This is a genomic window from Streptomyces sp. NPDC050485 (assembly GCF_044458185.1).
Lineage (GTDB): Bacteria > Actinomycetota > Actinomycetes > Streptomycetales > Streptomycetaceae > Streptomyces.
Map to the genome: position 1 here is coordinate 134,881 of NZ_JBITHR010000010.1, position 109,186 is coordinate 244,066.

At 70.4% G+C, this 109,186-nt stretch carries 110 protein-coding genes, 1 tRNA gene, 3 pseudogenes and 1 riboswitch (1 of these 115 cut by a window edge); of the genes and pseudogenes, 53 read left to right on the top strand and 61 right to left on the bottom strand.

The genetic code is table 11. The features are described from left to right. The first annotated feature begins 215 nt into the window (after positions 1-215). Complete coding sequence (locus ACIBK6_RS21535) at positions 216-2,186, top strand: HelD family protein (RefSeq protein ID WP_399053052.1); 1,971 nt, start codon at positions 216-218, stop codon at positions 2,184-2,186. Here ACIBK6_RS21535 and ACIBK6_RS21540 read toward each other — a convergent pair. Further along, positions 2,183-2,530 carry an ArsR/SmtB family transcription factor gene (locus ACIBK6_RS21540; RefSeq protein WP_399052899.1) on the bottom strand — a complete coding sequence of 116 codons (348 nt, stop codon included), beginning with the start codon at positions 2,528-2,530 and terminating at the stop codon, positions 2,183-2,185. The two genes, ACIBK6_RS21535 and ACIBK6_RS21540, sit on opposite strands and share 4 nt — an antisense overlap. Before the next feature lie 128 nt (positions 2,531-2,658). Here ACIBK6_RS21540 and ACIBK6_RS21545 point away from each other — a divergent pair, with 128 nt between their 5' ends. Further along, positions 2,659-3,870, top strand: a complete 1,212-nt coding sequence (locus tag ACIBK6_RS21545; RefSeq protein WP_399052900.1) for an MFS transporter — start codon at positions 2,659-2,661, stop codon at positions 3,868-3,870. Here the strand turns inward: ACIBK6_RS21545 and ACIBK6_RS21550 are convergent. Beyond that, entirely contained in the window at positions 3,792-4,115 is a 324-nt protein-coding gene (locus tag ACIBK6_RS21550) for a DUF397 domain-containing protein (protein WP_399052901.1), read from the bottom strand. The two genes, ACIBK6_RS21545 and ACIBK6_RS21550, sit on opposite strands and share 79 nt — an antisense overlap. After that, positions 4,112-4,948: a helix-turn-helix domain-containing protein gene (locus ACIBK6_RS21555; protein WP_399052902.1), complete on the bottom strand. Its 837-nt coding sequence runs from the start codon at positions 4,946-4,948 to the stop codon at positions 4,112-4,114. The genes ACIBK6_RS21550 and ACIBK6_RS21555 overlap by 4 nt, the downstream gene beginning before the upstream one ends. A 158-nt stretch (positions 4,949-5,106) precedes the next feature. On the opposite strand from ACIBK6_RS21555, the gene ACIBK6_RS21560 reads away from it, so the two are divergent. Next, positions 5,107-5,553 carry an ATP-binding protein gene (locus tag ACIBK6_RS21560; RefSeq protein ID WP_399052903.1) on the top strand — a complete coding sequence of 149 codons (447 nt, stop codon included), beginning with the start codon at positions 5,107-5,109 and terminating at the stop codon, positions 5,551-5,553. A gap of 315 nt (positions 5,554-5,868) precedes the next feature. Here ACIBK6_RS21560 and ACIBK6_RS21565 read toward each other — a convergent pair whose 3' ends face one another. Continuing rightward, a complete protein-coding gene (locus tag ACIBK6_RS21565; protein ID WP_399052904.1) occupies positions 5,869-6,822 on the bottom strand; it encodes a hypothetical protein in 954 nt (317 codons plus the stop codon). 74 nt (positions 6,823-6,896) lie between these two features. Next, complete coding sequence (locus ACIBK6_RS21570) at positions 6,897-7,352, bottom strand: NUDIX domain-containing protein (protein WP_399052905.1); 456 nt, start codon at positions 7,350-7,352, stop codon at positions 6,897-6,899. Between the two features lie 249 nt (positions 7,353-7,601). Between ACIBK6_RS21570 and ACIBK6_RS21575 the strand changes: the two genes are divergently transcribed. Beyond that, positions 7,602-8,351: a GntR family transcriptional regulator gene (locus tag ACIBK6_RS21575; RefSeq protein WP_399052906.1), complete on the top strand. Its 750-nt coding sequence runs from the start codon at positions 7,602-7,604 to the stop codon at positions 8,349-8,351. A gap of 151 nt (positions 8,352-8,502) precedes the next feature. Here ACIBK6_RS21575 and ACIBK6_RS21580 read toward each other — a convergent pair whose 3' ends face one another. Next, positions 8,503-9,192, bottom strand: a complete 690-nt coding sequence (locus ACIBK6_RS21580) for a copper homeostasis protein CutC (protein WP_399052907.1) — start codon at positions 9,190-9,192, stop codon at positions 8,503-8,505. Between the two features lie 234 nt (positions 9,193-9,426). On the opposite strand from ACIBK6_RS21580, the gene ACIBK6_RS21585 reads away from it, so the two are divergent. The 4 genes from ACIBK6_RS21585 (at position 9,427) to ACIBK6_RS21600 (ending at position 14,809) form a co-directional block, all read left to right on the top strand. Further along, entirely contained in the window at positions 9,427-11,703 is a 2,277-nt protein-coding gene (locus tag ACIBK6_RS21585) for a heavy metal translocating P-type ATPase (RefSeq protein ID WP_399052908.1), read from the top strand. 353 nt (positions 11,704-12,056) lie between these two features. Further along, positions 12,057-12,710 (top strand): hypothetical protein, encoded by a 654-nt coding sequence (locus ACIBK6_RS21590; protein WP_399052909.1) that lies wholly within the window; start codon positions 12,057-12,059, stop codon positions 12,708-12,710. Positions 12,711-12,761: 51 nt separating this feature from the next. Further along, on the top strand, positions 12,762-13,496 hold the full coding sequence (locus tag ACIBK6_RS21595) for a GNAT family N-acetyltransferase (RefSeq protein ID WP_399052910.1): 735 nt from the start codon (positions 12,762-12,764) through the stop codon (positions 13,494-13,496). A 107-nt stretch (positions 13,497-13,603) separates the two neighbouring features. Beyond that, positions 13,604-14,809: a Cmx/CmrA family chloramphenicol efflux MFS transporter gene (locus tag ACIBK6_RS21600; protein WP_399053053.1), complete on the top strand. Its 1,206-nt coding sequence runs from the start codon at positions 13,604-13,606 to the stop codon at positions 14,807-14,809. 105 nt (positions 14,810-14,914) lie between these two features. Here the strand turns inward: ACIBK6_RS21600 and ACIBK6_RS21605 are convergent, their stop codons facing one another. The 3 genes from ACIBK6_RS21605 to ACIBK6_RS21615 form a co-directional block, all read right to left on the bottom strand. After that, positions 14,915-15,118 (bottom strand): cold-shock protein, encoded by a 204-nt coding sequence (locus tag ACIBK6_RS21605; RefSeq protein WP_399052911.1) that lies wholly within the window; start codon positions 15,116-15,118, stop codon positions 14,915-14,917. A gap of 266 nt (positions 15,119-15,384) precedes the next feature. Then, positions 15,385-15,651 carry a DUF4031 domain-containing protein gene (locus ACIBK6_RS21610; RefSeq protein WP_399052912.1) on the bottom strand — a complete coding sequence of 89 codons (267 nt, stop codon included), beginning with the start codon at positions 15,649-15,651 and terminating at the stop codon, positions 15,385-15,387. Positions 15,652-15,658: 7 nt separating this feature from the next. Then, the gene (locus tag ACIBK6_RS21615; RefSeq protein WP_053724152.1) at positions 15,659-16,018 is read right to left on the bottom strand and encodes a hypothetical protein; all 360 of its coding nucleotides are present in this window, start codon (positions 16,016-16,018) and stop codon (positions 15,659-15,661) included. Between the two features lie 140 nt (positions 16,019-16,158). On the opposite strand from ACIBK6_RS21615, the gene ACIBK6_RS21620 reads away from it, so the two are divergent. The 7 genes from ACIBK6_RS21620 to ACIBK6_RS21650 all read left to right on the top strand — a co-directional run bounded on the left by ACIBK6_RS21620 (position 16,159) and on the right by ACIBK6_RS21650 (position 22,655). After that, a complete protein-coding gene (locus tag ACIBK6_RS21620; protein WP_399052913.1) occupies positions 16,159-17,076 on the top strand; it encodes a MurR/RpiR family transcriptional regulator in 918 nt (305 codons plus the stop codon). Positions 17,077-17,199: 123 nt separating this feature from the next. Beyond that, positions 17,200-18,138: an N-acetylmuramic acid 6-phosphate etherase gene (gene murQ, locus ACIBK6_RS21625; RefSeq protein WP_399052914.1), complete on the top strand. Its 939-nt coding sequence runs from the start codon at positions 17,200-17,202 to the stop codon at positions 18,136-18,138. Positions 18,139-18,522: 384 nt separating this feature from the next. Beyond that, positions 18,523-18,858: a helix-turn-helix domain-containing protein gene (locus tag ACIBK6_RS21630; protein ID WP_399052915.1), complete on the top strand. Its 336-nt coding sequence runs from the start codon at positions 18,523-18,525 to the stop codon at positions 18,856-18,858. 232 nt (positions 18,859-19,090) lie between these two features. Beyond that, on the top strand, positions 19,091-19,516 hold the full coding sequence (locus ACIBK6_RS21635) for a hypothetical protein (RefSeq protein ID WP_399052916.1): 426 nt from the start codon (positions 19,091-19,093) through the stop codon (positions 19,514-19,516). Beyond that, positions 19,513-21,384 carry an alpha/beta hydrolase gene (locus tag ACIBK6_RS21640; RefSeq protein ID WP_399052917.1) on the top strand — a complete coding sequence of 624 codons (1,872 nt, stop codon included), beginning with the start codon at positions 19,513-19,515 and terminating at the stop codon, positions 21,382-21,384. The genes ACIBK6_RS21635 and ACIBK6_RS21640 overlap by 4 nt, the downstream gene beginning before the upstream one ends. Before the next feature lie 98 nt (positions 21,385-21,482). After that, positions 21,483-21,989 carry a hypothetical protein gene (locus tag ACIBK6_RS21645; protein ID WP_399052918.1) on the top strand — a complete coding sequence of 169 codons (507 nt, stop codon included), beginning with the start codon at positions 21,483-21,485 and terminating at the stop codon, positions 21,987-21,989. Positions 21,990-22,025: 36 nt separating this feature from the next. Next, a complete protein-coding gene (locus ACIBK6_RS21650) occupies positions 22,026-22,655 on the top strand; it encodes a hypothetical protein (RefSeq protein ID WP_399052919.1) in 630 nt (209 codons plus the stop codon). Positions 22,656-22,739: 84 nt separating this feature from the next. On the opposite strand, the gene ACIBK6_RS21655 is transcribed toward ACIBK6_RS21650, so the two are convergent. Beyond that, positions 22,740-23,186 carry an anthrone oxygenase family protein gene (locus ACIBK6_RS21655; protein ID WP_399052920.1) on the bottom strand — a complete coding sequence of 149 codons (447 nt, stop codon included), beginning with the start codon at positions 23,184-23,186 and terminating at the stop codon, positions 22,740-22,742. A 91-nt stretch (positions 23,187-23,277) separates the two neighbouring features. On the opposite strand from ACIBK6_RS21655, the gene ACIBK6_RS21660 reads away from it, so the two are divergent. Beyond that, positions 23,278-23,856: a TetR/AcrR family transcriptional regulator gene (locus tag ACIBK6_RS21660; RefSeq protein WP_399052921.1), complete on the top strand. Its 579-nt coding sequence runs from the start codon at positions 23,278-23,280 to the stop codon at positions 23,854-23,856. A gap of 93 nt (positions 23,857-23,949) precedes the next feature. Here ACIBK6_RS21660 and ACIBK6_RS21665 read toward each other — a convergent pair whose 3' ends face one another. Next, entirely contained in the window at positions 23,950-24,546 is a 597-nt protein-coding gene (locus ACIBK6_RS21665) for a Uma2 family endonuclease (protein WP_399052922.1), read from the bottom strand. A gap of 158 nt (positions 24,547-24,704) precedes the next feature. Next, the gene (locus tag ACIBK6_RS21670) at positions 24,705-24,914 is read right to left on the bottom strand and encodes a hypothetical protein (RefSeq protein ID WP_399052923.1); all 210 of its coding nucleotides are present in this window, start codon (positions 24,912-24,914) and stop codon (positions 24,705-24,707) included. Between the two features lie 116 nt (positions 24,915-25,030). Here ACIBK6_RS21670 and ACIBK6_RS21675 point away from each other — a divergent pair, with 116 nt between their 5' ends. The 3 genes from ACIBK6_RS21675 to ACIBK6_RS21685 all read left to right on the top strand — a co-directional run bounded on the left by ACIBK6_RS21675 (position 25,031) and on the right by ACIBK6_RS21685 (position 27,463). After that, complete coding sequence (locus tag ACIBK6_RS21675) at positions 25,031-25,870, top strand: Scr1 family TA system antitoxin-like transcriptional regulator (RefSeq protein ID WP_399052924.1); 840 nt, start codon at positions 25,031-25,033, stop codon at positions 25,868-25,870. Beyond that, positions 25,854-26,189 carry a DUF397 domain-containing protein gene (locus ACIBK6_RS21680; protein WP_399052925.1) on the top strand — a complete coding sequence of 112 codons (336 nt, stop codon included), beginning with the start codon at positions 25,854-25,856 and terminating at the stop codon, positions 26,187-26,189. Before ACIBK6_RS21675 ends, ACIBK6_RS21680 begins: the two co-directional genes overlap by 17 nt. 326 nt (positions 26,190-26,515) lie before the next feature. After that, the gene (locus ACIBK6_RS21685; protein WP_399052926.1) at positions 26,516-27,463 is read left to right on the top strand and encodes a hypothetical protein; all 948 of its coding nucleotides are present in this window, start codon (positions 26,516-26,518) and stop codon (positions 27,461-27,463) included. Here ACIBK6_RS21685 and ACIBK6_RS21690 read toward each other — a convergent pair. From ACIBK6_RS21690 to thrC, 5 genes are all read right to left on the bottom strand, one after another. Continuing rightward, entirely contained in the window at positions 27,441-28,184 is a 744-nt protein-coding gene (locus ACIBK6_RS21690; RefSeq protein WP_399052927.1) for a DUF4097 family beta strand repeat-containing protein, read from the bottom strand. The genes ACIBK6_RS21685 and ACIBK6_RS21690 overlap by 23 nt on opposite strands. Positions 28,185-28,432: 248 nt before the next feature. Beyond that, positions 28,433-30,055, bottom strand: coding sequence for a chaperonin GroEL (groL, locus tag ACIBK6_RS21695; protein WP_399052928.1), 1,623 nt, complete (start codon positions 30,053-30,055; stop codon positions 28,433-28,435). Positions 30,056-30,507: 452 nt separating this feature from the next. Beyond that, entirely contained in the window at positions 30,508-30,711 is a 204-nt protein-coding gene (locus ACIBK6_RS21700; RefSeq protein ID WP_005315736.1) for a cold-shock protein, read from the bottom strand. Positions 30,712-31,110: 399 nt separating this feature from the next. After that, positions 31,111-31,386, bottom strand: a complete 276-nt coding sequence (locus ACIBK6_RS21705; RefSeq protein ID WP_399052929.1) for a MoaD/ThiS family protein — start codon at positions 31,384-31,386, stop codon at positions 31,111-31,113. Between the two features lie 31 nt (positions 31,387-31,417). Next, positions 31,418-32,728, bottom strand: a complete 1,311-nt coding sequence (gene thrC, locus ACIBK6_RS21710) for a threonine synthase (protein ID WP_399052930.1) — start codon at positions 32,726-32,728, stop codon at positions 31,418-31,420. A gap of 17 nt (positions 32,729-32,745) precedes the next feature. After that, positions 32,746-32,892: riboswitch (SAM riboswitch) on the bottom strand. Between the two features lie 136 nt (positions 32,893-33,028). On the opposite strand from thrC, the gene ACIBK6_RS21715 reads away from it, so the two are divergent. After that, on the top strand, positions 33,029-33,976 hold the full coding sequence (locus tag ACIBK6_RS21715) for a glucosyl-3-phosphoglycerate synthase (protein WP_399052931.1): 948 nt from the start codon (positions 33,029-33,031) through the stop codon (positions 33,974-33,976). Between the two features lie 84 nt (positions 33,977-34,060). Next, positions 34,061-35,563 (top strand): trehalose-6-phosphate synthase, encoded by a 1,503-nt coding sequence (locus ACIBK6_RS21720; RefSeq protein ID WP_399052932.1) that lies wholly within the window; start codon positions 34,061-34,063, stop codon positions 35,561-35,563. Between the two features lie 17 nt (positions 35,564-35,580). Here the strand turns inward: ACIBK6_RS21720 and otsB are convergent, their stop codons facing one another. The 3 genes from otsB to ACIBK6_RS21735 all read right to left on the bottom strand — a co-directional run bounded on the left by otsB (position 35,581) and on the right by ACIBK6_RS21735 (position 38,083). After that, positions 35,581-36,420 carry a trehalose-phosphatase gene (gene otsB / locus ACIBK6_RS21725; RefSeq protein WP_399052933.1) on the bottom strand — a complete coding sequence of 280 codons (840 nt, stop codon included), beginning with the start codon at positions 36,418-36,420 and terminating at the stop codon, positions 35,581-35,583. Positions 36,421-36,488: 68 nt separating this feature from the next. Next, a complete protein-coding gene (locus ACIBK6_RS21730; protein ID WP_399052934.1) occupies positions 36,489-36,716 on the bottom strand; it encodes a DUF3263 domain-containing protein in 228 nt (75 codons plus the stop codon). A gap of 149 nt (positions 36,717-36,865) precedes the next feature. After that, positions 36,866-38,083, bottom strand: a complete 1,218-nt coding sequence (locus tag ACIBK6_RS21735) for an extracellular solute-binding protein (RefSeq protein ID WP_399052935.1) — start codon at positions 38,081-38,083, stop codon at positions 36,866-36,868. Positions 38,084-38,365: 282 nt separating this feature from the next. On the opposite strand from ACIBK6_RS21735, the gene ACIBK6_RS21740 reads away from it, so the two are divergent. The 3 genes from ACIBK6_RS21740 to ACIBK6_RS21750 all read left to right on the top strand — a co-directional run bounded on the left by ACIBK6_RS21740 (position 38,366) and on the right by ACIBK6_RS21750 (position 41,450). After that, complete coding sequence (locus ACIBK6_RS21740; RefSeq protein WP_399052936.1) at positions 38,366-39,313, top strand: ROK family protein; 948 nt, start codon at positions 38,366-38,368, stop codon at positions 39,311-39,313. Next, complete coding sequence (gene nagA, locus ACIBK6_RS21745) at positions 39,313-40,458, top strand: N-acetylglucosamine-6-phosphate deacetylase (RefSeq protein ID WP_399052937.1); 1,146 nt, start codon at positions 39,313-39,315, stop codon at positions 40,456-40,458. Before ACIBK6_RS21740 ends, nagA begins: the two co-directional genes overlap by 1 nt. 71 nt (positions 40,459-40,529) lie before the next feature. Continuing rightward, positions 40,530-41,450 (top strand): 1-phosphofructokinase family hexose kinase, encoded by a 921-nt coding sequence (locus ACIBK6_RS21750; RefSeq protein ID WP_399052938.1) that lies wholly within the window; start codon positions 40,530-40,532, stop codon positions 41,448-41,450. A gap of 52 nt (positions 41,451-41,502) precedes the next feature. Here the strand turns inward: ACIBK6_RS21750 and ACIBK6_RS21755 are convergent, their stop codons facing one another. After that, positions 41,503-42,468, bottom strand: a complete 966-nt coding sequence (locus tag ACIBK6_RS21755) for a CBM35 domain-containing protein (protein ID WP_399052939.1) — start codon at positions 42,466-42,468, stop codon at positions 41,503-41,505. A gap of 107 nt (positions 42,469-42,575) precedes the next feature. Beyond that, positions 42,576-44,252 (bottom strand): diguanylate cyclase CdgB, encoded by a 1,677-nt coding sequence (gene cdgB / locus ACIBK6_RS21760; protein WP_399052940.1) that lies wholly within the window; start codon positions 44,250-44,252, stop codon positions 42,576-42,578. A gap of 402 nt (positions 44,253-44,654) precedes the next feature. Here cdgB and ACIBK6_RS21765 point away from each other — a divergent pair, with 402 nt between their 5' ends. Then, positions 44,655-45,155, top strand: a complete 501-nt coding sequence (locus tag ACIBK6_RS21765; protein WP_399052941.1) for a flavin reductase family protein — start codon at positions 44,655-44,657, stop codon at positions 45,153-45,155. 91 nt (positions 45,156-45,246) lie between these two features. Here ACIBK6_RS21765 and arfB read toward each other — a convergent pair whose 3' ends face one another. Further along, positions 45,247-45,681 carry an alternative ribosome rescue aminoacyl-tRNA hydrolase ArfB gene (arfB, locus tag ACIBK6_RS21770; RefSeq protein WP_399052942.1) on the bottom strand — a complete coding sequence of 145 codons (435 nt, stop codon included), beginning with the start codon at positions 45,679-45,681 and terminating at the stop codon, positions 45,247-45,249. A 229-nt stretch (positions 45,682-45,910) separates the two neighbouring features. Between arfB and ACIBK6_RS21775 the strand changes: the two genes are divergently transcribed. Continuing rightward, positions 45,911-46,486, top strand: a complete 576-nt coding sequence (locus ACIBK6_RS21775; protein WP_399052943.1) for a TerD family protein — start codon at positions 45,911-45,913, stop codon at positions 46,484-46,486. Between the two features lie 327 nt (positions 46,487-46,813). Continuing rightward, complete coding sequence (locus ACIBK6_RS21780) at positions 46,814-48,319, top strand: M4 family metallopeptidase (RefSeq protein WP_399053054.1); 1,506 nt, start codon at positions 46,814-46,816, stop codon at positions 48,317-48,319. Between the two features lie 70 nt (positions 48,320-48,389). Here ACIBK6_RS21780 and ACIBK6_RS21785 read toward each other — a convergent pair whose 3' ends face one another. Both ACIBK6_RS21785 and ACIBK6_RS21790 read right to left on the bottom strand, forming a co-directional pair. Then, positions 48,390-49,823, bottom strand: coding sequence for a M1 family metallopeptidase (locus ACIBK6_RS21785; RefSeq protein WP_399052944.1), 1,434 nt, complete (start codon positions 49,821-49,823; stop codon positions 48,390-48,392). A 43-nt stretch (positions 49,824-49,866) separates the two neighbouring features. Further along, positions 49,867-50,032: pseudogene (locus ACIBK6_RS21790) on the bottom strand (heme-binding protein); the annotation flags it as partial. A gap of 196 nt (positions 50,033-50,228) precedes the next feature. On the opposite strand from ACIBK6_RS21790, the gene ACIBK6_RS21795 reads away from it, so the two are divergent. Both ACIBK6_RS21795 and ACIBK6_RS21800 read left to right on the top strand, forming a co-directional pair. Continuing rightward, complete coding sequence (locus tag ACIBK6_RS21795; RefSeq protein ID WP_399053056.1) at positions 50,229-50,432, top strand: hypothetical protein; 204 nt, start codon at positions 50,229-50,231, stop codon at positions 50,430-50,432. 137 nt (positions 50,433-50,569) lie between these two features. Beyond that, positions 50,570-51,070 (top strand): hypothetical protein, encoded by a 501-nt coding sequence (locus ACIBK6_RS21800; protein WP_399052945.1) that lies wholly within the window; start codon positions 50,570-50,572, stop codon positions 51,068-51,070. A 77-nt stretch (positions 51,071-51,147) separates the two neighbouring features. On the opposite strand, the gene ACIBK6_RS21805 is transcribed toward ACIBK6_RS21800, so the two are convergent. Next, positions 51,148-51,831, bottom strand: a complete 684-nt coding sequence (locus ACIBK6_RS21805) for a pentapeptide repeat-containing protein (protein WP_399052946.1) — start codon at positions 51,829-51,831, stop codon at positions 51,148-51,150. Positions 51,832-51,981: 150 nt separating this feature from the next. Here ACIBK6_RS21805 and ACIBK6_RS21810 point away from each other — a divergent pair, with 150 nt between their 5' ends. Continuing rightward, entirely contained in the window at positions 51,982-53,196 is a 1,215-nt protein-coding gene (locus ACIBK6_RS21810) for an NAD(P)-binding protein (protein ID WP_399052947.1), read from the top strand. Positions 53,197-53,222: 26 nt separating this feature from the next. Beyond that, a pseudogene (locus tag ACIBK6_RS21815) lies at positions 53,223-53,483 on the top strand (oxidoreductase); the annotation flags it as partial. A gap of 54 nt (positions 53,484-53,537) precedes the next feature. Here the strand turns inward: ACIBK6_RS21815 and ACIBK6_RS21820 are convergent. The 3 genes from ACIBK6_RS21820 to ACIBK6_RS21830 are packed head-to-tail and all read right to left on the bottom strand — an operon-like array spanning position 53,538 to position 55,142. Beyond that, complete coding sequence (locus tag ACIBK6_RS21820) at positions 53,538-54,386, bottom strand: helix-turn-helix domain-containing protein (protein ID WP_399052948.1); 849 nt, start codon at positions 54,384-54,386, stop codon at positions 53,538-53,540. Between the two features lie 14 nt (positions 54,387-54,400). Further along, the gene (locus tag ACIBK6_RS21825) at positions 54,401-54,916 is read right to left on the bottom strand and encodes a DUF6879 family protein (protein ID WP_399052949.1); all 516 of its coding nucleotides are present in this window, start codon (positions 54,914-54,916) and stop codon (positions 54,401-54,403) included. Further along, on the bottom strand, positions 54,888-55,142 hold the full coding sequence (locus ACIBK6_RS21830; RefSeq protein ID WP_399052950.1) for a hypothetical protein: 255 nt from the start codon (positions 55,140-55,142) through the stop codon (positions 54,888-54,890). Before ACIBK6_RS21830 ends, ACIBK6_RS21825 begins: the two co-directional genes overlap by 29 nt. Positions 55,143-55,355: 213 nt before the next feature. Between ACIBK6_RS21830 and ACIBK6_RS21835 the strand changes: the two genes are divergently transcribed. Beyond that, positions 55,356-55,583 (top strand): hypothetical protein, encoded by a 228-nt coding sequence (locus ACIBK6_RS21835; protein ID WP_399052951.1) that lies wholly within the window; start codon positions 55,356-55,358, stop codon positions 55,581-55,583. Between the two features lie 597 nt (positions 55,584-56,180). On the opposite strand, the gene ACIBK6_RS21840 is transcribed toward ACIBK6_RS21835, so the two are convergent. Continuing rightward, positions 56,181-56,450, bottom strand: a complete 270-nt coding sequence (locus tag ACIBK6_RS21840) for a hypothetical protein (RefSeq protein WP_399052952.1) — start codon at positions 56,448-56,450, stop codon at positions 56,181-56,183. A gap of 523 nt (positions 56,451-56,973) precedes the next feature. On the opposite strand from ACIBK6_RS21840, the gene ACIBK6_RS21845 reads away from it, so the two are divergent. Continuing rightward, a complete protein-coding gene (locus ACIBK6_RS21845) occupies positions 56,974-57,234 on the top strand; it encodes a hypothetical protein (RefSeq protein WP_399052953.1) in 261 nt (86 codons plus the stop codon). 98 nt (positions 57,235-57,332) lie between these two features. Here ACIBK6_RS21845 and ACIBK6_RS21850 read toward each other — a convergent pair whose 3' ends face one another. Then, the gene (locus tag ACIBK6_RS21850) at positions 57,333-57,809 is read right to left on the bottom strand and encodes a GNAT family N-acetyltransferase (RefSeq protein WP_399052954.1); all 477 of its coding nucleotides are present in this window, start codon (positions 57,807-57,809) and stop codon (positions 57,333-57,335) included. A gap of 254 nt (positions 57,810-58,063) precedes the next feature. Between ACIBK6_RS21850 and ACIBK6_RS21855 the strand changes: the two genes are divergently transcribed. Then, complete coding sequence (locus ACIBK6_RS21855) at positions 58,064-58,894, top strand: rhomboid-like protein (RefSeq protein ID WP_399052955.1); 831 nt, start codon at positions 58,064-58,066, stop codon at positions 58,892-58,894. Positions 58,895-58,967: 73 nt separating this feature from the next. On the opposite strand, the gene ACIBK6_RS21860 is transcribed toward ACIBK6_RS21855, so the two are convergent. Beyond that, positions 58,968-59,693: a thioredoxin domain-containing protein gene (locus tag ACIBK6_RS21860; protein WP_399052956.1), complete on the bottom strand. Its 726-nt coding sequence runs from the start codon at positions 59,691-59,693 to the stop codon at positions 58,968-58,970. Positions 59,694-59,887: 194 nt separating this feature from the next. Between ACIBK6_RS21860 and ACIBK6_RS21865 the strand changes: the two genes are divergently transcribed. Next, positions 59,888-61,279 carry an NAD(P)/FAD-dependent oxidoreductase gene (locus ACIBK6_RS21865; protein WP_399052958.1) on the top strand — a complete coding sequence of 464 codons (1,392 nt, stop codon included), beginning with the start codon at positions 59,888-59,890 and terminating at the stop codon, positions 61,277-61,279. A gap of 165 nt (positions 61,280-61,444) precedes the next feature. On the opposite strand, the gene ACIBK6_RS21870 is transcribed toward ACIBK6_RS21865, so the two are convergent. Together ACIBK6_RS21870 and ACIBK6_RS21875 are read right to left on the bottom strand one after the other, a co-directional pair. Then, complete coding sequence (locus tag ACIBK6_RS21870) at positions 61,445-63,718, bottom strand: restriction endonuclease (protein WP_399052959.1); 2,274 nt, start codon at positions 63,716-63,718, stop codon at positions 61,445-61,447. Between the two features lie 125 nt (positions 63,719-63,843). Then, positions 63,844-63,917 (bottom strand) — tRNA-Thr (locus ACIBK6_RS21875). 182 nt (positions 63,918-64,099) lie between these two features. Here ACIBK6_RS21875 and ACIBK6_RS21880 point away from each other — a divergent pair. The 3 genes from ACIBK6_RS21880 (at position 64,100) to ACIBK6_RS21890 (ending at position 66,669) form a co-directional block, all read left to right on the top strand. Continuing rightward, entirely contained in the window at positions 64,100-65,236 is a 1,137-nt protein-coding gene (locus ACIBK6_RS21880; protein ID WP_399052960.1) for an ABC transporter ATP-binding protein, read from the top strand. 257 nt (positions 65,237-65,493) lie between these two features. Further along, a complete protein-coding gene (locus tag ACIBK6_RS21885) occupies positions 65,494-65,904 on the top strand; it encodes a hypothetical protein (RefSeq protein ID WP_399052961.1) in 411 nt (136 codons plus the stop codon). A gap of 33 nt (positions 65,905-65,937) precedes the next feature. Then, the gene (locus ACIBK6_RS21890) at positions 65,938-66,669 is read left to right on the top strand and encodes an NDP-sugar synthase (RefSeq protein WP_399052962.1); all 732 of its coding nucleotides are present in this window, start codon (positions 65,938-65,940) and stop codon (positions 66,667-66,669) included. Positions 66,670-66,832: 163 nt separating this feature from the next. Here ACIBK6_RS21890 and ACIBK6_RS21895 read toward each other — a convergent pair whose 3' ends face one another. From ACIBK6_RS21895 to ACIBK6_RS21920, 6 genes are all read right to left on the bottom strand, one after another. After that, positions 66,833-68,281, bottom strand: a complete 1,449-nt coding sequence (locus ACIBK6_RS21895) for a DoxX family membrane protein (RefSeq protein WP_399052963.1) — start codon at positions 68,279-68,281, stop codon at positions 66,833-66,835. Positions 68,282-68,357: 76 nt separating this feature from the next. Then, positions 68,358-69,314, bottom strand: coding sequence for a 23S rRNA (guanosine(2251)-2'-O)-methyltransferase RlmB (gene rlmB, locus ACIBK6_RS21900; RefSeq protein ID WP_399052964.1), 957 nt, complete (start codon positions 69,312-69,314; stop codon positions 68,358-68,360). Between the two features lie 109 nt (positions 69,315-69,423). Next, positions 69,424-70,824 carry a cysteine--tRNA ligase gene (gene cysS, locus ACIBK6_RS21905; protein ID WP_399052965.1) on the bottom strand — a complete coding sequence of 467 codons (1,401 nt, stop codon included), beginning with the start codon at positions 70,822-70,824 and terminating at the stop codon, positions 69,424-69,426. Between the two features lie 131 nt (positions 70,825-70,955). After that, entirely contained in the window at positions 70,956-71,471 is a 516-nt protein-coding gene (gene ispF, locus ACIBK6_RS21910; RefSeq protein ID WP_399052966.1) for a 2-C-methyl-D-erythritol 2,4-cyclodiphosphate synthase, read from the bottom strand. Further along, complete coding sequence (gene ispD, locus ACIBK6_RS21915; protein ID WP_399052967.1) at positions 71,461-72,198, bottom strand: 2-C-methyl-D-erythritol 4-phosphate cytidylyltransferase; 738 nt, start codon at positions 72,196-72,198, stop codon at positions 71,461-71,463. Before ispD ends, ispF begins: the two co-directional genes overlap by 11 nt. A 268-nt stretch (positions 72,199-72,466) precedes the next feature. Beyond that, positions 72,467-72,949, bottom strand: coding sequence for a CarD family transcriptional regulator (locus ACIBK6_RS21920; protein WP_003953493.1), 483 nt, complete (start codon positions 72,947-72,949; stop codon positions 72,467-72,469). A gap of 623 nt (positions 72,950-73,572) precedes the next feature. Between ACIBK6_RS21920 and ACIBK6_RS21925 the strand changes: the two genes are divergently transcribed. Next, positions 73,573-74,235, top strand: coding sequence for a DUF461 domain-containing protein (locus tag ACIBK6_RS21925; RefSeq protein ID WP_399052968.1), 663 nt, complete (start codon positions 73,573-73,575; stop codon positions 74,233-74,235). 67 nt (positions 74,236-74,302) lie between these two features. On the opposite strand, the gene ACIBK6_RS21930 is transcribed toward ACIBK6_RS21925, so the two are convergent. Next, a complete protein-coding gene (locus ACIBK6_RS21930; RefSeq protein WP_017242433.1) occupies positions 74,303-74,983 on the bottom strand; it encodes a response regulator transcription factor in 681 nt (226 codons plus the stop codon). Continuing rightward, positions 74,980-76,260, bottom strand: a complete 1,281-nt coding sequence (locus ACIBK6_RS21935; protein ID WP_399052969.1) for a sensor histidine kinase — start codon at positions 76,258-76,260, stop codon at positions 74,980-74,982. Before ACIBK6_RS21935 ends, ACIBK6_RS21930 begins: the two co-directional genes overlap by 4 nt. 225 nt (positions 76,261-76,485) lie before the next feature. Here ACIBK6_RS21935 and phoU point away from each other — a divergent pair, with 225 nt between their 5' ends. Continuing rightward, complete coding sequence (phoU, locus tag ACIBK6_RS21940; protein WP_399052971.1) at positions 76,486-77,163, top strand: phosphate signaling complex protein PhoU; 678 nt, start codon at positions 76,486-76,488, stop codon at positions 77,161-77,163. Positions 77,164-77,473: 310 nt separating this feature from the next. Continuing rightward, positions 77,474-77,623 carry a hypothetical protein gene (locus ACIBK6_RS21945; RefSeq protein ID WP_399052972.1) on the top strand — a complete coding sequence of 50 codons (150 nt, stop codon included), beginning with the start codon at positions 77,474-77,476 and terminating at the stop codon, positions 77,621-77,623. A gap of 79 nt (positions 77,624-77,702) precedes the next feature. Here the strand turns inward: ACIBK6_RS21945 and ACIBK6_RS21950 are convergent, their stop codons facing one another. Together ACIBK6_RS21950 and ACIBK6_RS21955 are read right to left on the bottom strand one after the other, a co-directional pair. Beyond that, complete coding sequence (locus ACIBK6_RS21950) at positions 77,703-78,125, bottom strand: hypothetical protein (RefSeq protein WP_399052973.1); 423 nt, start codon at positions 78,123-78,125, stop codon at positions 77,703-77,705. A 202-nt stretch (positions 78,126-78,327) separates the two neighbouring features. Further along, positions 78,328-79,089 (bottom strand): phosphoglyceromutase, encoded by a 762-nt coding sequence (locus ACIBK6_RS21955; RefSeq protein ID WP_399052974.1) that lies wholly within the window; start codon positions 79,087-79,089, stop codon positions 78,328-78,330. Positions 79,090-79,290: 201 nt separating this feature from the next. On the opposite strand from ACIBK6_RS21955, the gene ACIBK6_RS21960 reads away from it, so the two are divergent. Next, positions 79,291-80,565 carry an MDR family MFS transporter gene (locus tag ACIBK6_RS21960; protein WP_399052975.1) on the top strand — a complete coding sequence of 425 codons (1,275 nt, stop codon included), beginning with the start codon at positions 79,291-79,293 and terminating at the stop codon, positions 80,563-80,565. Between the two features lie 43 nt (positions 80,566-80,608). Here the strand turns inward: ACIBK6_RS21960 and ACIBK6_RS21965 are convergent, their stop codons facing one another. Continuing rightward, positions 80,609-81,544: an RNA polymerase sigma-70 factor gene (locus ACIBK6_RS21965; RefSeq protein ID WP_399052976.1), complete on the bottom strand. Its 936-nt coding sequence runs from the start codon at positions 81,542-81,544 to the stop codon at positions 80,609-80,611. A gap of 176 nt (positions 81,545-81,720) precedes the next feature. Here ACIBK6_RS21965 and ACIBK6_RS21970 point away from each other — a divergent pair, with 176 nt between their 5' ends. After that, entirely contained in the window at positions 81,721-82,203 is a 483-nt protein-coding gene (locus ACIBK6_RS21970) for a carboxymuconolactone decarboxylase family protein (protein WP_399052977.1), read from the top strand. A 6-nt stretch (positions 82,204-82,209) separates the two neighbouring features. Here the strand turns inward: ACIBK6_RS21970 and ACIBK6_RS21975 are convergent, their stop codons facing one another. The 4 genes from ACIBK6_RS21975 to mshA all read right to left on the bottom strand — a co-directional run bounded on the left by ACIBK6_RS21975 (position 82,210) and on the right by mshA (position 84,852). Further along, positions 82,210-82,431: a hypothetical protein gene (locus tag ACIBK6_RS21975; RefSeq protein ID WP_399052978.1), complete on the bottom strand. Its 222-nt coding sequence runs from the start codon at positions 82,429-82,431 to the stop codon at positions 82,210-82,212. Between the two features lie 43 nt (positions 82,432-82,474). Beyond that, positions 82,475-82,759 (bottom strand): hypothetical protein, encoded by a 285-nt coding sequence (locus ACIBK6_RS21980; protein ID WP_399052979.1) that lies wholly within the window; start codon positions 82,757-82,759, stop codon positions 82,475-82,477. A 148-nt stretch (positions 82,760-82,907) separates the two neighbouring features. Further along, the gene (locus ACIBK6_RS21985; RefSeq protein WP_399052980.1) at positions 82,908-83,399 is read right to left on the bottom strand and encodes a YbjN domain-containing protein; all 492 of its coding nucleotides are present in this window, start codon (positions 83,397-83,399) and stop codon (positions 82,908-82,910) included. 109 nt (positions 83,400-83,508) lie between these two features. Continuing rightward, a complete protein-coding gene (gene mshA, locus ACIBK6_RS21990; protein ID WP_399052981.1) occupies positions 83,509-84,852 on the bottom strand; it encodes a D-inositol-3-phosphate glycosyltransferase in 1,344 nt (447 codons plus the stop codon). A gap of 305 nt (positions 84,853-85,157) precedes the next feature. On the opposite strand from mshA, the gene ACIBK6_RS21995 reads away from it, so the two are divergent. The 3 genes from ACIBK6_RS21995 to ACIBK6_RS22005 all read left to right on the top strand — a co-directional run bounded on the left by ACIBK6_RS21995 (position 85,158) and on the right by ACIBK6_RS22005 (position 88,850). After that, positions 85,158-85,955, top strand: a complete 798-nt coding sequence (locus ACIBK6_RS21995; protein WP_399052982.1) for a class I SAM-dependent methyltransferase — start codon at positions 85,158-85,160, stop codon at positions 85,953-85,955. Positions 85,956-86,201: 246 nt separating this feature from the next. Beyond that, a complete protein-coding gene (locus ACIBK6_RS22000) occupies positions 86,202-87,260 on the top strand; it encodes an NlpC/P60 family protein (protein WP_399052983.1) in 1,059 nt (352 codons plus the stop codon). A gap of 348 nt (positions 87,261-87,608) precedes the next feature. Beyond that, the gene (locus ACIBK6_RS22005) at positions 87,609-88,850 is read left to right on the top strand and encodes a PP2C family protein-serine/threonine phosphatase (protein WP_399052984.1); all 1,242 of its coding nucleotides are present in this window, start codon (positions 87,609-87,611) and stop codon (positions 88,848-88,850) included. Positions 88,851-88,925: 75 nt separating this feature from the next. Here the strand turns inward: ACIBK6_RS22005 and ACIBK6_RS22010 are convergent, their stop codons facing one another. The 3 genes from ACIBK6_RS22010 to ACIBK6_RS22020 form a co-directional block, all read right to left on the bottom strand. Continuing rightward, complete coding sequence (locus tag ACIBK6_RS22010) at positions 88,926-89,270, bottom strand: DUF2516 family protein (protein WP_399052985.1); 345 nt, start codon at positions 89,268-89,270, stop codon at positions 88,926-88,928. A gap of 158 nt (positions 89,271-89,428) precedes the next feature. Then, positions 89,429-90,013, bottom strand: a complete 585-nt coding sequence (locus ACIBK6_RS22015; RefSeq protein WP_399052986.1) for a hypothetical protein — start codon at positions 90,011-90,013, stop codon at positions 89,429-89,431. Between the two features lie 23 nt (positions 90,014-90,036). Next, a complete protein-coding gene (locus ACIBK6_RS22020) occupies positions 90,037-90,459 on the bottom strand; it encodes a helix-turn-helix domain-containing protein (RefSeq protein ID WP_399052987.1) in 423 nt (140 codons plus the stop codon). A 281-nt stretch (positions 90,460-90,740) separates the two neighbouring features. On the opposite strand from ACIBK6_RS22020, the gene ACIBK6_RS22025 reads away from it, so the two are divergent. The 3 genes from ACIBK6_RS22025 to ACIBK6_RS22035 all read left to right on the top strand — a co-directional run bounded on the left by ACIBK6_RS22025 (position 90,741) and on the right by ACIBK6_RS22035 (position 93,249). Then, complete coding sequence (locus tag ACIBK6_RS22025; RefSeq protein ID WP_399052988.1) at positions 90,741-91,820, top strand: protein phosphatase 2C domain-containing protein; 1,080 nt, start codon at positions 90,741-90,743, stop codon at positions 91,818-91,820. Between the two features lie 357 nt (positions 91,821-92,177). Continuing rightward, a complete protein-coding gene (locus ACIBK6_RS22030; RefSeq protein ID WP_399052989.1) occupies positions 92,178-92,618 on the top strand; it encodes a peptidoglycan-binding protein in 441 nt (146 codons plus the stop codon). A 235-nt stretch (positions 92,619-92,853) separates the two neighbouring features. Further along, positions 92,854-93,249 carry a peptidoglycan-binding domain-containing protein gene (locus ACIBK6_RS22035; RefSeq protein ID WP_399052990.1) on the top strand — a complete coding sequence of 132 codons (396 nt, stop codon included), beginning with the start codon at positions 92,854-92,856 and terminating at the stop codon, positions 93,247-93,249. 253 nt (positions 93,250-93,502) lie between these two features. Here ACIBK6_RS22035 and ACIBK6_RS22040 read toward each other — a convergent pair. After that, positions 93,503-93,982: pseudogene (locus ACIBK6_RS22040) on the bottom strand (ubiquinone biosynthesis protein UbiE); the annotation flags it as partial. A 335-nt stretch (positions 93,983-94,317) separates the two neighbouring features. On the opposite strand from ACIBK6_RS22040, the gene ACIBK6_RS22045 reads away from it, so the two are divergent. Genes ACIBK6_RS22045 through ACIBK6_RS22055 form a run of 3 tightly spaced genes read left to right on the top strand, consistent with a single transcriptional unit; the run spans position 94,318 to position 97,341 of the window. Beyond that, positions 94,318-94,956 (top strand): hypothetical protein, encoded by a 639-nt coding sequence (locus ACIBK6_RS22045; protein ID WP_399052991.1) that lies wholly within the window; start codon positions 94,318-94,320, stop codon positions 94,954-94,956. Further along, positions 94,949-95,929, top strand: coding sequence for an McrB family protein (locus tag ACIBK6_RS22050; RefSeq protein WP_399052992.1), 981 nt, complete (start codon positions 94,949-94,951; stop codon positions 95,927-95,929). The genes ACIBK6_RS22045 and ACIBK6_RS22050 overlap by 8 nt, the downstream gene beginning before the upstream one ends. Further along, on the top strand, positions 95,926-97,341 hold the full coding sequence (locus ACIBK6_RS22055; RefSeq protein WP_399052993.1) for an McrC family protein: 1,416 nt from the start codon (positions 95,926-95,928) through the stop codon (positions 97,339-97,341). The genes ACIBK6_RS22050 and ACIBK6_RS22055 overlap by 4 nt, the downstream gene beginning before the upstream one ends. Here ACIBK6_RS22055 and ACIBK6_RS22060 read toward each other — a convergent pair. From ACIBK6_RS22060 to ACIBK6_RS22090, 7 genes are all read right to left on the bottom strand, one after another. Further along, on the bottom strand, positions 97,271-98,434 hold the full coding sequence (locus tag ACIBK6_RS22060) for a DNA methyltransferase (RefSeq protein ID WP_399052994.1): 1,164 nt from the start codon (positions 98,432-98,434) through the stop codon (positions 97,271-97,273). The genes ACIBK6_RS22055 and ACIBK6_RS22060 overlap by 71 nt on opposite strands. Positions 98,435-99,039: 605 nt before the next feature. Continuing rightward, positions 99,040-101,661, bottom strand: a complete 2,622-nt coding sequence (locus ACIBK6_RS22065) for an FtsX-like permease family protein (protein ID WP_399052995.1) — start codon at positions 101,659-101,661, stop codon at positions 99,040-99,042. Next, entirely contained in the window at positions 101,661-102,464 is an 804-nt protein-coding gene (locus ACIBK6_RS22070) for an ABC transporter ATP-binding protein (protein ID WP_399053055.1), read from the bottom strand. Before ACIBK6_RS22070 ends, ACIBK6_RS22065 begins: the two co-directional genes overlap by 1 nt. Before the next feature lie 152 nt (positions 102,465-102,616). Beyond that, positions 102,617-103,270, bottom strand: a complete 654-nt coding sequence (locus tag ACIBK6_RS22075) for a class I SAM-dependent methyltransferase (protein ID WP_399052996.1) — start codon at positions 103,268-103,270, stop codon at positions 102,617-102,619. Between the two features lie 121 nt (positions 103,271-103,391). After that, complete coding sequence (locus ACIBK6_RS22080; RefSeq protein WP_399052997.1) at positions 103,392-104,018, bottom strand: TetR/AcrR family transcriptional regulator; 627 nt, start codon at positions 104,016-104,018, stop codon at positions 103,392-103,394. A gap of 66 nt (positions 104,019-104,084) precedes the next feature. Further along, complete coding sequence (locus tag ACIBK6_RS22085) at positions 104,085-106,160, bottom strand: HelD family protein (RefSeq protein WP_399052998.1); 2,076 nt, start codon at positions 106,158-106,160, stop codon at positions 104,085-104,087. A 68-nt stretch (positions 106,161-106,228) separates the two neighbouring features. Then, on the bottom strand, positions 106,229-106,864 hold the full coding sequence (locus tag ACIBK6_RS22090; protein ID WP_399052999.1) for a TetR/AcrR family transcriptional regulator: 636 nt from the start codon (positions 106,862-106,864) through the stop codon (positions 106,229-106,231). Positions 106,865-106,968: 104 nt separating this feature from the next. Between ACIBK6_RS22090 and ACIBK6_RS22095 the strand changes: the two genes are divergently transcribed. Then, positions 106,969-107,943, top strand: a complete 975-nt coding sequence (locus ACIBK6_RS22095) for a zinc-binding dehydrogenase (RefSeq protein ID WP_399053000.1) — start codon at positions 106,969-106,971, stop codon at positions 107,941-107,943. Between the two features lie 114 nt (positions 107,944-108,057). On the opposite strand, the gene ACIBK6_RS22100 is transcribed toward ACIBK6_RS22095, so the two are convergent. Continuing rightward, positions 108,058-109,186: the 3' portion of a GNAT family N-acetyltransferase gene (locus tag ACIBK6_RS22100; RefSeq protein ID WP_399053001.1), read on the bottom strand. 128 nt of this gene lie beyond the right edge of the window; only the last 1,129 of its 1,257 coding nucleotides appear in the window; the start codon falls outside the window, past its right edge; the stop codon is at positions 108,058-108,060.

A 109,186-nucleotide genomic window follows, 5' to 3' on the forward strand; every position in this document is an offset into this window, starting at 1 on the left:
CGCCCCCCCCCCCCCCCCCCCCCCCCCCCCCCCCCCCCCCCCCCGTTGGGGACGGGGGGGGGTGGGGAAAAATCATTCGCCCCGCCCCCACCCCCGCAGCTAAAATCCCCCCTCCGCCAAACCGCCGGAGGCACCCCGTGCAGACGCACGACCCCGCAGACCCCCTGCACCGCGAACGCACCCACCTCACCGACTCCCGCGCAGCGCTCCGCACGATGCGCGAAGACGTCCAGGCCCTGGACATCAAGGACGTCACCGCGAACTGGGTCAACGCCGCCGTCCTCCAGCGCCAGATCGACGACCGCATCAAGGCCCTCGCCGACCTCACCCACACCCCCCTCTTCTTCGGCCGCCTCGACTATCTGCACGCCCCCGGCGCCGACCTCGCCGAGGGGGCGGAGGGCGAGCGGTTCTACATCGGCCGGCGGCACGTCCACGACGCCGACGGCGACCCGATGGTCATCGACTGGCGCGCCCCCGTCTCGCAGCCCTTCTACCGCGCCTCCAAGAAGGACCCGATGGACATCGGGCTGCGCCGCCGATTCGGCTACACCGGCGGCGAGTTGACGGCGTACGAGGACGAGCACCTCACGGACCCCGCCGAGGCCGCCACCACCAGCAAGCTCCTCCAGGCCGAGATCGAGCGCCCCCGCGTGGGCCCGATGCGCGACATCGTGGCGACGATCCAGCCGGAGCAGGATGAAATCGTCCGCTCGGGCCTCTCCGGCAGCGTCTGCGTGCAAGGGGGGCCCGGCACCGGAAAGACCGCCGTCGGCCTGCACCGCGTCGCGTACCTCCTGTACGCCCATCGCGACCGCCTCGCCCGCACCGGCACCCTCGTCATCGGCCCGAACAAGTCCTTCCTCCACTACATCGAGCAAGTGCTCCCGGCGCTCGGCGAGTTGGAGGTGAAGCAGGCGACGGTGGACGATCTCGTGGCGAAGGACGTCGAGGTGCGCGGCACCGACCCGGCGGAGTCCGCCGTCGTCAAGGGCGACGCCCGGATGGCCGAGGTGCTCCGCAGGGCGGTCTGGTCGCACGTCGCCACCCCCACCGAGCCCCTGGTCGTGGTGCGCGGTTCGCGCCGCTGGCGCGTTCCGGCGTACGAACTCGCCGAGATTGTCGAGCAGTTGAGGGACCGCGACATCCGGTACGGCGCCGCCCGCGAGGCCCTGCCGCAGCGGATCGCGCACACCGTCCTCGTAAGGATGGAGCAGGCCGGGGAGGCCCCCGACGACCGTGTGCAGGACGCGGTGGCGCGCAATACAGCGGTGAAGGCCGCCGTAAAGCAAATCTGGCCCCCGGTGGACCCGGCGAAGCTGGTCCTGCGCCTGCTGAACGAGCCGGACTTCCTGGCCGAGCACGCCACCGGCATCCTCACCGCCGACGAGCAGAAGGCAATCATCGCGCCCAAGCCCGCCCGCAGCGTGAAGTCGGCGAAGTGGTCGGCGGCCGACGCCGTCCTCATTGACGAGGCGAACGACCTGGTGGCCCGCACCCACTCGCTCGGCCATGTCGTCCTCGATGAGGCGCAGGACCTCTCCCCCATGCAGTACCGCGCGGTCGGCCGCCGCTGCACGACCGGTTCGGCGACGGTGCTCGGCGACCTGGCGCAGGGCACCACGCCCTGGGCGACGGCGAGTTGGGGCGAGGCGCTGCGTCATCTCGGCAAGGAGGAGGCGGTGGTCGAGGAGCTGACGGCCGGTTTCCGCGTGCCGCGCGAGGTGATCGCGTACGCCTCGAAGCTGCTGCCGTCGATCTCGCCGGGACTGACGGCGGTGGAGTCGGTGCGTGAGACGCCGGGCTCGCTCGATGTCCGCGCTTCGGCGGACCTGGACGCGGATGTGGTGGCGGCGTGCGTGGCGTCCCTCGCACACGAGGGCTCGATCGGCCTGATCGCCGCCGATGCGCGAATTCCCGTACTGGCAGCGGCACTTGAAGCAGCGGGCCACGCCTACCTGGCCCCCGGCGAGGAGACGACGGCCGAGTCCCGGCTGACCCTGGTCCCGGCTTCGCTGGCCAAGGGCCTGGAGTACGACTACGTGGTCCTTGACGAGCCCGCCGCCGTGGTCGACGGCGAGCCCGACGAACGCACCGGCCTGCGCCGCCTGTACGTCGCCCTGACCCGAGCGGTCTCCGGCCTGACAGTCCTGCACGCGGCCCCACTCCCGGCCCAACTCACCTAATACGGCAGCGACTTGATCAGTGCGTCGAGGAAGCCCGGGAAGCGGGTGTCCAGGTCTTCACGGCGCAGGCTCACGTAGCGGTTGCGGCCGACGACGCGGGTCGAGGTGACGCCGGCTTCGCGCATGATCCGCATGTGGTGCGAGACGGTCGACTTGTGCAGGTGACCGAGGCCGAGCGCGTCCGGGGCGCAGCTGTACTGCTCGCCGTCCGAGTACACCTTGAGGAGCCACAGCCGTACCGGGTCGCCCAGCGCGTGCAGCACCTTCACCAGCTCGATGTCGGCCACGTCGGGCTGCGGAAGCCACTCGTCGCCCTCGGGGTCCTGCTCCTGCTCCTGCACCATGCCCGCACTCTCCCTTCCACCAAAACTGTTTGACAACCATCAAACAACCTCTATTGTTCGAGGTGTCGCTTCGTTTGACGTGTGTCAAACCATTCTCGCACCGCGCTGCCCGTGGAAGGGGACCACCCATGCGCCTACGCCTCATCCTGCTCGCCCTCGGCACCTTCGCCGTCGGCACGGACGGGATGGTGATAGCCGGAATTCTCGGCCTCGTCGGCCATGACCTGGGCGTCTCCGTCGCGGCCGCCGGCCAGATGATCACCGTCTTCGCGCTCTCGTACGCTGTACTGGCCCCAGTCCTCGCCACGGTGACGGCGAAGTGGCCCAGGCGCCGGACCCTGCTCATCGCGCTGACCGTCTTCACCCTGGCCAACGCCCTGTCCGCGCTCGCCCCCACCTTCGGGACGCTGCTCCTGACCCGGGTCCTGGCCGCCGTCGGCGCCGCGCTCTACACCCCGACCGCCAGCGCGGTGGCGACCTCACTGGTCCCGCCGGAGCGGCGCGGCCGGGCCATCGCCACCGTCATGGGCGGCATGACCGTGGCCACCGCGCTCGGCGTACCGCTCGGCACCTGGATCGGCCGCAGCGACTGGCGGCTCACGATGTGGCTGGTCACCGTGCTCGGCGCGGCGGCGTTCGCGGGACTCGCCCTCATGCTGCGCGACCTCCCGGCCCCGGCCCCCGCCGTCTCCCTGCGCACCCGGCTCGCCCCGCTCACCGACCGCCGCGTCCTCGGCGCCGCGACCACGACCTTCCTGGTCTTCCTCGCCTACCAGACCGTGTTCATCTACTACACCGTGACCTCGGCCCCCGCGACCGGCGGCGACCAGTCCCGACTGACCCTGCTCCTGTTCGTCTCGGGCATCTTCTCCATCGTCGGCAGCAACGCGGGCGGCCGGATAGTCGACAGGTGGGGCCCGCGCGTCGTGCTGCTCACGGCGGGTACGCTCTCGGCCGCCGTCACCCTCGCCCTGCCGTGGCTCATGCAGTCCATGACGACAGCCGTGATCGCCTCCGCGCTCAACCCGATCGCGGGCTGGTCGGCCGCCGTCGCCCTGCCCGCCCGCCTGGTCTCCCTCGACCCGCCGAGCGCGCCGCTGCTCCTGTCCCTCAACTCCACCGCGCTGTACCTGGGCATCGCGGCAGCGGGCGGCACAGGCAGCGCCGCCATCGCCATCCTGGGCGACCGCTGGTTCCCCTTGGTCTCAACTGCCTTGATGCTGGCTGCTGTTGGAATGGCGTACGTGACGACGCGCGAACGTCAGGCCCGTACGGTGTCAGCGCCGCCGCCCGCGTACGCGATGAAGTCGCCCCAGGCGGTGGGCGATACGGCGAGCTGAGGACCCTGCTTGTCCTTGGAGTCCCGGATGTGGATGGTGGCGGGGCAGGTGGCGACTTCTACGCAGTCGTCGCCGTCGCCGCTGCTGTAGGTGGACTTGTGCCAGGGGAGGGCGACCTCGACGCAGTCGTCGCCCGAGCTTCCGCTGTACGTGGACTTGCGCCAGACGAGGGCGACTTCGATGCAGTCGTCACCGGAGTCGCCGCTGTAGCTGCTCTTGAACCAAGCCAGTTCGGTGGTGCTCATAGCGCTCCTCGCAGTCTCTCCAACAGGCTCACCGATTCCTGTGCATTGATGGCCTGTGAGCGCAGTTTCGCATACCGCATATGGAGCGTGCTGATCACTTTGGGATCGAAGATGAACTGGCCGCTCTCCTGTCCTTCGCAGTAACCGAACCACCTGTTGGAGGGAGTCTCCAGGAGTCGGATGGGGCCATCGAGCCCTGCATGAACTCCCGTATTCATCGGCATAATTTGCAGATCGACGTTCCGGGGCGCCACGCACACCAGCACGTGGTCGATGAGCTCCCGAGTCACCTCGGGGCCGCCGGTGAGCCGCGCGAAGACGTACTCATCGATGATGAAGCTGTACGAGGTGTTGGGGCGGTCGATGAGCAGTTGCTGGCGCTCAAGTCGTGCCGCCACCTGCGCCTCCAGCTGCTGGTCAGCGAGGGGCGGCAATCGCTGGCCGAACAACGTACGGGCGTACGCCTCCGTCTGGAGCAGACCCGGCACCAGCCGGGACTCGTACGTGTACAGGCTGATCGCCTGCTGCTCCAACCTCGCCCACTTCCTGAACCAGGACGCCAGGCCCGGCTGGCGGTTCAGGTGTGGGGCGGACTTTCGCAGCGCGCCCGTGTTGCCCAGCGCGGGCTCGGCGCGCTCGATGAACTCGGGGTCGGGCATACGGCGGCCCAACTCCACTGAGGCGACGGTGTGTTTGGAGTAGCCGACGAGCGGGGCGAAGTCCTCGCGGCTGAGGCCGGCGTGTTCGCGCAGCGCCTGGAGGACCGCGCCGAACGTCCGCAAGCTGTCGGAGGAGTCGGGCTCTCCGTCGTGTCCTTCGTGGTCCCATGCCATCGGCGGCCACCTCCCGGTGAACAGATCGCCCCGCGTACGCAACTCACCCAGAGTTACGGGAGATTGAGCGTACTGTCTACAGTGCGTGCATGTACGCTCGCGCAGCGTACGCGCCGGATGCCTGGTCGCCGGAGTGATGGCCCGGCCAGGGTGGGCCCATGCACCTCGAAGCTGAAGCAATCGCCGGTCAACTTCCGGTTACCGTACGTGTATTCAGAAAGCGGTTCGCCTCGACCCGGCGTGCGGCGGGGCTCGCGCGGAGGCTGGCACAGGGGCAGTTGGAGGCGTGGGGCGTCGCGTACTGCAGCGAGCCGTCGGACACGGTGGCGCTCCTTGTGGCGGAGCTGGCGGCGAACGCGGTGCTGCACGCGTATGTGTCCGGGCGGGGATTCGAGTTGGGGCTGCTGCTGCGCGAGGACGGCGTACTGCGGATCGAGGTGACGGACACGCGGGCCGACAAGGCGCTGCCGGTGGTGGCGTCGGCGGTGCCGGACGACCGCGAGTCGGGGCGCGGCCTGCTCCTGGTCCAGGCGCTGGCCGACCACTGGGGCACGGTGGCGGGGCTGGCCCCGCAGAAGACGGTGTGGGCCGAACTCGCGCTGTGACAGCGGGAGTTCCCCAGCCCACCCCTTCCCGAAACCCTCCTGGGGTTGGACGGCACTGGGGCTCCGCCCCAGACCCCGCTCCTCAAGCTCCCCCAAGGCCTTAAGGGCCAGGGGGTACCCCCATGAGGGGCTGCATTTTGGCTGAGCGGCATATCCCAGCCGTCCGGCATTTGAGGAATCGGGGCGCAGGGGGCAAAGCCCCCGCCAGGGTTCGAGGGGCGCAGCCCCTCAGGGAGTCTGGGGCGGAGCCCCAGGGCTCAGGATGTACGCCGCTGGATTGGACGGCCGAGGTCTCCGCACCCCGGCCGTTTTGTGTCAGCTGGCCAGCGTCAGGCCAGCTGCTTCGGGAGGCTGCTTGGGCGCCAGGTAGCCGGGGGACATGAACAGGGCGGCGAACGCCCCAGGTCCATACCGGTCATCGAGCCACGAGCAGAGTCCTCTCATGTCGCCGCTGATCGCGGTGGCCAGGATCAGGCTGTGCAGGTCCTCGGCCTCCACTTGCCCGATCTCGTCCAGGAGTGCTCCGTACCGGGCATTCACGCCGGCCTCGTACCGGCCCATTGATGCGAGATATGAGGCTTCCTCAGGGACAGCCGCCTGCGGGGCGTCGGCCAGTGCGGCGACGTCGGCGCAGTCGAGCCGTCCAGTGACGTCGCGGAACGCGAACCCGTCGGTCCCGCCGGATGCTGCGATGCCGTGCCCGGCAGCCACCTGACGGGTGATCGACCGCGCTTCCCGGTCGCAGGCGCCCTCCATCACGACCCCGATGTTCCGGGTAGTGGAGGACGAGGATCCGTCTGGCGTCGAGTAACTCCGCCCGTCGGAGCGACGGAAGTTGAGGCCGTACTGCGTGCGGGTCACCTGACCGCCGTCCATTTGGTAGCTGCGGTACGAGCCGTAGTGCAGACAGTCGTGCGCGTAGGCCCGCAGCACATCCAGGACAGCCAGGGCGGGGGCCTCGGGGGCGCCCCCGCGCAGGCCGCCGTACATGGTGACCACGGCCCGCATCTGGAGATGCCGATAGCCCTGGTCAGGGTGGTGGAAGCCTCCGAACGCCCCAGCCCGCGACGAGCGGACAGCCACCATGACCCGCTCCAGCGGCAACAGTTGGGTGAGTCCCAGGGTGGCGTAGCGGTGGCGCAGCAGCGCATGCCCGTCGTGGAACGGGGTGACATTCACGCCCATGTCCTGCCACTGGCGCAGGGCCCGCGACAGTGGCAGGAAGACGTGATCGGGATGCAGCGAGGTCAGATCGCCGCTAGTGCGCAAGCGTGCCAGCGCCAGCAGTAGCGGTGCCGTGTCGGCGCCCCTCAGATGTTCATGCGGGGCGAGGAGCGTCCCGATCAGACCGTTGTGCGGCCGTGGATCAGGGCTCGGTGTGATTCCTGGAGTCCCTCGGGGAGGGAGTCCGGAGAGAACCATGATGCCTCCAGGATTTCAAAGGAGTCGATCTTGAGGGTTCCTCCGGCCAACTCGGCCTCGTAGGCCACTTCGAGCCGGAGCTTGTATCCGCTCTTCAGGTGCACGAGCCGACCGGCCTTGACGTCCAACCCGGTCTCCTCCTTCACCTCGCGGACGATGGTGAGCGGGAACTCCTCGCCCTTGACGGCGTAGCCCGTAGGCAGCCCCCACGGGTGCTCCGGAGGCCACATGCGGTGCCGCAGCAGCAGCACCCGCCCCTGGTCGTCCCGCACGACACCGGTCACGCCGATCATGAACTTGGCGTGCGCCAGCCACAGGACGCGCCACTGTAACGGGCCTCTGATAATCCGCCACAACCGGGCGACGATCCGCTTCATCTGGTGCCTGCTTTCCGGGTGTTGATGAGCCGCGCACTGAGCGCATCACAATGGCGCATCCTGTGTAGTCGGCCAAACGCACACCGTTAACCCTGCGGCTACATCTCTAGTGGGAGTGTGGCGACATCTACCATAGAAGTCAATGCTGCGGAGGGATGCCGAGGTAGCCCTTGCAGGTCAGAGGATTGATCTCGCTTCTTGGGCTACCTGTAGCGTGGTTCTCTGGAGAAGCTGGCAAGGAGGGCCGCGTTGCCGAAGCGCACCGAACCGCCGAAGTACCGAGAGATCGCGAACGCCCTGCGTGCCGCCATCGAGCGAGGCGAATACCAGCCAGGACAACGCATCCCTGGCGAGAACGACCTCATCCGAGACCATGGCGTTTCGCGCAACACGGCGCGTGATGCGCTCGCGGTCCTTCGGCATGAAGGCATTACCGATACCCGGCGCGGTGCGGGTAACTTCGTGCGCCAGTTCCAACTGATCCCGCGGTCGGCGAACAGGAGACTCTCCCGGAGCACCTGGGGGGAAGGGCGCTCAATCTGGTCGGCCGACATGCAGGGGCGCCCCAGCGCCGAGGATGTCGACGTCGAGGAGATCGTGGCGCCGGAACGGATCGCTGGAATCCTGGGGATCCCTGCCGGTGGCCACGTGTGGCGTCGCAGTCGCACGCACCTCTCGGAAGGGCGCCCCGTCCAACTCTCCACTTCCTACCTGCCCGCCGAGCTGGTTGTCGGGTCGCCCATCACGCAACCCGACACCGGACCCGGCGGCGTCTACGCGAGACTGCTCGACCTCGGTCACCCGCCGGCACGCTTCCGTGAAGAAGTGCGTGCGCGCATGCCCATCGGTGACGAAGCCAAGGTGCTGAAGCTGGCCGCCGGCGTACCGGTCGTCCATATCGTGCGCACCGCGTTCGAAGAGGACGGAAGGCCGCTGGAAGTCAACGAGATGGTGCTGGACGGCAACAGCTACCTACTTCAGTACGACATCGACGCATAGTCCTCGCACACCTCAACCAGCCCTGAGCCCCCGCCCGTTGGCGAATTCGAGGTGGGGAGACCGCCGAGGGGGTCTGGGCGCAGCCCCCAGGGCTCGGCCCTTTCAACCCCGAGTCACGGGCGGGCGGGAAAACACCCCTCCCCCGCCCCCGCTACGCGTCAAGCGCCGTGCGCCATTCCGCGACCGCCGCCGCGTCGACGGACGCCCCCCACCCGTGCGGCCGGGACGCCCCGCCGATGTGGACCGCGTCGATGCGAGCCGCCCGCAGCACCGGCAGGTGCGAGAGCCGCAGCCCGCCGCCCACCAGGATCCGGGGCTCGTAGCCGGGCTCGCCGCGGCGCGCCGCCTCCGCCAGCAGGACGGGGAGCCCGTCGTCCACGCCCAGCGCCGATCCCGCCGTCAGATACGTGTCGAGGCCGGGCAGCCCGGCCAGTTCCTTGCGGAGGGCGTCGCGGGAGGCGGCCCGGTCGATGGCCCGGTGGAAGGTCCAGCGGCATCCGGACAGCGCGGCGGCGAGGGCGCGTACCGCCACCATGTCGGGCGCCCCGGTCTCGTCGAGGAAACCCAGGACGAATTCGTCCGCGCCCTCGGCCCGCAGCGCCTCGGCATCCCGTACCAGCGCGTCGACGTCACCCGCCGCGAACCCGTCCGCCGACCGCAGCATCACGCGCAGCGGGATGTCGACCGCGGCGCGGATCGCCGCGAAGGTCGCCAGGGGCGGGGTCAGTCCGTCGGCCGCCATGTCGGTGACCAGCTCAAGGCGGTCCGCCCCGCCGGCCTGGGCCGCGACGGCGTCCTGCGCGTCGAGCGCGATCACCTCAAGCAGTGCGCGGTTGCTCATCTGACCCCATTCCTCCGTCACCCGGGCCCGGCTCGGCCCAATAGGTCTAGTCCATTGACTACCCTACGCCGCGGACTGCCCGCCCACGTGGACGGTAAACGCGGCGCACCGAGCGCGGCGGCGAAGGCGGTCGGCCGACCCTTGCATCCGATACGCCCCGGGGGTATACATGGGGATAGGGAATACCCCCAGGGGGTATAAGCTTGGGGAACCGTCCTACGAGGAGCAGCAGCCATGACCACCACCACACCCGGCGCGGCCGACGTCGAACTCGCCATCGGCGGCATGACCTGCGCCTCGTGCGCGGCCCGGATCGAGAAGAAGCTCAACCGTATGGACGGGGTCGAGGCCACCGTCAACTACGCCACCGAGAAGGCGAAGGTCACCTTCCGCGAGGACGTGTCCGTCGCCGACCTGATCGCCACCGTCGAGGCGACCGGCTACACCGCCAAGGAGCCCGCGCCCCCGCGGTCCGCATCCGAATCCGCATCCGGGTCCGGGTCCGACGGCAGCGACGCCGGGCCCGCCGGCGAACTGCGGCCGCTGCGCCAGCGGTTGACCACCGCGGTCGTCCTCGCCCTGCCGGTCATCGCGATGTCGATGGCCCCGGCCCTTCAGTTCGAGTACTGGCAGTGGCTCTCGCTCACCCTGACCGCGCCGGTCGTGACGTACGCTGCCTGGCCCTTCCACAAGGCCGCCTGGACCAATGCGAGGCACGGCGCGGCGACCATGGACACGCTGATCTCGGTCGGCACATCGGCCGCGTTCCTGTGGTCGGTGTGGGCCCTGTTCTTCGGCACCGCCGGAATGCCCGGCATGACGCACTCCTTCGAGCTGACCATCGGCCGCTCGGACGGCGCGGGCAACATCTACCTGGAGGCCGCCGCCGGAGTCACCGCGTTCATCCTCGCGGGGCGCTACTTCGAGGCCCGCTCGAAGCGGAAGGCGGGCGCGGCCCTGAAGGCGCTGCTCGAACTGGGCGCCAAGGACGTCACGGTCGTACGCCCCGACGGCGGCGAAGTCACCATCCCCACCGCCGAGTTGAAGGTCGGCGACCGCTTCCTGGTCCGGCCCGGCGAGAAGATCGCCACCGACGGGACCGTGGTGGAGGGCAGCAGCGCGGTCGACGCGTCGATGCTCACGGGTGAGTCCGTACCCGTCGAGGTGGCCCCCGGCGACTCCGTCACCGGCGCCACCCTCAACGCGGGCGGACGCCTGGTGGTCGAGGCCTCCCGCGTCGGCGCGGACACTCAACTGGCCCGTATGGCCAAGCTTGTCGAGGACGCCCAGAACGGCAAGGCCGCCGCCCAGCGGCTCGCCGACAAGATCTCGGCGGTCTTCGTGCCGGTCGTGATCGGCCTCGCGCTCGCCACCCTCGGCTTCTGGCTCGGCAACGGATCCGGACTCACCGCCGCGTTCACCGCCGCCGTCGCCGTACTGATCATCGCCTGCCCGTGCGCCCTGGGTCTGGCCACCCCGACCGCCCTCATGGTCGGTACGGGGCGGGGAGCCCAGCTCGGCATCCTGATCAAGGGCCCGGAGGTCCTTGAGACCACCCGCAAGGTCGACATGATCGTCCTGGACAAGACCGGCACGGTGACGACGGGCCGGATGACACTGCTGGCCGTGCACACCGCGGACACGACGGACGAGGCCGAAGTGCTGCGCCTGGCGGGCGCGTTGGAGCACTCCTCCGAGCACCCCATCGCCCGCGCCGTCGCCGACGGAACCGCCGCCAGGGTCGGTACGCTGCCGGCCCCCGAGGACTTCGCGAACATCGCCGGGCTCGGCGTGCAGGGCATCGTGGACGGGCACGCGGTGCTGGTCGGCCGCGAGAAGCTGCTCCTGGACTGGGCGATGGAGCTCACCCCCGCTCTGAAGAGGGCGAAGGATGAGGCCGAGGCGGCGGGCCGCACCGCCATCGCGGTCGCCTGGGACGGCGAGGCCCGCGCGGTCCTCGAAGTCGCCGACGCGGTCAAGGAGACCAGCCCCGAGGCCGTCCGGCGCCTGCGCGCCCTCGGCCTCACCCCGATCCTGCTGACCGGCGACAACAGGGCGGTCGCGGAGGCGGTGGCGGCCGAGGTGGGCATCGAGCGGGTCTACGCCGAGGTCATGCCGCAGGACAAGGTCGATGTGGTCAAGTCCCTTCAGGCGCAGGGCCGTTCGGTCGCCATGGTCGGCGACGGTGTGAACGACGCGGCCGCCCTGGCCCAGGCCGACCTGGGCCTGGCGATGGGTACGGGCACGGATGCCGCGATCGAGGCGGGCGACCTGACGTTGGTACGGGGCGACCTGCGGGCGGCGGCGGACGCGATCCGGCTCGCGCGCAAGACCCTGGGCACGATCAAGTCGAACCTGTTCTGGGCCTTCGCCTACAACGTCGCCGCGCTGCCGCTGGCGGCGTCGGGCCTCCTGAACCCCATGATCGCGGGGGCCGCGATGGCCTTCTCCTCGGTGTTCGTGGTCGGCAACTCCCTCCGCCTGCGAGGCTTCCAGCCCACGGGCAACTGACCCCGCTGCCCCGGCCCGCCGCAGCCACCCCGCCTGCGGCGGGCCCCCTTTCTTTCCCACCCGCCCGCCCGTTCCGCCGGGTGGAGAGGGTGGGCCACCTGTGCGTGGCTGAGCATCACTGGCGGCCGACCGGCCCGCAGTCGCCGACGGCGGGCACCAACCACAGGTGCTCAACCATCCGAGCGGGCAGAACGGGTGGGCGGGTGGGAAAATGAGGCCCGCCGGAGGCGGGCGCCGACCCACCGGGCCGCGGGCGCCGACGGCGATGCACCACCCACAGGTGGCCCGGCTTCCCAACCCGGCGGAAGGGGCGGGCGGGTGGGAGAACGCCCCACCCCCGCTACCCTCACCGCATGCCGCCCCAGAGCCACGACCTCCGCCTCCGCTGGCGCCGCGCCCTCCTCGCCGCCCGCCCCGCCCGCGGCAACGGCGGCCCGGATCCGGACCCGTACGCCGAGAACCTCCTGGCCCGCTGGGCCGAACCCCAGCGCCGCTACCACGACACCGCCCACCTCGCCGCCGTCCTCGACCGCATCGACGTACTGGAGCAGTACGCGCACGACCCGGACCTGGTGCGCCTCGCCGCCTGGTTCCACGACGCCGTGTACCTCCCGGACCGCTCCGAGAACGAGGAACGCTCGGCCCGGCTCGCCGAACGCGCCCTGCCCGAGGCCGGTTTGAGTGCGCAGGCCACCGCCGAGGTCGCCCGCCTGGTACGCCTCACCGTCACCCACGCCCCCGAGGACGGCGACACCAACGGCGCCGTCCTGTGCGACGCCGACCTCGCGATCCTGGCCGCCGCGCCCGATGCGTACACCGCGTACACCGCCGCCGTACGCGAGGAGTACGCCTTCGTACCGGACCCGGCGTTCCGGGCGGGCCGAGCCGTCGTGCTGCGCCAACTCCTCGCGCTGCCAAGGCTGTTCCGCACCCCGCACGGAGAACGCGAGTGGGAAGCGGCGGCCCGTGCGAATCTCCGGGCGGAACTGGCCCTGCTCACCGCATAATCGGCCCGAGCCGAAAGCGGCTCGCTCCCGTACGGAAAGCAGGTATCCCGCGTGCTCCCCGTGACCGTCCAGGCCGACCGCATCGCCCTCCACGAGCTGACCCGCGCGTCGGCGGCCGAGCTCCAGTTCGGCGGCTCCGGCGGCTGGGAGTGGGCGCCCGGCGGTCCGCACGAGGGCAGCCGGTTCGCCGCCGGGAAGATGCTGGCGGCGATGATGGCCGACCGGCACCTGACCGGCTGGGGCGCGTACGTCATGGTCCGTACCGAGGACGACCGGGCCATCGGCGGCATCGGCTTCCACGGCCCGCCCGAGGACGGCCGCGTGGAGATCGGCTACGACCTGGCGGAGTCCGCGCGCGGCCGCGGATACGCGACCGAGTCGCTCAGCGCGCTCACCGCCTGGGCGCTCGCCCAGCCCGGCGTCGAGACGGTGTACGCGACGACGGACGAGGACAACACCGCCTCGCAGCGGGTTCTGGAGCGGGCCGGCTTCACGCGCATCGGCGACACCCCGCGCCCGATCGGCGGCCGCGAGGCCCAGCACCTCTTCGAGCGGAGCGTCCGCGAGGCTCCGGCCGAGACCGGGCCCGAGACGTGGACCGAGACGTGGACCGAAACCGGGACCGGGACCGAAACCAAGGCCGGGACCGCGACCGGGACCGGGACCGAAACCAAGGCCGGGACCGCGACTGGGACCGGGACCGAAACCAAGGCCGGGACCGGGACCGGGACCGAGGCCGAAACCAAGGCCGAAACAGCGACCGGGACCGAGATCTGGCGGGAATAGCAGATCCAGCCAACCCGTTAGCATGCGATATGCCCGCCGACGCCATACCCGCGCCCGCCCCCGCATCCACCACCCCCACCCCCAGCACCCCTTCCGCTGCCCCGCGCATGCCGCTCGCCGTCTACATCCTCGGCCTGTCCGTCTTCGCGCTCGGCACGAGTGAGTTCATGCTCACCGGGCTGCTTCCCTCCATCGCGGACGACATGAACGTGTCGATTCCGCAGGCGGGACTGCTGATCTCCGCCTTCGCGATCGGCATGGTGGTGGGCGCCCCGCTGCTTGCGGTGGCCACCCTGCGCCTGCCCCGCCGAACCACCCTGATCGCGCTGATCTCCGTCTTCGGCCTGGGCCAGATCGCCGGTGCGCTGGCCCCGAACTACGCGCTGCTCTTCACTTCGCGGGTCGTGTCCGCGCTGGCCTGCGCAGGGTTCTGGGCGGTCGGCGCGGCGGTCGCCATCGCGATGGTCCCGGTGAACGCGCGGGCCCGCGCGATGGCCGTCATGATCGGCGGTCTGTCGATCGCGAACGTACTCGGCGTGCCGCTCGGCGCGGTGCTCGGCGACAACCTGGGCTGGCGTTCGGCGTTCTGGGCAGTCGGCGCCGCCTCCGCGATCGCGCTGGTCGGCATCGCGACCCGCATCCCGCGCATCCCGCTCCCCGCCGAGAAGCCCCGGCTCAGCCGCGAGCTGCGGATCTACCGCGACCCGCAGGTGCTGATCTCGGTTGCCATCACCGCGCTCGCCGCGGGCGGCGTGTTCTGCGCGTTCAGCTACCTCAAGCCGCTCCTCACCGATGTCGCGCACCTGGACCCGGGCTGGGTCCCGGCCGTCCTCGGCCTGTTCGGCGTGGGCGCCCTGGTCGGTACGACGATCGGCGGCCGGGTCGCCGACGCGCACCTCTTCGGCGTGCTGCTCAGCGGCATCACGGCCTCGACGGTCTTCCTGGTCGCGCTCGCGCTGTTCGCCTCGACGCCCGCCGTCGCGATCACGCTGTCGTTCCTGATCGGCTGCTCGGCGTTCTACACGGCGCCCGCGCTCAACGCCCGCATGTTCAACGTCGGCGGCGCCGCCCCGACGCTGGCCGGCGCGACGACGACCTCGTCCTTCAACCTGGGCAACACGGCGGGCCCCTGGCTCGGCGGCATCGTGATCAGCGCGAACCTCGGCTTCGCCGCCACCGCCTGGGCGGGCGCCGCGATGACGGTCCTCGCCATCGGCCTGGTCTCGGTCTCCCTGCGGCTGCACAAGTCCCGCTCCCGCGTGGTCGCCCGCTCCACAGACCAGGCACCCGCCGAAGCGTGCGCGCACGTCTGACGGGGATACGGGGACGCGGAGACACAGGGACACAGGAACACAGAGACACAGCAAAGCGCCCCGCACCCTTGAAGGGTGCGGGGCGCCTCGGTGTCCGTCGTCCGGTCAGGCCGGGGTGACGTTCTCCGCCTGCGGACCCTTCGGGCCCTGCGTGACGTCGAAGGTGACCTGCTGGTTCTCCTGAAGCTCGCGGAAGCCCGCGGAGTTGATCGCGGAGTAGTGCACGAAGACGTCGGGGCCGCCGCCGTCCTGCGCGATGAAACCGAAGCCCTTTTCGGCGTTGAACCACTTCACGGTGCCGGTAGCCATCTGTTTCCCCTGTCGAGGATCGTGGGGCACTGGCTTGTCAGCACCCCTGGGTAAGGTGATCGCCCTGGTCCTCGGACATTGCTGCACAGCAAGACGCCCACGGCGTAAACCGCGGGCGCTGAGACTTCGGAACCACGACTACTGGCAAGGAAGTTAGCCGATCCGCAGTCGTCTGGCTACGGGCCGCAGCCGAACCGGTGAAAGTTCCGGCCGGCGCGCCATCGCGGGGCCCGTTCAGGCGGGCCCGCGCCAACACTTGGGCCCGTTCAGGCGGGCCGGCCCTTCGGCCTGCGCAGCCCCGCCTCCGTGAGACGGCGTACCAGCTCCTTCGAGCCGATCTCCACCGCGCCTGCACGCACCGCGTCCGCGTAGCGCTGCGAGGGCACGTCGTAGTGGTCGCGTTCGAAGGCGCGCGGCGGGCAGCCGATGGACGCCGCGAACACGTGCAGTTCCTCGTACGAAACGTCGCTGACCAGATGCGACCACAGGCGGCCATGGCCCGGCCAGGTCGGCGGGTCGATGTAGAGCGTCATCCGCGCGTCATCCGCCGAGTCCGCCGACCGGAGCGACCACGACGCCCGCCTTGCCGCACACCCAGTGCGGGTCGGGCCCGAGCTCCGGTTCCACGTCCAGCGCGTGCGGATCACCCGCGTCGCACACCGGGCACAGCGGCCAGCGGCCGTACCGCTCCAGGAGTGCGTCCTGTACGTCCTGGGCAACCAGGCCCGCGACGTACTCCGTGCCCTCGGGCCACTGCTCGACCCACCAGCGCCGGTGGGTCACCGCGTCCTCGACCAGCGAGACGACATCCGCGTGCGCCACATCGCGCGCCGCGAGATCCGCCAGGACCAGAGCGCGGGCCGCGTGCAGTGCTTGCTCCAAGGGCTGTACGTCGTCCATGCACACCATTGTCACCCCACCCGCAACAGGAGCACCCACCGCAAGCCCCGCCCTCGACGCGGCCCGACGGGACCAAGGGCCCGGCGCCGAAGGGACCGAAGGGGGTTGACCGGAGAACGTCCCGAAAATATCTTTCAATAGTGACCAATGATGTGAAGGAAAGTTTCAGCGGCGGCGCCCCGCCCGCGCCGGCGGCCCTCGCCGCCAAGGTGCGCACGCTCGCGCCGTCCATGACCCGCTCCATGCAGCGGGTCGCCGAAGCCGTCGCCGGCGACCCGGCCGGCTGCGCGGCCCTCACGGTCACCGGCCTCGCCGAGCTCACCGGCACCAGCGAGGCCACCGTGGTGCGCACCGCCCGCCTGCTCGGCTACCCCGGCTACCGGGACCTGCGCCTCGCGCTCGCCGGGCTCGCCGCCCAGCAGCAGTCGGGCCGGGCCCCCGCGGTCACCGCCGACATAGCCGTCGACGACCCGATCGCGGACGTGGTCGCCAAGCTGGCCTACGACGAGCAGCAGACCCTCGCCGACACCGCGGCCGCCCTCGACACCGTCCAACTCGGCGCCGCCGTCGGCGCGTTGGCGGCCGCCCGGCGCATCGACATCTACGGGGTCGGCGCCTCCTCACTGGTCGGCCAGGACCTCGCGCAGAAGCTGCTGCGCATCGGCCTCATCGCGCACGCCCACACCGACCCGCACCTCGCCGTCACCAACGCCGTGCAGCTCCGCTCCGGCGACGCGGCGGTCGCGATCACCCACTCCGGGTCGACGGGCGACGTCATCGAGCCGCTGCGGGTGGCCTTCGACCACGGCGCGACCACCATCGCGATCACGGGCCGCCCCGACGGGCCGATCTCGCAGTACGCCGACCACGTCCTGACCACCTCCACGGCCCGCGAGAGCGAGCTGCGCCCGGCCGCGATGTCCTCCCGGACCAGCCAACTCCTCGTCGTGGACTGCCTGTTCATCGGCGTCGCCCAGCGCACGTACGAAACGGCGGCCCCGGCCCTCGCCGCCTCGTACGAGGCCCTGGCCCACCGGCACAACCCCCGTACCAGATAGGCCAGTTGGCCATTTCCGACCCGTACCGGACAGGCCAGTCGACCAGCCACCACAAGACGTGAGCGCCGTACGCACGAGAACATGGGCGTACGCACGAGAACACGAGAAAGAGCCGCCGTCACCATGACCACCCAGGACTACGCCGAGCTCCGCGCCCAGCTGGCCACCCTCACCACCGAGGCGTTCCGGCCCGAACTCGCGGAGATCGACCAGCTGCCGACCGCCGAGATCGCGCGGATCATGAACAGCGAGGACGCCACCGTCCCCGCCGCCGTGGCGCAGCGGCTCCCGGCCATCGCGGCCGCCATCGACGCCACGGCCGCGCGGATGGCGCGCGGCGGCCGGCTCGTCTACGCGGGCGCCGGTACGGCCGGGCGGCTCGGCGTCCTCGACGCGAGCGAGTGCCCGCCGACGTTCAACACCGATCCGTCCGAGGTCGTCGGGCTGATCGCGGGCGGCCCCGCCGCGATGGTCAGGGCGGTCGAAGGCGCCGAGGATTCCAGGGAGTTGGCGGCCGAGGACCTGGACGCGCTGCGGCTGACCGCGCTCGACACCGTGGTCGGCATCTCGGCCTCGGGCCGCACCCCGTACGCGATCGGCGCGGTCGAGCACGCCCGCCGCCTGGGCGCGCTCACCATCGGCCTGTCCTGCAACGCGGACAGCGCGCTCGCGGCCGCCGCCGAACACGGCATCGAGATCGTGGTGGGCCCCGAACTGCTCACCGGATCAACCCGGTTGAAGGCGGGCACGGCGCAGAAGCTCGTCCTCAACATGATCTCGACGATCACCATGATCCGGCTCGGCAAGACCTACGGAAACCTGATGGTCGACGTACAGGCGTCGAACGAGAAGCTGCGCGCCCGCTCCCGCCGCATCGTGGCCCTGGCGACCGGCGCGGACGACCCGGAGATCGAGGCCGCGCTCGCCGCCACGGACGGCGAGGTGAAGAACGCCATCCTGGTCATCCTGGGCGCCGTCGCGGGCCCGACGGCAACGCGCCTCCTGAACGAGACCGGGGGCCACCTGCGCACGGCGCTGGACGCGGCCCGCACGACCCACTGACCACGCACGACCCACCCGCCCCGGGCACCGCCACGCGCCTGAGCACCGCCCGTCATCCCTGACGGAAGTCGTCCGCGCGCTCCCACGCCCACGAGCGGAACGCGCGCGGCCTCCCGAGCACCTCGCGCCCCACCGCCGGCTCGCACCCCAGCACCCTCATGCGCGGACTCAACCCGCACATTCCGCCCCCGGCACGCCGCGCGTCAACGGCGCAGACGTCTCCACCGGAAGGAGCGAAAGTCTCACAGGAGTGGCTATTATGCCGTCAACGACATAACAGCTTGCGTGCCATGACGGACCCGTACGTGATCGAGGTGGGGTGTGCGAGAGCGAGCACGGCCCGGCCCACAAGACGTACAGCCGTGGCGAGGAAGGGGACGCGTCATGAACCACGCCCGCTGGAAGCTGGCTCGCGAGAAGGCACTCGCCGAGGGGTACGTCGAACCTCCCGAGGTCGCCGCCGAGCGCGCCGAGATCCGACTGGCCATGGCCTTCGCCAAGGCCGTCTACGACCGCCGCAAGGAACTGGGCCTGTCCCAGGCCGAGGTGGCCGAGCGCTCCGGGCTCACCCAGGCCAAGGTCTCCCGCGTCGAGGGTGCCGACGCCGTCCCCACCCTGCCCCTCCTGCGCCGTCTCGCCCGAGCGCTGAACGCCTCCCTGAACATCGCCCTGGATGACGACCACGAAGAGGTCACCTTCATCGCCCACCCTGCGGCCTAGCTGCCGGAAGCGTCGTCCGTACGGTGTCTCTCCCCTCCCTACGGAACCGAGTGCGCCACCAGGTACGACCTGAGCCGGAACGCCCTTGCGTGCCCCTCCCTCGCCCTGCTACGCAACGCCCCGCCTTTTTCGGCCAAGCCCCTGTTCGCGCTTGCACAGCCCCAGGTCGCGCCCCCTAACGTCGGACGGGTGCGGCGGAGGGGCCGTCGGGGACACAGGGGGCACGGGGGACATGAGTACAGCGCCGCATTCGAACAGCTGGCAGCAACTGCTCGACATGGCGGGCCCGCCCGACCCGTCCATGGCCCTGGCCTCGGCCGGCTCGGGCGGGGGCGATCTGCTGCACACCGCCAAGCCCTGGAACGACGCGGCCGGAGCCGCCCACACGCTGCGCACGGACACCGCCACCGCGAAGAGCGCCCTGACCATGGCGCACGCCGGACTCGGCGCGGGCACCGCCGGTCTGCAAAGCGCCACCACGCTCACGACCGTACTGACGTCCTGGGAAGACCGGCTGACCGCTGTGCACGACGAGTGCGGCTCCCTCGAACCGAAGCTGCGCGAGGTCGCCCGCACCATGGGCAGCACGGACCACGGCGTGAAGTCCTCCATCACCGGGTACGCCGCCCCGGCCCCGGCCGACGCGAAGGACCGGTGACCGGGGTGCTCACCTGGCAGCAACTGCGGGACCTGAAGCTGGCCGAACTCCAGGGCGCGGCCGACGGGTGGGGGGCGGTCAGCCGACACGCCGACGCCGCCCGGAACCGGCTCAGCAACGAAATGCTGGGCGCGATCGAGAAGACCCAGTCCAGCACCGCAGCCGACAGCGCGGCAGTCCGGCTCAGGGGGCTCGACCGCAACTACGACTACGTACACATCGAGTGTGGTCTCGTCCGGACCTCTCTCGACTCGCTCGCCTACGAACTCGCGGGACCGCAGCGGAAGTTGAGGGACGCGCTGGATGATGCGGCGGCACTGAAGTTCGGCGTGGGTGCCGATGGATCGGTGAGCTACCCGCCCGGCGGCGAGAACCTGATGTCGAAGCAGCCGCTCCCCGGCGGCAGCGCGAGCGGGGGCTCACCCCTGATGGCCCGCCCGCCGACTCCGGGCGGGCCGCAGCTCGGCCTCCCCAACGCCAACCCGAACCACGCCAAGGCACAGGCGATCGCGGACCGGATCCTCGACGCGCTGCGGGAGGCCCACCGCATCGACGAACGGTTCAGCACCACCCTCGCCAGACTCAAAGCCGAACCCGGGCTGAGTGTGGCCACCGCGACGTGGGAGGACGTCGCCACCGACGCGGCCGCAGTACGCGAAGTCTCCGGCCGTTACCTGAAGGACGACATCCCCACGGACAAGTCGCCGGCCGAACGCAAGGCCTGGTGGACCTACCTCACCGCCAAGGAGCGCGAGGAGTACCTCGCCGCCTACCCGGACATCATCGGAAACCTGGACGGCATCCCGAGCGAGGTCAGAGACCACGCCAACCGCGACAACCTCCAGATCCTGATCGGAAAGCTGGCGGCGGAGGAAGGCAACCCCGAGGCACAGACCAAGCTGGCGGGACTGCGTTCCATCGACAACCAGTTGAGGGCCGTGCCGAGGGACGGCGCGCCACCGATGTACCTGCTCGGCATCGGCGACGAAGGCAACGGCCGCGCCATCGTCTCCTTCGGCAACCCGGATACAGCGAAGAACGTCTCGGCGTACGTCCCTGGGCTGAACACCAAGCTCGACGAGCACTTCGCTTCGACGGACATCAAGCGCGCCCGGAACACCGCCATTGGCGCCCGCTTCTACGACCCGTCCAGCGCTTCCATCGCCTGGCTCGGCTACGACGCGCCCCAGATTCCCGCCGAAAAGCTCCTCGACAACACCGCAGTGATGGGCACGGGAGATGCTGAAGCGGGGGCGGCCTCGTACAACCGGTTCATGGCTGGGGTTTCCACGACGAGCCAGGTGGCGGATCCGCACATCACCGCCATCGGCCATTCCTACGGCTCCCTCACCGTCGGCCTGGCCGCACAGGAGCCCGGCGGCATTCCTGGCGCCGACGACGTCATCCTCGTCGGCAGCCCCGGCACCGAGGCGAAGAGCGCTGACGATCTCGGCGTCGGCCGTGACCACGTGTACGTCGGTGCGGCCAAGAACGATCTGGTGACTCGGCTTCCCAGCCTCCCGGAGGCTGGGGGCATTCTGGCCGGCGGCCCTCTCGGGTTCGTGGAAGGAGCCGCCACGCCGCTCGGCCCCGTCTACAGCGCTGTCCGGGGCTCCCATCTGGGCTATGCCGTTGGACAACTCTTTTCCGACCCGTCGGAGATCTACTTCGCTACCGACCCCGCGAGTCGCGAATTCGGAGCGCATCGCTTCGCCGTCGCCGACGGTCCCCCTGTGGGGGCGGACGGCATTCCCGCACACTCCAACTACTTCGACTCCGACCAGGGCGAGGACCAGACGTCTGCCCGCAACATCGCCAAGATCGTCTCCGGTCACCGTCGCGAGATCACCACGCAGGAGCCTCGATGAACCATGCTTTGCGCTCCGTTGCGGTGCTTCTGCTTCTTGCTGCCACCGGCTGCGGGCCGATCTCCGGCAGCGGCACTCCAGGAAGGAAAGGACCGGACATGGACATGCGGCAAGGGGCCGAGAAGGCCGACGGGATCCTTCAGCAGACGCTGGCCGACATCAAACCTGCCTTGCGGTGGACCCACGGGCCTTCGAGCGACATCGGCTGCAGCACCGGAAACAACTCGGGCACGGGGACCGGCACGGTGACGCGGCGCATCGATGTCCTGACGATCGTCTCCAAGGAGAGGCGTGGCAGCCTGCTCGGGGTGGTCGAGCGCAACTGGCGGTCCCGGGGGCTCACCATCGCGAGCGTGGAGGCAGGCAAGGAGTTCCCGGCGATCAACGCGGCGTCGCCCGACGGCTTCCAGATCAGCGTGGCGGTCGGCGGCGGAGGCCAGTTCGAGTTCTCCGTATCCACGCCTTGCTACGCCCAAAGCAGCGTGCCGGATCCAGCCACCCAGCCCAACACGCCTCCCCGTAAAGGCGAATACCCCTGGCGCCCCGACATCCACGACGACTTCTGGTCCGCCACCACCCCAACCCCCAGCACTCCGGCCCCCTGACTCTCCGCCCCACATACGCGTTCCACCGGAGCCCCGATGAAGCACCTCCGTCGCGCGTGCGGCCTGCTCCTGCTGGTGTTCATAGCGGGGTGCGGCCTCACTTCGCCAGTCGCCGCGGGCAAGAAGGAACGGGAGCCGACGAACATGAACATGCAGCAAGTCGCCGACAGGGCCGACACCATCCTCCAGGAAACCGTTGCCGGGATCAGTCCGGGGCTGCGCTGGGTCCACGACGCACCGGGCCAAAGCGGCTGCACGGACTGGAAGAACGCCGATGCCGGAACCGGCTACGTCAACCGTGGGCTCATGATCATGACGATCGTCTCCCCCGAGCGCCGGGGCAGCCTCCTCGGAGTCGTGGAACGCGGGTGGAAGGCCCGTGGGTTCACCATGACGAACACCCGGTCCGACAGCGAATTCCCCGCCATGTTCGCGTCGACCCCGGACGGCTTCCGCGTGGAGGTCGCCGTAGGGGGCGAGGGCCAGTTCCGCTTCGGTGTCACCACACCTTGCGCCCACTCTTCCCCGGTACGGAATCCCACTACGCCGTCCAACGTCGACACGAGCACCCCCGCTTACGAAGGGGGCAAACCTCTCCCGCGCCCCTACATCCACGACGACTTCTGGTCCGCCACCACCCCAACCCCCAGCACTCCGGCCCCCTGACTCTGCTGAAGCTCGACGGCGAGCCGCGCGGTGCCGCCCCCTTACTGGGATCGTGCGCCACCAGCGCGGTGTCGGCCCGCGGGCTCAGGCGAGGGCTGCGACCAGCAGGGCGAAGGCGGCGATGATGACGGCGACGCGGACGTAGTGGAAGCGGTCCCAGCGGTTCATCTGCTCCTTCCAGTCCTCGGGCCGGTTCTCGGGGGTCCACGTCTTGCCCCGGTTGTTGATCGGGACGAGCAGCAGAAGCGACATGATCACGCTCAAGATCAGCAGCGCGCCGGCGGTGACGACGAGGCCGGCGCCGTGGTGATGCCATCCGGCGATGGCCCAGACCGCGCTCAGGACGAGCGAGCCGATGTACCAGAACGGCATCACGGCGCCGAGCATCCGGCCCCCGTGGGCGCGGCCGAGTTGGCCACTGTCCTCGGGGAGTGCGTTGAAGATCGGGTTGAGGACGAAGGCGACGGAGAACTCCACCCCCACCATCAGGCCGACGATCACGGTGGTGACGATCTCAAGCGCGTTGAGCATGACTACCCCTCCCAGGATCTAGCGTTGCTAGGTGATGGGGCAACGCTAGTACTGCTGCCGCTTGATTGTCTAGCGATGCTAGGATCGAATCATGTCGGTACAGGAACGCAAGGAGCGCGAACGGGCGGTCCGCGAGCGCCTCATCGTGGCGACGGCCCGCGAACTCGCCGAGCAGCAGGGCTGGGACGCGGTCACCACCCGCCGGCTCGCCGAGCGCATCGAGTACAGCCAGCCCGTCCTCTACAGCCACTTCCGCGGCAAGCGCGAGATCATCGGCGCCGTCGCCCTCCAGGGCGCCACAGAGATGGCCGTGGCGGTGCGGGCCGCGACCGCCGCCGCGGACGGCCCGCGCGAGCGGGTCGCCGCCCTCGCGCGCGCCTACCTCGACTTCGCCGCACGCAACCCGGCGGTCTACGACGCCATCTTCCAGCTCGACGGCGGTCTCCCGTACGCGCAGGAGGACACCCCGGAGCCTCTGAAGGACGCCTTCGCCGCGCTCCTGGAGAGCCTGGGCGAGGTCGCCGGCGACGGCGTCGACCCGGGGCTGTTCACCGAGACGTTCTGGGCCGCCCTGCATGGCCTGGCGACCCTGACCCGGGCGGGACGGCTGCCCACAGGGGACGCCGAGCGGAGAGCCGAACTACTGGTGGACCGGCTCGCCGTGGTCTGACGCGTCGTACGGCCGAGCAGCAGGGGTCTTCGGGCCTGGCTGTCCGCCTGCGGCTCCCGGTCACCATCGCCCCGGAACTCGGGCGGAAGTAGCTCAGCGCGGGAAGCCGCCCGTGTCGAGCGCCGAGAGGAACGGTTCGGGGAAGGCGACGGTCCTGCCGAACGGCACCGGATCGTCGTGCTTGTACACCCCGCCCTCCGGCTCCGTGAACAGCGTCGCCATGGGCCCGCGTGCGTCGAACCGATCGATGAGCAGATACGCGGGGACCGGCGCATGGGCGTATGCCCACAGCTTCTTGGTCCGGTCGTCCTTCGCATTGCTCTTCGAGGCGATCTCCACGACCAGCAGTGTGTCGGCGCCGTCGACGGGCAGCGGGTCCTCACCCGCGTCGGCTGCCCGCTGCGCCAGCTCCGCCCGCTCGAAAACGACCAGGTCGGGAACGTATAGCTTGCCCAGGCTCGCAATGTGCACACCGAGTGTCTGATACAGCCCGTAGCCGTCGGGCAGGCACCTGTACAGCCACTGCGACACCAGGTCGGCGATGAGATTGTGGCCGCTGCTGGGGGGTGGAACCACGATGATCCGGCCCTCGTCGATTTCGGCCCGCCAACCGTCGGGCACGTCCATGTCCTGCCAGGCCTTAAGCAGGCGTCCCCACTGGGAGCCGCCTTCCACCACTTCAGCGGTCACCGCGGACCTCCCGATCTCGGCCTCACACGACATGAACGTACCGGCGCTCATCGGGCCCGGCGCCCACATTCCTCAGCGTCCCACGATCGTGTGAGCGATGCAGCAACCCGGCGCCGGACCACGGCAACCTCCCTCTCCGATTCACCTCCCGCACCCCCTCACGTAGTCCCCAGCACCGCCGCCAGCCGCAGCGCCATGTCCAGGTTGCAGCGGCCCAGGTCCACCAGCGGGAACAGCACCTCCCCCGCGCACGTCAGCGGGTCGATCCGCAGTGACGGCAGCACCACCCCGGCCCGCGCCAGGCCCTCCCGCAGTTGCTCCACGGCCACCTCCACCGCTCGGACCCGCTCCATAGCCGTCAGCGCCATCTCTCTTGTCCTCCCGCACACCGAGTGTTCTACTTCCCTCACCCAGCGTGGCCGACTCCCGCTAGCCTGACTACCGACGGCAACCCAACAGCCCCGCATGTCCAAGGGAGTTGCCCATGTCAAGCCCCAAGAACCTCGACCCCTCCTCCTCTCCCCGCGCCCTCCTCGGCGCCGAACTCCGCTTCGCCCGCGAGAGATCCGGACTCACTCAGGAAGAACTCGGCCAGCCCCTCTTCGTCTCCGGCTCCTTCATCGGCCAACTCGAATCCGGCACCCGCCGCATGCACCTCGAATACGCCCGCCAGATCGACCAAATCCTGGGCACCGAGAGCTTCTTCACCCGCAACTGCGTCGCCGCCGCCAAGTCCAAGTACCCCGACCACTTCGCCGAAGCGGCGGAGGCCGAAGCCGTCGCCGTCACCATTCGGGAGTACGCGCCTCTTCTCATCCCGGGTTTGCTTCAGACTGAGACGTATGCGCGGGCCGTGTTCCGCGCCTACCAACCCACAGCCCCGGACACCGTCATCGATGAGCTGGTGGCGGCTCGGCTGGAGCGGGCACAGCTCCTCAGTGATCCAACAACCCCCCTGTTGTGGGTGGTAATTGACGAGGCTGTACTGAGGAGAGTGGTTGGCGGCTCTGCTGTGATGGCTGAGGCGTTGGCCCACGTGGCGGCACTGGGATCCCAGCACCGCGTCATCGTGCAAGTCCTGCCTTTCGACGCGGGCGCGCACATGGCCTTGGAAGGCTCACTCAAGCTCATGGCCTTCGAGGACGCTCCCCCTCTTGCCTATCTCCAGGGCCTGGGGACCGGACGCTTGCAGGACGACCCGGCCACCGTCGCCCAGTACGAACTGACCTACGATCTACTGGGGGCCAGCGCACTGTCACCTCAACAATCCCTGGCCCTGATCAAATCAGTGGCGGAGGATTACGCCCATGAGGATCAGCCCTGAGTACGACCTGAGCAAAGCCACTTGGCACAAGTCCAGTTACAGCGGCGGCAGTGGAGGCGACTGCCTTGAGATAGCCCGCTGGCAGAAGTCCAGTTACAGCGGGGGCGACGGAGGCAACTGCCTCGAAGTTGGCCGCTGGCGCAAGTCCACCTACAGCGGGGGCGACGGTGGCGACTGCCTCGAAGTCGCGGACGACTTCGCCCACATCATCCCCGTACGCGACTCCAAGGCCGCCCCCGGCGGCCCGACGCTCGTGTTCCGAGCCGCAGCGTGGTCGGCCTTCATCGCCGACGTAAAGGGATCCAACATGGCGGGCTGAACTCCCCGTTCGCCGAGGACGAGCCGGTCGCCGTCATACGGTGGCCGGCTCGTCGCGCATGTCCCGAAGCTCAAGCAGTGAGCCCCGAGCCGTGCTTGAAAAGGAATGGGCGGAGGGCCTCAACCCGCCCTCCCTCCCTGCCAGTTGGGCGCACGCGTTGAAGAATTCGCACTTTCCGCGTTCGACTTGCCACGGAGGGTGACGACCCTCTAGCGTCCCAGACAGCAAACAGCCCCCGTCAGGTGCGGGAACACCTCCGGGGGCTTGACCGCAAGATCGAAACGACCGATCCGGCGGTTTGACCACCACGATCAAAGGCCGATCTGATGGCTGACAGCCACTTTAGTGCCGTGCCCTCCACCGCGCACGCAGACCCGCATCCCATGGCCAATCCGGGCTACGGAAAGCGTTCGACACCCGGCCAACCGGACCGCACGAACAACGACTTCGCGCACCTTCCGCCCCGCGAGGCAGCCATCGCCGCGTACGTCGACCGGCTCCCGGAAGGCGCGGACATCTCCGTGAAGACGCTGGCCAAGGTGCTGCCATACGGCCAGTGCGCCTTGCGTACCGCTCTTCAGTACCTCGTGGGCGCGGGCCACCTGCGCCGGGGGCGCGAACATCTGCTCGGCTCGGACAGCGCGCGATGGGTGACCCGCACCTGGTTCTCGCGCACGGCGCGGGACGACGCATGGTGGGCGGAATTCACCCGAGGGGGTGTCGAGGACACGGCCCCGTCGCCGCCGCCCCCGCCTCCCTCTGCCCTCGCTCCCTCCCTCTCCCCCGCTCCCACTGTTGCTCAACCGGCCACCCGCAGCCGGGCGTTCATACTGCTGGCCGCGCTGGGGCGTACCGCACCGGCGCTTTCCCTCTCGGCGAGGGACTGTTCGGACCTGGAACCGCTGGCGGCCGCTTGGTTCGAGCGCGGCGCGACGGAACAGGACGTACTGCGTGCCCTGACCGCCGGTCTCCCGACCCCGGTCTACAGTGCCGCCGCCATCACCCGGACCCGCCTCATCGGCAAGCTACCGCCGGAACCACCGCCCCCGCGTCCGGCCCTGCGCGTTCTGGAGTGTGCGAAGTGCGGCGCCCCTGGACGCCCAGAGGCTCTGCCGGGCGGTGAGTGCGCCTCCTGCCGAGGCGAACCACGCCTACCCCGCGCCGCTCTCCCGTCCGACAGGGTCCGCGCCCATGCTGCCGAAGCCCGCGCGGCAGCGACCCGACGACCCGAGAGGGCTCCCACAGGGCTGTCTACTTGGTGGACTTCAGCGTGATCTCGCCGTTGCTGGTGGTCAGGTCCAGGTGGTGCGCGGCGGACGGGTTGTCCGCGATGCCGATGTTCTTGCCGCCCCTGTGGGTCTGGGCGGAGACCCGGTACGGGCCGGACGGGGCGGTGACGCTGATGCTGCCGTTGGACGTCTGCGCGCGGACGTCTTGGGCGATCGCCGGGGTGATGGAGATCGAGCCGTTGGAGGTCTGCGCCTTGATGCCCGTGCCCTTCAGGCCGCCGGCCTTGATCGAGCCGTTGGTGGTGTGGACGTCGACGGGTCCGTTCGCCCCGTCCACGATGATCTCCCCGTCGCTGGTGGACACCTTCACCTCGCCCACCGCCGACAGCTTCATGCCGCCCGCCTTGGCCGAGCCGGTCACCGGGATCCCGGCCGGGACGTCGACCGTGTAGTCCACCGAGCAGTGCGAGCCGCAGTCGTTGAGCACCAGAACGCCGTTCTCGACGCGATACGTCGAGCCCTCCGGCTTCGTACCGCGGTACGTGACCTCACGGTGCAGGGACACCTTGGCGAGGCCTTCCTTGCCCCGGAGCCGTACGCCCCCGGACTTGGTGTCGATGCGTACCGAGGTGATCTTCTGCGAGACCTTGCTGTCGTCCTTGAACACCTTGTCGTTCACGACGTCGCACGCGCCCAGCGCGCCGACCGCGAGCGCGGTGAGGGTCACGGCCGCGATGGAGCGGATCCGCAGCTGTGTGGTACGCATGAAAGTCCCCCGGGTGTCGGTCAGTTGGGGCGGTTCGGGCTGCTGCCGCCGTTGATCACCAACGTAACCGGGTCCGAAGGCTCCCGCCATGAACCCAGCACCCCTACTGCCCTTCCACTTTTCCGTACCCCCTGGGGTCGGAAAAGCCGAAGGGCGGCACCCCCTTGATGGGGATACCGCCCTCGGCGTACAGCTTCGTACCGCTTGTACTGCTGTGCCGCTTTATGGAGCTACTGATCCGTGAGGGATCAGAAGTCCATGTCACCGCCCGGCATGCCGCCCGGAGCGCCCGCAGAGGCCTTCTCCGGCTTGTCGGCGATGACGGCCTCGGTGGTGAGGAAGAGCGCCGCGATGGAGGCGGCGTTCTGCAGCGCGGAGCGCGTGACCTTCGCCGGGTCGATGATGCCCTCGGCGATCATGTCGACGTACTCGCCCGTGGCGGCGTTCAGACCGTGGCCGACGGCCAGGTTGCGCACCTTCTCCACGACGACGCCGCCCTCAAGACCACCGTTGACGGCGATCTGCTTCAGCGGGGCCTCCAGGGCGAGCCTCACGGCGTTGGCGCCGGTCGCCTCGTCACCCTCCAGGTCCAGCTTCTCGAAGACCGAGGAAGCCTGGAGCAGAGCCACGCCACCACCGGCGACGATGCCCTCCTCGACGGCCGCCTTCGCGTTGCGAACGGCGTCCTCGATGCGGTGCTTGCGCTCCTTGAGCTCGACCTCGGTCGCGGCACCGGCCTTGATGACCGCAACACCGCCGGCGAGCTTCGCCAGGCGCTCCTGCAGCTTCTCGCGGTCGTAGTCCGAGTCGCTGTTCTCGATCTCGGCGCGGATCTGGTTGACGCGGCCCTGGACCTGCTCGCTGTCACCGGAACCGTCGACGATCGTCGTCTCGTCCTTGGTGATGACGACCTTGCGGGCGCGGCCGAGCAGGTCGAGACCGGCGTTCTCCAGCTTGAGGCCGACCTCCTCGGAGATGACCGTGCCGCCCGTGAGGATGGCGATGTCACCGAGCATGGCCTTGCGGCGGTCGCCGAAGCCCGGAGCCTTGACGGCGACGGACTTGAAGGTGCCGCGGATCTTGTTGACGACCAGGGTCGACAGGGCCTCGCCCTCGACGTCCTCGGCGATGATCAGCAGCGGCTTGCCGGACTGCATGACCTTCTCAAGGAGCGGCAGCAGGTCCTTGACCGAGCTGATCTTCGAGTTGACGATCAGGATGTACGGGTCGTCGAGCGACGCCTCCATACGCTCCATGTCGGTGGCGAAGTACGCCGAGATGTAGCCCTTGTCGAAGCGCATGCCCTCGGTGAGCTCAAGCTCAAGACCGAAGGTCTGCGACTCCTCGACGGTGATGACGCCTTCCTTGCCGACCTTGTCCATCGCCTCGGCGATGAGCTCGCCGATCTGGGTGTCGGCGGCGGAGATGGAGGCGGTGGAGGCGATCTGCTCCTTGGTCTCCACGTCCTTGGCCTGCTCAAGCAGGGCGCCGGAGACGGCCTCGACGGCCTTCTCGATGCCGCGCTTGAGGGCCATCGGGTTGGCGCCGGCGGCCACGTTGCGCAGACCCTCGCGCACCAGGGCCTGGGCCAGGACGGTCGCGGTGGTCGTACCGTCACCGGCGACGTCGTCCGTCTTCTTGGCGACTTCCTTGACCAGCTCGGCGCCGATCTTCTCGAACGGGTCCTCGAGCTCGATCTCCTTGGCGATGGAAACACCATCGTTGGTGATCGTGGGGGCGCCCCACTTCTTCTCGAGGACGACGTTGCGGCCCTTGGGGCCAAGGGTGACCTTGACGGCGTCGGCGAGCTGGTTCATCCCGCGCTCGAGACCGCGCCGTGCCTCCTCGTCGAACGCGATGATCTTGGCCATGTGAAGTGGTCCTCCCGGACAGGGGTGGCGTTCTTCGTGGACCGTGCCGGTGCCCGCGACGGACGGCCTGCAGCCCTTGTGGTTCCTTGCCCCACCCGGCCTGCGGGCCTCACTGACCCGATCCAAGTTCTGTCACTCTCACTGGGAGAGTGCTAACGCCAATGATTAGCACTCGGCCCCTGCGAGTGCAAGCGAGTCTCTTGAACCCGGGTCCTCTGTCGGCCTCCCTCGGCTGCGACCCGGCACCGGCGGGGGCTCCGCCCCCACGCCCCGGCTCCTCAAACTCCGGAGGGGCTTCGGGGAATACGCCTGCGGACCGTGCGTGGCTGGTCGCGCAGTTCCCCGCGCCCCTGAAGGGGCAGCCCCCTGGGACGGAGGAACGCGTGAGGGGGGCCACCCTTTTGGGCAGCCCCCCTCATGCGTGAGTGCGTCGGTGGTCGATCGCGCCGAGATCAGACGGCGAGCTTGACCATGTCCGCCTGCGGACCCTTCTGGCCCTGCGAGATCTCGAACTCGACTCGCTGACCTTCTTCAAGGGTGCGGTAGCCGTCCATCTGGATCGCGCTGTAGTGGACGAAAACATCCGCACCACCGTCGACCGCGATGAAGCCGTACCCCTTCTCCGCGTTGAACCACTTGACGGTGCCCTGAGCCATGCCTAACTCCCCTATTACTGGCCCTTGCACGGGACCGCACTTCGCGGACCCGGGTCAGACCTCCACCCTCCGACAGGAGAGGGTGTGCGCCGGAACGCGTCGACCGCGGCTGAATGTATCTGCCCAACTGCCCTCTGCAACAGGTCAATCGGACGAGAATTCCGGGCACACTCGGAGAGCGGAATGCCATGAATTCAACATTCCGGGGCAAGTCGGGCCGGGCAAAGTGCACTTAAGGAGCAAATGGCTCGCACACTTTGACCCCATGTTGTCGCGTTCTCATATGCACTTGGCACACGAAGCGAAGGGGCCTTCCCAACTGTACCGCGATCAACCATGCAGAATTGCCCCCTCCGCTTCTCGTGCGGAGAGGGCAATTCGGGGGAAACGCGCGACGGATCAGCCTCCGGCGACGGCCGGGATGATCGAGACTCCGGCGCCCTCGGGCGTGGCGGTCTGAAGGCCCTGCTCGAAGCGCACGTCGTCGTCGTTGACGTACACGTTGACGAAGCGGCGCAGCTTGCCCTGGTCGTCCAGGACGCGCGCGGCGATCCCGGTGTGCTTCTTCTCCAGGTCGGCGATGACCTCGGCGAGGGTCCCGCCCTCGGCCGGCACCTCGGCCTGACCGCCGGTGTAGGTGCGGAGAATCGTGGGGATGCGGACGTTCACGCTCATGGTTCGGTGCTCCTAGTCGTTCGGCAGTGGCTCAGTGGGCGAGGCCCGCGTCGCGGAACGCGTCCAGGCTCGGGCGGATCGTCGCGGTCGGGCCGGTGGTCGGGGCCACGGCGTCGAGCGTCTTGAGGCCGTCACCCGTGTTGAGAACAACCGTAGTGAGGGACGGGTCGATGAGACCGGCCTCGATGAGCTTCTTCGTGACGCCCACCGTCACCCCGCCCGCCGTCTCCGCGAAAATGCCCTCGGTGCGGGCGAGCAGCTTGATGGCGTCGACGATCTGCTCGTCGTTGACGTCCTCCACCGCGCCGCCGGTGCGGCGGGCGATGTCCAGGACGTACGGGCCGTCCGCCGGGTTGCCGATCGCCAGGGACTTGGCGATGGTGTCGGGCTTCTGGGGGCGTACGACGTCGTGGCCGGCCTTGAAGGCGGTCGACACCGGCGAGCAGCCCTCGGCCTGCGCGCCGAAGATCTTGTACGGCTTGTCCTCGACCAGGCCGAGCTTGATGAGCTCCTGAAGTCCCTTGTCGATCTTGGTGAGTTGGGAGCCCGAGGCGATCGGGATGACCAGCTGGTCCGGCAGCCGCCAGCCGAGCTGCTCGCAGATCTCGTACGCCAGCGTCTTGGAACCCTCGCCGTAGTACGGGCGCAGGTTGACGTTGACGAAGCCCCAGCCCTCGCCGAGCGGGTCGCCGATGAGCTCGGAGCAGAAGCGGTTGACGTCGTCGTAGTTGCCCTCGATGCCGACGAGCTCGCCGCCGTACACCGCGGCCATGACGACCTTGCCCTGCTCCAGGTCGTGCGGGATGAACACGCAGGAGCGGAATCCGGCCCGCGCGGCGGCGGCGCCGACTGCGCCCGCGAGGTTTCCGGTGGAGGAGCAGGAGAGCGTGGTGAAGCCGAAGGCGCGGGCGGCCTCCAGGGCCTGGGCGACGACGCGGTCCTTGAAGGAGTGCGTCGGGTTGCCGGAGTCGTCCTTGACGAACAGCTTGCCGGGCTCGACGCCCAGCTCGCGCGCCAGGTTCTCGGCCTTGACGAGCTTGGTGAAGCCGGGGTTCAGGTTCGGCTTGTCGGCCACGTCGGCGGGGACGGGGAGCAGCGGGGCGTAGCGCCAGATGTTCTCGGGGCCGGCCTCGATCCGCTTGCGCAGCGCCTCGGGGTCGCCGAGCGGCAGGTCATAAGCCACTTCGAGCGGTCCGAAACACAGTTCGCAGGCGAAGATCGGGCCAAGTTCGAAGCGCTGGCCGCACTCGCGGCAGGAAAGCCCGGACGCCGGACCGAGATCAACAGAGGTATCGACCGAAGTGTCGACAGAGGTGCGGCTTTCAACAGTCTGTGCAGACATGGAGGGGAGGCCCTTTCTCCTCATCTTCCTCATGGCGAACGTCGCCATGAGACGGATTTGGCACCTTCCCTAGCCGGTGGCCTCGTTGTCTTGATCGACGAGAACCGACTGGAGGGTTGCCGGGGCTTCAACGGGCCGTTTCCCTCTGCCCCTCTGGATGAGCGGTATTCGATTGTCAGCGTGGTGACGACCCCCGACATGCGACGGTCATCCGCGTTGTTCAAGACTGTAACCGAAGCCCTGGACGGTTGAGATAGCCGTCCGAACCGCGAGATGGATCACATGAGGAGGCCGGGGACCGTGCTGGAAGAGGTGGAACGCTGGCTGAGCAGGCGTTCCTGGTCCGCGGCCGAGCGGCCGCTGGACCGGATCATGGCCGCGAAGCACAAGGGCGGAGCCACCGTCAGCGTCGTCCTGCCCGCCCTTGACGAGGAAGCTACGGTCGGTGACATCGTCGGCGCGATCCGCCGCACCCTGATGACCGGGCAGACGCCGCTCGTGGACGAGCTGGTCGTGATCGACTCCGGCTCCACCGACCGTACGGCCGAGGTCGCGGCGGCGGCCGGCGCGCGGGTCGTGCACCGGGACGCGATCCTGCCGCGGATACCGGCGCTGCCCGGCAAGGGCGAGGTGCTGTGGCGCTCGCTCCTGGTGACCAGCGGCGACATCGTGTGCTTCATCGACGCCGACCTGAAGGACTTCGACCCGGCGTTCGTGTCCGGGATCGTCGGGCCGCTCCTCACCGACCCGGACGTGGACTTCGTCAAGGCGATGTACGACCGCCCGCTCGGCGAGGCGGCCGGTCAGGGCGGCCGGGTCACCGAGCTGGTGGCGCGCCCGCTGCTCAACCTGCACTGGCCCCAACTGGCGGGATTCGTCCAGCCGTTGGGCGGAGAGTACGCGGCCCGGCGCTCGCTCCTGGAACGGCTGCCGTTCCCCGTCGGGTACGGAGTGGAGCTCGCCCTGCTGGTCGACGCGCTGCACACGGTGGGCCTCGACGCGCTGGCGCAGGTCGATGTCGGGGTACGCAAGCACCGCCACCAGGACGGCCAAGCGCTCGGCCGGATGGCCGCCGCGATCTACCGCACCGCCCAGCTCCGCCTGTCCCGGGGCCATCTCGTGCGCCCCGAGCTGACCCAGTTCGAGCGGGGCGAGCACGGCTTCGTACCGCGCACGTACGCCGTGGACACCGAGGAGCGGCCGCCGATGCGGGACATCGAGGAGTACCCGCTCCACCGCGCCGCGTAGGGGCCGGGAAGGACGGCCGGATACCGCCCCCCGGGCCGGGCGTACGCGTGTTTGGGCGATTGCGCGGCGGGCTAGGTTCCGCTCATGGTCTCCGCGCACGCCACCCCCAAGGTCCAGGTACTCGTCGCGTCCAACCGCGGCCCCGTCTCGTACGTCCTCAAGGAGGACGGTTCGCTGGAGTCGAAGCGGGGCGGGGGCGGGCTCGTCTCCGGGCTCAGCGCGATCGGCGACGAGGTGGAGTCGCTGTGGGTGTGCGCGGCGCTCGGGGACGGCGACCGCGAGGCAGTGCGGCGGGGCGTGGGTGAACAAGGTGTCCGGATGCTGGACATCGACCCGGAGGTGTTCGCCCAGGCGTACAACGGCATCGCGAACTCGGTGCTGTGGTTCGTCCACCACATGCTGTACCAGACGCCGCTGGAGCCGGTCTTCGACGCGGAGTTCCGGCGGCAGTGGGCTTCGTACGAGGCGTACAACCGGGCGTTCGCCGAGGCGCTGGCGGCGGCGGCCGGGGACGGGGCGCGGGTCCTGGTGCAGGACTACCACCTGGCGCTGGTGCCGGGGATGCTCCGCGAGCTCCGCCCCGACCTGCGGATCGGGCATTTCTCGCACACGCCGTGGGCGCCGGTGGACTACTTCCGGATGCTGCCGGACGACATCGCGGGGCAGCTGGTGCGGGGGATGCTCGGCGCGGACCGGCTGGGGTTCCTCACCCGGCGGTGGGCGGGCGCGTTCATGAACACGGTGACGGCCACGCTCCCTGCCGAGACGGATGCGTTCATTCCGTCCGGCGAGGGGCAGCGGACGGAGGCGTTCGTTCCGTCCGGCGAGGGGCGGCACTGGATCCGGCACACCGTGCCCGGCCGGGCGCCGCACGAGACGGACATCGCGGTGTACCCGCTGGGCGCGGACGGAGACTTCCTGCGGCGGCGCTCGCGCGAGGCGGACGTGGCGCAGCGGATGGCGGCGCTGCGCGAGCAGATCGGGGCGGGCCGCAGGACGATCGTGCGGGTCGACCGCACCGAGCTGTCCAAGAACATCGTGCGGGGGCTGCACGCGTACCGGCATCTGCTGGATGCGCACCCCGAGTGGCGGGAGCGGGTCGTGCACGTCGCCTTCGCGTATCCCTCGCGGCAGGACCTCGCGGTGTACCGGGACTACACGGCGGAGGTCGCGCGGGTGGCCGCCGACATCAACTCGGCGTACGGGACGGCAAGTTGGACCCCCGTCGTGCTGCACGTCCAGGACGACTTCGCGCGTTCGCTCGCCGCGTACCGGCTCGCGGACGTCGCCCTGGTGAACCCCATCCGGGACGGCATGAACCTCGTCGCGAAGGAGGTGCCGGTGGTGTCGGACGCGGGGTGCGTGCTGGTGCTGTCGCGGGAGGCGGGGGCGTGTGCGGAGCTCGGGGAGGACGCGCTGGTCGTGAACCCGTACGACGTGACGGGGACGGCTGCCGCGTTGCACTCGGCGCTGTCCATGGGGGACGGGGAGCGGGGGGAGCGGACGAAGCGGCTCGCTGCGGCGGGGACGGCGGTGTCGCCCCGGCGGTGGTTCCTGGAGCAGCTGGAGGCGCTGGCAGCAGGATGAGCCACCGGGCTCCCCGGCTACATATGGGTGGCCAGAGTCCGCAGGAACGTCGTTACCGACGCCGGGCCGTTCAGCAACAGGTCGGCCCTGTCGGAGAGTTCGGGGACTATCGTGTCGGCGGCCACCAGCACGCCCGGGGTTCCGTCCGAGCGGAGCTTTTCCACGGCGGCGAAGGCGGGGAGGTCGCCCAGGTCGTCGCCCGCGTACAGGACGGACTCGGCGCCGACCTCTCGCAGGTACGCGGCCAGCGCCACCCCCTTGTCCATGCCGGGGGGCCTCAACTCCAGTACCAGGCGGCCTGGTTCGAGGACCAGGCCGTGGCGGGTCGCGAGGTCGGCCAGGGGTTCGCGGAGGGCCTCGTAGGCGGCCTCGGGGTCCTGGGCCCGGCGGGTGTGGACCGCTACGGCCTGGCCCTTCTCCTCCACCCAGGTGCCGCGCCAGGCGCCGTGGGAGTCGAGGACCCCGGGGAGTTCGGCGCGGGCGGCGGCCACGCCGGGGTGGGGGGCGGGGGTGTGGACGGTGCCGGTGACCGCGTCCCAGCGTTCGGCGCCGTAGTGGCCGAGGACCACGAGGTGCTCCAGGCCGGGTACGCCCGCGAAGCCGCCGTAGCGGACCGCGACCCCGGCCGGCCGGCCGGTGACCACGGCGACGGAGGCCACGTGGGGGGCCAGCGCGGTGAGCGCCGGAACGGCGTCGGGGTGGGCGCGGGCCTGTTCCGGGTCGGCGACGATCTCGGCGAGCGTGCCGTCGAAGTCGAGCGCGATGACGGCCCGCTCCGGCCGCGCGACGATCGCGGCGAGCCCGTCGCGGCCGGACTGGGTGGCGGGGGTCGGCAAGGGGTGCGATTGGCTGCCCATGCGCCCGACCCTATCGGGGTGCGGGCCGCTGGGGGCGGGTGCACGTATGGCGCAACGGGGCGCGCCCCTCAGCGGCGGTTCCGCTGCTCGTCCCGGACCCTGCGGAGGCGGTTGACCGTGACCGGGTCGTGGGCGAGGGCGCGGGTGTCGTCGAGGAGGGCGTTGAGCAACTGGTAGTAGCGGGTGGGCGAGATGCCGAGCTCCTCGCGGATGGCTCGTTCCTTGGCACCCGGGGTGGGCCAGGACCGCCCCTCCATGCGGAGCACGGCCTGCGCGCGGTCGTCCAACTCACTCATACCGCCCACCGTATCCGGGGCCGGTCGGCAAAAATCAAGCCTCTCATGGGGGTCCCCCTGGCCCTTTAGGCCTTGGGGGAGTTTGAGGAGCGGGGGTCCGGGGGCGGAGCCCCCGGGGGGTTTGGGGCGGAGCCCCAAGGAACCCAGGGTTATTCCGCGTTCTCCGCGTCCGTCGCCACCTTCGCGATGTCCTGAAGTACCGACTTCGGCGAGCCGCCCGGCGTAACCGCCGCGCCGATCTTCTTCTTCACCGTCTCGCTCACCTTCGGCCACGACGTCTTGCCCACCGGAGGCAGCACGGACGTCGGCAGGGCGGCCAGGAACGGCTTGAGGTCCTTGTACTTGGCGTCCGCCGACTGTGCCGTCGACGCCGACACCGTGGAGGGCAGCAGGTCGTACTGGTCGGCGAAGTTCAGCACGTTCTGGTCGGAGAACGTGAAGTCGAGGAACTTCCCGATCTGCGCCCGGTGCCCGCTCTGCTTGAAGCCCATGATCCAGTCGGCGACGCCCATCGCCGCCTTGGCCGGGCCGTTCGGCCCGGGCAGCGGGACCATGCCGAACTTGATGCCCTTCTTCTTGGCCTGCTCCATCAGCGAGGGGTGGCCGTTGAGCATGCCCACCTCACCCTTGGCGAACGCGTCGAACGCGGCCTGCCGGTTGAGCTTGGCGGGGGCGACCGGACCGGTCAGCTCGGGCTCGACCAGGTTGGTCTTCAGCCAGTCGAAGGTCTGGACGTTCTCGGGCGAGTCGATGTCGTACCCGTCGACCGAGTTCGTGTAGCCGCCGTTGCCGCTGAGCATCCACATCATGGTCTCGGCCTGCGACTCCTCGCTGCCGAGCGGCAGCGCGAAGGGGGTCTTCACACCCTTGGCCTTGAGCGCCTTGGCGTCGGACGCTATTTCGGCCCAGGTCGTCGGCGCCTTGATGTGCGCCTCGTCGAACAGCGTCTGGTTGTAGAAGAGCAGCCGGGTGGAGGCCACGAACGGCATGCCGTACGCGACGCGCTTGACCTGGCCCGCGTCCGCGAGCGACGACAGGAAGTCGGCCTGCACGGGGATGGAGAGCAGCTGGTCGACGCTGTAGAGCTTGCCGGTCGCCGCGTAGTCCGAGTACGCGCCGATCTGCGCGATGTCGGGGGCGTGGCCCGCCTTCACCATCTCGGCGACCTTGGCATCGACCACGTCCCAGGAGAAGATCGACACGTCTATCTTGATGCCGGGATTCTTCTTCTCGAAGTCTGCGACGACCTTGTCCCAGTACGTCTTCGTACTGCCGCCGCCTGCGATGTCGTAGTCCGCCGCCACCAGCTTGAGGGTGACGCTGCCGGATCCGCTCTGCCCGCCGCACCCCGAGAGCACTGCCGTCATGCCGAATGCGGCCACTGCCGCGGTCAAGCCCAAGAAGCGCCGCTGCACGCGCTATCCCACCCTCGTTGTGATCCTGGCGGATCCAGTCGGTCCCCCGTGACGTCCTGTTGTGAGCTGCGATTTTCCCTCATACGGGGGCATGAGGTCTACACCAGTCGCATATCGCTTCCGCAACGCCCGGTGCAAGAGTACATTGGAGAAATTTGAGCGGGGAAAGCGCTTTCTACTCCATCCGGCGAGTGGACTAGACCTTTAGTGGGTGTTGGCGCGAGACTGTCCCCCGTGAGACACGTCATCGCCCTGGATGTGGGCGGCACCGGGATGAAGGCCGCCCTGGTCGGGGTGGACGGCACGCTGCTCCACGAGGCGCGCAGGCCCACCGGCAGGGAGCGCGGGCCCGACGCCGTCGTCGAGTCGATCCTCGCGTTCGCCGCCGATCTGCGGGCGTACGGGGAGGAGCACTTCGGCGAAAGCGCCGTCGCGGCCGGGGTCGCCGTGCCCGGCATCGTCGACGCCGAGAACGGGATCGCCGCGTACGCGGCCAACCTGGGCTGGCGCGACGTACCCATGCGCCGGCTGCTCAGCGAGCGGCTGCGGGGCGTGCCGGTCGCGCTCGGCCACGATGTGCGCACCGGCGGCCTCGCCGAGGGCCGGATCGGCGCGGGCAAGGGCGCCGACCGCTTCCTGTTCGTGCCGCTCGGCACCGGGATCGCGGGCGCCATCGGCATCGACGGCCGGGTCGAGCCGGGCGCGCACGGCTTCGCCGGGGAGATCGGCCACATCGTCGTACGCCCCGGAGGCATCGCCTGCCCCTGCGGCCAGCGGGGCTGTCTGGAGCGCCTGGCCTCCGCCTCCGCGGTGACGCTGGCCTGGGCTCGGGCGAGCGGCGATCCGGACGCGGACGCCGCCGACTGCGCCAAGGCCGTCGAGTCCGGCGACCCGCGGGCGATCGCCGTGTGGCAGAACGCGGTCGACGCGCTCGCCGATGGCCTGGTCACCGCGCTCACCCTGCTCGACCCCCGCACGCTGATCATCGGTGGCGGACTCGCCGAAGCCGGGGAAACCTTGTTCGTACCGCTCCGGGCCGCCGTCGAGGAGCGCGTGACGTTCCAGAAGCTGCCCGAGATCGTCCCGGCGGCCCTCGGGGACACCGCCGGATGCCTGGGCGCGGGGCTGCTCGCCTGGGACCTCGTCGCCACGACCACCGACTCCAGTGAGGTAACCGCCTGATGGCCGCATCGAAAGTTCTCTCCGGCGCCCGCGTCGTCCTCCCGACCGGGGTCGTCGAGAACGGCCGCGTGATCGTCGACGGCACGGCCATCGCCGGGGCGGCCCCCGACGGCGCGCCGTCCCTCGACCTGTCGGGCCACTGGGTCGTGCCCGGCTTCGTGGACATGCACAACCACGGCGGGGGCGGCGCCTCGTTCACCAACGGCACGGTCGAGGACGTACTCAAGGGCCTCCACACCCACCGGCTGCACGGCACGACCACGGTGGTCGCCTCCACGGTGACCGGCGAGATGGACGTCCTGGCCCAGCGCGCCGGGCTGCTCTCCGAACTGGTCGAGCAGGGCGAGCTGGCCGGCATCCACTTCGAGGGCCCGTTCATCTCGCCGTGCCGCAAGGGCGCGCACAGCGAGGACCTGCTGCGCCACCCGGACCCGGCCGAGGTCCGCAAGCTGATGGACGCCGCGCGCGGCACCGCGAAGATGTTCACGCTCGCCACCGAACTGCCCGGCGGCCTCGACTCCGTACGCCTGCTCGCCGAGCACGGCGTCGTCGCGGCGATCGGCCACACCGACGCCTCGTACGAGCAGACCGTCGAGGCGATCGACGCCGGTGCCACCGTCGCCACCCACCTCTTCAACGCGATGCCCCCGCTCGGCCACCGCGAGCCGGGCCCGATCGCGGCCCTCCTGGAGGACGAGCGGATCACCGTCGAGCTCATCAACGACGGTACGCATCTGCACCCCGCGGCCCTCGAACTCGCCTTCCGCCACAAGGGCGCGGACCGGGTCGCGTTCATCACGGACGCCATGGACGCGGCCGGGTTCGGCGACGGCCTCTACCACTTGGGCCCGCTGGAGGTCGAGGTCAAGGAAGGCGTGGCGCGGCTTGTGGAGGGCGGTTCGATCGCGGGCTCCACGCTCACCCTGGACCGCGCGTTCAAGCGCTCGGTGACGATCGACGGCATCTCGGTCGAGGACACGGTGCGGGCACTTTCGGCCAATCCGGCCCGGCTGCTCGGCATCGACGACAAGGTGGGCTCGCTCGATCCCGGCAAGGACGCCGACCTGGTGGTCCTGGACGCCGAGTTCACCGTCAAGGGCGTGCTGCGCAAGGGCGCTTGGGTGGTTGAGCCGCAACTCGGCTGATTACACCCGGTTTTGGCGCGGCGGCAGTTCGGGGTCTGGGCCTGCCGCCGTCCGTTTGGCATGATCACCCCGTGATTCTGACCGTCACGCTGAACACCGCGCTCGACATCACCTACCGCGTCCCCGCCCTCGTACCGCACGCGAGCCATCGCGTCGAAGAGGTCACCGAACGCCCCGGCGGCAAGGGGCTCAACGTCGCCCGGGTGCTCGCCGCGCTCGGGCACGAGACAGTCGTGACGGGGTTCGTGGGCGGCCCGAGCGGCGAGGTGCTGCGCGCGCTGCTCGCGGACCTCGCGCCCGTCGACGCGCTCGTCCCCATCGAGGGCGCCACCCGCCGCACGATCGCCGTGGTGGACGCGGGGAGCGGCGACACCACCCAGCTCAACGAGCCGGGCCCGCTCGTCTCGCCCGCCGAGTGGGACGCCTTCCTCGCGACGTACGAGCGGCTGCTCGCCGACGCCGACGCGGTGGCGCTGTGCGGGAGTCTGCCGCCGGGGCTGCCGGTCGGTGCGTACGCCCAGCTGGTGCGCCAGGCCCGTACCGCGAAGGTGCCGGTGCTCCTGGACACCAGCGGCGAGCCGCTGCGCCGTGGCATCGCGGCCCGGCCCGATCTGGTCAAACCCAACGCCGCCGAACTGGCCCAGCTGACCGGTTCGCGCGAGCCGCTGCGCGCGGCCGGGGACGCGCGCCGGCGCGGCGCGCACACGGTGGTCGCCTCGCTCGGCCCCGAAGGCCTCCTCGCGGCCGCCCCCGAAGGGCTGTGGCAGGCGGCCCCGCCGGCCGCCGTCCAGGGCAATCCGACGGGCGCGGGCGACTCGGCGGTGGCCGGGCTGCTGTCCGCTCTGGTCGAGGGGCTCGACTGGCCGGGCCGCCTGACGCGCGCGGTGGCCCTGTCGGCTGCGACCGTACTGGCGCCCGCGGCGGGCGAGTTCGACCGGAAGGCGTACGAGGAACTGCTCGGCTCAGTGCGCGTGACCCGGCACGCGCACTGAACGAGCGACCTCCTCAAGGAGGAGGCGTCCTCCTTGGGAGGAAGCGGCCTCCTCAGGAGGAGGGGGTCAGCCAGATCTGGTCAAGGTTGGCCTGGCACTGGTTGCCCTGCTCGCAGGACAGCTTGATCTCGTTGGCGCCCTTGTTGAGCTGCACTATGGCGAAGGTGCTCTGCCAGCCCTTGGCCCAGTCGCCGGCCGGGGAGGCCGCGAAGTTCTTCATGTTCATCGGGCGGGTCTGCGCCTTGCCGTTGAGCGTTATCGTCGCGTTCGCGTCGGCGCCCGGCACGCCGTAGCGCAGGTTCAGCTTGTACGAGCCGGCCTTCGGGACGTCGGGCTTCCAGGTCACCGAAGCGCCCACGTTGTTGAAGTTGCCGACGAACGCGCCGCCGGTGCCCTGCGCGCCCGGCACATTGGTGCCGACCTGCGCGGAGCCGCCGAGCGTCAGCGTCGCCGCGTCGTCCTTGGGGAGCGCGGCCGGTGCGGAGGCCGAGGACGACGGGTCGGTGCTCGGCGTCGCGGGTTGGCTGGAAGCGGACTTGCCAGGATTGGCGGTGTCGCTCTTCTTGGCCGTGTTGTCGCTGTTGCTGGCCAGCGCCACGGTGATGCCTATGACGACGGCCGCGACCACCGCGACCGCGCCGATCAGCAGCCCCTTGGTGTTGGGGCCGCGCCCCTGCGGGGTTGCCGGGGGCGGCGGGGTCTGCCGGGGCGGGGCGCCGCCCGGGTAGGTCTCGGGCGCCGCGTACTGGGCGGTCGGCTGCCCGTACTGCTGCTGCGGGGGCCCTTGGTACTGCTGCTGCGGGATCTGTCCGTACTGGCGCTCACCGACCGTGCGCACCTGGTTGTACGACGTCCTGGGGACTCCGGGCTGCTGCTGCCCCACTGTCGGCCCGGGGTAGCCGTAGCCGCCACCGGTGCGGGGCGGGTTGGCGCCTGAGGCCTGCCCGTCCGCGTACAGGTAGCCGAACGGATCGTCGTCCTCGGGGGTGTTCGCGCCGTTGTTGCCGGGCGTCGTCATCCGGGGTCACTCCTCACTGTCCGCCAGCCGTCGCCGACCGGCCGAGCCTACCCCGAACGGGCGACTGCCCCGTCTGGGCTTGACCACACCCGACCGAGGCCGTTCGATCAGCCGGCCCGGCGGTGGACCTTGGAACGCGACCGCTTCTCGATGTACATCCGCTGGTCGGCGGAGCGCAGGACCTCTTCCACGGACATCCCGCAGCTCGCCCAGCCGATGCCGAAACTGGCCCCCACCCGGACCGCCCTGCCGTCCACGCGAATGGGCGGGATGATCGCGTTGCGCAGCCGAACCGCCAGGTCGGCGGCGTCCGCCGCGCCGAGCCCGTCCGCGAGGACGACGAATTCGTCACCTCCGAGCCTGGCGACGGTGTCGCCGTCCCGCACGCCCGTGGTGAGGCGGCGCGCGACCTCGATGAGGACGGCGTCACCGGTGTGGTGGCCGAACCTGTCGTTGATCGACTTGAAGCCGTCGAGGTCGCAGAAGAGCACCGCGAGCCCCTTCGTACCGTCGTCGATCTCACTGCCGGGGGCCACGGCGTGGACGTGGTGGTCGTACGGTCCGCCGCCGGGCACCGCGTCGAAGTCGAAGCCGTCGGCGCGGAACGCGTGCCCGTGCGCCTCACTCTCGCCGACGGCGGGCAGCCGGTCGTACGCCGCGTCCAGGGTTTCGGCCGCACTCGCCGGGCCGCCGACGGAGTGCGGCCGGGGACAGAGCCGGGCCGAGAGCCTCGCGCGCAGCTCGGCGCTGTTGGGCAGGCCGGTGAGGGCGTCGTGCGAGGCGCGGTGGGCGAGCTGGAGCTCGTGCCGCTTGCGGTCCTCGATGTCCTCGACGTGGGTGAGCAGGAAGCGGGGCCCGTCGGCGGTGTCGGCGACCACGGAGTTGCGCAGCGACACCCACACATAAGTGCCGTCGCGCCGCCCGAGCCGCAGTTCGGCCCGGCCGCCCTCGGCGGAGGTGCGCAGGAGTGTCCCTATGTCCTCGGGGTGGACGAGGTCGGCGAAGGAGTAGCGCCGCATCACGGAGGCGGGCCGCCCGAGCAGCCGGCACAGGGCGTCGTTGGTGCGGAGCAGCCGGCCGTGCTGGTCGCCGCCCATCTCGGCGATGGCCATGCCGGAGGGCGCGTACTCGAAGGCCTGCCGGAAGCTCTCCTCGCTGGCGCGCAGCGCCTGCTGCTCGCGCTCCAGGCGGACCAGGGCGCGCTGCATGTTTGCGCGGAGCCGGGCGTTGCTGATCGCAATCGCCGACTGCGAGGCGTACATCTGGAGCGCTTCCCTCCCCCAGGCACCGGGCTTGCGGCCGTTGCGGGGTTTGTCGACAGAGATGACGCCGAGGAGTTCCTGCGCGCCGCCCGCGGAGTACATCGGGGCGTAGAGGCGGTCCTGCGGATGCCACTCGTCCTCGAAGCGCGGATCGGGTCCCTCGGTGTACCACTGGGGTACGTCGTCCTCCAGGAGCACCCAGCCCTCGGTGTGCGGGATGAAGCGGAGCCCGTCCCAGTCCTCGCCCATCGCCAGGCGGCGCTCCCAGGAGGCACGCGAGCCGACCCGGCCGGTGATCAGGGCTTCGGCGGCGGCGTTGCCCGCGAAGGCGGCGACGACCAGGTCACCGTCGGGACGTACGAGGTTGACGCAGGCCAGCTCGTAGCCGAGTCCGGCGGTGATGCCGTCCGCAACGGTCTGCAGCGTGTCGGCCAGGCTGCGGGCGGTGTTCAGCTCCGCAACCACCTGATGCAGCTGCCGCAAGGTCGCAAGACGGACGTACGGCTCCGACTCGGTCTCCATTGCTCGCTCTCCCCGAGACCTCGACAGCAACTCCTGGCTTCAGATCGGCGTACCTTTTCCACTGTCCCCGCCACTGAATCACAGCGAGCTGTCTAGCCGGTACACAGGGTCAACAAATAGTGCCCTCTGTGACTCAAGTCACAGCAGATGATGAAGAGTTGGACGGTCTTTCCGTCTTTGCCCCCTACCATTCCTGAACGCAAACACCCCAGGGGTGCGGGCGTCGGGAGCGGGCGGGGCCTCGGCCGCGAGACCTAGGTCCCGGCTGGTTCCAGGGCCCGATGCGGCCGACGGTGCGAGGAGACTAGCGTTCCGGTTGTGTTGCAGACACCCCTTTCCGCCGCCCTTTCCCCGCTTTCCGCACTTCCCCCACTTCCCCCGGGGACCCCTCATCCTGATGGGGTGAGCAATGACGAGTTCCGCGCGGCGATGTCCCGGCTGGCCGCGGGCGTGGTCCTGGTGACCGCGCACGACACCGAGGACGGGCCCAGAGGCGAGGACGTCGGCATGACGGCGACCGCCTTCATGTCGGTGTCCCTGGACCCGCCGCTGGTCCTCGTCTCGCTGCGCAACGGCTCACGGATGGACGACCTCCTCGCGGAGCAGCCGCTGTGGGCGGTGTCGGTGCTGTCCGAGAGCCAGCGCCACATCGCGGGCCGGTTCGCGATGAAGGGCCGCATCAGCGACCGGCTGCTCTTCGAGGACATCCCGTACCGCAGCGGCGAGGTGAGCGGCGCCCCGCTGGTCGGCGGCGCGCTCGCGACCCTGGAGTGCCGCACCGAGCAGCACATCGTGGCGGGCGACCACACCCTCGTCATCGGCCGCGTCCTGACGGTGGGCCTGCCGAGCGCGGACGGCGGACCGTTGGCGTACTTCCGGGGCAAGTACCGGCAGTTGGGCTGAGCGGCCGCGCTTCAGGCGTGGGCGCGGGTCACCCGTCACCGCCAGCCGCGGGGGCCCCGGTCACCCGGCGCTGTTCCCGCAACGGCGCGGCTCACCAGTCGCGGCCGGTGCGGCCCTTCTTGGTCTGGGCGCGCTGCTTCTTCTCGCGCAGGCGGCGCTCGTTGATGCCGCGCGGGATCTTCGTGGCGCGGCGCGGCTTGGGCGGCGGGGCGGTCGCCTCGGCGAGCAGCGAGGCGAGCCGGACGGCGGCGGTCTCGCGGTTGCGCCACTGCGAGCGGTGCTCGGACGCCCGTACCGAGATGACGCCGCCCACCAGCCGGTTCGCGAGCCGGTCAAGCGCGCGGGTCTTCCAGACCTCCGGCAGCGCCTCGGTCTTGGCGAGGTCGAAGCGGAGCTCCACCTGGGAGTCGCTGGTGTTGACGTGCTGGCCGCCGGGCCCGGACGACCGGGAGAAACGCCAGATCAGCTCGGCCTCCGGGAGGGAGACGGAGCCGCGGATGAGGTAGGGCCCGGACATGACATCCATGGTGACGGCTCCGCGGCACCCCGTCACCCGCTTTTCCCCACGTAACGCGCGCCTCGGTCCGTCCCGAAGCTGCCGCCTCCCGTGTCGGCTCCTTGTCGCCCTCCTGTCGGCCGCTTGGCAAAGAAAGTAAAGGCGGTTGGAACCTCCCGGTCCCCCGCCGACGTTATGAGGGATGACGGCGGCTTCGGGACGGCCCGAGGCCCGCGCATCACGACGAAGGGGACATCCCATGGCTGTAAGCCTGTCCAAGGGCGGCAACATCTCGCTCACCAAGGAGGCCCCGGGCCTGACCGCCGTCACGGTCGGCCTCGGCTGGGACGTCCGCACCACCACCGGCACCGACTTCGACCTGGACGCCTCGGCCATAGCGGTGAACGCGGCGGGCAAGGTCTACTCCGACGGCCACTTCGTCTTCTTCAACAACAAGTCGACGCCGGACCAGACCATCGTCCACACCGGCGACAACACCACCGGCGAGGGCGAGGGCGACGACGAGTCCATCAACGTCAACCTGGCCGGCCTGCCCGCCGACATCGACAAGATCGTCTTCCCGGTCTCGATCTACGACGCCGAGAACCGCTCGCAGAACTTCGGCCAGGTGCGGAACGCCTTCATCCGTATCGTCAACCAGGCCGGCGGCGCCGAGATCGCCCGCTACGACCTGAGCGAGGACGCCGCGACCGAGACCGCGATGGTCTTCGGCGAGCTGTACCGCAACGGCGCGGAGTGGAAGTTCCGCGCCGTGGGCCAGGGTTACGCCTCGGGCCTGGTCGGCATCGCGAAGGACTTCGGCGTCAACGTCTGACGCAACTGACGTTCCCGACTCCCTGACGGCCTGACGTTCCTGGCGCCCCAGCCCCGACGTCCCGACGGCCTGACGTTCCGAGTTGATGCCCCCGGCGTTCACGCCGGGGGCATCAACTGCATCAACTGCCTTACGCGCGGCTTGAATTCGCCGTTCAGCGGACATCGGCAACCCCCTTCCGGACACGATCAAGTCAAATAGTTGTCGGCACACTGTCAAGATGTGGTCATCTGCTGGCAGTCTCCAACTCGCCCCCACGGAACGAGTGAAGGAGACCACCGAGTGCGAACCACTCTGCGTGCCGCCGCTCTTGCTGCATCCGCCGCCATGGTCGTCGTCGGCGTACAGTCCGGATCCACCGCCGGTGCCGCCGACCGCCAGGCCGGTGCCACCGCGCTTCCCCTCAGCACCTCCCAGCAGGCCGAGGCCCTGAGCGCCGCCCAGGACGCGGCGCCCGCCGCCGCCCGCCAGATCGGGCTCGGCGCGAAGGAACAGCTCGTCGTCCGCGATGTGATCAAGGACGCCGACGGCACGGTCCACACCCGCTACGAGCGCACCTACGACGGTCTGCCCGTCCTCGGCGGCGACCTGGTCGTGCACACCGCGAAGGACGGCGCCCTCAAGGGCGTCAACAAGGCGACCGACGCGAAGATATCCGTCGCCACCGCCACCACCTCGCTCAAAGCCGCCCCCACCGGCGCCCGCAAGGTCATCTGGGCGGCCACCGGCAAGCCCGTCCTCGCCTACGAGCGCACAGTCACCGGCACCCAGCCCGACGGCACCCCGAGCCGCCGCGACATCGTCACGGACGCCACCACCGGTGCCGAGCTGTACTCCCACGAGGAGATCGAGACCGGCACCGGGACCAGCGAGTACTCCGGCACCGTCACCCTCGGCACCACGAAGAGCGGCTCCAGCTACAGCCTCACCGACGCCGCGCGCGGCGGACACAAGACGTACGACCTGAACCACGGCAGCTCCGGCACCGGCACCCTCTTCACCAAGTCCACCGACACCTGGGGCAACGGCCTGGCCTCCAACCGCGAGACCGCCGCCGTCGACGCCCACTACGGCGCGGCCGTCACCTGGGACTTCTACAAGACCGAGTTCGGCCGCAACGGCATCGCGGGCAACGGCAAGGCCGCCTACTCGCGGGTCCACTACGGCAACGCGTACGTCAACGCGTTCTGGGACGACAGCTGCTTCTGCATGACGTACGGCGACGGCGCGGGCAACGCCAAGCCGCTCACCGCACTGGACGTGGCCGGTCACGAGATGAGCCACGGCCTGACCGCCGCCACCGCCAAGCTGAACTACAGCCGGGAGTCCGGCGGCCTCAACGAGGCGACCAGCGACATGTTCGGCACCTCGGTGGAGTTCTACGCCAACAACAAGTCCCACCCGGGCAACTACCTCATCGGCGAGCAGCTCGACATCAACGGCAACGGCACCCCGCTGCGCTACATGGACAAGCCGAGCAAGGACGGCAAGTCCGCCGACTACTGGTCAGCGAGCGTCGGCGGCCTCGACGTGCACTACTCGTCCGGCCCCGCCAACCACTTCTTCTACCTGCTGTCCGAGGGCAGCGGCGCGAAGACGATCAACGGGGTGAGCTACAACTCGCCGACCCACGACGGCTCCAAGGTCACCGGGATCGGCCGGGTCAAGGCGTACAAGATCTGGTACAAGGCGCTCTCCACGTACATGACCTCGACCACCAACTACGCGGGGGCGCGCACCACGACCCTCAAGGCGGCGGCCGATCTGTACGGCGCGAGCAGCACCGAGTACAAGACGGTGGCGGCGGCGTGGACCGCCATCAACGTGAAGTAGAGAAGTAGAGACAGAGACGAAGAAGTAGATGTGACGCGTCAGATATGACGTAGCGTCAACTCACCTGGTTCTACGGGGAGTCGGGCTTGCCGTCCCCGTAGAGCCAGGTGTCCCACACCGCCGGGAGGCTCTGGCCCGCCTCCTTGTCCACGAAGCGGGTGAACTCCGCGGTCGAGGCGTTGGCGTGCCGGTGGGTGCCCACCCAGTCGCGCAGCAGGGCGTGGAACTTCTCGTCCCCGACGGCCTGACGGATCTTGTGGACGACCATGGCGCCGCGCACGTACACCGGCCGTGCCGACACCTCGGCGGCGGTCGGCGGCTCGGCGGGCGGGAAGGACCAGATCTCGTCGCCGTCGTCCTTGGCGTACTCCTGGTCGAAGAGCCGCTGCGCCGACGGGCCGCCGTGCTCCTCGCTCCACAGCCACTCCGAGTACTGCGCGAAGCCCTCGTTCAGCCACATGTCGCGCCACGTGGCGGGCGTGACGGAATCGCCGAACCACTGGTGGGTCAGCTCGTGCACGAGGGTGGTGGTGTCGAAGTGGTCGAGCGGCATCACCGGCCGGTTCTGCGTCTCCAGGGCGTACCCGGCGCTCTTCGCGGGCGAGACGATGACACCGGTGGAGGAGAACGGATACGGCCCGAAGTTCTTCTCCTCCCACGCCATGATGTCCGGCAGCTGGGCGACGACGGCGGCGGTCTGCTTCTTCACCCTCGGGTCGACGGCGGTGTAGACGGGAATCCCGGACTTGGTGATCCCCTTGTCGTCGATCTCGTACGGCCCGATGGCAACGGTGGCCAGATAAGTCGCCATCGGCTCCTTGGTACGCCAACTGAACGTCGTGCGGCCCTTGTTGGAGGTCTTGGCCGCCAACTCCCCGTTGGACACGGCCTGGAGACCGTCCGGCACGGTCACGTTGATGTCGTACGTGGCCTTGTCGCGCGGGTGGTTGTTGGACGGGAACCAGGTCATCGAACCGGTCGGCTCGCCGAGCGCGAGCACGCCGCCGTCCGGCGATTTCAGCCAGCCCTCCACGGAGCCGTCGAGATCGGTGATGGTCTTCGGGCTGCCCGAGTAGCGGACGTACGCCGTGAACGTCGCGCCCTCGGTCAGCTCCTGGCGGGGGCGCAGTGTGAGCTCGTCCCCGGCCCGGTTGACGGCTGCGGGCCGGCTGTCGACGGTGGCCTCCGCCACGTCCATCCCGGCGAAGTCGAGGTCGAACGCGCTGAGGTCCTTGGTGGCCCGCGCCACGATCGTGGCCCCGCCCTTGAGGTGCCCGGAGGCCGGGTCGTAGTCGAGGTCCAGGCTGTAGTGCTGGACGTGGTAACCGTCGTTGCCGAGCCGGGGGAAGAGCGGGTCGTGCGTGCCGGACGAGCCCGGGGTGCCGTCGACGCCGCCGGTGCAGGAGGTGACGGCGAGGACGGTGAGCAGCGCGGCGGCGAGGCGGACAGGGGTCGACTTCCCTCGCCCCTTCACTGCCGTCCGCCTCTCCGGTCGTTTGTCCACGTCTGCGATCCTACGGGCGCTGCGAGGGCCTTGCGGGCGGAGGTTACTGCTTCAGCTCCGCGACGCCCGCCTGTGCGCACTTCTCGTCCAGGTCATTGCTCGGGGCGCCGGCCACCCGATGCCCGCGACCCCGGGGCGCCCCTCGCCCGGCCGGGCGCGCCACCTGCTAGGAACAGGGTGCCGGGGATGCCCTTGAGGTTCGGGGCCCGGCGAGGCGCCTGAGGTTCATGTGTCGGCCCTCGGGGTGGTCGCGACCCCTTCCGGTCGGCGTACCGGCTGCTCGCGCCGTGCGGGACGGCGTACGGGACGGCGTGCGGGGCCGTAAGCCGATCGGCTGATGCGGGGGTGGCCGGGCCGGGTGACGATGAGTGCAGCGGCCCGTCCCGGCCGCGCCTGGGGACCCGGGTGGCCGGCGCGACGGCCTCGGTGCTGACGCTGTTCTCCCTCAGCCAGCCGGTGCTGTGGTTCTTCGTCACCCCGGACCCGAACCAGAGCGCCGCCGGCCACCTGGTCACCGGCCTCACCTACGCTCCCTTGCTCGCGGTCGGCCCGCTGCTCGCCATTCTGACCCGCCGCTACGCCCGGGACGGCTTCGGGCACGGCTCCTGAGCATCGGGGCACCCGGGGCCACCGAGGCGGGGGCCACCGAGGCCCGGGACACCGAGGCGGGCCACCCGAGCCCGGGGCCGCCGGGGCGAGGGGGGCTGCGGAAGAGGCCCCGGCCCCGGCCATGACACCATCGACCCGTGCTCGACATCGGCTACTCCCTCTCCCGCCGCTTTCCCGACCCCACGCGGACCGACTACGCCCGCGCGGACGTCTACACCCTGCGCCACGACCTGTTCTGCGGAGACGTCTACCTCGCCGACACCAAGGCGGACCGCGAGGTGTCCACAGCCTGGGGATGGGTGCCGGTGCTCGACTTCGCGTGGGCGCTGTGCGACACCGTCGAGCGGCTCGACCGGGACCCGCGCGGCTCGCGCGCCTCGCAGCCCCAGTACGCCGAGATCGACTTCACCGAGTCGCCGGACCGGATGCTCTTCGAGCGCCGTTTCGGCTGGGTGGACGTGGAGGCGGACTGGATGCCCGCCGACGAGCCGCCCCTCACCTTCTCGCACGCCGAACTCCGCCGCGAGACAAGGGACTTCCTGCACGACCTGATCGCCGACCTGACCGACATGCACGAGGGCCTCGGCGACAACCCGATCGTCTGGGACCTCCAGGCCCGCTTCCCCAGGATGGCCTGACCGGCCCGCGGGCCGGCCCTGGGGGCCCGCCACCCCAGGCGGACTGCGGCCGCCCGGGCCCCCGTGACAAGAACCCCCTACGCCTCCACCCGCACCCCGATCTGCGCGGCCAACGAAGGTGCCAGATCGAGGAGTTGGGAGGGCGTGATGACCGCGCCCGCCAGTCGCTCCACCCCGCGCGCGATGTCGAGCAGCGTCACCCCGCGCAGATCGACGCCCTGCATCCGGGCGCCGCTGAAGTCCGCCGCGCGCAGTTCGCAGCCGTGGAACTCGACCCGCTCCAGCCTCGCCCCACCGAAGTCCGGCTCGGACAGGACGCAGTCCTCGAAGACGACATCGCGCAGCTCGGCCTCGCGCAGATTCAGGTAGTCGATCTTCCCGCCCTTGATCAGCACCCGCTCAAGCACCGACCCGTGCAACTGCACTCCGCCCATGCGGACGTCGCGCACCTCCACATCCCGCAGACCGGCCCGGGACAGATCCGTACCCACACCGCGGACCCCCGACAGAACCGAGTCGATGAAGCGGGCACCGCTCAGCCGGGTCTCGTCCAGCGCGCATCCGTAGATGCCGCAGTCGAGGAAGCGGGCACTGCGCGCCTCCTGTCCGCCGAGGTCGAGGTCCCTGAACTCAAGCCCGTCATAGTCACCCTCCGGCTCCAATTCACCCGCGCCGAACGGCGCCAGTGGTGGCAACCGCACCTCCGTCCTGCGGGCTCCCGCCGTCGCCGCCGTCTTCTTCGCACTCCGTGCCGCTGCCATGTCCCCATGCTGGACCATGGCACTGACAATCACCCCTGCTCGGAAGCGGGGGAAGGCCCCGCTCCGTAAATTCGCGGCCCGGACATGTCACATTCGCCGAGCCCGCCCCGTCATATCTCCGAAACGCGCCAGCCCGCGAAGGAGACCACCATGCACCGCCCCGGCAAGGCCCCCCGCCCGTCCCACCCCGGCCGCGTCACCGTCATCGGCGGCGGCTTCGCCGGTCTGACCGCCGCGATCACCGCCGCCGAGGCTGGAGCCGCCGTCACGCTGTACGAGGCGCACGCCACCCTCGGCGGCCGCGCCCGCACCGCCGACGCCCCGTACCGCACCAACGAGGGCCCGCACGCCTTGTACAACGGGGGCCCGCACTGGTCCTGGCTCAAACAGCGCGGGCTGCTCCAGCCGGTCGCGCCGGTGCGCCCCGCGGAAGCCGTACGGTTCCGCTTCCACCGGGACGGAACCCTGCGCCGCACCCCGCCGCTCGGCCTGCTGCGACTGGCCCGCAAATCACCCGAACTCGCCCCGGTGGACGCCGACTTCACCACCTGGGCCACCCGGACCGTCGGCGCCCGGGGCGCCCGCGCCGCCGCCCACTACATCGCCGTCGCGCTCTTCCACCACGATCCGGGCTCGCTCTCCGCCCGTTTCGTACAGGAGCGGCTGCACCGCGCGGCGGCCCTGCCGCCCGAGGCCCACTACCCGGTCGGCGGCTGGGGCGCGCTCATCGACCGGATGGCCGCCCGCGCCTGGGACCTGGGCGTACGCATCGAGACGGACGCCCGCGTCGGCGAACTTCCGGGCGCCGCGGAGGGCCCGGTCGTCGTGGCGACCTCGCTGGCGGCGGCCCGGCGGCTGCTGGGCGACGACACCCTGGACTGGCCCAGCGGCCGCACCGCCCTGCTCGACCTGGCGCTCACCGCCCGCCGTGCCGACCCGTTCGTCGTCTCCGACCTGGACGCGCCGGGCTGGCTGGAGCGCTTCAGCGACGACGCCGACTCGGCCCTCTCTCCGGTCGGCGAGCAGCTCTTCCAGGGCCATTTCCCGATCGCCCCGCACGAGTCGAAGGCGGCCGGGATCGCGCGCGCGGAGGCACTGCTCGACGCCGGGTTCCCGGGCTGGCGCGAGCGCACCACCTGGCGGCGGGAGGCCCTCGCGGCGGGCCGCACCGGCGCGGTCGACCTGCCCGGCACCACGTGGCGCGACCGCCCCGCGATCGACCGGGGCCACGGCGTGTACCTCGCGGGCGACCAGACAGCGGCCCCCGGCGTCCTCTCGGAGGTCGCCTTCAACAGCGCGATGGAGGCGGCGTCTCTGTCCCTGACAGCTCTCAAACTCGCCCGCCTGGACGTGTATCGCGCTTGACGGAGACAGCAGTTGACCTCAACAGAGTCGTAAACGCGGTGAGGCTCCACGAGATCCCCGAAAACCTCGACCCGGCCGAGGCGGTCGCGATGATCGGGACCGGCCGCACCACCATGGGCATCGTTCAGTTCGCCGACCTCAATGCCGAGTCGGTCGCGATAGTTCCCGCCGCGGCGGGCGGGATCGGAACGCTTCTCGTCCAGTACGCGAAGAACCTGGGCGCGACGGTCATCGGACTTGCCGGTGGCGCGGCGAAGGTGGCGCGGGTGAAGGAGAACGGCGCGGAGCCGGGGAACTGTGGGGAAAGTGGTGCTGGTGTCGTAGTGGCGCCGGTCGGCCAGTCAGCCGAGGGCTGCCAGCGCACCCGCTACAAGGGTGCGCGCGGCACCGCCCCGCACAGCTTGCTGCGACAGTCTCGCAAAGGCCCGTTCGTACAAGGCGACTTGGCTGGGCTGGGTGAGCGTGGAGGCGGAATCGAGCGTGTCCGCATGCACCCTGTTGTCATCGAAGATCGTGAAGGTCGGCATGGGCCAGACCGTCCGCTGCGCCGAGACCGGGATGATGCCCACGGCGACGTTCGGGAGATCCATAGCACCGAGCAGGTGGCCGAGCTGTGCGGCCATGGTCTCTGCGCTGCACACCCGGTAGCGCAGGACCGGCTCCTCCAGGACGAACGCGAACCGGTGCGCGCCACTGTGCAGAACCGCGTTGCGTTTCATGCGCGCCGTCACGGCATCGCTCACATCGTCCGGAGCTCCCCGGAACTCCGCGATGGACGACAGGAGGGCAGTCGCGTACCCGGGCGTCTGGAGGAAACCGGGGATGACGTCGGATACGTAGGCGCGGAACGCTCTGGTTCGTTGGTACAGATCCCCCGTGGACTCCTGCAGGCGGCGCAGACCGCTCCGTTGGAGTCGTCTCCACTCCACGTGAGCGTCGGCCGACTGCCTGTTCGCCGCGATCAGATCAGGGATCTGATCACCGGCTCCGCAGGCCCCGCACCATGCCCTGATGTCCGCGTCGGACGGCGGTGTCCTGGCATTCTCGATCCGGGACGACTTCGACTCCGACCAGCCGCACCTGACGGCCAGCTCCCGCCCGCTGATCTCCGCATCCTTCCGGATCTCCCCCAGCCGGCCTGCCAGGGCTTCTCGGGCCGCCTGAACGCTCGATGAGGGATGCGGAGGCATGGATCCGGCCTTCGTCAGACTCTGTACTGGTGGTGCGGGACCGCTCGCTCCCAGACGGCTTCGAAGGCGGTCGAGCACAGCTTCACGGTGTCCGGGTCCTTCGTGATCTCGTCCTCCACCACCACGCCGTCACCCGAGAAATGATGCACCCGGAGTACTGCACCGTCGAAGAGCCAGAAGTCGTTGCCCGGCAGCGGAATGTCCGTGGCCTGTCGCCGTGGCAGCCATCGCACCTGCTCACCCGCGATGACGTTGGCCCGGGTGACGTAGTGCTCCCACCGTATGTAGTCCGACACTGGCTCGGAGACGATTCGGGCCCGGCGGATCACCACACCCCGCGCCACGGAGTCGGTGATCAACTGGTCGTAAGGGTGCCACCAGGACGCACAGTCCTCCCAGTCGATCCGCTCACCGCGCTCCCACGCCTCGAACCGGGGCGTCGGAGCGTAGGAGTCGCGCAACTCCAGGTGTACGGCGGACCGCTCGCACTGACCGAGCAGCTCAGCGAAGCTGGGCACGCTCGACGGCATCACACGCCTCCCTGATCATCGGGATCATCCGGGCCGGAATCCTGACGATGGCTTCATTGTCAGGCACCGGACCGTTCGCGGGGCTGCTGCCCACGCACTGCGCTTCAGTCTCGGCATCCGGCTTCCATCCTTGCAACAAGATCTCTTGAGCTTCCGCATCCGCCCACGCGGTGGGGCAGTGGTCCCGGTCGGTGTCGGGGTCGATGCCGATGAACTCCACGGCCATGGCCAGCTCCCTGGTTTTGGTGCTTGCTCGGGCTTGCATCAGCCTGACCGAGCAGCTGATACAACGTCAGTACCCTTGCGGATACGCCATATCGGCGTGCAAGCCCATGCAAGTTTGTAGAGACCCGAACGAGTCGCCTCTTAGCGTCGTCACCACCACGACAGCACCGAAGGGGCGGCAAGCCATGGCACACGAGAGGCAAACCGCGGACGCGTGCGGCACAGCCAGGGGGTGGCGCTGATGTGGGCCGTTCCGCCGATGAGCTCCAGCTCTCTGGACGCGTGGCTGTACGCAGCCGATCCGGTGGACGGGTGCGGTGGCTGCGCGGCCGCCATGGCACGACTGGAGGCCGCCATTCAGGCCAACGACGCCAGGGCCCGGTTCGACGCCGCAGCCGATGTCCGACGCCACCCCAACCACCAAGCGGAAGCACCCAGATGAGACAAAGGGCACCCGGCTACACCGCCCCGCCCAGTGCCGCCAGCCCCCGTCCGTAAGCCGGTACACCGTCCACAGCTGACTGCACGTGGTGGGCGCTGTGAGCGCTATGACTGATGGAGGTCGAGCCGTGGCGTGGGATACCAGCGACCGGCGCTCACGCCTGCCCAGTGACTGGCGCAAGCGGCGTGCGGTCGCCCTGCGGCGTGATGGCTACCAGTGCGTGGCCAGGCTGGTGGATGGGCCACGGTGCCCCGAGCCCGGTACCGACGTGGACCACATCGAGCCTGGCGACAACCATGACTTGATCAACCTTCAGACGCCGTGCGCCTGGCACCACTCGCGTAAGACCGCTCGTGAAGCGGCGGCGGCCAGGGTGCGGAGGCAGGGGCCACGGCGTACCCGCCCGGAGCGTCCTCATCCTGGCGACTTAGCTTGATGATCAACGATTGGGATACGGACGGCACCGATCACCCCACCGCTTGCCCTACCGGGACAACCATCCCCCGCCCCCCTCACCAAGCCCCTGATCTGCGGGTACCGCCCGCACCCGCAGCCTGGTGAGCGAGGTGGTCAACAGCACCATCCTCGAACCTAGCCTCAGCCGAGCAGGCCGCCCAGCAGTCCAGTCACGGTGCCCAGCAGTCCGGTCACGGTGTTCAGGAGGCCACCGAGGAGGCCTCCGCCGGAACCGCCACCGCGGGCTCCGTCGAAGCCGGTGTCGTCCTGCACGACCGCGTGGCCGTGGTGGTGAGGACCCGCTGGCACGGCCGCGGCAGCGGATGGAACCAGCAGCGTCAGGCAGAGCACCGGAGCGGCGAGGACCGCCGCGACCCGGGCGCGGGTCGATTTGCGTGTGCGATGCGACATGGCTGTCCTTTCAACGGGTCGCGAGGACCGCGACGCGATCACGCTCACCCAGGACGATGCGCCGCGCAACCTGAAATCACTCTCAGTAGTCGCGGAGGCGGGACTCGGCGACTGCGGATGTCGTGTTGCCTACCTGCTCTCACGGAGGCCAAGTCACACCAGGCGGACATGCACGCCAAGGTTGATGCTGCGGGCAACGTTGGGGAGGTACTCGGTGTCTATCTGGGGAGCGTCTGCCTCCGGCCGCCAGGCGGTGGCAGGGAGTGGGCAGTTCGGCCGGACTTGTTGCGGGACCCAACGCCTCAGGGGCTGGGGCGCGCCCTCATGTTCTCAACTCCGGTGGTGACGCGCTGATGTGGGCCATTCCGCCGGTCATTCTCTGGGAACCCCGGGACGCTTACGACCTCCCGGCTGACGCTGCCGTGGAGCCTGCCGACCTCCCGCAGTGCAGTGCCGAGATGGTCAACTATCGATATGTGGGGCCAGAGTTGGGGATCGTTCCGCAAGCGCGGAGGGGTAGGGAGTGACCACCAGGTCCGTCTTCGCGTACGCGGCTCACCGCATCCGCCGACATCCGGCAGGAGAGATCACTCTCACGGCCCGCTGCCTGGCCCCCGGTTGCCGGTGGGAGCTGGACGCGACCAGCGATCTGGCGGCGGGAGACGAAGCGTGCATGGCCCACACGGGTCTCAACCCCGGCCACGACACCTTCGAACGCACCTGGTCCGAAGTGTCGTTGGTGACGCGGCTCGATCGTAGAGACAAGCTTCCGGAGGCTGAGTAGGCCCCGCCTCTGGTCCTCCCGGCGCGTGGGGTCCCAGGCCCCGTCCGACACGTTCCCCCGTGTGTCGGGCCGGGGCCCTTCCACCGCTCCGGCGGGTACTACTCCGCCCCGCCCAGCCTCCGCAGCGCGTCATCCGTGAGCCGGTTCACGGTCCACTCCGACATCGACACTGCTCCGAGTGATCGGTAGAAGTCGACGGCAGACACATTCCAGTCGAGGACCGACCACTCCAGGCGCTCATAGCCGCGCGCCACACAAATGCGGGCCAGTTCGGTGAGGAGGGCCTTGCCGTGGCCGGCTCCCCGGGCCTCGGGGCGTACGTACAGGTCCTCCAGGTAGATGCCGTGCACCCCGCGCCATGTCGAGAAGTTCAGGAACCAGAGCGCGAAGCCCACCGGCTCGCCCGACTCGTCCTGCGCGATGTGCGCGAACGCCGCCGGGTGCTCGCCGAACAGCGCCTCGCGGAGCTGTTCCTCGGTGGCGCGCGCCTCGCCGGGGGCCTTCTCGTACTCGGCGAGCTCGCGGACCATCCGGTGGATCACGGGGATGTCGGCGGCTGTGGCGTTGCGAATCATGGCCGCAGGGTAGGCGGCGGGACGACCGTTCCGCGCGGCCGTTTCGTCGTACGGACATCCTGCCCGAGGGTGCGAGCGGGGGGCGGGTCGGGCGCGCCCTCTCGTGCCGGGCACACGGCCACCCCCTCAGGCACGCCCTCCGGCGCCCGCGAAAGGTCACCCGCCCTGCAGAAGGTCACCCGGCCCCGCCCGGACACCGCCCCGTCCGGATGTCGATCCCCCGTCCTGCCCCACCCCCGTGCGTGAATCACAGCATGAGGCGTTTTCCCCCCGGCCGACGGCCCGCCGGCACACCGCCCCGCAGCACACGGGCCCCGGGCACACAGACCCCCAACCCACCTGCCCAGCCCGCATGTGCCCAGCCCACATCTGCCCAGTCCACACGGTCCCGCCGCGCGCCGCTCGCCGGTGCCGTCCGCCGCATCCTCCGCTACGTCCGCAGCGCCCCCGGCACCTACATCTGGCTGGCCGCGCTCTTCGTCACCACCATCGCCATGCACCACATGTCACCCGACTTCGAGGCGGACTTCCTGCGGCAGCGGTCCACCAACATCCACGAGCTGTCGGCCAACCCCCGCCGGGTGCTGATCGCGAGCGCGTTCTGGATCGACGGCGGCGGCTGGCTCCCGTACGCCCTGCTCTACACCGTCTTCCACGCCCAGGCCGAACGCTGGCTCGGCACCCTGCGCTGGCTGGTCATCGCCTTCGGTACGCACGTGGCCGCCACCTTCATCAGCGAGGGCGCTCTGCTGTGGGCGATCCGGCACGACTACGCGCCCCATTCCGCCGTCAACACCCTTGATGTGGGGGTGAGTTACGCCCTCGCCGGCATCGTCGCCGTACTGACGTACCGGATCGCCCGCCCCTACCGCTACCTCTACCTCGCGGGCGTCCTCGTCATCTACGCCGCCCCGCTCCTGAGCGCGCGCACCTTCACCGATCTGGGCCACTTCGCATCCGTACTCATCGGCCTGGCCTGCTACCCGCTCACCCGCGGGCGGGGCGGCGCCCCCTGGAACCCGGCCGCGACCCTGCGCACCGCCGGCCGCCGCCTCGGCTTCTCCGGGGCGCGGGCCGAGGACTGACGCGCAGGGGGCCGGGCCGGGAGCCGGGCCCCGTACGCGCGACCTCGGCAGGGCCTCAGGAACTCCGGCCGGCTTACGACACCCCCGCCGACGCCAGCACCTTCCCGAACGCCTCCGCGTCGAAGATCGCCCGCCCGTCCCCGCCCGGCTTCTTCCCGTCGATCAGCACCACGGGGCTGCTGTTGACGCCCGAGTCCTCGAACGCGCCCTCCGCCGACTTCACCCAGTCCTTGTACGTGTCCTCGCGCACCGCCTTGTCGAAGGCGGCGCCGCGCAGCCCCGGCACCTTGTCGGCGATCTTCAGCAGGTTGTCGGCGGTGAAGGCGTCATCGGTCTCCTTTTCCGGCTGGCTGGCGAACACTGCCGCGTGGAACTCGGGGAACTTGCCCGCGTCGACCGCCGCCCGCATCGCGTTGACGGCCCGCTTGGAGCTGTTCCCGCCGAAGTTGGCGTCGAGGAACGAGGCGATCGTGTAGCGGATCTTGACCTTGCCCTCGGCCGCGAGCTTGGCGACCGCCGTCGCGCCGCCGCCCTCGTAATGCTTGCAGAACGGGCAGCGCGGATCCTCGTACACGGTCACGGTGTGGGGCGCGGCCGGGTCGCCGACGACGATTTCCGCACCCTCCACCTTCGCGGACAGCTTCGCGAGCGTGGCGGCCTCCGGCGCGGTCTTCACGGTGAGCTCGGCCTGCGAGGACGCACCGGAGCCCGAGCCCGAGGAGCAGGCGGTCGCCGAGAGGCCGAGCCCCATGGCCGCCACCACCACAACGGCGGCACGACGGATAGTGCGTACACCCATGAAAAACCAACCCTTCGGCGCGAAATACCGCAAAATTACCTGACCTTCGACACTAAACACCCGCCCGCACCGCACCGGCCGCCAAAGGTCCCGCCCCACGCCGCCATTGGTCCCACGGATTTCGTAGCGACCCCGCCCACCTGCGAATTCCATGGCTGGACAGCGCCCGCGGCCCGGGTGTACGAACAAGCCCCATGAGCGCGATCAACGGCGGAATCTCCTTCTGGTACGCAACCGACGGCATACCCACGCCCCGCGAGCCGCTGCCCGGCGACACCACCGCCGACGTGGTGATCGTCGGCGGCGGATACACCGGCCTGTGGACGGCGTACTACCTGAAGAAGGCGGCCCCCTTCCTCAACATCACCGTCCTGGAGTCCCGCTTCTGCGGCTACGGCGCCTCCGGCCGCAACGGCGGCTGGCTCTACAACGGCATCGCGGGCCGCGACCGGTACGCGAAGCTGCACGGCCAGGAGAGCGCGGTCCGCCTCCAGCTGGCGATGAACGCCACGGTCGACGAAGTCGTACGCGTCGCCGCCGAGGAGTCGATCGACGCCGACGTCCATCGGGGCGGGGTGCTCGAAGTCGCTTACACACCGGCCCAGTTGGGGCGGCTCAAGGACTTTCACGCCGCCGAGGTGGCCTTCGGCGAGAAGGATCGCGTCCTGATGGGGGCGCGGGAGACCGCCGAGCGCATCCGGGTCAGCGGCGCGGTCGGCTCGACCTGGACCCCGCACGGCGCGCGGATCCACCCGGTGAAGCTCGTCAAGGGCCTGGCCGCCGCGGTCGAGGCGCTCGGCGTCACCCTCCACGAGTCGACGCCGGTCACCGAGATCCGCCCCCGGCACGCCGTCACCCCGTACGGAACGGTCCGCGCGCCCTACATCCTGCGCTGCACCGAAGGGTTCACCGCCTCGCTGAAGGGGGCGCGCCGGGCCTGGCTGCCCATGAACTCGTCCATGATCGCGACCGAGCCGCTCGGCCCCGAGGTGTGGGAGGCGATCGGCTGGGCGGGCCGCGAGACGCTGGGCGACATGGCGCACGCCTACATGTACGCGCAGCGCACCGCCGACGACCGCATCGCGCTGGGCGGCCGGGGCGTCCCGTACCGCTTCGGTTCGAAGACGGACAACGACGGGCGCACCCAGCCCGCCACCATCGAGGCGCTGCGCGACATCCTGGTGCGCTTCTTCCCGCAGCTGGCCGGCGCCCGCGTCAGCCACGCCTGGTCGGGCGTGCTCGGGGTGCCGCGCGACTGGTGCGCGAGCGTCACCCTGGACCGTACGACGGGTCTGGGCTGGGCGGGCGGCTACGTCGGCTCGGGCGTCGCCACCGCCAACCTCGCCGCCCGCACCCTGCGCGACCTCGTCCAGCAGGATTCCGGGCAGGCGGGGCCCACCGAACTGACCACCCTGCCGTGGGTCAACCACAAGGTCCGCACGTGGGAGCCGGAGCCGCTGCGCTGGCTCGGTGTCCAGGGGATGTACGCGGCGTACCGTGCGGCCGACCGGCGCGAGCTGGCGAGCCACGGGGTGGCCACGGACCGGATCGCAACGCTGGCGGACCGGGTCGCGGGGCGGCGCTGAGCCCGGGGCCTCGGGGGAGTTTGCCCACCCGCCCGCCCGTGACTCGGGGCTGGAAGGGCTGAGCCCTGGGGCTGCGCCCCAGACCCCCTGAGGGGCTCCGCCCCTCGAACCCCGGCGGGGGCTCCGCCCCCTGCACCCCCAACTACCCGGGCATATGGCCGCCCCCTACGCCACCACAACCCCGTACTCCCCCACCAGCTCCCCCAGCCCGCCCCGGTACCCCTTCCCTCCGGCCACGAAGTCCCAGTCGCCGCCCGGTCTGCGGCGGAACGAGCCGAGCACCAGGGCCGTTTCGGTGGGGCGGCCGTCGGAGACCGGGAGGCGGTCGAGTTCGCGGCCTGCGGGGTCGCGCAGGCAGATGGCCGCCTCCGTGAACCCGGCCAGGTCCTGGCCCGGGTTCGCCTCGGGGTCGACGGCGGCGACCAGGACCAGCCGGTCGGCGCGTTCCGGCAGCGCGTCGAAGGCCACCCGTACCGCCGCCCGGTCGCCGCCGGTGCCGGGCACCATCCGTACCGAACCCCCCGGATTCTGCGGGTTGTTGAAGAACACGAAGTGCTCCTCGGCCAGCACCCGGCCGCCCCGGCACACCAGCGCGCACACGTCGAGCGCGACCCCGCCGGTCCACGTCATGCCGAGCAGGTTGAAGTCCCCGGACACCGGACCGGATACCTGGCCGGCGGCCTGAGCGGGCACTTGGCCTGGCACCTGGCCGGCGGCCTGAGCGGACATCTGCTCGGACACCCACTCCGGCACCACGCGCTGCGCCGGGACGGCGGGCTCCGGGACGGCCCGCGCGGGGACGGCCGGCTCCGGGACGGCCGGCTCCGGGACGGCCGGCGCGGGTGCGCTCCCGTCGCCGAGGCGGCCGCGCAGGCCGTGCTGGTGCAGCAGGCCCACCAGCTCCTCGCCGTTGACCAGCGTGAGCGGCTTGCCCTCGGCGAAACCGTACGATCCGGGTCCGAAGCCCGAAGTCGTCACCAGTACGCCCTTGTTGGCGCCCGCGCCCTGCACCGTGCCGTACAGATCGCGCACCGCGGTCGGCGGGACCGTGTTGCGGTAGCGCTTGACCTGGACGATGATCCGGCCGCCGCTGATCGGGTCCGGATCGAGGGCCTCGACGTCCACGCCGCCGTCGTTGGAGCGCTGGGTGGTCAGCGCCTGCATGCCGCGGGCCCGGAACAGCTCGGCGACCAGGCCCTCGAACTCGATGGGGTCCATCGTGAACAGGTCGGGCTCCGCGCCGCCCCCGTGCGACACCACGCCCGTGCCCACGTCGGCGGGGCGGCGTCCGGGCCGTACGGCGGTGCGCTGGTCCGGCCGGGCGGAGAGCTGCCCGCGCAACGCCTCCACCAGGCAGTCGACAGCGCTGACCTGCCCGAGGTTGAGCTGCGCGAACGCGGCGCGCGGCACGCTCACCGTGGCCAGGAAGATCTCGGCCCGCCGCCCGGTGGCGGGATCCACGTCATCCACGAACCCGTTCAGGGCGACCGACTCAAGCACCCCGAACTCATCGGCCGCGAACAGATCGCGCAGGACCAGCAGCACGCACTGCGCGAGCGCGTCCCGGTACAGCGCGCGGCGCTGGGTGACCGGCCGGGCCGTCTCCTTCTCCTGGTCCGAACTCGCCACGTAGCGTACGGACTTGACCTCAGGGATCACCTCGTAGCCGGGCAGCTCCCAGTCGAGGACCAGTTGGCGCGCACCCCGGTCGAAGGAGGCCGCCAGCTGGCGGGGGAAGCCCTCGGGCCAGGCGGCCGAGGAGTACAGGGCGGCCGAGAAGTAGTCGACCACCGCGCCCGGATCCCCGGCCCGCAGCGCGTCCGCGAGTTCGGCGATGCCCGCGTTGTGCCCGCGCACCTCGGCGAGCTGCCCGGCCGCCCAGGCGTCGTACTGCGCCCGGTACGCGGCGAGTTGCTCCTGGCGGCGCGCCTCGGCGGCCTGCGCCGCCTGCCAGTCGTGCTGGTAGCGGGCCTGCGCCTGCTGCTGGGCCTGCGCCCGCCGCCCGGCCGTCCAGCCGCCCTGCGCCTGCTGCTGGGCCTGCGCCCGCCGCCCGGCCGTCCAGCCGCCCTGCGCCTGGTACTGCGCCGGATCCGGCATCGGCACCGGCTGGGCGAGCTGCCCGGGCTCGAAGGGGGCGATCTCCTCCGGCCGGGTCAGCGCCGCGGCCCGGAACGGCGCCGACCCGCACCCCGCCGCCAACAGCCCTGCCAGGGCGGCGACTTGGCCCTCCAGCTCCTGCGTACGCAGCCGCGCGTCCGCCTCCCGCCCCTGCCGGTACGCCGCCTGCTGCTCCCGCTGCATCCGCGCGAGATCACGCTCGTACGCCCGCTGCTGCCGCTGCTGCTGCACCACCGCCCGCTGCTGCGCCTCCCGCTGGCGCTGCTGCTGACGCTGCGCCTCGGCCCAGATCCCGACCAGACCGCTGGAACGACGGCTCATGCGTTGACTGCCTTTCTCCCCACACCCCGGAAAGCCCCACGTCCCGGGAGCGCCCCACACCCCGGAAAAGCAAGTGTCCCGGACCTGGCAGGCCCGGGACGCTTTGTTGCGACTTGTTACGGCAGAGCCCCCTGTCGGGTTCGAACCGACGACCCCCGCTTTACAAGAGCGGTGCTCTGGCCAACTGAGCTAAGGAGGCAACCCGAGAAGTGTAACCAACGCTCGCGCGGGCGCGGCGGGAAATTTCATCGCCGCTCACCTGCTGACACGGCGGACATCCCCAGGTAGCGTCCTGACCCAGTCCGCTCAGGTGGACTACACCACTTCTCCCTCTACTCGGATCGTCCGGCACGTTCCTGCCGGTGAAGGGACACATCAGTCATGGCCACTGTCACGTTCGACAAGGCGACCCGGATCTACCCGGGCTCCACCAAGCCCGCGGTCGACGGGCTGGAGATCGAGATCGAGGACGGCGAGTTCCTGGTACTCGTCGGCCCCTCCGGCTGCGGAAAGTCCACCTCCCTGCGCATGCTCGCGGGCCTGGAGGACGTCAACGGCGGAGCGATCCGGATCGGTGAGCGCGACGTCACGCACCTGCCGCCGAAGGACCGGGACATCGCCATGGTGTTCCAGAACTACGCGCTGTACCCGCACATGACCGTCGCCGACAACATGGGCTTCGCCCTCAAGATCGCCGGCGTGAACAAGGCGGAGATCCGGAAGAAGGTCGAGGAAGCCGCCAAGATCCTCGACCTGACCGAGTACCTCGACCGCAAGCCCAAGGCGCTCTCCGGCGGCCAGCGCCAGCGCGTCGCGATGGGCCGGGCCATCGTGCGCGAGCCGCAGGTCTTCCTCATGGACGAGCCGCTGTCCAACCTCGACGCCAAGCTGCGCGTCTCCACCCGTACGCAGATCGCCTCGCTCCAGCGCCGGCTCGGCATCACCACCGTGTACGTCACGCACGACCAGGTCGAGGCCATGACCATGGGCGACCGGGTGGCCGTCCTGAAGGACGGTCTGCTCCAGCAGATCGACTCGCCGCGCAACATGTACGACCGCCCAGCCAACCTGTTCGTCGCCGGATTCATCGGCTCGCCCGCCATGAACCTGGTCGAGGTGCCGATCACCGACGGCGGTGTGAAGTTCGGCAACAGCGTGGTGCCGGTCAGCCGCGAGGCGCTGTCCGCGGCCGCCGACAAGGGCGACCGCACGGTCACGGTCGGCGTGCGCCCCGAGCACTTCGACATCGTGGAGCAGAACGGCGCCGCCGCGAAGTCCCTCACCAAGGAGTCCGCGGACGCCCCGGCGGGCCTCGCGGTCACCGTCAACGTGGTCGAGGAGCTCGGCGCCGACGGCTATGTGTACGGTTCCGCCGAGGTCGGCGGCGAAGTGAAGGACCTGGTGGTCCGGGTCAACGGCCGCGCCGTGCCGGACAAGGGCACGCAGCTGCACGTCGTCCCGCGTCCGGGTGAGACCCACGTGTTCTCCACCTCCACGGGCGAGCGGCTCAGCGACTGACCCGGCCCGATACGCTGGCCGAGGCCCCGCACTCATCTGCGGGGCCGCGGTCCGTCATTTCCGGAGCCGCGGTCCGTCATTTCCGGAGCTTCGGTCCGTCACTTCCGGGGCAGCGGTCCGATGTCGACAAATACCCCGGCACACCGCCCATTTCGAACCTTGTTCGTCAACGCGTGATTCGAAAGGCGGCGTCGAACCATCCCCCGACAGGGTGACGAAATGTCGCCAAATCATCACTCCCCGCTACGCTCGCCTCCGTGACGCACACAGCCCGCCGAATCGGCCGAACCCTCGCCCTCGTCCTGCCCGTCGTCCTCGTGCTCTCCGGGACGCTCGCGGTCACCCGGGTCAACTGGGCCGGCAGCAACGAATCGCAGATCCTGACCGCCTCTTCCGAGAACGTCTCCGTACGCGCCAAGTCCCGCGCCCCGCAGGACGTACTGCGCGACGCGCTCCTGATCGAGCTCCAGGAGAAGGACGCCGGCACCGCCCTCACCCACCTCCAGCGCGAGGTGGAGCGCCGCCCCTCGCTCGCCCAGCACTGCATGTCGATCGCCCGCGCGCTCGGCCGGGCCGCCGTGGAGCACTACGGCCCCGTGAAGGCCCAGTCGTACTCCCGCCCCGTCTGCGACACCTCCTTCGCCTCGGGCGTGGCCCAGGAGCGGTGACGTCCCGCCGTGGGGACGCCTATCGTTCACCGCATGACTCCCAGCACAACTGCGACGTTTCCGACGCAGGCCGTGGTCCTGGCGGGCGGCCAGGGCTCCCGACTTCGTCCGTACACCGACGACCGTCCCAAGCCGATGGTCGAGATCCCGGGCACCGGGGTCCCGATCATCGGCCATCAGCTTGCCTGGCTGGCCGCCGAGGGCGTCACTGACGCCGTCATCTCCTGCGGCCACCTCGCCGACGTCCTCAAGGACTGGCTGGCCAAGACGGATCTGCCGCTGCGCGTCACCACGGTCGTCGAGGACGAACCGCTGGGCCGGGGCGGCGGCCTGAAGCACGCGGCGGCCTCGCTGCCCCACCCCGGCCAGCCCTGGTACGCCACCAACGGCGACATCTGGACGCGCTTCTCGCTCCGCGAGATGGCCTCCTTCCACGGCGAGCGCGACGCGACCGCCACGCTGGCCCTGGCCCGCCCCCGCATCCCGTGGGGCGCCGTCGAGACCGACGCCTTCGGCCACATCACCGACTTCATCGAGTCGCCGCCCTCGCCGTACCTCATCAACGCGGGCGTGTACGTCTTCTCCGCGGCCTTCACCGCGATGCTGCCGGACGTCGGCGACCACGAGCGCACCACGTTTCCCCGGCTGGCTCGGGAGCGCCGGCTGGCCGGGTTCCCGCTGCCGCACGGGGCGTACTGGCGGGCGATCGACACCGCGAAGGACCTCACGGAGGCGGCCAAGGAGCTTGCTGCTCAGCGGGGTTGACCTTGCCTGCCACCCTGCCGGGGCTCCGCCCCCGGACCCCCGCTCCTCAATCGCCGGAGGGGCTGGATTTTTCGCTGAGCAGGACTGGTTTTGCGAGCGGGACTGGTTTTGCTCAACGGCATGCCGAAGGGGGCCGGAATCTCCGGCCCCCTTCTCTTTGCTACTAGCCCAGCAACCCCCCGATCGGGTTCCGGTTGCCGCTGGTGCTGCCTGTGCTGCCCGATGTCGGGCCTGAGCTGGAGGAGGGCGGGGCCTGGGGGGTGCGGTGGTGGGAGGGGGGCTGGCCGCCCGTGCCGGCGGTGTGGCTCGGCTGGCCGGTGGTGCCTGCCGTGGCGGGCTGGTGGGCCTTCGGCTTCTTGGACGGCTTGGCGGAGGGGCTCGCCGAACCGGTGCCCTTCGGCGACGGCTTGGCGCCCTTGGCGGGAGTACGGGGCGCGAGCGCCGGGCCGGTCTCGCTCGGCAGCGGGGTGCCGGGCAGGTAGTTGGTCGGGTCGTCGTCGGGGCCCGGCACCGTCACCACGGTGGTGGAGCGGACCGCGCCGCCGAGCAGCGCGCCGGTCAGCAGGGTCAGGCCGACGACGATGGTCGTCATGACGACGCCGCGGCGCAGCACCCGGCGCCGCAGTTCCCACAGTTCGGAGCGCGGGCCGAGCTTGCGCCAGGCCTCGCCCGCGAGCCGGGCGTCCAGTGAGTACACCGGGGCGCCCGCGATGATCAGCGGGGACCAGGCGGCGAGGTAGATGATGTCGGGCGCGTTGTAGGCGCGTACGTGCTGCCAGCTCACCGTCACCAGCAGGGCCGCCGACAGCAGCGCGCCGAACACGGCCGCCACGCGCTGCCACAGACCGAGCATCGTCAGTACGCCGACGACGACTTGGAGGAAGGCGACGGTGAGGCCCGCGCCCACGGGGTGCTGGAGTGCGAAGTCGCGCAGGGGCTCGGCGAGCGTCCAAGGGTGCAGCGAATTCAGCCACTTGACCATCGAGCCGCGCTCGCCGCCGTCGAAGTACACGGGGTCGCACAGCTTGCCCATGCCGGCGTACACGGAGATGAAACCGAGGAACACGCGCAGCGGGAGCAGCACGACGCCGAGGTTCATGCGGCGGCCCGGGTAATAGGCGTGCCGTACGGCCGAGGTGTCGGTGCGCGGCGGCTGCGCGTCCGAGCCGTCCTCCGCGTATCCGTCCGGATCCTCGAACTCGGGTTCCCCGTACGGTTGTTGACCGTAGGGGGAACGCATCTTCGGAAGCAGCGCGGTTTCCGGTCCGGGGCCCGCGAGCAGCGGGGACCGCATCGTGTCGCCGACGTCGATGCGCGGGATGACCTGCGTCGCACCGGCCTCGTAGCGCTCGCCGCCGACGACGGAGGTGGCGCGGACCGCCTGCAGGAGTCCGCTCGCCCCCGGCGCCGACTTGCCGCTCCACACCACGGGCGCCCTACGGCGCACCGCGGTGCTCGAAATGAGGGGCTTCGGCAGCGACTTGGGCGCAAACAGCACCCGGAAGCTGGCGTGGTTGACGATGACCTGCGCGGGGTCGGCGTCCACCTTGAGCATGCTCAGGGCAGGCTGGTCGTCGATCCCGGGCCGGGGCGTTCTGGTGTCCACACTCATCTAACCGAGTGACGGGTGCTTAGGACACTGCTTGACGGGTCCGAATCTGTCCGAGACCCGTCAAGATCACCTTCTTTCAGGCGCGCCGGCGGGCCGCCTCGTACAGCACGATGCCCGCCGCCACACCGGCGTTGAGCGACTCGGCGCCACCAGGCATCGAGATCCGCACCCGGTAGTCGCAGGTCTCGCCGACGAGTCGGCCAAGTCCCTTGCCCTCACTGCCGATCACGATGACGACCGGGCCGCCGATCTGCTCAAGCTCCTCGACCGTGTGCTCGCCGTCGGCGGCGAGACCGACGATCGTGAGGCCTTCCTTCTTGTAGGCCTCAAGAGCGCGGGTCAGGTTGGTGACGCGGGAGACCGGCGTACGGGCCGCGGTGCCCGCCGACGACTTCCAGGCGCCCGCCGTCATGCCGGCCGCACGCCGCTCGGGGACGACCACGCCGTGGCCGCCGAAGGCGGAGGTGGAGCGGACGATCGCGCCGAGGTTGCGCGGGTCGGTCACGCCGTCGAGGGCCACGATCAGCGGCTCCTCGCCGTTGTCGTACGCGGCGGACGTGAGGTCCTGCGGGTCGGCGTACTCGTACGGCGGCACCTGGAGCACGAGGCCCTGGTGGTTGAGGCCGTTCGTCATCCGGTCGAGCTCGACGCGCGGGGCCTCCATCAGGTTGATGTTGCCGCGCTCGCCGGCGAGCTGGAGCGCCTCGCGGACCCGCTCGTCGTTGTCGATGTACTGCTGGACGTAGAGCGTGGTCGCCGGGACGCCGTCGCGCAGCGCCTCGAAGACGGGGTTGCGGCCCACGACCATCTCGGACGTGCCCTTGGTACCACCGCGGCGCGGGGCGGGACGCCGGGCCTGGGCCTGCTTGGCCTGGGCATTGGCGATGCGGTTCTTCTTGTGTCCCTTGCGGACGGAGGCGGGCGGCGTGGGGCCCCGGCCTTCCAGACCCTTGCGCCGCTGGCCACCGCTGCCGACCGTAGCGCCCTTCTTGTTGGACGTGCGGCGGTTCCTGCGCTGGCTGTTCCCGGCCATGACCTACCTGTTTCCTGTGCATCTGGCGATCCACACGGAGACGCGGATCGTGTACGTACGTATATGAAGTGTGCCGCCCGATCGCCCGGGCGGCACATCGCGCATGGGCTCAGCGCGGGCCGAGGGTCCAGCGGGGGCCGCTGGGGCTGTCCTCGATGACCAGGCCGGACTGGGTCAGCTGGTCACGGATGGCGTCCGCGGTGGCCCAGTCCTTGCGGGACCTGGCCGCCTCGCGCTGCTCCAGGACGAGGCGTACGAGCGTGTCGACGGCCCCGTGCAGTTCTGCGCCGCGGTCGGCTTCCTCGGCCCAGTGCGCGTCCAGCGGGTCCAGGCCGAGCACGCCGAGCATGGCGCGGACCTCGGCGAGGCGGGCGATCGCGGCTTCCTTGTCGTCGGCGGCGAGCGCGCTGTTGCCCTGGCGGACGGTGGTGTGGACGATCGCGAGGGCCCCCGGGACGCCCAGGTCGTCGTTCATGGCCTCGGCGAACGCCGGCGGCACCTGGCCGGCGGGCTCGACGACGCCCCCCGCCTTCTCGACCACGCGCTGGATGAAGCCCTCGATCCGCGCGAACGCGGACTCGGCCTCGCGCAGGGCCTCCTCGCTGTACTCGATCATCGACCGGTAGTGCGGGGTGCCCAGGTAGTAGCGGAGCACGATCGGGCGCCACTGCTTGACCATCTCGGACACGAGGACCGAGTTCCCGAGCGACTTCGACATCTTCTCGCCGCTCATGGTGACCCAGGCGTTGTGCACCCAGTAGTTGGCGAACTCGTCGCCGAACGCCTGGGCCTGGGCGATCTCGTTCTCGTGGTGCGGGAAGATCAGGTCGAGCCCGCCGCCGTGGATGTCGAAGGCGCTGCCCAGGTACTTGTGGGCCATCGCCGAGCACTCCAGGTGCCAGCCCGGACGGCCGCGCCCCCACGGGGTCTCCCAGCTGGGCTCGCCCGGCTTGGCGGCCTTCCACATCGCGAAGTCGCGGGGGTCGCGCTTGCCGGTCTCGCCGTCGCCGGACGGCTGGAGAAGGTTGTCCAGCTCCTGGTTGGACAGGGCGAGGTAGCCCGGGAAGGACCGCACGTCGAAGTAGACGTTGCCGTCCGCCTCGTAGGCGTGGCCGCGCTCGATCAGGCCGCGCATCATCTCGACCATCTCGGTGACGTGGCCGGTGGCGCGCGGCTCATAGGTGGGCGGCAGGCAGCCGAGCGCGGTGTAGCCGTCGGTGAACGCGCGCTCGTTCTCGTATCCGATGGACCACCAGGGGCGGCCCTGCTCGGCCGACTTCCTGATGATCTTGTCGTCGATGTCGGTGACGTTGCGGATGAACGTGACGTCGTAGCCGCGGTAGTCGAACCAGCGGCGCATGATGTCAAAGTTCAGCCCCGACCGGATGTGCCCGATGTGCGGGGCCGCCTGGACGGTGGCGCCACACAGGTAGATCGAGACACAGCCCTGCGTGAGCGGGACGAAATCACGAATCTGCCGGGCGCTGGTGTCGTACAGGCGAATGGTCACCACTCCAGGGTAGTGGCCCAATACCAGTGCCCCGCGACCCTTCCGGGCCACGGGGCACACAATTTGGCGTCTGTTGGGACTCGGAGCCGACCGACGATCTTCCGCGGGGTGATCCGGGCCCCGCCGCGCTTCTACGGCAGCCGGTAGACCAGCGCCGTGGCGATGGCCGCGAGCCCCTCGGCGCGGCCGGTCAGACCGAGCCCGTCGCTGGTGGTCCCGGACACCGCGACCGGCGCCCCGGCCGCCGCCGACAGCGCCTTCTGCGCCTCGTCGCGCCGCTTGCCGATCTTCGGGCGTACGCCGATGACCTGGACCGCGATGTTCCCGATCTCGAAGCCCGCGGCGCGCACGATCCGGGCGGCCTCGGCGAGCAGGGTCACCCCGGAGGCGCCGGACCACTCGGGGCGGTCGGTGCCGAAGTGCGCGCCGAGGTCGCCGACGCCGGCCGCCGAGAAGATCGCGTCGCAGGCCGCGTGCGCGGCGACATCGCCGTCGGAGTGCCCGGCCAGACCCCATTCCGCGTCTTGGGGGCCGTCCCAGAGCAGCCCGGCGCACCACAGCTCGCGCCCGCGCTCGAAGGCGTGGACGTCGGCGCCGATGCCGACCAGCGGGATCACGGGACCGGCGGCAGAGGTTTCAGAAGCCATCGTTGGCCCTCCGTCGTGCGAGTACGGCCTCGGCGAGTACGAGGTCGAGCGGCCGGGTCACCTTGAACGCCTCTTCGTGTCCGGGCACCACCACGACGGTCAGGCCCAGCTGCTCGACCATGCCGGCGTCGTCGGTGACGCTGCCGGTGACCGTCTCGTGGGCGCGTACGAGCGTGGCGCGGTCGAAGCCCTGCGGGGTCTGCACCGCGCGCAGCCGGGCCCGCTCGGGGGTGGCGACGACGGGCTCGGGGCCGCCGTCGGTGCGCGGCTCGACCTCCTTGACGGTGTCGGCGAGCGGGAGCGCGGGGACGACGGCGGGGGCTCCGTCGCGTACCGCCTCGATGACCGCGTCGACGGTGTCGACGGGGACCAGCGGGCGAGCCGCGTCATGGACCAGCACGATGTCGAAGCCGGGCGGCAGCGCGTCCAGGCCCAGCTTCACGGACTCCTGGCGGGTCTCGCCGCCGGGCACCACGAGGAAGTCGGTCCGCTCAGGCAGCGCGTGCTCCGTGAGCAGGTTCTTGACCTCGGTGGCGCCGTCCGGCGGGGCCACGACGACGACCAGCGAGACGGCGCGGGAGGCGGCCATCGCCCGGACGGCGTGGATGAGCATGGGGGTGCCGTTCAGCGCGCGGAGCGCCTTGGGGGCGCCCGGGCCGAGACGCACGCCGCGTCCGGCCGCGGGAATCACCGCGGCGGTGCGGAAAGGGCGCGATTCGTCTGACAAGGTTTGTGTCCTCAAACGACGTGGGTATGGCCTGGGGGAACCCTCTGCTCGAAGAGCGTGGGGGAATGCCGGGCGCTCCGCCCTGACCGGCCCTTCCGTGACACCGGTCAGGCGGGCAGCCCGGGCCCGGCACACCACAGTGCGGGAGCTGTTGGCGAGGGGATACGAACATGCCGCAGCGCCCGGCGACACAGCAATTCTCACTGCTGGTCAGCGGGCACCGCGGCAATGCCGGTCATTCCGGGGCGGGCCCCGGAACGGGTCGGCGTCAGGACGCGAGAACCTCGTCGAGGAGGGCCTCGGCCTTGTCTTCGTTGGTGTTCTCCGCGAGGGCCAGCTCGCTCACCAGGATCTGGCGCGCCTTGGCGAGCATGCGCTTCTCGCCGGCGGACAGTCCGCGCTCGCGCTCACGACGCCACAGGTCACGCACCACTTCGGCGACCTTGATGACATCGCCGGAGGCGAGCTTCTCGAGATTTGCCTTGTAGCGACGGGACCAGTTCGTGGGCTCTTCGGCATACGGTGCGCGCAGCACCTCGAAGACCCGGTCCAGCCCGTCCTGCCCGACCACGTCGCGTACGCCTACGAACTCCGCATTGTCCGCCGGTACGCGCACCGTCAAGTCGCCCTGGGCGACCTTGAGCACCAAGTAGGTCTTGTCCACGCCTTTGATCTGGCGAGTTTCGATGGCCTCGATCAGCGCGGCCCCGTGATGGGGATAGACCACGGTGTCGCCAACCTTGAACGTCATGTGACAGGTACCCCTTCCGTGGCTATCCAGGGTAACACGGATACGGCTTCTTCTGAATGGCGTTTTCGCAGGTCAGGGCATATCTCGGGGCTTGACAACAGCAACAGGAACGTGCTGTGGAAGCCTTGCGGAAGGCGGTATTCGCAGGTCGGAGCGGCTGCGAAGGGGCCGGGAAACACGTACGTTACCCACCCCGGATCGGGGCTCCGAGAGGCCGAACGTCCCGGTTTGCCGGGTTCCAAGCGGTGAACTTGATCTACTCCGTTCGGCGCTCGTTCACCCGTTCGGCCGTCCGGGATTCTTTCGGGAATTGATCAACGGGCCGACCGGCGCGTCACCGCGGCGGATTTTCGGTAAGGAATGTGTGGCGGCCCGGGAAATTGATCACCCGGGATATGTGAACGGCGCGTACGAAACACCGAGATCAGCGCGCGATCGGCCGGAGTTCGGCGGGCCCTTCGGCCGTAGGGGCGGGTCGGGTGCGGGGCGCGTCGGACGGCTCGGTAATCTAAGCCCGCTGACACACCCTTAGCTGGCCCTTAGGTACGCGTAGGTACGCGGCCGGCTGACCCGTAGCCCGTCCGAAGCAGTCCGTCTCGTACGTCCAAGGAGTTGCCGCCGCCGTGAGCCGCAGCCTTCGACGCGGCGCCCTCGCCGCCTCTGCCATCGCGTTCTCGCTCCTCTCGCTCTCCGCGTGCGCGGCGGGCAACAAAGCCCAGACGCTCGGGGTGAAGGCCGACAGCGCCTACGTCACCGTCGGCGACATCAAGGTCCAGAACGCGACGGTCGTCACCCAGCCGAAGGCCGACGCCGAAGGCCCGGCCGTCGTCACGGCGACGCTGTTCAACAACGGCGCCGACCCGCAGACCCTCGACTCCGTCCAGGTCGGCAGCGCCACCGTGAAGCTCTCCCCCGCCAAGGGCGAGGGCGCGCTCACCGTCCCGGGGCACGGCTCGATCCAGCTCGGCGGCAAGGACAACGCCTCCGCCGTCATCGCCAACGGCCGCGAGGCCGCCAAGAACGGCGATGTCCAGAAGGTCACCTTCCAGTTCAGCAGGACCGGCGCGGTGAGCCTGGACGCCTTTGTGGTCCCGGCCACCAGCTACTTCGAGGGCGTCGGCCCCAGCGAGCTCCCGAAGCCGAAGGAGACCCCCTCGGGCAGCCCGTCCGGCACCCCCTCGGGCAGCCCGTCCGGCTCGGCCTCGCCGAACACCCCGGGCACGGGTGCCAGCGGCAAGCCCGGCGGCGCCGGCTCGCCGTCGCACAGCGCGGGCACCGGTCACTGACGTACGACAAGGGAGGGCGGCCCCGGATCACTTCCGGGGCCGCCCTCCCTTGTGTTCCCGGTACGGCTTACGGCTCGAACTTGTAGCCGAGCCCCCGCACCGTCACCAGGTACCGCGGCGCGCCCGGGTCCGGTTCGATCTTGGCGCGCAGGCGCTTGACGTGGACGTCGAGGGTCTTGGTGTCGCCGACGTAGTCCGCGCCCCACACCCGGTCGATGAGCTGCATACGGGTCAGCACGCGGCCCGCGTTGCGCAGCAGCATCTCCAGGAGGTCGAACTCCTTCAGCGGGAGGTCGACCTTGCCGCCGGAGACGGTGACCACGTGGCGGTCGACGTCCATGCGGACCGGGCCCGCCTCCAGGGCGGCCGGGGTGACCTCCTCCGGCTCGCCGCGGCGGCGCAGCACGGCGCGGATGCGGGCGACCAGCTCGCGTGAGGAGAACGGCTTGGTGACGTAGTCGTCGGCTCCTATTTCCAGCCCGACCACCTTGTCGATCTCGCTGTCCTTGGCGGTCACCATGATGACCGGGACGTTGGAGCGGCCGCGCAGCTGACGGCAGACCTCGGTGCCCGGCAGGCCGGGCAGCATCAGGTCCAGCAGGACCAGGTCGGCGCCATTGCGCTCGAACTCGTCCAGGCCGTCGGGCCCGGTGGCCGCCACCGCGACCTCGAAGCCCTCCTTGCGGAGCATGTAGGACAGGGCGTCGCTGAAGGATTCCTCATCCTCGACGACGAGCACTCGGGTCACGGAAGGACCTCCGGGGCAGGAACTATGACGTGTGATTGAGGCACAGCTGAACTGAAGGTCTCGTACGGGACATCCTCGTCCTCGTCGACCGTGACCGGACCACGCCCGGCCAGGGCGCGGTCCCGAACGGCACCGGCTTCCGGCAGCCGCAGGGTGAAGGTGGAGCCCTGTCCCTCGGAGCTCCACACCGTGACCTCCCCGCCGTGCGAGGCGGCCACGTGCTTGACGATGGCCAGGCCGAGACCCGTGCCGCCGGTGGCACGGGAGCGGGCCGGGTCCACCCGGTAGAAGCGCTCGAAGATGCGCTCCCGGTCCTTCTCGGAGATGCCGATGCCCTGGTCGGTCACGGCGATCTCGATGAGGTCTCCGCCGGGCGCGGCGATGCGCCGCCCGGCGATGCCGACCCGCGTCCTGGCCGGCGAGTAGTTCACGGCGTTCTCGACCAGGTTGCCGAGGGCCGCCGCGAGCTGGCCGCGGTTGCCCCAGACGTACAGGTCGGCGGTGCCGCCGGCGGCCATGGTGATCTGCTTGGTGGACGCGGTGTGCCGGGAGCGGTCTATGGCCTCGGCGACGAGCTCGTCCACCCGGACCGGCTCGGCGTCCTCCAGCGGGTCGTCGTTCTGGACCCGGGAGAGGTCGATGAGCTCCTGGACCAGATTGGTGAGCCGGGTCGCCTCGATCTGCATCCGGCCCGCGAAGCGGGTGACCGCCTCGGGGTCGTCCGAGGCGTCCATGACCGCCTCGGAGAGCAGGGAGAGCGCGCCGGTCGGGGTCTTGAGCTCATGGCTGACGTTCGCCACGAAGTCGCGCCGTACGGCCTCGATGCGGCGGGCCTCGGTCAGGTCCTCCACCAGGAGCAGCACCAGCCGGGAGCCGAGCGGGGCGACCCGGGCGGAGACCGCGAGGGCCTCGCCCCGGCCGGTGCCGCGCCGCGGCAGGTCCAGCTCGACCTGGCGTATCTCGCCGTCGCGCCGGGTGTCGCGGGCCATGTGGAGCATCGGCTCGACGGCCAGCTTGCCGCCCCTGACCAGGCCGAGCGCGTACGCCGCGGAGCTGGCCTTGACCACGGAGTCGCTCTCGTCGAGGACGACCGCGGAGGAGCGCAGTACGGAAAGGACGGTGTCCACGCCCGGCGGCAGTACGGCGTCGGTGTGCAGGGACGTCCGGGTGGGCCGCGCCTGGTCGCGCTCGCTCCAGCGGAACGCCAGCATGGCGATCACGCCGGTGCACACCCCGGCGATCGCTGCCAATGCGGCGACCGCCGCGTTCACGTCCATGCATCCAGGTTATGCGGCCCGGCCGACACTCTCCCAGCCAAATGGGTGGCCGCTCGAACGTTCGTCGCCCAGAGTTCACCGAGGTGATGGGGACGGTTCACTTCCTGTGGCCGAATCGGACGCGTAGCGGACCGAACGTGGGAGCGTGGGGGCCGGAGCCCCCGGACGGCCCCCGGACCCCCGGTTCGCAGAGAGCCTGGTTCGTATGTGAGGAGAGGGAAACCCATGCGGGACGCGTACCACGAGGAACTTGACTCGATCGGCGAGGGCCTGGTCGAAATGACCCGCCTTGTCGGGTCGGCGATCGGGCGCGCCACCACGGCCATGCTCGATGCCGATCTGAAGCTCGCCGAGAGCGTCATCGCGGCCGACCAGAAGGTCGACGATCTCCAGCACGACCTGGAGGCCCGCGCGATCGCCCTGCTGGCCCGCCAGCAGCCGGTCGCCACCGATCTGCGGATCGTGGTGACCTCCCTGCGCATGAGCGCCGACCTGGAGCGCTCCGGCGACCTCGCCCAGCACGTGGCCAAGCTGACCCGGCTGCGCTACCCGCAGCGGGCCGTGCCGCACGACCTGCACGCCACCATCCTGGAGATGGGCCAGCTGGCCCAGCGCCTGATGGCGAAGGCCGCCGAGGTCATCATCACCAAGGACGTCGACCTGGCCCTCCAGCTGGAGCAGGACGACGACGAGATGGACCTGCTGCACCGCGCCCTGTTCCAGCACCTGATGGACGACCGCTGGAAGCACGGCATCGAGACCGCGGTCGACGTGACACTGCTCGGCCGCTACTACGAGCGGTTCGCGGACCACGCGGTGTCGGTCGCCAAGCGCGTCGTCTACCTGGTGACGGGCGAGCACGCGGACGAGCTCCAGCCGCCCGCGCAGGTCGAGGGCGCCTGACCCCGATCGCACGGGTCCACGCCCAACGGGCCTGCGAGTGAGCCCTGTTGACCGAGCTCACCTGACCCGCCGGATCGGTCCGACCTCCCAACTGGCCCGCATGCAAGCCCTGTTGACCAAGGGCGCCCGGCCCGCCGGATCGACCCGACCCCACAACAGGGTTGCGGGCAGGCCCAGTTGACCAAGGTCGCCCGGTCCGGCGGAACAGTCCGGGCCCAACAGGCTTGCCCGCGTGCGCTGTTGATGCGCCGTCCCAGTGGGCATGCAATGGGTGAAGGCTCCTTGCGTCTGCCTACTCCGGGAGGGACCCATGGCCGATTCACCCACCAACGACCCGCAGCAGGAAGCACCCGTCCCAGCCGCCGAAGCGATGAGGCTGCCGATGATCGGCGCGTGCGGCTGCGGTTCGGGCTGCGGCTGCGGCTGCCAGTCGGGCGCGCCGTGCCAGTGCGGCGGTTAGTCCCGCCGGCATCGCCGTACGGACATGGAGGGGCCCCGTCCGATCATGGACGGGGCCCCTTCGCGGGCTGGCGACCGGGTCACTTCACCGTGACGGTGACCGTCGGCGAGGTGACCTCGTCGTACTTGACCCGCAGCTCCTGCTTGCCCTTGTCGTTGAGCTTGGCGTCGAGGCTGTAGCTGCTGCCCTGCTTGACCGTGGTGCTGGCCTGCAGGGTCGTCCACTTGCCGCCCTTCATGTGCTGGAGCACCAGCTTGCTGCCTATGGGCATGCCTTTGGTGCGGCCGGTGAACGTCACCTTGTCGCCGGCCTTCACCGACTCCGGCGTCGCCTTGATGGTGGTGATGGCGGCGGTCGACTTCGAGGCGGACACGGACGGACTGGGCTTGGGGCTGGTGGCGGCGGAGGCGAAGGTGCCGGCGGCGCCGGCGGACAGCAGGGCGGCGGACAGCGCACCGGCCGCGAGCGTCCGGGCCGTGCGACTGCGCAGGGTGGCTTTCACGTTGGAACTCCCGTCTTGGCGGACTCCCCCAGGCGAACCGCATTCCACCACTTCGGGTGAAATGCACCTTCCGAGGCTATCCACAGCCGGGCCGGATCGGCGACCGGAGCGACACCGGTCAACGGCGGAGCGTAACGAAAAGCCCCCCGCCCCGCGGAAGATCCGCGGACAGGGGGCTTCGGCGTGACGGAGGGCTACCGGGCTACTTCCGCTTGCCCTGGTTCTTCACGGCCTCGATCGCGGCGGCGGCCGCGTCCGGGTCCAGGTAGGTGCCGCCCGGCTTGACCGGCTTGAAGTCGGCGTCGAGCTCGTACACCAGCGGGATGCCGGTCGGGATGTTCAGGCCCGCGATGTCGGCGTCGGAGATGCCGTCGAGGTGCTTGACCAGCGCGCGCAGCGAGTTGCCGTGGGCGGCGATCAGGACGGTGCGGCCGGCGAGGAGGTCCGGGACGATGCCGTCGTACCAGTACGGCAGCATGCGGACGACGACGTCCTTGAGGCACTCGGTCCGCGGGCGCAGCTCCGGCGGGATCGTCGCGTAACGGGCGTCGTCGCTCTGCGAGAACTCCGTGCCGTCCTCAAGGGCGGGCGGCGGGGTGTCGTACGAGCGGCGCCACAGCATGAACTGCTCCTCGCCGTACTCGGCGAGCGTCTGCGCCTTGTCCTTGCCCTGGAGCGCGCCGTAGTGGCGCTCGTTCAGGCGCCAGCTGCGGTGCACCGGGATCCAGTGCCGGTCCGCGGACTCAAGGGCGAGCTGGGCGGTGCGGATGGCGCGCTTCTGGAGGGAGGTGTGCAGCACGTCGGGGAGCAGGCCGGCGTCCTTGAGCAGCTCACCGCCGCGCGCCGCCTCCTTCTCACCCTTCGCGGTGAGGTTGACGTCCACCCACCCGGTGAACAGGTTCTTCTCGTTCCACTCGCTCTCGCCGTGGCGGAGGAGGATCAGCTTGTACGGTGCGTCGGCCATGCGTCCGAGCCTAATCGACGTTCTGGGGCCATTGCGCGCGCGGAGACCTAGGCACCCGGGCCGTCTCGATTGACGGACGGCGTCAATTCGGTGGCCCCCGGGGCGGGCCCACTTGTAACGTGCGGCCATTGCCCGCACCACTTACACACGAGTCGGCTCACGTGCACCTGCGCACGTGAGCCGCAGCCACGGGGGAACCGCATGACCGTCGCCAGTCTCAGGCGCGCCGCACGAGAAACCGTCTCCGGTCTGCCACGGGAGTTCTGGTGGCTGTGGACCAGCACCCTGATCAACCGGCTCGGGGCCTTCGTCGCCACGTTCATGGCGCTCTACCTCACCCTGGACCGCGGCTATTCGGCCTCGTACGCGGGACTCGTGGCCTCCCTGCACGGGCTCGGCGGAGTCGTCTCGTCCATCGGCGCGGGCATCATGACCGACCGGCTCGGCCGCCGCCCCACGCTGGTGATCGCGCAGACGTCCACCGCGCTGAGCGTCGCGCTGCTCGGCTTCATGACCGATCCGGCGGCGATCGCGGGCGTCGCCTTCCTCGTCGGCATGGCGAGCAACGCCTCGCGACCCGCCGTGCAGGCGATGATGGCGGACATCGTGAAGCCAGAGGACCGGGTCCGCGCGTTCTCCCTCAACTACTGGGCGATCAACCTCGGTTTCGCGATCTCCTCGATGACGGCCGGCTTCATCGCCCAGTACAGCTACCTGGCGGGCTTCCTGGGCGAGGCGACGCTCACCCTGGTCTGCGCGATCGTGGTCTTCCTCAAGCTCCCCGAGTCCCGGCCGCGGCGGACCGCCACGGAGAAGGCCGCCGAGCCGGAGATCGGCATCGGCACGGTGCTGCGCGACGGCCGTTTCATGGGCGTGGTCGGCCTCTCCTTCCTCATCTCCCTTATTTTCCAGCAGGGTTACGTGGGCCTGCCGGTCGCGATGGGCACGGACGGCTTCTCCAGCGCCGACTTCGGCCTGGCGATCGCGGTCAACGGCATCCTCATCGTGGCGGTCCAGATCCCGGTCACCCGCTACATCCAGCACCGCGACCCGCGCCGCCTGCTGATCATCTCGGCGCTGCTCGCGGGCTACGGCTTCGGGCTCACCGCGTTCGCCGGTTCGGTCGCCGTCTACGCGCTCACCATCTGCGTGTGGACGCTGGCCGAAATCGTCAACGCCCCGACCCAGACCGGCCTGGTGGTCCGCCTCTCCCCCGTCCACGGCCGCGGCCGCTACCAGGGCATCTACACGATGTCCTGGTCGGTGGCGGCGCTGATCGCCCCGCTGATGTCCGGTTACGTCATCGACCACTACGGGGCGGCCTGGCTCTGGGGCACCTGCGCGGTCCTCGGCACGGCGACGGCGCTCGGCTACTGGCTGCTCATGCGCGGGCTCCCGGCGGAGCGGCCCGTAGAGCGGCCCGCGGTCGCCGTGGACGTACCGCGCGCTGAGCTTCGTACAGATTCGGCGGCCTGACAGCCTCGTGAGCCCCGTAGAGGGGAAAGGCGGGGCCCCCGGGTCAGCGGCGCAGGGCGGTCTCCTGCTGCATGTGCGTCAGCTTCGCGGGGTTGCGCACGGCGTAGAGCCCGGTGATGAGGCCGTCGTCGATGCGCACCGCCACGACGGTGTCGAGCTCGCCGTCGAGCCGGAGAACCAGCGCCGGGTAGGCATTGACCTGGGCCGGCCGCATCGACGGTGCGGTGACCTTGCCCAGCCCCCCGATCAGCAGGCGGGCCACCTTGTCGGCCCCCACCACGGGCCGCAGGACCGCCTGCTTGACTCCGCCGCCGTCGCCCACCAGGACGACGTCCGGCGCGAGGATGTCGAGCAGGCTCTGCAAGTCGCCCGTTTCGACCGCCCGTTGGAACGCGTCGAGCGCGTCCCGGGTCTCGGTCGGGGAGACGATCCCGCGCGGCCGGCGCTCGGCGACGTGCGCCCGTGCCCGGTGCGCGATCTGGCGGACCGCGGCCGGGCTCTTGTCGACGGCCTCGGCGATCTCGTCGTACCCCAGGTCGAACACCTCGCGCAGCACGAACACCGCGCGCTCGGTCGGCGCGAGGGTCTCCATCACCAGCAGCATCGCCATCGAGACGCTGTCGGCCAGCTCGACGTCCTCGGCCACGTCGGGCGCGGTGAGCAGCGGCTCGGGCAGCCAGCTGCCGACGTAGGACTCCTTGCGGCGGCCGAGCGTACGCAGCCGGCTCAGCGCCTGGCGTGTGGTGATCCGGACCAGGTACGCACGCTGTTCCCGCACCTCGCCGAGATCGACGCCCGCCCACCGCAGCCAGGTCTCCTGCAGGACGTCCTCCGCGTCGGCGGCCGAGCCGAGCATCTCGTAGGCGACGGTGAACAGCAGGTTGCGGTGGGCGACGAACGCCTCGGTGGCGGGGTCCGTGCGTCCGCCGCCGGCGGGCTGCCCGGCCGTGTCCTTCGTGCGCTCGCTGTGCTCGCTCATCTCCGGGTGCTCCCGCCTGTTCGCTCTCGACCGCGTCACGCGCACAAGACGCCGGTCCCCGCGGGTTTGTGACACCCGGGGGCGGTGGCGCACGTCACACGCCCGCCCCGTCACAGGGCGCGGCCCGGCGGCATCTCGTGTTCATCCAGAGCGACACCACACGTGAGGACGAGGTCATGGAAACCCGATTCAACATGTTCGAGAACGAGACCGCCCTGAAGTTCGCCAAGCGGTTCGCCAACGCCGGCCTGCTCATCCAGCAGTCGCCGCTGCCGACGACCACGCAGCAGCTGGTGTCGCTGCGCGCCAGCCAGATCAACGGCTGCGGCTGGTGCATCGACGCGCACACCAAGGAGGCCACGGCGGCCGGTGAGACCGCGGTCCGGCTCCACCTGGTCGCCGCCTGGCGCGAGTCGACCGTGTTCACCGAGGCCGAGCGGGCCGCGCTGGCACTCGCCGAAGAGGGCACCCGGCTCGCCGACGCCCACGACGGCGTGTCCGACGAGACCTGGGCCGAGGTGCGCAAGCACTACGACGACGACCAGATCGCGGCGCTGGTCGCCCTGGTCGCCCTGGTCAACGCGGCCAACCGGCTCGCCGTGATCGTGCACCAGCGGGGCGGTTCGTACGAGCCCGGCATGTTCGCCGCGTTCAACTGAGGGTGTTCACGCCTGCCAGTGGGCCTGCGGACCCTCAGGGCCCACTTCCAGGCGGAGGCGCTCGTAAAGCCCGGACAGGGGAAGGTCGGTGTACTCGTCGGGTACGTCGATCTCGGTGACCTCGCGGCCGTCCATGGGGAGGGGCCGGACATTCACCCCGCCGCTGCTGTCGACGTCCGCGAGGGCGATGATCCGGCCGTGCTGGTCGTAGGCCACCTGAACCCGCATCAGACTCTCCCTTGCTGCTCTGCTACTGCACTGATCCACGCTTCTACTGATCAATGCTGACGGCGCTCATGATGAAGTCCGCGTCTCCGTTCTGGGCGCGGACCAGCATGTTCCATCCCGTACGGGGCGTCGCGTTGATGTCCCAGGCGGCCAGCTCCTGCAGGATGTCGACGTAGGTGAAGGCGGCGCCGAATCCGGTGTGGCCCACCGACCAGCGGTTCCAACTGCGCGGCTGGGGGTCGCCGCTGGTGTAGTTGAACCCGAACCAGTGCTGCTGTCCGGCCGCGAGGAACATCCGGCCCGTGTAGCGGTGCACAACGCTTGCCATGAGCGTCACCCTTCGTCTGCGTCACCCCGTTTCCTGCCCTGCCTGCCCAGCGGCGAGCTGGGCGGGAGCCGCTTTCACGCGAAGGAAGGAGCGCACACCGGCGCGCGGGCGAAGCCCCCGAAGGGGAAGGGGCCGGGGTGGGCCCGGGTCAGGATTCCGGTGTCTGGGTCAGGTGGGTGAACGCGTCGAGGTTCCGCGTCGACTCCCCCCGGGAGACCCGCCACGCGTACTCCCGCCGGATCGCCGAAGCGAACCCCAGCTCCAGCAGCGTGTTGAAGGATCCGTCCGCCTCCTCAAGCACCACGCCGAGCAGCCGGTCGAGCTCTTCCGGCGAGACCGCGCCGAGCGGAACCTTGCCCGCCAGGTACACGTCCCCGAGCCGGTCGACCGCGTAACTCACCCCGTACAGGCGGAGGTTGCGTTCGAGGAGCCACCGGTGGACGGCCGGTTCGTTCTCGTCGGGGTGCCGCACGACGAACGCGTTCACGGAGAGGGAGTGGCGGCCCACCCGCAGCGAGCAGGTGGTCGACAGTTTGCGCGTGCCCGGCAGGGTCACGACGTAACTTCCGGGCTCCGGGGACTCCCACGAGAGCTCCGCGTCCTTGAGGGCCTCTTCGATGACCTGCCGCACGTCAGCCATGCCGCGAGCCTACGCGAAAGGGCTCGCGCAGCCGCCTCCGCACGCGGCACGCCGCCGCACGTCAGCGGGACCGCGAGCCCGCCCGAAAGCACCCACCGGGCCCCGTGCCTCACCCGTGCCGGGCCCGCACCCTGCGCCGGTGCTCCTGCATCGCCGCCGTGTACACGTCCGCCGTCGCCGACGCCGCCGTCCCCCAGCCGAAGGACTGGGCGTGGCGGGCGGCCGCGTCGCCCATGCGCTGCACCAGCGCGGGGTCCTGTACGAATCGGCGCAGCGCCGTCGCGTAGTCCTTCGGGTCGTGGCCGCGCACCAGGAAGCCCGTCGATCCGTCCCGTACCGCCACCGGAAGGCCGCCGACCGATGCCGCGACCACCGGGGTGCCGGCCGCCTGCGCCTCTATGGCGACGAGGCCGAACGATTCGCTGTAGGACGGCATGACCAGGACGGATGCCGCCCGGAACCAGTCCGCAAGGCGATCCTGGCCGACCGGTGGTTTGAACCGTACGACGTCACTGATGCCGAGCCGGGCCGCCAGCTTCTGCAGGCCCTCCGGCTTCGCCAGGCCGCTGCCGGAGGGCCCGCCCACGATCGGCACGATCATCCGCGAGCGCAGGGAGGGGTCCCGGTCCAGGAGGTCCGCCGCCGCTCGCAGCAGGATGTCCGGTGCCTTCAGGGGCTGGATGCGGCCCGCGAACAGCGGGATGAACGCGTCCCGGGGAAGGCCGAGCCGGGCCCGCGCCGCCGTCCTTCCGTCCGCCGGGCGGAACCGGTCCAGGTTCACCCCGGGGTGGACGACGGCGACCTTGCCGGGGTCGGCGTCGTAGAAGCGGACCAGTTCGTCGGCCTCCTCGGCGGTGTTGGCGATCAGCCGGTCCGCCGCGTTCACGATCTGCGTCTCGCCGATGACCCGCGCGGCCGGCTCGGGGGTGTCGCCCTCGGCGAGCGCCGCGTTCTTGACCTTGGCCATGGTGTGCATGGCGTGGACGAGGGGCACGCCCCAGCGTTCGGCGGCGAGCCAGCCGACGTGGCCGGAGAGCCAGTAGTGGGAGTGGACCAGGTCGTAGTGGCCGGGCCGCTGCCCCGCCCACGCCTGCATCACGCCGTGCGTGAAGGCGCAGAGCTGGGCCGGCAGTTCCTCCTTGGCGAGGCCCTCGTACGGACCCGCGTCGATGTGCCGGACCAGCACCCCCGGCGACATCTCGACGGCCGGCGCGAGCCCGCCGGTGGTGGCCCGGGTGAAGATCTCGACCTCGATGTTGATCGCGGCGAGGCGCTTGGCGAGCTCCACGATGTACACGTTCATGCCGCCCGCGTCGCCCGTCCCCGGCTGGTGCAGCGGGGAGGTGTGCACGCTGAGCATGGCCACCCGGCGCGGTTTGCGGTGGCCGCCGGGAAGCCGGAGCCTGGGCGGCCCCGCCAGGGTGCCGGCGAACCGGGACACGTACTGGCTCACGTCGAGGTCCTCCTCGGCTCGGGGCACTGCCTTCGGGCACGGAGCGGACAGGCGGACCCGCCCTCTCCGGAGACGGGCATGCCAACACGCCCCTCCACAGCCCCGAACACCGGAATCCCCCCTTTCATTTCCACTTTGCCAAAAAGTTGCCGGACCCGGGCGGCCGGGACCGGCACCCCGGCCCCGGGCGCCGCACCGGAACGGAGGGCTCCGCCGGTTTCCGACCGGAACCCGCGACACCGGAACGGAGGGCTCCGCCGCTTCCGGCCGGAAACCGCGCCCGCGCCGCCCCCTACCCTCGTCATATGGCTCCACCCGCCCCGTCCGCGAAGCGCCCCGTCGGCACCGTCACCCGCGGCACCACCAATCCGAACCGGCTGCGCCGCATGGACCGCTGGATCGCCGACGCGCACGGGGCCGCGCTCCGCCGCGCGGACGCCCCCGTCGCCGTCGACCTCGGGTACGGCGCCGCCCCCTGGACCGCGGTGGAACTGCTCCAGCGGCTGCGCACCGCGGCCCCCGCCGTCTCGGTGGTCGGCATCGAGATCGAGCCGGCCCGGGTCGCCGCCGCCAAGCCGTACGAGCGCGAAGGGCTCACTTTCCGGCACGGCGGTTTCGAGGTGCCGCTCGCCGAGCCGCCGATGCTGATCCGCGCGGCGAACGTGCTGCGCCAGTACGACGAGGCCGAGGTGGCCGCCGTCTGGACCCGGCTGTGCGGGCGGCTCGCGCCCGGCGGGCTGCTCGTCGAGGGCACCTGCGACGAGATCGGCCGCCGCCATGTGTGGGTCGCGCTCGACCGCTCCGGCCCGCGCACGGTGACCTTCGCGACCCGGCTCGGCTCCCTCGACCGCCCCTCCGACCTCGCCGAGCGCCTGCCCAAGGCGCTGATCCACCGCAACGTCCCGGGCGAGCCGGTGCACGCGTTCCTGCGCGACTTCGACCGGGCGTGGGCGGCGGCCGCCCCGTACGCCTCGCTCGGCGCGCGGCAGCGGTGGATCAGGGCGGTACGGGATCTGTCGGCCGACTGGCCGCTCGCGGACGGCGTACGGCGCTGGCGGCAGGGCGAGGTCACGGTCAACTGGGCGGCGCTGGCGCCCCGTTGAGGCCGGACCCGCAGGTTGCCGCGGCACGGGCCCCGGGCATCGCGCGAATGAACTCCCGCCACCGGGGGAACGCGTGGCGCGCGCCGTTCGTCCCACCTGAGGGGATGTGACCCGTCAGGCGCCGTGTGCCCCTGTCGTTTTGACGGAGGTCGTGGCAGCATCGCGCATTGCCTGGATGTTACTGACGAGAAATCAGATTCGGGTTGTCCGGTGTGGGGCCGGGGTTGGCCGGAGGGGGAGTTTTCAGTGCCGAAGAAACGCCGTTTGGCGGCCGCGATCACCTTGGTGTGCGCGTTGAGCGTGCTGGCCGCGCCGGGCACGGCGTTCGCCGACCCCGCGCCGACGCCGTCCGGCGGAGCGCCGGGGCAGCCGCTGACGCTCGACGAGGTCGGCAAGCAGATCGACGAGCTGTACCGGCAGGCGGCCGCGGCCACCGACGCGTACAACCTCGCCGAGGAGCAGACCAAGCAGCAGTCCGCGCAGATCGTGCAGTTGGCGCAGCAGATAGTGCAGGGCCAGGAGAAGATCAAGCGCCTGAAGGACCAGGCGGGCGCCACCGCGCGGATGCAGTACCGCAACGGCGGCCTGCCGCCCGGCGCGCTGATGATGCTCAGCGGCGACCCCGGCTCCTTCCTCGACGGCGCGAACCGGCTGCGCGAGGGCCAGCAGGCCGCCCAGAGCCTGCTCACCGAACTGAACCAGACCCAGGCCGACTTGGCGGCGTACGGCAAGGACGCCACCGCCCAGTGGACGAACCTGGAGGACAACCGGGTCAAGAAGGAAGCCGCGAAGAAGGACATCACCGAGAAGATCGCGGCGGCCGAGAAGCTCCAGTCCCAGCTCAAGGAGCAGGACCGCCAGCGGCTGGCCGAGCTGGAGCGGAAGAAGGAGTTCGACTCGCAGACGGCCTGGCTGAGCACGGGCATACTGAAGGCCATCAGCACCGGCGCGAGCGAGCAGGGCAAGAAGGCCGTGAAGTTCGCGACCGACCAGATCGGCAAGCCGTACCTCTGGGGCGCCGAGGGCCCCGGCTCCTTCGACTGCTCGGGCCTGACCAGCCAGGCCTGGCTCGCCGCGGGCCACGGGATCCCGCGCACCTCGCAGGAGCAGTGGGCGCAGCTGCCGCACGTCGCGATCAAGGACATGCGCCCCGGCGACCTGATCATTTACTTCGCCGACGCCACGCATGTGGGGATGTACATCGGCGACGGAGCGATCGTGCACGCGCCGCGGCCCGGCCGGAACGTGACGATCACCGGCGCCGGTTCGATGCCGATCCTCGGCATCGTCCGGCCGGACAGGTAAACCGGACACGACATGGAGCCGGTCACGTAGCCGGACATGCGGCCGGTTGCGTAGCCGGACGTGTAGCCAGACATAGAGGCGGACGGGCCCTCCACCCCCGCCCGCCCGCTCGTCCGCCCGGACACCCGGATCGGTACGGCCGGGCAGCCGGGGAGCGTTCGGGCGGGCAGGGAGCAACTTCCTGGGGGTCGGACAAATCGGGCATGAGGCATATGCCAACCGACTCATGCCCGATCGGCCGCCGTACGCCATTCCGCCGCGCCCGTGGATGACGCTAGGGTCCCGGCTGGTGGGGCGCCGACTGGCGCTCCCCCACCCTCGGGGGGAGGGAAGGAACCGGAACCGACGATGCCCGCATCCCAGCACGTACCCGTACCGCACCAGCGAGCGGCACCGGAGGCCCCGGTGTGCGGCTCCGGCGACGGCCCGCTCAACCTGCTGGTGATCGAGGACGACCCGGCGGGCACCATCACCGTGCACGAGCTCCTCGACGCCGCGGGCACCCGGGGCCGGATCCGTACCGCCCGCAACCTCACCGAGGCCGAGCGGCTGCTCACCGACGACGTCCACTGCATACTCCTTGACCTGGCGCTGCCCGGCCGCGACCCCGACGACGAGCTCGCCGCGCTGCGCCATCTGCTCCGCCTCGCCCCGCGCCACGCCGTACTGGCCCTCACTCCGTCCACCCACGCGGAGCGGGCGGCCGAAGCGGTCCGGGTCGGCGCGCAGGACTACCTCTTCCGCGACGAGCTGGACGGCAGGCTGCTCAGCCGCGCCATCCGGTACGCGGTGGAGCGCAAGCGCGCGGACACCGCCCAGTACAAGCTGGCCGAGTCGCGGCTGCGCGCCCAGGAGAACGCCCGCCTGGAGCGCGGGCTGCTCCCGACCCCGCTCCTCGAAGGCTCGGACCTGCGCTTCGCCGCCCGCTACCGCCCCGGCCGCTCCCGGGCGCTGCTCGGCGGCGACTTCTACGACACGGTGCGTACGCCCGACGGAACCGTCCACGCGATGATCGGCGACGTCTGCGGGCACGGCCCCGACGAGGCGGCCCTCGGGGTCGAACTCCGCATCGCCTGGCGGGCGTTGACGCTGGCGGGCCTGTGCGGCGACGAGCTGCTCTCCACCCTGCAAGAGGTCCTGGAGCACGAACGCGACAGCGAGGAGATCTTCGCGACGCTCTGCACCGTCGACATCTCCCCCGACAGCCGCAGCGCCGGGCTGTGCCTGGCCGGCCACCCGGCCCCGCTGATCGCCCGGGGCGACCACGCCCGTCTGCTCCCGTACGAGAACAGCGGCCCGGCCCTCGGCCTGCTGCCCCGCGCGCGCTGGCCGCGCCGACAGGTGCAACTCGGCCGCGAATGGGGCCTGTTGATGTACACCGACGGCCTGATCGAGGGCCGCACGGGCGAGGGCAACCAGCGGCTCGGGCAGGACGGCATGCTGGAAATGATCAACAGCCAGCTGGCGTCCGGGCTGCGCGGCGAGTCACTCCTTGAGGCGGCGGTGACCCGGGCTCGCGAACTCAACGGAGGCGAGCTGACGGACGACGTGGCGGTGGTACTCCTGGAGCGCAAGCGCCAGCAGGGCTGAGAGCCGGCCGGCGCCGGGCACCCCTGAGCGAGGGCCCGCCGACGCATGCCGGGGACTCTGCCGGAGGGGGCGGGCCTACCGGCCGCCGTTGTACGGCCCGTACGGACCGTCACTGCTGGAGCCGCCGCCACGACGGCCGCCCCGGCCCCCGCCGGACACCTGCCGCAGCGCGGGCCGCACGTCCACCATGAACACGATCGAGGCGACGAGCCCGGCGAGCTGCAGGATCAGCACCGGCACGAACAGGTTCACCACGACCGTGAGGCCGAGGATCACCAGCCAGAACGGCTTGGTCTTCTTGTCGGCCGCCCGGTACGCGTCCTCGCGGGCCAGCAGGGCGAAGAGCAGCGCCACCACGGCGATGACGAGCAGCCCGAGATAGAGCAGTGAGGTGAGAAGGCTGAATCCCGTGAGCAACATGACGTGCACCGCCTTACGAGTGGAGAGCGCCTCGCGGCCAAGGTACTAGTACCTGGTACAACGGGGCGGACACCCAAATGGTGCCCGCCCGCGAACCGGCGGCACATGACCACCGGAACGACTGGTGGGACGACAGCGGATACGCCTGCTGGGGACGACTACTCGGCGGGCTTGGCAGCGGGCTTCTTCGCCGGGGCCTTGCGCGCGGTGGCCTTCTTGGCGGCGGGCTTGTCCGCGGCGCTGTCGGCGCCGTCGGCGTCGGCCTGCGTGTCGGCCCGGGCGGGCTCGTCCTTGGGCCCGACGGCCTCGCCGATCTCGGCGATCTCCTCGGCGGCCTCGCCGCGCCACTGCTTGACGACCTCCTGGCCGCGCTCGGCGACGGTGTCGTATCCCTCGCGCGCCTTGACGGCGTACTCGGCGAGGACGCCGACACCGCGCAGGGCCAGGTCCTGGGCGTTCTCACCGAGCTTCTTGAAGTCGCCGTCGAGGGCGCCGAGGAACTCGTTGGCCCGGGTGGTGACGGCGGTCTGGACCTCCTTGACCCGTGCGGCGGCCTTCTCCTGCACGGCCTTGGGGTCGGTGCGCCGCACGGCCTCGATGCGCTCGGGGGCCTCGGACTGGATCTTGTCGATCAGCGCCGGAACCTTCTTGGCCTGCTGCCCGGCGATGTCCGCCGTGCCCGCGAGGAAGTAAAGGGGGGTGGGGTCGGTGAGGGTCTTGCGCAGGTCATCGGTGATGGCCATGAGTGTTCCTCCCGGATCAGTGCTCAGTTGCTCGCTTGAGGGTGGTCGGCATCACTGCCGTCGGCACCGCTGCCGTCGGCAGTGCGGGGTGTGTCGGTGTCGAGCCCGTTCTCCTTGCGGAAGGACTCGTAGATCTGGAGCAGTACCTGCTTCTGACGCTCGCTGAGCGAGGGGTCGGCGAGGATGACGCTCCGCGTCCCCGCCGCCTCGGGCGACCGTTCGTCGAGAATCCCGGCCTGCACGTACAGCGTCTCGGCGGAGATCCGCAGCGCCTTCGCGAGCTGCTGCAGAATGTCCGCGCTCGGCTTGCGCAGCCCGCGCTCGATCTGACTCAGATACGGATTGGACACCCCGGCGGCATCGGCGAGCTGCCGCAGCGACAGCTGCGCATTGCGCCGCTGCTCGCGGAGGTACTCGCCGAGATTGCCGACGTTGAGCGATGCCATGCCCCGATGGTGCACCCATCGTGCTAACTATTGCAAGCGCATGCTTGCAATAGTGTTCGCTGCCACAGCACAGGGCCTCCGGACCTCGGCGGAGGACGTCGAGCTCGGAGTACGTCGGCGCGGCCGGGGTCCGTGAGCGGGGGCCTTGGGGGTGTCCGGTTCGAGACGGTGCGGCCCGAGCGCCGGTTTCCTCTCCTGAACCCTGGTTGACCTTCACCTTGGGGGAGGCCACAGCATCGGTGGGGCCGGGTGACGTGCCCGGCATGAGGAGGAGAGCGGGCATGGGGTTGCTGACCATCGGGGCGTTCGCGAAGGCGTCCCGGCTGTCGCCGAAGGCGCTGCGTCTCTACGACGAGCTCGGTCTGCTGGCCCCCGCTCGCGTCGACCCGGTGACCGGCTACCGCTTCTACGCCCCGGAACAGCTGGATCAAGCCCGGCTGGTCGCCTGGCTCCGGCGCCTGGGGATGCCTCTGGCCCGCATCCAGCACGTCTGCACGCTGGAGGCAGGCCCGGCAGCCGGGGAGGTCCGCGCGTTCTGGGCCCAGGTCGAGGCCGACACCGCCGCGCGGCGGGACCTCGCTTCCTTCCTCATCGGCCATCTGTCCTGGAAGGCCCCCGCCATGTCTCCGACCGCCAAACCCCTGAGCATCCGTTACGCCGCCCTTTCCGACCCGGGCCTGGTCCGTGAGAGCAACCAGGACACCGCCTATGCCGGGTCCCGCCTGCTCGCCGTCGCCGACGGCTTCGGCAGCCAAGGAGCCCCCGCAAGCGCCGCCGCCGTCGACGCGCTCAAGCGCCTCGAAACCGACAGCGTCCCGGCAGGCGATCTCCTCAACCTCCTCGAAGACGCCGTCGAACAGGCCAAACAGGCCGTCAACGGCGCCGCCGGACCCGCCTCATCGCCCGAAGATGCGGGCACCACACTCACCGCGATGCTCTGGACCGGCTCACAGCTGGCCCTCGTCCACATCGGCGACTCCCGCGTCTACCTGCTGCGCGACGGAGAGCTGTTCCAGATCACCCACGATCACACCATGGTGCAGTCGATGGTGGACGAAGGACGCATCAGCCCGGCGGAGGCCGCCTCCCACCCCCAACGGTCCCTGCTGATCCGGGCGTTGGGCCAAGGAGCCGATGCCACCCCCGACATGCGCCTGCGCGACGCCCGGCTCGAAGACCGCTACCTGCTCTGCTCCGACGGCCTGTCGACCGTCGTGCCGACCGAGGAGATCCACCGGGTGCTCTCCGAGGTCGGTGAGCCCGAGCCGGCTGTCCGCGAACTCATCGCCCTCGCCAACGGCTCCGGCGGCCCCGACAACGTCAGCTGCGTGGTCGCCGACGTGACGGAGCTCCAGCGGTAGGGGCGGGTGGCATGCACTTCGAGTTGCACCGGATCCAGTCTTGAGAACTCGCCTGCGAAGCCGACCCGGGCGACAGCATCGCCCAGGGCCGGGATCGCGGCGACACGTCTCATACCCGGCTCCGAGCGCCGTCCCAAGGAGCAGGGCACAGCCTTGAGACGGAAGGGGACGTCCCAGGCCGGGTAGGGGACGTCCCTCCGTTGCGTCGGCGGCGGCCCGACCGGCAGAGTCGTCCGCGCCGCCCGCCTCTGCAACTCCCGACTCGACGAGTCGGGACGTGGATCGGGTGCGCCGTCGCGACGTCACACGTCGTGACCTTCGCAGCTCTCAGCACGTCTCAGGGGCAGGGAACCACTCATGACTCTCAGCAGCAAGCTCACCAAGGGCGCCGTCGCGCTGGCCTTCGCGGGCGCAGCCACCTTCGGTGTCGCCTCGTCGGCGCAGGCCGCGGAGGGCGTCAGCCACTACATCGGCGACGGCTATACGAACAATACGCACGGTGTCTGGTGCCTCCAGGAGAGCCTCAACTACTTCCAGGCGAACCACAACCAGGGCGACTTCTACGGCGTTCACATCCCGAACGTGGCGCAGGACGGGGTCTGGGGTCCGCAGACGAAGCAGGCGGTCGTCGCGTTCCAGCAGATCGAGCACTCGCGCGACTCAAGCGTCTCAGTGGACGGGATCGTCGGCCCGGGGACAGGTGACCTCGTCATCGCGCACGGCGACCCGTACTACACCGGCGGCGGCGCGAACGACACCGCCTACTGCTTCGCCTTCCTCCCGACGTCCTACAACTGACCGTCGCGGCCAGGCGGATCGATGAGCGAGGGCACGGGCGTCAGCAGGGCGGCGCGGGAATCCCGCTTCGCCAAGTGAAGCGCTGGCGGACCCGGCCCGGTCTCCCGATTCGCTTCCGGGCAGCCGTTGCTTCCATCCGGCGCGGCCGGACGGCCCTGGCCCACCGATCAACAGTCCGGGGGGATCCCCCCGGACCACCCACGCGCACGCGACGAACACGAACAGGACCCCAGGGATGAACCTCAAGAAGATCACCGGCGCTGCCGTCGGCGCGGCCATGCTCGCAAGCCTCGGCACCGTGGCCACCGCCACGAGCGCCTCGGCGATGACCAACTGCTCCGGCTCCTACTACTTCAACTCGGACCTCGCCCCGCACAGCTACTGGGTCCCCGACCACGACCTCTCCCTCGCCCCCAACTACCAGGACGGCTGCGTCGTCATCCTGCAGCAGGAGCTGAACCAGGCGTACGGGGCCGGACTCTCGACGGACGGCTACTTCGGCCAGCAGACCCTGAACTGGGTCAACCGGTTCCAGGGCGACTTCCACTGCGCCGGTGGCGTCGACGGCGTCGTCGGGCACAACACCTTCAGCTGCCTGGACTGGGTCACCGGCAACCGCCAGGGCGTCTGACCGCCTCCGGCACCTCTGCGGCCGCGGATCAGACCTTCTCCTCAACACCCCACCTCGGAAAGCCCCTGCCGCCAGCAGGGGTTTCCGCATGTCCTGGGACAGGCCGGTGTCCGCGTCGGCGCCTGCCGTCACGCTTTCCTAGAGGGTGCACCGACGCCCACCGGATGGCGCCCTGACACCTCCTGGGTTTCCGCCGGGCACGGGCGGCCCCGGCGGCCCCAACAAGCCTACGCGGCAAACCGATTGGTGTCTCTCAGAGCGTGCAGATCACGGTGAAGAGGCTGAAGGAGGCCAGGAAGGGCCCTTCGGCGAGGGAGGCGAACCAGCGGTGGCCGTGGGTCTCTTCGATGTGACCGGCGTCGATGGCCCGTTGGGCGTTGCGTCCGAGCCCCAGGATGTGGTCCGCGGACTGGAAGTCACGGAAGACCGGGGTGGTGGCCAGCACGGTCTGGACGGTGAACCCGGCCTGCTCGGCGTGGCGGGCCAGACGGCGGCTGATGGTGGCATTGCGGACCGCGACGGAGGCGGTGTAGCGGGTGAAGGCGCGGCTGGTGCCGAGGTCGTCCGCGTCGACGATCAGGGTATCCCAGTCGGGTTCGGCGAGCCCGACCAGGGCGCCCGGGCGGGTGGCCCGGTGCAGTTGGCCGAGTACGGCGGCGGGGTCGGCGACGTGCATCAGGACCCGGTCGACCCGGGCCCGGTCCACGCTGCCCGGCTCGACGGGGAGCTCGTGCGCGTCGCCTGCACTTCGAGCTGCACCAGATCCGCTGTCAGGAACCGTCTACGAAGCCGACATACCGCCTCGCCCAACAGGTCGTGAGAACCATGTCCGCTCCCAGGGCCACCGCAACCCGCACCCCACATCTGGCTCGAAGTGAGCGCCGCAGGTCAGGGGCATCGACCTACCCACACAGATCCCGGGCAGGATGGCCTCGTCATGCTGTCCGTCGTGTTGGGGCGCCAGCTTCCGTTGGTTTGCTACCTCATGTCTCGACCTGAGACCCTCGTCTTCTCTTCCCAGGACGAGCGACACATCAAGGGGGCCAGCTGCTTCGATAGGCTGACGGCGTGACCTCAACGGGAGAAGAGCCGAGCCTCCGCGTTCTGACGCTGAGGGTAGTACGGGCAGGCATCGACACGCTGCAGGGACAGCGCATCCACGAGCAGTTCCCGGCATATCTGCATCTACGGCAGCGAGCTCTGGCCTCAGGATCGTTGACAGACATTGAGCCTGCGTGGAATGAAGTCGGGGAACTACTGAACATGCCAGGGGGCCCACCGAACAAGCCAAACTACCGGCCGTTCGCGTCCAGGAACTTGAAGGATCCCAGCGGCTATTGGTTCAACCGGAACCTGGCAGGGAGTTACGCGCCCAGTTCGGTGCGGTCGACCTCGCAGTTCATGCTCAACCCCGCAGGCGATGGATTCGCCCTGCCATCCGACCATGCGTCGCAGGCGCTTACAACCTTCCTCAAAGGCACGAAGGTTCCCGCCTGGGCTCTGGCTGCATACTACCTGCGCAACTACGGGTTCTCGTTCGAAGGCGACGGCGGCTATGCCGACCTGATCGTGGCCTTCAAGCAGGAGTTCCTCTTTGGCCAAAGTTCGGACTTTGACATCTTGTTCGAGGATGAAGACCCGCTCCTCACGAGTGACTGGTACGAGTCGTTCGTCCCGGCTGAGCGACAGGAGGCTGTCGATGCCTGATCCGATCACTGTGATCCCGAGAGTACGGATATTGAACGCTGACGACCTTGGGATTGGCTACGCTGCGCGCGCTCAGTCCTCGCACGGATCGAGCGCGCCCGACGCTCCGGTCCTCCACCTCGACGATCCGCGGCTTGCGACGATTGGGAACTTGCTGAACCGCTTCGGCGGGGTAATTCTGTCCGGGCCTCCAGGTACGAGTAAGTCGTGGCTAGCAGGGCAGATCGCCGACCGGATGACCAACGGCGACGACAGTCGCCGCGCCGACATCCAGTTCCATGCGTCGTACCAGTTCGAAGACTTCATGGAGGGCTACCGCCCGAAGGAGGACGGCACGGGATTCGCGCCCTACGATGGTGTGTTCCTCCGCATGGTCAAACAAGCTCACAAGCATCCTGACGAAACGTTCGTGATCGTCATCGATGAGTTGAGCCGCGCGGACGTCGGTCGAGTCTTCGGTGAGGCGTTGACCTACATCGAGCGGTCCAAGCGCGGCCAGACCTTCCAGCTTCCCTCTGGACAGAAGTGTTCGATCCCCATAAACCTATTCCTGATCGCTACCATGAACCCGCTGGATCGGGGAGTGGACGATGTGGACGCCGCGTTCGAGCGCCGGTTCGCCAAGGTCGACATGCCGCCGAGCCGGGACCTACTGGAAGAGATCCTTGAACGCAATGGTCTCGCCCCCAACATACGCAGGCGGCTGCTCGCCTGGTTCAGTCGAATCAATTCCCACGTCGGCCAGACGCCCGCAGCTGCTGTGGGCCATGCCTACTTCGCAGATGTGGTGGATGCGGCCACCCTCCAAGAGGTATGGGACTATCAATTGCAATACCACGTAGGCCGGGCGTTCAGATATGATTCCGACACCCGCACCGATATCACTAACCGCTGGTTTTCGATCTTCGAGACACGGCCCGAGAACCAGGAACTGGCCTCCTCCAATGATGAGCCGAATCCTGGGACGACATGACAGACGCCCCGCTGCAGCGACTTACAGCGCCCGATCGCCGCATCATCCCCTGCCGGGAGTACGGCCCAATCCAAGTGAACTCGCGCGATGTCCTTGGCCCCGACGGACGCCTGGCAATAGCTCCGGGCGTCTTGGGCCGATACGTCCGAGCCGACTTCAAAGACAGCGAACTGCGTCTCGCTGCGAAGGGCGTCACTGGGCTCATCCCGCTCACCGACCGGATCACCATCCAAGTCCAGCCAAGGTTTCCTCTACAAAACCTCACGCACATGGTGTCCGTGTGCGGATACTCACCCACGGCACTTTCCGCGCTGCGGGAATACAAGGCGACCGATCGATGGAGCGAGTGGCTGCTCGACGTCATGGCGGACGGACTACTCGCCGCCATGAATACCATCAGCCTCAACGGCCTATTCCGGACCTACCACTCGCGCACCGAAACATCGTCACACCCGCACGGCCGGATCAATACAACCGCTACGATACTCCGCTATGCGGCACAGGGCATCAATCACCGTGCCCAATACTCGTGGTTCGAGCGCACCATCGACAACCCGTTGAATAGGTGTCTGAAGAGCGCCATCGCCTTCCTCTGCGCGCATTACGTACACGCACCACGCAACCGCGCCATTCGAGAACGAATCGCCCGGCTCAGTGAGGCGATGAGAGTACTCCACGATGTAACCCTCGAAAGTCGACCGCTCAGCCTGAACGATCCGCAGGTGAGAGGCGCCCGTCCACTCCCTGAGTCCCGGTCCTACTATCGACCAGCGCTCGAATTGGCCCTGGCCATCCTCACTGGGCAGGGCATCAGCCTGGACGCCCACGGGGGCGACGTGAGCCTGCCATCCCTGTTGGTCAAGACCGAGGACCTATTCGAGCAATTTGTCCGGCTCAGCCTTCAGCGGGCACTCAGCGGCCACTCAAAGCTTGCCGTCCTCGACGGGAACCAGGCCCCAGGACGCCTCTCGCTCTACGAGACCGTCCCCGAGACCACGAGAGCAAAGTTGCCGGAGTACGAGGTGCCGACCCTTCGGGGCTCAGCGCCGAAAGCCGAGCCCGACGTGGTATTCCGAATGGAAGATGAGACCCACCCACTCGTTGCAGATGTGAAGTATACGAACGTGCGCGACTACGCCGATCGGTCCGAGGTCGAGCAGATCGTGCTCTATGGCCTGCGCTACCGCAGTCCTGTCGTCATGACCATCCACCCCAAACGCGCCGACAGCAAGAAGGGCCTGCACGTAGTCGGCCGAATTGGATCTGTGATGGTGGCTCAGTACAGGATCGACTTGGGTACCGACGACCTAGAGGCCGAGATGGCCGAGATGGCAGGCAGAATCAGCGAACTGATCGCTGCACAATCTTCTTCAGGCTCTCCGGCTGGCGAGGCACTTCCGTCTCCTGCATGAGCGGTACCAGGTCAACCCCGATCGCGTCGCGACCGAGCTCAACAGCAGCCTTCAGCGTGGTCCCGGTACCCATAAACGGATCGAGAACGACGCCTCTGGCCGGGGTTCCGTGCCCGCAGTCTGCCCACCCAGTCGTAACCTTCTTGGCGAACGTAAACTCGCGGAAGTAGCCCCCTAGGGCTTCCTTCGCTTCAGCGGCAAGCCGCTGCACCTCAGCTGTGTTCCGCCCCGTGCCAGTCTGGAACTTCGTTGCCTTACCCACGTCAGACACGCCCGTAGCCTGAATCGCACGGATGTGGTCGTCAGTGAGGCCAGCTGCATCGGCGAGTTCCATTGCCCGCTTTGCCTGGGGTCGTTCGGGGTCGAGCTGCCGGGTACGTTCAATCAACCGAGTGCGCGGCTTGTTACAGGTGCTGCACACTTGAGGTGGACAGCCGAGCCTGATCGCCCGCCGCACCAGCTCCTGCGGGTACGGGGCGAGGTGAGCTCCCATGTTCCGCTCGGGGTTGATGTTCCACACATCGCCGGGATTCGCACCGCTTCCGAGAGCTTCGGAGTACCCGAACAGGTCGTAGTAGTACGTCGCCTTCAAGGTTAGGTGGATGATGTACTCATGGCGGTTGGCCAGGCGGTTGCGCGCCGGCTCCGGCATGCCGCCATCCTTGGTCCAGATGATCCGGTTGCGGATCAGCCATCCGTGATCGACAGCCTCGGCCTCGATTCGGCCGGGGATGCCGACGAGCGACCGCTTGTGGTACGTATCACCGACGTTGAGGAAAATCGAACCGGACGGGCGCAGTACCCGCTTCCACTCGTGAAGGCAGTCCATGATCGCAGCCACGTACGCCTGTGGCGTGCTCTCCTGGCCGATTTGGTCGGAGTGACCGTAGTCGCGCTTCTGCCAGTACGGCGGCGAAGTCACAATCAGGTCAACAGAGTTGGCTTCCAGCCCCGTAGTGCGAGCGTCTCCGGTGACAACCTCCGACTTCGGAGGTTGCAGATGCTCTTGCCAGTCCTCCAGAGAGCCGGCGCCGACTACTGAAAAGTTCCTCGAACGGACAGGCTTCGCGCCGCCATCAGGAGCCAGGAACACTCGCATCTCCTTCAACCGGACCGTGGCGGCCCTCTACCTGGTACTTGAGCGGGGCAGAAGCACGTAGGCGCGGCAAACGACCGTGTTACTCACATCCCCAGCAGCAGGGACAATAGACGACGGCACTGACAATCCTCCCGCTGGGGACCCAGCGCTCGCCGCTTGGGACAGCTGGAAAGCCGCCATAGTACGTCGTCAAGCCGCTTTGACAAGCGCATCGGCGTCGACGTTGGCGGAGTGACTCGCGCGAAGTGGATGGTGAGGCGCATCCCTTATCGACAAACATCGCAGCGAGCAGAGTACCAGCAGCCATGGGGGCAAAGTCGACGAAGGTGAGTTGGCTACCGTTTTGCCACCCCAGAGCAAATCGCCACTGTCAGACACCCGTGTGGGGCGTCAGCGGGAGCCTCGCCAATCGCACTCACCCGCGAGGAAAGAAGGCCGCCCGAGCGGATCGTCGGCGCTCTTCGAACTTGACGGGCTTCCATCTGCAGCTGGCACGCACGCGACAGGAAGGACGCCTTTGGGGTGACAGTTACGGTGGCACTCTTGGCCCCTGGTCTGCCTTCCCAGCAGGCCCCGGCTGCGGAGACAAGTCAGTGGCGCTACTCCCGCCCCGCCCCCGCCTCGATCGGTCGCGTACGCAGCAGCGCTCGGGTTGGCAGGCCCGTGGCTGTCAGGGTGAGGAGGATGGCGGCGGCGGCCAGCGGCAGGGCGGTGGTGGCGGGGATGTACGGGGTGGATCCCGTCAGGCCGCGGGCGATCGGGACCAGGGTGGTCCAGGCGATCGCGGCGCCGAGCAGGAGACCGGTGGCCGCCACCAGGAGCGCTTCCCAGCGCATCATGCCCCTGATCTGGCGCCGGGTGGTGCCCGAGAGGCGGAGCAGGGCGACTTCGCGGCGGCGGTCGAGGACCGTCATCACGAGGGTGTTCGCGGCGGCGACGGCGGCGAATCCGCCCAGTACGGCCGCCATGACCAGGTTGGCCCAGGAGCTGAGCTCCTGATCCCGGTCGGCCTGGGTGCCGTACCCGGCCGCGTCGGTGACGGTGGGCCGCACGGACAGCGCGGCCAGCTGCCGGGTCACGGCCGCGCGGTCGGCGCCGGGGGCGTCCGCGACGAGCACCTGGCTGTCCAGGCCGGCCGTCACATGCCGGGCGAGGGCGGCGCGGGGCATCAGGACCTGGCCCACGCCCAGCCCGCGCCGGTAGGTGGCGACCACCGTCGGCTGGACCCTGGTGCCGTCGCCCAGCCACAGCGGGACGCGGTCGCCCGTCTTCACACCGAGCGTGTCGGCGAGCGAGGCGTCCAGGGCGACCGTGTCCTTCGCGGCGACCAGCGCGCTCAACTGCCCGCTGTTCACGCCGAGTTCGAGCATTCTGGGGAGTTGGGCCGGGTCGCCCGAGACGCCCAGGACCGTCGCCGAGGCCAGCGTGTCGTGGGACCGGTACACGGCCCCCGTGCGCAGCACCCCGGTCGCGGCGGCCACTCCCGGTATCCGGGCCGCCTGTTCGGCGGTGGCCGCGGGCAGTCCGGGACCCTTCGAGCCGAGTACGTGATCGGCTACGACGGCGCTCCTGACGTTCTCCGCGGAGGCGTGATGGATGCTGCTCTGGATGAAGACCAGCGTTCCGCAGAAGGCGGTGACCATGACGATCGGGGTGATCGCTGAGGCCAGGCGGCGCGCCTGGGCGCGGGTGTTGTCGGCGGCCAGCGATCCGGCGGCGCCGACGGCGCCCGCCCGCAGCGGCAGAGCGAGGACGCTCGTGCACAGCCGGGCAAGGAGCGGGCTGAGCAGGGCGACCCCGATCAGGAAGCACATGACCACGCCGAGCGCGGTGTTGGCGGCGTCGCTGCCGCTGAGCCGGGAGGCGAGAACGGCCATCGAACCGCCGCCCGCGAGCGCGACCACGCCCATGACGATCCGGACCGCCCCGGGCCGGGCCCGCTCCACGGCGGCCTCCCCGAGCGCCTGGCTGGGCCGCAGTTTGGCGGGCCGGCGCGCGGCGACGTACCCCGCGGTCAGCGCGGCCAGCACGCTGATGACCACCGCGGCCAGCATCGGCAGCACGCCGACGTCCAGGGACAACTGCTGCGGCACGGCCCCGCGATCGGCGAGTTCACCGAACCACCAGCGCGCCAGGGCCAGGCCCGGCAGGATGCCGAGGACCGCCGCGGCGGGGGCCACGAGCATCGCCTCGGTTGCGATGGTGCGGCGGATCTGGCGCGGGGTCGCGCCGATTCCGCGCAGCAGGGCGAATTCGCGGGCCCGCTGGCCGGTGGCCAGCGCGATGGTGCCCATCACGACGAAGACGGCGGTCATCGCGGCGATGCCGCCGAACGAGCCGCCGAGCGCGCTCAGCAGGCTTCTGCCCTGGGCCAGCGCGGGCTCCTCGACGGCTCCGCGCCCGGCACCGGTCGCGACCTGGGCGCGGCCGCCCACCGCCTGGCGTACCTGCTCCGCCAGCGTGGCGGTGCTGACGCCGTCACGCGCCACGACGGCGATGGCGTCAACCGTTCCCGGGTGCCCGGAGAGCCGGTCGGCCACCGCGTCCGCGAACCACGCGCTCGGGCCGTCGGTCCGCGCGGACGCCACCCCGGAGACCACGTACGTCCCGCTCCCGCCCGGGGCGGTCAGCGCCACGCGGTCGCCCGGCGCGAGGCGGGCAGCGCGGGCGGTGGCCTGGTCGAGCACGACCTCCCCGGCCCCGGGCGCACGCCCCTCGGCGAGCGCGGCGGAGCCGGTGATCGCGGCGGCCGCGAAGTTCCGCCCGGTCACGGCGGGCAGCGAACCCGACGGCTGCGAACCAGATGCCTGTGAACTCGGCGTGCGAGTACCCCCCGTCTGTGAACTCGACGTCTGCGCACCGGACTTCTGCGCGCCCGACAGATTCTGTACGGGGAAGGACAGGTCCGGCAGGGCCGCGGCAACTCCGGGGCGGGCGGCTATGCGAGCCGCCAACTCGCTCTCGACACGGCGGCGTTCGGGCAGCGGGTTCTCCCGCGACTCCTTGCCGTCGCCCCGCTGGTAGCTGATCCGTACGTAGGGATCACCGGAGACCACCACCGGGGAGTGCGCGTAACGCACCGGCTCCACCTGCGCGGTGAGACCGGTCTGCAGGAGGGTGCCGCTGGCCGTGATGATGCCCGCCCCGAAGAGCAGGGCGACGAAGCTGCCCATGAACGAGGCGGGCCGGAAGCGCACGGAGGCCCGCGCGAGGCCGTTCATCACGCCGCCGCCCCGGCGAACCCGGCGGCCGCGGTGGTCAGCGCCGCCATCCGCTCGGCCACCGACCGCGGATCGGGACGCCACAGGCTCCCCGCGAGCGCCCCGTCGGCCAGGAAGAGCACGTGGTCCGCGTGGGAGGCGGCGACCGGATCGTGGGTGACCATGACGACCGTCGCGCCCATAGTGTCGACCGCGCGGCGCAGCAGCCCGAGGACCTCCTGGGCGGACCGGGTGTCCAGGGCGCCGGTCGGCTCGTCCGCGAAGACCACCTCCGGCCCGGTGATCAGCGCCCGGGCGATCGCCACCCGCTGCTGCTGACCGCCCGACAGCTGCCCCGGCCGCCGGCTCGCGTGCTCCGGCAGACCGACCTCCGCCAGGAGCTGCCGCGCCCGCCGTACGTCCTGCCGCTCACCCGCGAGCCGCTGCGGCAGCAGCACGTTCTGCAGCACGGTCAGGGAGGGCAGCAGGTTGAAGGACTGGAAGACGAAGCCGATGCGCGCGCGCCGCAGCTTCGTCAGCCGGTCCTCGCTGAACCGGGTGATCTCCTCGCCGCCGAGCAGCACTTGGCCCGAGCTCGGCCGGTCGAGCCCGGCCGCGCACTGCAAGAACGTGCTCTTGCCCGACCCCGACGGGCCCATCACCGCCGTGAAACTGCCCCGGGCCAGCGCCAGGTCCACCCCGCGCAGCGCCTGGACGGCCGTAGCGCCCCGCCCGTAGCTGCGCGCTACGGCGCGCAGCTCGATCGCGGGGGGCTGCCCACCCCGGTCCCGCTCGGTGTCCATGCGGTCGCGGCGCCCGGCCATGAGGTCCCCTTCTTCGCTGGTCAACTACCTTGTCGACACTAGAAGGGAGGCCTCATGGGCAACCATGACGTCAGCCGGGCTCTTGGGGGTGGGGGTACCCCCCGGCGCCTCGGGTGGGGGTACCCCCGTCACCCCGCACCGAGAGCCCGCGCCTAGGCCTTGCGCGCCAGCAGAAACCCCTGCGGCACCTTCTCCGCCCCCTCGGGTTCGCGGCGCAGGCATGTGGTCACCGCGAAGCCCGCCTCGGTCAGCAGGGCCGCGATGCGGTCCAGGGAGAGGCGGTTGAAGTCCAATGCGACCGGAAGGTCGAAGGGGTTCGCCAAGTGCAGTGGTTCCTCGCCCACTTGGAAGGCGAGGAGCAGCCGGCCGCCCGGGGCCAGCACCCGGTGGAACTCCCCGATGAGCAGCGGCAGCCGATCGCTGGGGGTGTGGATGATCGAGTACCAGGCGACCACGCCCGCCAGCGCGCCGTCCGCCAGGTCGAGCGCCGTCATCGAGCCGACCTCGTACCGCACCTCCGGATGCTCGGCGCGCGCCAGCGCGACCATCCGCGCCGACAGGTCGAGCCCGGACACCGAGAGCCCGAGCCCGTGCAGATGAGCCGTCACCCGGCCCGGGCCGCACCCCAGATCGGCGACCTGCCCGCCACCGTCCTCGCGTACGAGTTCGGCGAAGACGCCCAGGACGGCCCGGTCCAGCGGCCTGTCCTCAAGAACGGTGCGGAACAGCTCGGCGTACTCGGTGGCGATGGTGTCGTAGAAGGTGCGGGTGGTGTGCAGGTGGGGGGCGTCGTCCGTCGTCGTCATGGGGTCGAGGGTAGGGGGCCGGGGGGAGGGTGTCCGGCGGATCGGGGACGGGAGCCGCGACCTCGCCGGGCACCCCCGTCCGCACCTTCAGCCGCCGTACGCACCCCACCGCCGCCACCCCTCAGGCACCCCCGTACGCACCCTCCCGCGCCGCCACCCACGCCGCCCTCGCCGCGCGGTCGGCAGCGGGCTCGTCCAGGGGGTCGCCGCTCACCAGGAAGCGGTAGTAGAGGGGGGCGGAGACGGCGCGGACGACTTCGGCCGGGTCCGTGCCGGGCGGGACTTCGCCGCGTTCGGCGGCCCGGACGACGCAGGGCGCCCACTCCTCGATGCGGGTCGCGTAGAAGCGGCGCAGGGCCTGGGCGGCGCGGTCGTCGCAGGTGGCCGCGGCGATCACGGCCTTGAACAGGGCGCCCTGCCGGGGATCGGTCAGCGTCTTGACCACGAGCCGGGCGTTCGCCGTCAGGTCCCCGTCGAGCGAACCGGTGTCCGTGCGGGGCACGGACTGCTCGGCCATGTCGGCGAGCAGGTCGGCGACCAGGCCGGCGGTGGTGGACCAGCGCCGGTAGACGGTGGTCTTGCCGACCTCGGCGCGGCGTGCGACATCGGCCAGGTCGAGCCGGTCGAAGCCGTGCTCCACCAGCGCGTCCCCGGCCGCCCGCAACACGGCCGCCCGCACCCGGGCGGTCCGCCCGCCCGGCCGCACCGTCCCCGGCTCGACACTCTCGGCTTCGTTGGCGGCGCTCATGGCGGGACCCCGTTCCTTCGCTCGGCCCATCTGACCCGGGCCCACTCTAACGAAATCCCAGAACCGTTAACCCTGCGGCACCAGCGCCTCGGGAAGCGGCCCGCTGTGGACGATCTCCAGGCCGGACACCGCCCGTGTCAGCACCACGTACAGCCGGTGCAGGCCGCGGTCCTCGGCCGCCGCGATCGCGGCCGGTTCGACGGCCACCACGTGGTCGTATTCGAGTCCCTTGGCGAGCGTCGCGGGCAGCACGGCCAGCCGGGCGCCCGCGGCCGGGTCTTCGGAGGCGGCCGGGTCGAGGCCGGCCGCCGCGAGGTCCGCGCGCAGCGCGGGCACGTCCCGGTCGGCCGCGATCACGCCCACCGAGCCCTCCCGGCCGAGCGCCGCCCGCACCGCGTCGACCACCGCCCCGGCGAGCTCCCCGGGCGTCGCGGCCCGCCGGTACGCCAACTCGCCGCCCCCGCGCAGGGATTGACCCTCCGGTACGTCGACGTCGAGCGCGCCAAGCAGCCGGTTGGCCACCGCCACGAGCGCGGCCGGCACCCGGAACCCCGTGGTCAGCGGCACCACGGCCGCGTCCGGCTTGCCCAGATGGGCCAGTTGCGCGGGCCAGCCGCGGGCCGCCCAGGGGGTGGTGCCCTGGGCCAGGTCACCCAGCACCGTCAGCGAACCGAAGGCGGCGCGCCGGGCGATCGCCCGGCACTGCATCGGGGACAGGTCCTGCGCCTCGTCCACGACGATGTGCCCGTATCCCTCGGGGTGCTCGATCAGGCCCGACACCTCGTCAAGGAGCACCAGATCGGCGGCCGACCACTTCGCGGACTTCCACGAGCGCGGGGGCTTCGTCCAGAGCAGCGCCTTGCGCTCGTCGGGGCCGAGGATGCCGTCGGCCGCCGCGGCCAGCGCTTCCGGGTCGGTGAACAGTTCGGCGAGCACCTCTTCCGGCGCCACCCTGGGCCATACCGCGTCGACGTACTCCTTGACCGGACGGGCCCGGGTGATCTTCTGGAGCCAGGCGCTGTTCACGGCCCCGGCCCGCCCTTCCGCCTGGAGCTGGATCACCCGGACCGCCCGGCTGCGCACCCGCTCCCGCCCGACGGCGTACGGCGGCGCCTCGGTCCGTACCGCCGCGACGATCCCGGCGAGCTCGCTCTCGGAGAGCCGCCAGGTGTACGAACCCTCGCGGATGGCAAGGGAGTTGAGGGGCCGGGCGACGCGTCCGTACAGCGCGCGGCGCAGCACCTCCGCCATCCGCACGTCGTGCTTGACCGCGGCCGCGGCCGCCTCGTCCACCGCCCGCACCTCGCGGCCGCGCGTCCCGCGCACGATCTCCTCGTCCACGGTCGACTGGCGGATGTCCAACTCGCCGAGCGCCGGGAGGACTTCGGAGATGTAGGAGAGGAAGGTGCGGTTGGGGCCGAGCACCAGGAGGCCGCGGCGCTGGATGCGCTGCGGACAGGCGTAGAGGAGGTACGCCGCGCGGTGCAGCCCGACGGCGGTCTTGCCGGTGCCGGGGGCGCCCTGCACGCAGATGGACCGGCCGAGTCCGGAACGTACGAGGTCGTCCTGCTCGGGCTGGATGGTCGCCGCGATGTCCCGCATGGGGCCGACCCGGGGGCGCTCGATCTCGCCCGCCAGGATCGCGCCGGTCCCCGTCGCCTCCCCGGCCGTGAGGTACTCGTCCTCCAGGCCGGTCAGGTCCTCGGCGGCGCCGAGGCTCCCCGGCGCCCAGCCGAACCGGCGGCGGACCGCGACGCCCTGCGGGGCGCGGGTGCTCGCCTGGTAGAAGCGGCGCGAGACGGGGGCCCGCCAGTCGATGACGAGGGGCGGGGCGGAGGGGTGTTCGGCGATGCGGCGGCGGCCGATGTGGTAGCTCTGGCCGCCGTGGCCGTCGTCGGCCGACGTGTCGAAGTCGAGCCGCCCGAAGAACAGCGGACCCTCCGGCAGCTGCCTCAACTCCTTGGCCCAGCTGCGGAGTTGATAGCCGAGCACCTCGGCGTCGGCGCCGGACGCGAAGGCGTTCTCGCCGTGCCCGACCCGGACTCCGGCACCCTCGGTCATGGCGGCCAGGGCCGCCCGGCAGGCGTCGTGGTGGGTCCGTTCCTGGCCGAGTTCCCGGTCGAGGGGGTCGAGAGGCGTCATGCCGCCAGGATAACGGATAACGTAACTCGGTTACATTTTTTACTTGGTAACGAAAAGTGGGCGAGGGGTTAGCGGTCCCCTGCTCCGAACTCCGCCCCCAGACCCGCCCCCAGCTGCTCGAACGCCCGGTCCGCCGCCTGGGCCGCCTCCGTGTACAGCGCCTCCACACTCTCCCCGGCCGCGATCCGGCGCCAGTTGTCCTCGGCGAGGATCCTCCGTACGGCGATGATCTGGCCGGCTGCGAGCCGTGCGGCGAGCCCTTCGCCGAGCTCGGCGGCCAGCGCCTCCTCCGACCTCTCCTGGTACGCGTACAGCCGGGCCACCAGGCTCGGCGTCCCGTACAGCAGGCGGTAGTAGGCGTGCACATGGGGGTTGTCGCAGAGCCCGGTCACCGGATCGCGGCGATCGAGGCCCTGCCGGAAGTGGGCGTGCAGGGCGGCCAGCGGGGCGACCCCCTCGGCCCGGCCCGCCGCGACGACCCGGGCCGCCTCGTCCGCGTGGTCGGCGAACCGGTGCAGGACCAGGTCCTCCTTGGTGGGGAAGTAGCGGAACAGGGTCGGCTTGGAGATTCCGGCGGCCGCCGCGACCTCCGCCACGGACACCTTGTCGAAGCCGCGCTCCAGGAACAGCGCGATCGCCGCCTCCGACACCGCCTGGTACGTCCGCTGCTTCTTCCGCTCCCGCAAGCCCGCCTCACTAGCCATGGGGCGAGCCTACGTGCCCCGCAGTTGACCTCAAGCCTGGTTGAGGTTGAAGACTCGCCGTACAGGCCGCGCACCGGCGCGGGCAACGGGTGGGAGTGGTCGTCATGCGGGTGGCACAGGTCAAGGAGTTCGGCGGTCCGGACGTGCTGGTTCCGGTGGAACTCGCCGATCCGGTGGCAGGGGCCGGTGAGGTGGTGGTGGGCGTCGACCACATCGACACGCTCTTCGTGCAGACCCAGATCCGCGCGGGCGCCTTCGGCGAGTACTTCGACGTCAAGCCGCCCTATGTGCCCGGCGGCGGTGTCTCCGGCACGGTCGTCGCCACCGGGCCCGGGGTGGACGGGGACGTCTTGGCGGGGCGCCGGGTCGTCGCCCCGGTCGACCCCGGCAGCTATGCCTCGCTCGCCGTCGTCCCGGTCGCCCACCTCTCGCCGGTCCCCGGCGGTGTGGGGCTGCGCGAGGCGGCGGCCCTCGTCCACGACGGGGTGACCGCCCTCGCGCTTCTCGACAACACCGCGCTCAAGCCGGGCGAGACCGTCCTGATCACGGGCGCGTCCGGCGGCATGGGCACCCTGCTCGTCCAGCTCGCCCACGCCCTGGGCGCCCGGGTGGTGGGCGTGGCACGCGGGCCCGAAAAGACCGCGCTGGTACGGGAGTTGGGCGCCGACCACGTCATCGACGCGGCGGACCCGGACTGGCCGCGACACGCCCGCGCAGAGCTCGGCGAGGCGGGCGCCGAGCTCGTCCTGGACGGCGTCGGCGGCCAAATCGGCCTGGCCGCCTTCCCGTTGACCGCCGACGGCGGGCGCTTCTCCGCGCACGGCGCCCCCACCGGAACCGGCTTCGCCCCGGTCGACCCGGACGAGGCCCGGCGGCGCGGCATCACCCTGCTCGGCATCGGCGACGTACAGCTGACACCGGAGCGCCGCACCGCGCTCCTCGACCGGGTGCTGGCCGAGGCGGCGGCCGGGCGGCTGCGGCCGGTGATCGGCGAGGCGTTCCCGCTGGAGCGCGCGGCCGAGGCGCATGCCGCGATCGAGGGGCGGGGGCTGGTGGGGAAGGTGCTGCTCAGCACGTGAGACCACGTGAGACCCAGGCTCTGAGGCGGCGGCCGGCCCGACCCGGGGCCCGGTCTCCCACGGGGGTGGGGGCCGGGCCCGAGTGACGTGCGACCTGCCGCACAGGCCTCCGGGTCAGAACATGTCCGGGCACCACGGGCGGCGCGGCGTGCGGAACAGGTCGTCGGTCCGCGCCGCCGCCCCCGGCCGCTCCTCGGTGACCCGGCCCAGCGCCAGCAGCCGGGCCGCCGATTCGTCGCCCAGATACAGCGTCGCCAACTCCCCTGCGTCCAGGGTCAGTTCGGCCGAGCGGGTGGTGGGGGTGCATCGGGCGCCGGCTGGGGTGGCCTCCAGGAGGAAACGGCCCGCGGCCAGACCGGCCGCGTCGCGGACCTCCAGGACGAGGGCGCCCTCGGTGGCGTACGTGCGCGATTCCAGGGCCCGTACGACATCGAGCAGCCGCAGCCACAGGTAGTCGGCCCGGGTCACGACGCGGGCCGCGCGCGGGTCCGGCAGGTAGAGGGGCAGGAGGTCGTCGGGGGCGCGGTAGCCGGTGCGCACCTTGCGGATCCAGTCGATGGAGCACAGGTAGTGCCACAGGGCGCGCTCGGCCGCCGGGGTCAGCCCGATCAGCTGCTTCACCGTCGCCGTGTTCTCCGGCAGCTTGGCGTCGCTCCACGTCTCGTCGGCCGTGTAGACGGCGAGCCCGGCCGGTTCGCCGTCCGCCGTGCGGTACACCGCGTAGAAGGGCAGGGTCCAGCCTTCGCGGTGGGCCGCGCCGGTGGCCAGGTCCCACCAGCGCTGGTCGCGGCTGACCACGCCGGGCCGCGTCGTGCGGAACCGCTGGAAGATCTCCGCGCCGAGCTTGCCCGCCTCGGCCGCGTCCACCAGGTCGATACGGCCGCCGTCGGCGGGGCCCGACCAGCGGGGGTCGAGGCCGGTCCGGCCCGCGTCGATCTCCCACGCGCTGAACCAGGTGGCCGGGCCGTACCCGTACCGGCCGTAGATCGGGTACTCGGCGGCGATCAGCGTGGCCGCCGCCTCACCGCGCTCCTTGGCCGCCGACAGCTCGGCCGCCATCATCCGGGTCAGCAGTCCGCGCCTGCGGTGGGTGGCCGAGACGGTGACGCCGGTGACGGCGGACACCGGCAGCGCGGCGCCGCCGGGCACGGTCAGCTCCTGCGCGAAGGACCGGAACGTCGCCACGCACCGGCCGCCGTCGAAAGCGCCCCGCACCCGGCTCAGATCGGTGTGGGCCCGGCGG

Coding starts and splice junctions, on each gene's coding strand:
- ACIBK6_RS21535 (WP_399053052.1), top strand. CDS start 216: ATGCGCGAAGACGTCCAGGCCCTGGACATCAAGGACGTCACCGCGAAC.
- ACIBK6_RS21540 (WP_399052899.1), bottom strand. CDS start 2,530: ATGGTGCAGGAGCAGGAGCAGGACCCCGAGGGCGACGAGTGGCTTCCG.
- ACIBK6_RS21545 (WP_399052900.1), top strand. CDS start 2,659: ATGCGCCTACGCCTCATCCTGCTCGCCCTCGGCACCTTCGCCGTCGGC.
- ACIBK6_RS21550 (WP_399052901.1), bottom strand. CDS start 4,115: ATGAGCACCACCGAACTGGCTTGGTTCAAGAGCAGCTACAGCGGCGAC.
- ACIBK6_RS21555 (WP_399052902.1), bottom strand. CDS start 4,948: ATGGCATGGGACCACGAAGGACACGACGGAGAGCCCGACTCCTCCGAC.
- ACIBK6_RS21560 (WP_399052903.1), top strand. CDS start 5,107: ATGCACCTCGAAGCTGAAGCAATCGCCGGTCAACTTCCGGTTACCGTA.
- ACIBK6_RS21570 (WP_399052905.1), bottom strand. CDS start 7,352: ATGAAGCGGATCGTCGCCCGGTTGTGGCGGATTATCAGAGGCCCGTTA.
- ACIBK6_RS21580 (WP_399052907.1), bottom strand. CDS start 9,192: ATGAGCAACCGCGCACTGCTTGAGGTGATCGCGCTCGACGCGCAGGAC.
- ACIBK6_RS21585 (WP_399052908.1), top strand. CDS start 9,427: ATGACCACCACCACACCCGGCGCGGCCGACGTCGAACTCGCCATCGGC.
- ACIBK6_RS21590 (WP_399052909.1), top strand. CDS start 12,057: ATGCCGCCCCAGAGCCACGACCTCCGCCTCCGCTGGCGCCGCGCCCTC.
- ACIBK6_RS21600 (WP_399053053.1), top strand. CDS start 13,604: ATGCCGCTCGCCGTCTACATCCTCGGCCTGTCCGTCTTCGCGCTCGGC.
- ACIBK6_RS21605 (WP_399052911.1), bottom strand. CDS start 15,118: ATGGCTACCGGCACCGTGAAGTGGTTCAACGCCGAAAAGGGCTTCGGT.
- ACIBK6_RS21610 (WP_399052912.1), bottom strand. CDS start 15,651: ATGACGCTCTACATCGACCCGCCGACCTGGCCGGGCCATGGCCGCCTG.
- ACIBK6_RS21615 (WP_053724152.1), bottom strand. CDS start 16,018: ATGGACGACGTACAGCCCTTGGAGCAAGCACTGCACGCGGCCCGCGCT.
- murQ (WP_399052914.1), top strand. CDS start 17,200: ATGACCACCCAGGACTACGCCGAGCTCCGCGCCCAGCTGGCCACCCTC.
- ACIBK6_RS21630 (WP_399052915.1), top strand. CDS start 18,523: ATGAACCACGCCCGCTGGAAGCTGGCTCGCGAGAAGGCACTCGCCGAG.
- ACIBK6_RS21635 (WP_399052916.1), top strand. CDS start 19,091: ATGAGTACAGCGCCGCATTCGAACAGCTGGCAGCAACTGCTCGACATG.
- ACIBK6_RS21645 (WP_399052918.1), top strand. CDS start 21,483: ATGGACATGCGGCAAGGGGCCGAGAAGGCCGACGGGATCCTTCAGCAG.
- ACIBK6_RS21650 (WP_399052919.1), top strand. CDS start 22,026: ATGAAGCACCTCCGTCGCGCGTGCGGCCTGCTCCTGCTGGTGTTCATA.
- ACIBK6_RS21655 (WP_399052920.1), bottom strand. CDS start 23,186: ATGCTCAACGCGCTTGAGATCGTCACCACCGTGATCGTCGGCCTGATG.
- ACIBK6_RS21660 (WP_399052921.1), top strand. CDS start 23,278: ATGTCGGTACAGGAACGCAAGGAGCGCGAACGGGCGGTCCGCGAGCGC.
- ACIBK6_RS21670 (WP_399052923.1), bottom strand. CDS start 24,914: ATGGCGCTGACGGCTATGGAGCGGGTCCGAGCGGTGGAGGTGGCCGTG.
- ACIBK6_RS21675 (WP_399052924.1), top strand. CDS start 25,031: ATGTCAAGCCCCAAGAACCTCGACCCCTCCTCCTCTCCCCGCGCCCTC.
- ACIBK6_RS21680 (WP_399052925.1), top strand. CDS start 25,854: ATGAGGATCAGCCCTGAGTACGACCTGAGCAAAGCCACTTGGCACAAG.
- ACIBK6_RS21685 (WP_399052926.1), top strand. CDS start 26,516: ATGGCTGACAGCCACTTTAGTGCCGTGCCCTCCACCGCGCACGCAGAC.
- ACIBK6_RS21690 (WP_399052927.1), bottom strand. CDS start 28,184: ATGCGTACCACACAGCTGCGGATCCGCTCCATCGCGGCCGTGACCCTC.
- groL (WP_399052928.1), bottom strand. CDS start 30,055: ATGGCCAAGATCATCGCGTTCGACGAGGAGGCACGGCGCGGTCTCGAG.
- ACIBK6_RS21700 (WP_005315736.1), bottom strand. CDS start 30,711: ATGGCTCAGGGCACCGTCAAGTGGTTCAACGCGGAGAAGGGGTACGGC.
- ACIBK6_RS21705 (WP_399052929.1), bottom strand. CDS start 31,386: ATGAGCGTGAACGTCCGCATCCCCACGATTCTCCGCACCTACACCGGC.
- thrC (WP_399052930.1), bottom strand. CDS start 32,728: ATGTCTGCACAGACTGTTGAAAGCCGCACCTCTGTCGACACTTCGGTC.
- ACIBK6_RS21720 (WP_399052932.1), top strand. CDS start 34,061: ATGGTCTCCGCGCACGCCACCCCCAAGGTCCAGGTACTCGTCGCGTCC.
- otsB (WP_399052933.1), bottom strand. CDS start 36,420: ATGGGCAGCCAATCGCACCCCTTGCCGACCCCCGCCACCCAGTCCGGC.
- ACIBK6_RS21730 (WP_399052934.1), bottom strand. CDS start 36,716: ATGAGTGAGTTGGACGACCGCGCGCAGGCCGTGCTCCGCATGGAGGGG.
- ACIBK6_RS21735 (WP_399052935.1), bottom strand. CDS start 38,083: ATGACGGCAGTGCTCTCGGGGTGCGGCGGGCAGAGCGGATCCGGCAGC.
- nagA (WP_399052937.1), top strand. CDS start 39,313: ATGGCCGCATCGAAAGTTCTCTCCGGCGCCCGCGTCGTCCTCCCGACC.
- ACIBK6_RS21755 (WP_399052939.1), bottom strand. CDS start 42,468: ATGACGACGCCCGGCAACAACGGCGCGAACACCCCCGAGGACGACGAT.
- cdgB (WP_399052940.1), bottom strand. CDS start 44,252: ATGGAGACCGAGTCGGAGCCGTACGTCCGTCTTGCGACCTTGCGGCAG.
- arfB (WP_399052942.1), bottom strand. CDS start 45,681: ATGGATGTCATGTCCGGGCCCTACCTCATCCGCGGCTCCGTCTCCCTC.
- ACIBK6_RS21775 (WP_399052943.1), top strand. CDS start 45,911: ATGGCTGTAAGCCTGTCCAAGGGCGGCAACATCTCGCTCACCAAGGAG.
- ACIBK6_RS21780 (WP_399053054.1), top strand. CDS start 46,814: ATGGTCGTCGTCGGCGTACAGTCCGGATCCACCGCCGGTGCCGCCGAC.
- ACIBK6_RS21805 (WP_399052946.1), bottom strand. CDS start 51,831: ATGGCAGCGGCACGGAGTGCGAAGAAGACGGCGGCGACGGCGGGAGCC.
- ACIBK6_RS21810 (WP_399052947.1), top strand. CDS start 51,982: ATGCACCGCCCCGGCAAGGCCCCCCGCCCGTCCCACCCCGGCCGCGTC.
- ACIBK6_RS21820 (WP_399052948.1), bottom strand. CDS start 54,386: ATGCCTCCGCATCCCTCATCGAGCGTTCAGGCGGCCCGAGAAGCCCTG.
- ACIBK6_RS21825 (WP_399052949.1), bottom strand. CDS start 54,916: ATGCCGTCGAGCGTGCCCAGCTTCGCTGAGCTGCTCGGTCAGTGCGAG.
- ACIBK6_RS21830 (WP_399052950.1), bottom strand. CDS start 55,142: ATGGCCGTGGAGTTCATCGGCATCGACCCCGACACCGACCGGGACCAC.
- ACIBK6_RS21840 (WP_399052952.1), bottom strand. CDS start 56,450: ATGTCGCATCGCACACGCAAATCGACCCGCGCCCGGGTCGCGGCGGTC.
- ACIBK6_RS21850 (WP_399052954.1), bottom strand. CDS start 57,809: ATGATTCGCAACGCCACAGCCGCCGACATCCCCGTGATCCACCGGATG.
- ACIBK6_RS21855 (WP_399052955.1), top strand. CDS start 58,064: ATGAGGCGTTTTCCCCCCGGCCGACGGCCCGCCGGCACACCGCCCCGC.
- ACIBK6_RS21860 (WP_399052956.1), bottom strand. CDS start 59,693: ATGGGTGTACGCACTATCCGTCGTGCCGCCGTTGTGGTGGTGGCGGCC.
- ACIBK6_RS21865 (WP_399052958.1), top strand. CDS start 59,888: ATGAGCGCGATCAACGGCGGAATCTCCTTCTGGTACGCAACCGACGGC.
- ACIBK6_RS21870 (WP_399052959.1), bottom strand. CDS start 63,718: ATGAGCCGTCGTTCCAGCGGTCTGGTCGGGATCTGGGCCGAGGCGCAG.
- ACIBK6_RS21880 (WP_399052960.1), top strand. CDS start 64,100: ATGGCCACTGTCACGTTCGACAAGGCGACCCGGATCTACCCGGGCTCC.
- ACIBK6_RS21890 (WP_399052962.1), top strand. CDS start 65,938: ATGACTCCCAGCACAACTGCGACGTTTCCGACGCAGGCCGTGGTCCTG.
- ACIBK6_RS21895 (WP_399052963.1), bottom strand. CDS start 68,281: ATGAGTGTGGACACCAGAACGCCCCGGCCCGGGATCGACGACCAGCCT.
- rlmB (WP_399052964.1), bottom strand. CDS start 69,314: ATGGCCGGGAACAGCCAGCGCAGGAACCGCCGCACGTCCAACAAGAAG.
- ispF (WP_399052966.1), bottom strand. CDS start 71,471: ATGGCTTCTGAAACCTCTGCCGCCGGTCCCGTGATCCCGCTGGTCGGC.
- ACIBK6_RS21920 (WP_003953493.1), bottom strand. CDS start 72,949: ATGACGTTCAAGGTTGGCGACACCGTGGTCTATCCCCATCACGGGGCC.
- ACIBK6_RS21935 (WP_399052969.1), bottom strand. CDS start 76,260: ATGGACGTGAACGCGGCGGTCGCCGCATTGGCAGCGATCGCCGGGGTG.
- phoU (WP_399052971.1), top strand. CDS start 76,486: ATGCGGGACGCGTACCACGAGGAACTTGACTCGATCGGCGAGGGCCTG.
- ACIBK6_RS21945 (WP_399052972.1), top strand. CDS start 77,474: ATGGCCGATTCACCCACCAACGACCCGCAGCAGGAAGCACCCGTCCCA.
- ACIBK6_RS21955 (WP_399052974.1), bottom strand. CDS start 79,089: ATGGCCGACGCACCGTACAAGCTGATCCTCCTCCGCCACGGCGAGAGC.
- ACIBK6_RS21960 (WP_399052975.1), top strand. CDS start 79,291: ATGACCGTCGCCAGTCTCAGGCGCGCCGCACGAGAAACCGTCTCCGGT.
- ACIBK6_RS21965 (WP_399052976.1), bottom strand. CDS start 81,544: ATGAGCGAGCACAGCGAGCGCACGAAGGACACGGCCGGGCAGCCCGCC.
- ACIBK6_RS21970 (WP_399052977.1), top strand. CDS start 81,721: ATGGAAACCCGATTCAACATGTTCGAGAACGAGACCGCCCTGAAGTTC.
- ACIBK6_RS21975 (WP_399052978.1), bottom strand. CDS start 82,431: ATGCGGGTTCAGGTGGCCTACGACCAGCACGGCCGGATCATCGCCCTC.
- ACIBK6_RS21980 (WP_399052979.1), bottom strand. CDS start 82,759: ATGGCAAGCGTTGTGCACCGCTACACGGGCCGGATGTTCCTCGCGGCC.
- ACIBK6_RS21985 (WP_399052980.1), bottom strand. CDS start 83,399: ATGGCTGACGTGCGGCAGGTCATCGAAGAGGCCCTCAAGGACGCGGAG.
- ACIBK6_RS21995 (WP_399052982.1), top strand. CDS start 85,158: ATGGCTCCACCCGCCCCGTCCGCGAAGCGCCCCGTCGGCACCGTCACC.
- ACIBK6_RS22005 (WP_399052984.1), top strand. CDS start 87,609: ATGCCCGCATCCCAGCACGTACCCGTACCGCACCAGCGAGCGGCACCG.
- ACIBK6_RS22010 (WP_399052985.1), bottom strand. CDS start 89,270: ATGTTGCTCACGGGATTCAGCCTTCTCACCTCACTGCTCTATCTCGGG.
- ACIBK6_RS22015 (WP_399052986.1), bottom strand. CDS start 90,013: ATGGCCATCACCGATGACCTGCGCAAGACCCTCACCGACCCCACCCCC.
- ACIBK6_RS22020 (WP_399052987.1), bottom strand. CDS start 90,459: ATGGCATCGCTCAACGTCGGCAATCTCGGCGAGTACCTCCGCGAGCAG.
- ACIBK6_RS22025 (WP_399052988.1), top strand. CDS start 90,741: ATGGGGTTGCTGACCATCGGGGCGTTCGCGAAGGCGTCCCGGCTGTCG.
- ACIBK6_RS22030 (WP_399052989.1), top strand. CDS start 92,178: ATGACTCTCAGCAGCAAGCTCACCAAGGGCGCCGTCGCGCTGGCCTTC.
- ACIBK6_RS22035 (WP_399052990.1), top strand. CDS start 92,854: ATGAACCTCAAGAAGATCACCGGCGCTGCCGTCGGCGCGGCCATGCTC.
- ACIBK6_RS22050 (WP_399052992.1), top strand. CDS start 94,949: ATGCCTGATCCGATCACTGTGATCCCGAGAGTACGGATATTGAACGCT.
- ACIBK6_RS22055 (WP_399052993.1), top strand. CDS start 95,926: ATGACAGACGCCCCGCTGCAGCGACTTACAGCGCCCGATCGCCGCATC.
- ACIBK6_RS22065 (WP_399052995.1), bottom strand. CDS start 101,661: ATGAACGGCCTCGCGCGGGCCTCCGTGCGCTTCCGGCCCGCCTCGTTC.
- ACIBK6_RS22070 (WP_399053055.1), bottom strand. CDS start 102,464: ATGGCCGGGCGCCGCGACCGCATGGACACCGAGCGGGACCGGGGTGGG.
- ACIBK6_RS22075 (WP_399052996.1), bottom strand. CDS start 103,270: ATGACGACGACGGACGACGCCCCCCACCTGCACACCACCCGCACCTTC.
- ACIBK6_RS22080 (WP_399052997.1), bottom strand. CDS start 104,018: ATGAGCGCCGCCAACGAAGCCGAGAGTGTCGAGCCGGGGACGGTGCGG.
- ACIBK6_RS22085 (WP_399052998.1), bottom strand. CDS start 106,160: ATGACGCCTCTCGACCCCCTCGACCGGGAACTCGGCCAGGAACGGACC.
- ACIBK6_RS22090 (WP_399052999.1), bottom strand. CDS start 106,864: ATGGCTAGTGAGGCGGGCTTGCGGGAGCGGAAGAAGCAGCGGACGTAC.
- ACIBK6_RS22095 (WP_399053000.1), top strand. CDS start 106,969: ATGCGGGTGGCACAGGTCAAGGAGTTCGGCGGTCCGGACGTGCTGGTT.